This window comes from Arthrobacter sp. SW1 (genome assembly GCF_001766675.1).
Lineage (GTDB): Bacteria > Actinomycetota > Actinomycetes > Actinomycetales > Micrococcaceae > Arthrobacter.
Map to the genome: position 1 here is coordinate 342031 of NZ_MJLT01000001.1, position 114398 is coordinate 456428.

The 114398-nt window shown below is 65.8% G+C and carries 102 protein-coding genes, 1 other RNA gene and 1 riboswitch (2 of these 104 only partly in view); of the genes, 34 read left to right on the forward strand and 69 right to left on the reverse strand.

Translation table 11 applies throughout. The features are described from left to right. From BIU82_RS01650 to BIU82_RS01670, 5 genes are all read right to left on the reverse strand, one after another. Nucleotides 1–294, reverse strand: partial view of a metal ABC transporter permease gene (locus BIU82_RS01650; protein WP_070347702.1) — the beginning only. The gene continues 615 nt to the left of window position 1, outside the view; the window shows 294 of its 909 coding nt (coding positions 1–294); it begins with the start codon at nt 292–294; its stop codon lies off the left edge, out of view. Further along, nucleotides 294–1097 carry a metal ABC transporter ATP-binding protein gene (locus BIU82_RS01655; protein ID WP_070347703.1) on the reverse strand — a complete coding sequence of 268 codons (804 nt, stop codon included), beginning with the start codon at nt 1095–1097 and terminating at the stop codon, nt 294–296. Before BIU82_RS01655 ends, BIU82_RS01650 begins: the two co-directional genes overlap by 1 nt. A 61-nt stretch (nt 1098–1158) precedes the next feature. Continuing rightward, entirely contained in the window at nt 1159–2196 is a 1038-nt protein-coding gene (locus BIU82_RS01660) for a zinc ABC transporter substrate-binding protein (protein WP_070347704.1), read from the reverse strand. 106 nt (nt 2197–2302) lie between these two features. Continuing rightward, complete coding sequence (locus tag BIU82_RS01665; protein ID WP_070347705.1) at nt 2303–3373, reverse strand: hemolysin family protein; 1071 nt, start codon at nt 3371–3373, stop codon at nt 2303–2305. Beyond that, nucleotides 3370–4740, reverse strand: coding sequence for a hemolysin family protein (locus BIU82_RS01670; RefSeq protein WP_070347984.1), 1371 nt, complete (start codon nt 4738–4740; stop codon nt 3370–3372). The genes BIU82_RS01665 and BIU82_RS01670 overlap by 4 nt, the downstream gene beginning before the upstream one ends. Nucleotides 4741–5215: 475 nt before the next feature. Here BIU82_RS01670 and BIU82_RS01675 point away from each other — a divergent pair, with 475 nt between their 5' ends. The 4 genes from BIU82_RS01675 to BIU82_RS01690 all read left to right on the forward strand — a co-directional run bounded on the left by BIU82_RS01675 (nt 5216) and on the right by BIU82_RS01690 (nt 11362). Beyond that, on the forward strand, nt 5216–9040 hold the full coding sequence (locus tag BIU82_RS01675; protein WP_070347706.1) for a multifunctional oxoglutarate decarboxylase/oxoglutarate dehydrogenase thiamine pyrophosphate-binding subunit/dihydrolipoyllysine-residue succinyltransferase subunit: 3825 nt from the start codon (nt 5216–5218) through the stop codon (nt 9038–9040). 126 nt (nt 9041–9166) lie between these two features. Beyond that, the gene (locus tag BIU82_RS01680; protein ID WP_171906477.1) at nt 9167–9766 is read left to right on the forward strand and encodes a GDSL-type esterase/lipase family protein; all 600 of its coding nucleotides are present in this window, start codon (nt 9167–9169) and stop codon (nt 9764–9766) included. A 97-nt stretch (nt 9767–9863) separates the two neighbouring features. After that, nucleotides 9864–10721, forward strand: a complete 858-nt coding sequence (locus tag BIU82_RS01685) for a DUF4097 family beta strand repeat-containing protein (RefSeq protein ID WP_070347708.1) — start codon at nt 9864–9866, stop codon at nt 10719–10721. Beyond that, a complete protein-coding gene (locus BIU82_RS01690; protein WP_070347709.1) occupies nt 10721–11362 on the forward strand; it encodes a PadR family transcriptional regulator in 642 nt (213 codons plus the stop codon). Before BIU82_RS01685 ends, BIU82_RS01690 begins: the two co-directional genes overlap by 1 nt. A gap of 260 nt (nt 11363–11622) precedes the next feature. Here the strand turns inward: BIU82_RS01690 and rsrA are convergent, their stop codons facing one another. Together rsrA and BIU82_RS01700 are read right to left on the reverse strand one after the other, a co-directional pair. Further along, nucleotides 11623–11880 (reverse strand): mycothiol system anti-sigma-R factor, encoded by a 258-nt coding sequence (rsrA, locus tag BIU82_RS01695; RefSeq protein ID WP_070347710.1) that lies wholly within the window; start codon nt 11878–11880, stop codon nt 11623–11625. Then, nucleotides 11877–12608: a sigma-70 family RNA polymerase sigma factor gene (locus BIU82_RS01700; protein ID WP_171906470.1), complete on the reverse strand. Its 732-nt coding sequence runs from the start codon at nt 12606–12608 to the stop codon at nt 11877–11879. The genes rsrA and BIU82_RS01700 overlap by 4 nt, the downstream gene beginning before the upstream one ends. A gap of 269 nt (nt 12609–12877) precedes the next feature. On the opposite strand from BIU82_RS01700, the gene BIU82_RS01705 reads away from it, so the two are divergent. From BIU82_RS01705 to BIU82_RS01735, 7 genes are all read left to right on the forward strand, one after another. Further along, entirely contained in the window at nt 12878–13381 is a 504-nt protein-coding gene (locus tag BIU82_RS01705) for a DoxX family membrane protein (RefSeq protein WP_070347711.1), read from the forward strand. A gap of 7 nt (nt 13382–13388) precedes the next feature. Then, a complete protein-coding gene (gene aroA / locus BIU82_RS01710; protein WP_070347712.1) occupies nt 13389–14744 on the forward strand; it encodes a 3-phosphoshikimate 1-carboxyvinyltransferase in 1356 nt (451 codons plus the stop codon). Between the two features lie 2 nt (nt 14745–14746). After that, on the forward strand, nt 14747–15862 hold the full coding sequence (locus BIU82_RS01715; protein WP_070347713.1) for a ribosome small subunit-dependent GTPase A: 1116 nt from the start codon (nt 14747–14749) through the stop codon (nt 15860–15862). Nucleotides 15863–15907: 45 nt separating this feature from the next. Next, a complete protein-coding gene (gene hisN / locus BIU82_RS01720; protein ID WP_070347714.1) occupies nt 15908–16720 on the forward strand; it encodes a histidinol-phosphatase in 813 nt (270 codons plus the stop codon). Nucleotides 16721–16887: 167 nt separating this feature from the next. Next, nucleotides 16888–17000: riboswitch (SAM riboswitch) on the forward strand. Between the two features lie 35 nt (nt 17001–17035). Then, the gene (locus BIU82_RS01725; protein ID WP_070347715.1) at nt 17036–18439 is read left to right on the forward strand and encodes an aminotransferase class V-fold PLP-dependent enzyme; all 1404 of its coding nucleotides are present in this window, start codon (nt 17036–17038) and stop codon (nt 18437–18439) included. A gap of 49 nt (nt 18440–18488) precedes the next feature. Next, nucleotides 18489–19250, forward strand: coding sequence for a class I SAM-dependent methyltransferase (locus BIU82_RS01730; RefSeq protein WP_070347716.1), 762 nt, complete (start codon nt 18489–18491; stop codon nt 19248–19250). A gap of 29 nt (nt 19251–19279) precedes the next feature. Next, complete coding sequence (locus BIU82_RS01735; RefSeq protein WP_070347717.1) at nt 19280–19993, forward strand: metal-dependent transcriptional regulator; 714 nt, start codon at nt 19280–19282, stop codon at nt 19991–19993. 2 nt (nt 19994–19995) lie between these two features. Here BIU82_RS01735 and BIU82_RS01740 read toward each other — a convergent pair whose 3' ends face one another. Continuing rightward, complete coding sequence (locus tag BIU82_RS01740) at nt 19996–21402, reverse strand: MFS transporter (protein WP_070347986.1); 1407 nt, start codon at nt 21400–21402, stop codon at nt 19996–19998. Nucleotides 21403–21475: 73 nt separating this feature from the next. Between BIU82_RS01740 and BIU82_RS01745 the strand changes: the two genes are divergently transcribed. Both BIU82_RS01745 and BIU82_RS20245 read left to right on the forward strand, forming a co-directional pair. After that, nucleotides 21476–21841 carry a hypothetical protein gene (locus tag BIU82_RS01745; protein WP_070347718.1) on the forward strand — a complete coding sequence of 122 codons (366 nt, stop codon included), beginning with the start codon at nt 21476–21478 and terminating at the stop codon, nt 21839–21841. A gap of 151 nt (nt 21842–21992) precedes the next feature. Beyond that, nucleotides 21993–22127: a hypothetical protein gene (locus BIU82_RS20245; protein WP_290439142.1), complete on the forward strand. Its 135-nt coding sequence runs from the start codon at nt 21993–21995 to the stop codon at nt 22125–22127. Nucleotides 22128–22186: 59 nt separating this feature from the next. Here the strand turns inward: BIU82_RS20245 and BIU82_RS01750 are convergent, their stop codons facing one another. From BIU82_RS01750 to BIU82_RS01815, 14 genes are all read right to left on the reverse strand, one after another. Beyond that, nucleotides 22187–23140 (reverse strand): trypsin-like peptidase domain-containing protein, encoded by a 954-nt coding sequence (locus BIU82_RS01750; RefSeq protein WP_070347719.1) that lies wholly within the window; start codon nt 23138–23140, stop codon nt 22187–22189. A 58-nt stretch (nt 23141–23198) separates the two neighbouring features. Then, nucleotides 23199–23567, reverse strand: a transfer-messenger RNA (tmRNA) gene (gene ssrA, locus BIU82_RS01755). Nucleotides 23568–23689: 122 nt separating this feature from the next. Continuing rightward, nucleotides 23690–24160, reverse strand: a complete 471-nt coding sequence (smpB, locus tag BIU82_RS01760; RefSeq protein ID WP_070347720.1) for an SsrA-binding protein SmpB — start codon at nt 24158–24160, stop codon at nt 23690–23692. A gap of 68 nt (nt 24161–24228) precedes the next feature. After that, on the reverse strand, nt 24229–25650 hold the full coding sequence (locus BIU82_RS01765; protein ID WP_070347721.1) for a M23 family metallopeptidase: 1422 nt from the start codon (nt 25648–25650) through the stop codon (nt 24229–24231). Nucleotides 25651–25652: 2 nt separating this feature from the next. Next, nucleotides 25653–26564, reverse strand: a complete 912-nt coding sequence (gene ftsX / locus BIU82_RS01770) for a permease-like cell division protein FtsX (protein WP_070347722.1) — start codon at nt 26562–26564, stop codon at nt 25653–25655. Continuing rightward, nucleotides 26561–27325 (reverse strand): cell division ATP-binding protein FtsE, encoded by a 765-nt coding sequence (gene ftsE / locus BIU82_RS01775; protein ID WP_070347723.1) that lies wholly within the window; start codon nt 27323–27325, stop codon nt 26561–26563. Before ftsE ends, ftsX begins: the two co-directional genes overlap by 4 nt. Nucleotides 27326–27515: 190 nt before the next feature. Beyond that, the gene (prfB, locus tag BIU82_RS01780) at nt 27516–28631 is read right to left on the reverse strand and encodes a peptide chain release factor 2 (protein ID WP_070347724.1); all 1116 of its coding nucleotides are present in this window, start codon (nt 28629–28631) and stop codon (nt 27516–27518) included. Between the two features lie 86 nt (nt 28632–28717). Beyond that, complete coding sequence (locus BIU82_RS01785) at nt 28718–29164, reverse strand: pilus assembly protein TadG-related protein (protein ID WP_253182637.1); 447 nt, start codon at nt 29162–29164, stop codon at nt 28718–28720. Nucleotides 29165–29193: 29 nt separating this feature from the next. Further along, the gene (locus BIU82_RS01790) at nt 29194–29706 is read right to left on the reverse strand and encodes a hypothetical protein (protein ID WP_074466392.1); all 513 of its coding nucleotides are present in this window, start codon (nt 29704–29706) and stop codon (nt 29194–29196) included. After that, nucleotides 29687–30103: a TadE family protein gene (locus tag BIU82_RS01795; protein ID WP_070347725.1), complete on the reverse strand. Its 417-nt coding sequence runs from the start codon at nt 30101–30103 to the stop codon at nt 29687–29689. Before BIU82_RS01795 ends, BIU82_RS01790 begins: the two co-directional genes overlap by 20 nt. A gap of 1 nt (nt 30104) precedes the next feature. Further along, nucleotides 30105–30350, reverse strand: a complete 246-nt coding sequence (locus BIU82_RS01800; protein ID WP_253182638.1) for a hypothetical protein — start codon at nt 30348–30350, stop codon at nt 30105–30107. A 59-nt stretch (nt 30351–30409) separates the two neighbouring features. Then, the gene (locus BIU82_RS01805; protein ID WP_070347726.1) at nt 30410–31351 is read right to left on the reverse strand and encodes a type II secretion system F family protein; all 942 of its coding nucleotides are present in this window, start codon (nt 31349–31351) and stop codon (nt 30410–30412) included. Then, nucleotides 31348–32205 (reverse strand): type II secretion system F family protein, encoded by an 858-nt coding sequence (locus BIU82_RS01810; protein WP_070347727.1) that lies wholly within the window; start codon nt 32203–32205, stop codon nt 31348–31350. Before BIU82_RS01810 ends, BIU82_RS01805 begins: the two co-directional genes overlap by 4 nt. Continuing rightward, complete coding sequence (locus BIU82_RS01815; RefSeq protein ID WP_070347728.1) at nt 32202–33425, reverse strand: ATPase, T2SS/T4P/T4SS family; 1224 nt, start codon at nt 33423–33425, stop codon at nt 32202–32204. Before BIU82_RS01815 ends, BIU82_RS01810 begins: the two co-directional genes overlap by 4 nt. A 332-nt stretch (nt 33426–33757) precedes the next feature. Here BIU82_RS01815 and BIU82_RS01820 point away from each other — a divergent pair, with 332 nt between their 5' ends. After that, a complete protein-coding gene (locus tag BIU82_RS01820) occupies nt 33758–36169 on the forward strand; it encodes a GH25 family lysozyme (RefSeq protein WP_253182639.1) in 2412 nt (803 codons plus the stop codon). Here the strand turns inward: BIU82_RS01820 and BIU82_RS01825 are convergent. From BIU82_RS01825 to BIU82_RS01860, 8 genes are all read right to left on the reverse strand, one after another. Further along, complete coding sequence (locus BIU82_RS01825; protein WP_139146459.1) at nt 36160–37395, reverse strand: hypothetical protein; 1236 nt, start codon at nt 37393–37395, stop codon at nt 36160–36162. The two genes, BIU82_RS01820 and BIU82_RS01825, sit on opposite strands and share 10 nt — an antisense overlap. A 163-nt stretch (nt 37396–37558) precedes the next feature. Continuing rightward, nucleotides 37559–38986 carry a hypothetical protein gene (locus BIU82_RS01830; protein WP_139146460.1) on the reverse strand — a complete coding sequence of 476 codons (1428 nt, stop codon included), beginning with the start codon at nt 38984–38986 and terminating at the stop codon, nt 37559–37561. Continuing rightward, nucleotides 38979–40130, reverse strand: a complete 1152-nt coding sequence (locus BIU82_RS01835; protein ID WP_070347732.1) for an aminotransferase class I/II-fold pyridoxal phosphate-dependent enzyme — start codon at nt 40128–40130, stop codon at nt 38979–38981. The genes BIU82_RS01830 and BIU82_RS01835 overlap by 8 nt, the downstream gene beginning before the upstream one ends. Nucleotides 40131–40149: 19 nt before the next feature. Further along, nucleotides 40150–41157, reverse strand: coding sequence for an SDR family NAD(P)-dependent oxidoreductase (locus BIU82_RS01840; protein ID WP_070347733.1), 1008 nt, complete (start codon nt 41155–41157; stop codon nt 40150–40152). A gap of 5 nt (nt 41158–41162) precedes the next feature. Beyond that, the gene (locus BIU82_RS01845; protein WP_070347734.1) at nt 41163–42221 is read right to left on the reverse strand and encodes a sugar phosphate nucleotidyltransferase; all 1059 of its coding nucleotides are present in this window, start codon (nt 42219–42221) and stop codon (nt 41163–41165) included. Further along, nucleotides 42218–43387, reverse strand: a complete 1170-nt coding sequence (gene neuC / locus BIU82_RS01850; RefSeq protein WP_070347735.1) for a UDP-N-acetylglucosamine 2-epimerase — start codon at nt 43385–43387, stop codon at nt 42218–42220. Before neuC ends, BIU82_RS01845 begins: the two co-directional genes overlap by 4 nt. A 1-nt stretch (nt 43388) precedes the next feature. Next, nucleotides 43389–44441 (reverse strand): N-acetylneuraminate synthase family protein, encoded by a 1053-nt coding sequence (locus BIU82_RS01855; RefSeq protein ID WP_253182641.1) that lies wholly within the window; start codon nt 44439–44441, stop codon nt 43389–43391. Further along, the gene (locus BIU82_RS01860) at nt 44438–45127 is read right to left on the reverse strand and encodes a hypothetical protein (RefSeq protein WP_070347991.1); all 690 of its coding nucleotides are present in this window, start codon (nt 45125–45127) and stop codon (nt 44438–44440) included. The genes BIU82_RS01855 and BIU82_RS01860 overlap by 4 nt, the downstream gene beginning before the upstream one ends. Before the next feature lie 149 nt (nt 45128–45276). On the opposite strand from BIU82_RS01860, the gene BIU82_RS01865 reads away from it, so the two are divergent. After that, nucleotides 45277–46065 carry an acylneuraminate cytidylyltransferase family protein gene (locus BIU82_RS01865; protein WP_070347736.1) on the forward strand — a complete coding sequence of 263 codons (789 nt, stop codon included), beginning with the start codon at nt 45277–45279 and terminating at the stop codon, nt 46063–46065. A 69-nt stretch (nt 46066–46134) separates the two neighbouring features. Here the strand turns inward: BIU82_RS01865 and BIU82_RS01870 are convergent, their stop codons facing one another. The 4 genes from BIU82_RS01870 to BIU82_RS01885 form a co-directional block, all read right to left on the reverse strand. After that, a complete protein-coding gene (locus BIU82_RS01870) occupies nt 46135–47181 on the reverse strand; it encodes a hypothetical protein (protein ID WP_070347737.1) in 1047 nt (348 codons plus the stop codon). Between the two features lie 89 nt (nt 47182–47270). Beyond that, the gene (locus BIU82_RS01875; protein WP_070347738.1) at nt 47271–48167 is read right to left on the reverse strand and encodes a glycosyltransferase family 2 protein; all 897 of its coding nucleotides are present in this window, start codon (nt 48165–48167) and stop codon (nt 47271–47273) included. Then, on the reverse strand, nt 48164–48583 hold the full coding sequence (locus BIU82_RS01880) for a DUF2304 domain-containing protein (protein WP_070347739.1): 420 nt from the start codon (nt 48581–48583) through the stop codon (nt 48164–48166). The genes BIU82_RS01875 and BIU82_RS01880 overlap by 4 nt, the downstream gene beginning before the upstream one ends. A gap of 3 nt (nt 48584–48586) precedes the next feature. Continuing rightward, nucleotides 48587–49324: a glycosyltransferase family 2 protein gene (locus BIU82_RS01885; RefSeq protein WP_070347740.1), complete on the reverse strand. Its 738-nt coding sequence runs from the start codon at nt 49322–49324 to the stop codon at nt 48587–48589. A gap of 155 nt (nt 49325–49479) precedes the next feature. On the opposite strand from BIU82_RS01885, the gene BIU82_RS01890 reads away from it, so the two are divergent. Next, nucleotides 49480–51525: a DUF6541 family protein gene (locus BIU82_RS01890; protein ID WP_070347741.1), complete on the forward strand. Its 2046-nt coding sequence runs from the start codon at nt 49480–49482 to the stop codon at nt 51523–51525. Between the two features lie 76 nt (nt 51526–51601). On the opposite strand, the gene BIU82_RS01895 is transcribed toward BIU82_RS01890, so the two are convergent. The 7 genes from BIU82_RS01895 to BIU82_RS01925 all read right to left on the reverse strand — a co-directional run bounded on the left by BIU82_RS01895 (nt 51602) and on the right by BIU82_RS01925 (nt 60293). After that, the gene (locus BIU82_RS01895; RefSeq protein WP_070347742.1) at nt 51602–52663 is read right to left on the reverse strand and encodes an ABC transporter substrate-binding protein; all 1062 of its coding nucleotides are present in this window, start codon (nt 52661–52663) and stop codon (nt 51602–51604) included. A gap of 50 nt (nt 52664–52713) precedes the next feature. Then, on the reverse strand, nt 52714–54879 hold the full coding sequence (locus tag BIU82_RS01900) for an acyltransferase family protein (RefSeq protein ID WP_070347743.1): 2166 nt from the start codon (nt 54877–54879) through the stop codon (nt 52714–52716). Nucleotides 54880–54934: 55 nt separating this feature from the next. Next, entirely contained in the window at nt 54935–55681 is a 747-nt protein-coding gene (locus BIU82_RS01905) for an ABC transporter ATP-binding protein (protein ID WP_070347744.1), read from the reverse strand. Then, nucleotides 55681–56550: an ABC transporter permease gene (locus BIU82_RS01910; RefSeq protein ID WP_070347745.1), complete on the reverse strand. Its 870-nt coding sequence runs from the start codon at nt 56548–56550 to the stop codon at nt 55681–55683. The genes BIU82_RS01905 and BIU82_RS01910 overlap by 1 nt, the downstream gene beginning before the upstream one ends. Continuing rightward, nucleotides 56547–58496 carry a glycosyltransferase gene (locus tag BIU82_RS01915; RefSeq protein ID WP_083292159.1) on the reverse strand — a complete coding sequence of 650 codons (1950 nt, stop codon included), beginning with the start codon at nt 58494–58496 and terminating at the stop codon, nt 56547–56549. Before BIU82_RS01915 ends, BIU82_RS01910 begins: the two co-directional genes overlap by 4 nt. 86 nt (nt 58497–58582) lie before the next feature. After that, nucleotides 58583–59770, reverse strand: coding sequence for a UDP-galactopyranose mutase (gene glf / locus BIU82_RS01920; RefSeq protein WP_070347747.1), 1188 nt, complete (start codon nt 59768–59770; stop codon nt 58583–58585). 136 nt (nt 59771–59906) lie between these two features. Then, nucleotides 59907–60293 (reverse strand): hypothetical protein, encoded by a 387-nt coding sequence (locus BIU82_RS01925; protein WP_253182661.1) that lies wholly within the window; start codon nt 60291–60293, stop codon nt 59907–59909. A 343-nt stretch (nt 60294–60636) separates the two neighbouring features. Between BIU82_RS01925 and BIU82_RS01930 the strand changes: the two genes are divergently transcribed. After that, nucleotides 60637–60885, forward strand: a complete 249-nt coding sequence (locus BIU82_RS01930) for a WhiB family transcriptional regulator (RefSeq protein WP_003804966.1) — start codon at nt 60637–60639, stop codon at nt 60883–60885. A 78-nt stretch (nt 60886–60963) separates the two neighbouring features. Here BIU82_RS01930 and BIU82_RS01935 read toward each other — a convergent pair whose 3' ends face one another. Genes BIU82_RS01935 through BIU82_RS01950 form a run of 4 tightly spaced genes read right to left on the reverse strand, consistent with a single transcriptional unit; the run spans nt 60964 to nt 69325 of the window. After that, nucleotides 60964–62433: a PAS domain-containing sensor histidine kinase gene (locus BIU82_RS01935; RefSeq protein ID WP_070347749.1), complete on the reverse strand. Its 1470-nt coding sequence runs from the start codon at nt 62431–62433 to the stop codon at nt 60964–60966. Nucleotides 62434–62459: 26 nt separating this feature from the next. Then, nucleotides 62460–67310 (reverse strand): NAD-glutamate dehydrogenase, encoded by a 4851-nt coding sequence (locus BIU82_RS01940; protein ID WP_070347750.1) that lies wholly within the window; start codon nt 67308–67310, stop codon nt 62460–62462. Between the two features lie 57 nt (nt 67311–67367). Beyond that, the gene (locus tag BIU82_RS01945; protein WP_070347751.1) at nt 67368–68684 is read right to left on the reverse strand and encodes a chromosome partitioning protein; all 1317 of its coding nucleotides are present in this window, start codon (nt 68682–68684) and stop codon (nt 67368–67370) included. Then, on the reverse strand, nt 68681–69325 hold the full coding sequence (locus tag BIU82_RS01950; RefSeq protein ID WP_070347752.1) for an SAF domain-containing protein: 645 nt from the start codon (nt 69323–69325) through the stop codon (nt 68681–68683). Before BIU82_RS01950 ends, BIU82_RS01945 begins: the two co-directional genes overlap by 4 nt. Before the next feature lie 154 nt (nt 69326–69479). Here BIU82_RS01950 and BIU82_RS01955 point away from each other — a divergent pair, with 154 nt between their 5' ends. Beyond that, nucleotides 69480–69701, forward strand: a complete 222-nt coding sequence (locus BIU82_RS01955) for a helix-turn-helix domain-containing protein (RefSeq protein ID WP_070347753.1) — start codon at nt 69480–69482, stop codon at nt 69699–69701. A gap of 9 nt (nt 69702–69710) precedes the next feature. Here BIU82_RS01955 and BIU82_RS01960 read toward each other — a convergent pair whose 3' ends face one another. After that, a complete protein-coding gene (locus BIU82_RS01960; protein WP_070347754.1) occupies nt 69711–70271 on the reverse strand; it encodes a hypothetical protein in 561 nt (186 codons plus the stop codon). Nucleotides 70272–70412: 141 nt separating this feature from the next. On the opposite strand from BIU82_RS01960, the gene BIU82_RS01965 reads away from it, so the two are divergent. Further along, nucleotides 70413–71234, forward strand: a complete 822-nt coding sequence (locus BIU82_RS01965) for a hypothetical protein (RefSeq protein WP_139146461.1) — start codon at nt 70413–70415, stop codon at nt 71232–71234. Nucleotides 71235–71269: 35 nt separating this feature from the next. Beyond that, a complete protein-coding gene (locus BIU82_RS01970) occupies nt 71270–71698 on the forward strand; it encodes an Rv3235 family protein (protein ID WP_070347756.1) in 429 nt (142 codons plus the stop codon). Between the two features lie 154 nt (nt 71699–71852). On the opposite strand, the gene secA is transcribed toward BIU82_RS01970, so the two are convergent. The 7 genes from secA to mtrA form a co-directional block, all read right to left on the reverse strand. After that, entirely contained in the window at nt 71853–74600 is a 2748-nt protein-coding gene (gene secA / locus BIU82_RS01975; protein ID WP_070347757.1) for a preprotein translocase subunit SecA, read from the reverse strand. Between the two features lie 114 nt (nt 74601–74714). Next, the gene (locus BIU82_RS01980) at nt 74715–75953 is read right to left on the reverse strand and encodes a crosslink repair DNA glycosylase YcaQ family protein (RefSeq protein ID WP_070347758.1); all 1239 of its coding nucleotides are present in this window, start codon (nt 75951–75953) and stop codon (nt 74715–74717) included. A 32-nt stretch (nt 75954–75985) separates the two neighbouring features. Continuing rightward, nucleotides 75986–76705, reverse strand: a complete 720-nt coding sequence (gene raiA, locus BIU82_RS01985) for a ribosome-associated translation inhibitor RaiA (protein ID WP_070347759.1) — start codon at nt 76703–76705, stop codon at nt 75986–75988. Between the two features lie 146 nt (nt 76706–76851). Beyond that, nucleotides 76852–77820 (reverse strand): phosphoribosyltransferase family protein, encoded by a 969-nt coding sequence (locus BIU82_RS01990; RefSeq protein WP_070347760.1) that lies wholly within the window; start codon nt 77818–77820, stop codon nt 76852–76854. A gap of 114 nt (nt 77821–77934) precedes the next feature. Next, a complete protein-coding gene (locus BIU82_RS01995; protein ID WP_171906471.1) occupies nt 77935–79641 on the reverse strand; it encodes an LpqB family beta-propeller domain-containing protein in 1707 nt (568 codons plus the stop codon). Then, nucleotides 79634–81466, reverse strand: a complete 1833-nt coding sequence (gene mtrB, locus BIU82_RS02000; RefSeq protein WP_070347992.1) for an MtrAB system histidine kinase MtrB — start codon at nt 81464–81466, stop codon at nt 79634–79636. Before mtrB ends, BIU82_RS01995 begins: the two co-directional genes overlap by 8 nt. 139 nt (nt 81467–81605) lie before the next feature. After that, on the reverse strand, nt 81606–82280 hold the full coding sequence (gene mtrA / locus BIU82_RS02005; protein WP_070347762.1) for an MtrAB system response regulator MtrA: 675 nt from the start codon (nt 82278–82280) through the stop codon (nt 81606–81608). A 318-nt stretch (nt 82281–82598) separates the two neighbouring features. On the opposite strand from mtrA, the gene BIU82_RS02010 reads away from it, so the two are divergent. From BIU82_RS02010 to BIU82_RS02035, 6 genes are read left to right on the forward strand one after another with little or no spacing between them, the layout of a single operon-like run. Then, entirely contained in the window at nt 82599–83702 is a 1104-nt protein-coding gene (locus BIU82_RS02010) for a hypothetical protein (protein WP_253182642.1), read from the forward strand. Then, nucleotides 83699–84385 carry a DUF4129 domain-containing protein gene (locus BIU82_RS02015; RefSeq protein WP_070347763.1) on the forward strand — a complete coding sequence of 229 codons (687 nt, stop codon included), beginning with the start codon at nt 83699–83701 and terminating at the stop codon, nt 84383–84385. The genes BIU82_RS02010 and BIU82_RS02015 overlap by 4 nt, the downstream gene beginning before the upstream one ends. Then, entirely contained in the window at nt 84382–85569 is a 1188-nt protein-coding gene (locus BIU82_RS02020) for a DUF4350 domain-containing protein (RefSeq protein WP_070347764.1), read from the forward strand. The genes BIU82_RS02015 and BIU82_RS02020 overlap by 4 nt, the downstream gene beginning before the upstream one ends. Before the next feature lie 44 nt (nt 85570–85613). Continuing rightward, nucleotides 85614–86705, forward strand: coding sequence for a MoxR family ATPase (locus tag BIU82_RS02025; protein ID WP_070347994.1), 1092 nt, complete (start codon nt 85614–85616; stop codon nt 86703–86705). Further along, a complete protein-coding gene (locus tag BIU82_RS02030; protein WP_070347765.1) occupies nt 86705–87997 on the forward strand; it encodes a DUF58 domain-containing protein in 1293 nt (430 codons plus the stop codon). The genes BIU82_RS02025 and BIU82_RS02030 overlap by 1 nt, the downstream gene beginning before the upstream one ends. Then, the gene (locus BIU82_RS02035) at nt 87994–88713 is read left to right on the forward strand and encodes a DUF4166 domain-containing protein (RefSeq protein ID WP_070347766.1); all 720 of its coding nucleotides are present in this window, start codon (nt 87994–87996) and stop codon (nt 88711–88713) included. Before BIU82_RS02030 ends, BIU82_RS02035 begins: the two co-directional genes overlap by 4 nt. Nucleotides 88714–88729: 16 nt before the next feature. Here BIU82_RS02035 and BIU82_RS02040 read toward each other — a convergent pair whose 3' ends face one another. Together BIU82_RS02040 and BIU82_RS02045 are read right to left on the reverse strand one after the other, a co-directional pair. After that, the gene (locus BIU82_RS02040) at nt 88730–89758 is read right to left on the reverse strand and encodes a hypothetical protein (protein ID WP_070347767.1); all 1029 of its coding nucleotides are present in this window, start codon (nt 89756–89758) and stop codon (nt 88730–88732) included. 18 nt (nt 89759–89776) lie between these two features. Next, nucleotides 89777–90187: a chorismate mutase gene (locus BIU82_RS02045; protein WP_070347768.1), complete on the reverse strand. Its 411-nt coding sequence runs from the start codon at nt 90185–90187 to the stop codon at nt 89777–89779. Between the two features lie 95 nt (nt 90188–90282). Between BIU82_RS02045 and BIU82_RS02050 the strand changes: the two genes are divergently transcribed. Beyond that, nucleotides 90283–90945 carry an NAD(P)-binding domain-containing protein gene (locus BIU82_RS02050; protein ID WP_070347769.1) on the forward strand — a complete coding sequence of 221 codons (663 nt, stop codon included), beginning with the start codon at nt 90283–90285 and terminating at the stop codon, nt 90943–90945. 214 nt (nt 90946–91159) lie between these two features. Here the strand turns inward: BIU82_RS02050 and BIU82_RS20250 are convergent, their stop codons facing one another. From BIU82_RS20250 to BIU82_RS02070, 4 genes are all read right to left on the reverse strand, one after another. Further along, a complete protein-coding gene (locus tag BIU82_RS20250; protein ID WP_070347770.1) occupies nt 91160–92866 on the reverse strand; it encodes an ABC transporter ATP-binding protein in 1707 nt (568 codons plus the stop codon). Further along, nucleotides 92863–93855: an ABC transporter permease gene (locus tag BIU82_RS02060; protein WP_070347771.1), complete on the reverse strand. Its 993-nt coding sequence runs from the start codon at nt 93853–93855 to the stop codon at nt 92863–92865. The genes BIU82_RS20250 and BIU82_RS02060 overlap by 4 nt, the downstream gene beginning before the upstream one ends. Then, nucleotides 93855–94940 (reverse strand): ABC transporter permease, encoded by a 1086-nt coding sequence (locus tag BIU82_RS02065; protein WP_070347772.1) that lies wholly within the window; start codon nt 94938–94940, stop codon nt 93855–93857. Before BIU82_RS02065 ends, BIU82_RS02060 begins: the two co-directional genes overlap by 1 nt. Before the next feature lie 90 nt (nt 94941–95030). Beyond that, on the reverse strand, nt 95031–96662 hold the full coding sequence (locus BIU82_RS02070; RefSeq protein ID WP_070347773.1) for an ABC transporter substrate-binding protein: 1632 nt from the start codon (nt 96660–96662) through the stop codon (nt 95031–95033). Nucleotides 96663–97044: 382 nt separating this feature from the next. Between BIU82_RS02070 and BIU82_RS02075 the strand changes: the two genes are divergently transcribed. Continuing rightward, a complete protein-coding gene (locus BIU82_RS02075; RefSeq protein WP_070347774.1) occupies nt 97045–97890 on the forward strand; it encodes a caspase family protein in 846 nt (281 codons plus the stop codon). A gap of 12 nt (nt 97891–97902) precedes the next feature. Here BIU82_RS02075 and BIU82_RS02080 read toward each other — a convergent pair whose 3' ends face one another. Continuing rightward, nucleotides 97903–99534: a hypothetical protein gene (locus BIU82_RS02080; protein WP_070347775.1), complete on the reverse strand. Its 1632-nt coding sequence runs from the start codon at nt 99532–99534 to the stop codon at nt 97903–97905. A gap of 132 nt (nt 99535–99666) precedes the next feature. Next, nucleotides 99667–100806 (reverse strand): tRNA 2-thiouridine(34) synthase MnmA, encoded by a 1140-nt coding sequence (gene mnmA / locus BIU82_RS02085; RefSeq protein ID WP_074466393.1) that lies wholly within the window; start codon nt 100804–100806, stop codon nt 99667–99669. A 192-nt stretch (nt 100807–100998) separates the two neighbouring features. On the opposite strand from mnmA, the gene BIU82_RS02090 reads away from it, so the two are divergent. After that, entirely contained in the window at nt 100999–102237 is a 1239-nt protein-coding gene (locus BIU82_RS02090) for an FAD-dependent oxidoreductase (protein ID WP_070347777.1), read from the forward strand. Nucleotide 102238: 1 nt separating this feature from the next. Here the strand turns inward: BIU82_RS02090 and BIU82_RS02095 are convergent, their stop codons facing one another. Together BIU82_RS02095 and BIU82_RS02100 are read right to left on the reverse strand one after the other, a co-directional pair. Continuing rightward, complete coding sequence (locus BIU82_RS02095) at nt 102239–103465, reverse strand: cysteine desulfurase family protein (protein WP_070347778.1); 1227 nt, start codon at nt 103463–103465, stop codon at nt 102239–102241. A gap of 9 nt (nt 103466–103474) precedes the next feature. Then, nucleotides 103475–104152, reverse strand: a complete 678-nt coding sequence (locus BIU82_RS02100) for a helix-turn-helix domain-containing protein (RefSeq protein WP_070347779.1) — start codon at nt 104150–104152, stop codon at nt 103475–103477. Between the two features lie 116 nt (nt 104153–104268). Here BIU82_RS02100 and BIU82_RS02105 point away from each other — a divergent pair, with 116 nt between their 5' ends. Next, a complete protein-coding gene (locus BIU82_RS02105; protein ID WP_070347780.1) occupies nt 104269–104700 on the forward strand; it encodes a hypothetical protein in 432 nt (143 codons plus the stop codon). 11 nt (nt 104701–104711) lie between these two features. Here the strand turns inward: BIU82_RS02105 and BIU82_RS02110 are convergent, their stop codons facing one another. Further along, a complete protein-coding gene (locus BIU82_RS02110) occupies nt 104712–105395 on the reverse strand; it encodes a hypothetical protein (protein WP_253182643.1) in 684 nt (227 codons plus the stop codon). Nucleotides 105396–105552: 157 nt separating this feature from the next. Between BIU82_RS02110 and BIU82_RS02115 the strand changes: the two genes are divergently transcribed. From BIU82_RS02115 to BIU82_RS02125, 3 genes are read left to right on the forward strand one after another with little or no spacing between them, the layout of a single operon-like run. Next, on the forward strand, nt 105553–106476 hold the full coding sequence (locus BIU82_RS02115) for a DnaJ domain-containing protein (protein ID WP_070347782.1): 924 nt from the start codon (nt 105553–105555) through the stop codon (nt 106474–106476). Between the two features lie 22 nt (nt 106477–106498). Further along, a complete protein-coding gene (locus BIU82_RS02120; protein WP_070347783.1) occupies nt 106499–106966 on the forward strand; it encodes a tRNA (cytidine(34)-2'-O)-methyltransferase in 468 nt (155 codons plus the stop codon). 52 nt (nt 106967–107018) lie between these two features. After that, nucleotides 107019–107777, forward strand: coding sequence for a MerR family transcriptional regulator (locus BIU82_RS02125; protein ID WP_070347784.1), 759 nt, complete (start codon nt 107019–107021; stop codon nt 107775–107777). On the opposite strand, the gene BIU82_RS02130 is transcribed toward BIU82_RS02125, so the two are convergent. The 5 genes from BIU82_RS02130 to BIU82_RS02150 all read right to left on the reverse strand — a co-directional run bounded on the left by BIU82_RS02130 (nt 107770) and on the right by BIU82_RS02150 (nt 112798). Next, nucleotides 107770–108297 (reverse strand): gluconokinase, encoded by a 528-nt coding sequence (locus BIU82_RS02130; protein ID WP_070347785.1) that lies wholly within the window; start codon nt 108295–108297, stop codon nt 107770–107772. The two genes, BIU82_RS02125 and BIU82_RS02130, sit on opposite strands and share 8 nt — an antisense overlap. 71 nt (nt 108298–108368) lie before the next feature. Next, complete coding sequence (locus BIU82_RS02135) at nt 108369–109148, reverse strand: PIG-L deacetylase family protein (protein ID WP_070347786.1); 780 nt, start codon at nt 109146–109148, stop codon at nt 108369–108371. Between the two features lie 3 nt (nt 109149–109151). Further along, the gene (locus tag BIU82_RS02140; RefSeq protein ID WP_070347787.1) at nt 109152–110105 is read right to left on the reverse strand and encodes an electron transfer flavoprotein subunit alpha/FixB family protein; all 954 of its coding nucleotides are present in this window, start codon (nt 110103–110105) and stop codon (nt 109152–109154) included. A 15-nt stretch (nt 110106–110120) separates the two neighbouring features. Beyond that, nucleotides 110121–110912 carry an electron transfer flavoprotein subunit beta/FixA family protein gene (locus tag BIU82_RS02145; protein ID WP_070347788.1) on the reverse strand — a complete coding sequence of 264 codons (792 nt, stop codon included), beginning with the start codon at nt 110910–110912 and terminating at the stop codon, nt 110121–110123. 224 nt (nt 110913–111136) lie between these two features. Next, a complete protein-coding gene (locus BIU82_RS02150) occupies nt 111137–112798 on the reverse strand; it encodes a trypsin-like peptidase domain-containing protein (RefSeq protein ID WP_070347789.1) in 1662 nt (553 codons plus the stop codon). A gap of 346 nt (nt 112799–113144) precedes the next feature. On the opposite strand from BIU82_RS02150, the gene BIU82_RS02155 reads away from it, so the two are divergent. Beyond that, nucleotides 113145–114398 carry the 5' portion of a TPM domain-containing protein gene (locus BIU82_RS02155; RefSeq protein ID WP_171906472.1) on the forward strand. Its footprint extends 813 nt past the window's final position, so the window shows 1254 of its 2067 coding nt (coding positions 1–1254); its start codon is at nt 113145–113147; its stop codon lies off the right edge, out of view.

The following is a 114398-nucleotide window of genomic DNA, read 5'->3' on the forward strand; positions in this document are numbered from 1 at the left end:
GTCCCGGGCCCGGACGCCCATCACGCCCAGCAGCAGCGCGGCGGCGACGGAACCGATCAGGGAACCGAACACGATGTCCGCGCCGATCAGCAGCGCGAAAGCGGCCCCGGCGAAGGACAGCTCCGAGATGCCGTGGACGGCGAAAGCCAGGTCCCGCTTCATGACGAAGGTTCCCACCATGCCGCCCAGCAGCCCCAGGACGGCGCCGGCCCAGATGGAGTTCTGCACCAGCTGGAGCAGCTCCCCGTAGTTCTCGAAGTTGAAGACGGTCTGCAGGAACGTCTCGAAATCCATCAGTGGCCCTCCGCCAGTCCCGCATGCGCGTCGTCATGGAAGTGCGTGGTGGCGTCCGGCAGGCCGACGACGACGATCCTTCCGTTGGCGCGGATGACTTCCACGTGGCTGTCGTACAGTTCCGAAAGCACCTCGGTGGTCATGACCTCGTCCGGTGTGCCCACCCGGAACTGCCCGCCGGCCAGGTAGAGCACCCGGTCCACGTAATCGATGACCGGGTTGATCTCGTGGGTCACGAAAACCACGGCGCTGTTGCGTTCATGGCACTGCCGGTTGATGAGCGCGCTGACGGCCAGCTGGTGGTGCAGGTCCAAAGACAGCAGCGGTTCGTCGCACAGCAGGACCTGAGGATCGGAGGCGAGCGCCTGCGCCACGCGCAGGCGCTGCTGCTCGCCGCCCGAGAGCCTGCCCACTGGAACCTTCGCGTAGTCCGTGGCGCCCACAAGCTCCAGGAGCTCGTCGATCCGGCGGTTGACGTTCCGCCCGGACAACCTCAGGCCCCAACGGTGCCCGTCGATGCCGAGCCCTACCAGGTCGCGGGCCCGGAGCGGGGTGTCAGCGGCGAAGGACTTCTGCTGCGGGATGTAACCGATCCGCTTGCTGCCGCGCTCCACGGGGTGCCCGCCGAGGTCCACGTGGCCGGAGTGCAGCTGCTGCAGACCCAGCAGCACCTTGAGGAAGCTGGTCTTGCCGCTGCCGTTGGGCCCGAGCACGGCGAAGAATTCACCCGGATTGATCTCCAGGTCCAAGCCTTCCCAGAGCACCCTCTTGCCGAATTTCAGGCTGGCTCCGCGAAGGCTCACTAGCGGTGTCAAAAACTAACCTCTGTCCATGCGTCCGATGCGTTGACCAACGAACGCAAGTCTACTTGCCCAGCGCGCCGGCGAGCGCGTCTGCGTTCCCTTCCATCCAGGCGAGGTAGCCCTTGCCGTCCGGGATGGTCTCGGTGAAGTCGACCACCGGCACGCCGGCCGCGGTGGCGGCTGCCTTGACCACTTCGGTCTGAGGGCCTTCGGTCTGCTGGTTGTAGGCGAGGAGCTTGATGCTGCCCGAGGCCAGGAGGTCCTTGACTTCCTTCAGCACGGCGGGCGAGGCGTCCGCTTCTTCCTCGATCGCTTCGCTGTATTCCTCAGGCGTCTTGTTCACCAGGCCTGCCGCTTCCAGCAGGTACACCGGCACCGGTTCGGTGATGGCCACCGGGGTGTTGGCGTGCTTCGCCTTCACGGCGTCGAGCTTCCCGGTGATGGTGGACAGCCCGGACTTGAAGGTGGCGGCGTTGGCCGTGAACTGTGCAGCAGATGCCGGGTCAAGGGCACCGAGCCGCGCAGCCACGGCGTCAGCCACCTTCGCCATCGCCGCAGGGTTGTACCAGACGTGCTCGTTGAACGCGCCGTGGTCGTGGTGCGCTTCTTCCCCAGCATGGGAGGCTTCCTCACTGTGGGAAGCCTCTTCGCTGTGAGTTTCCTCGCCGTGGGTTTCCTCGCCGTGGCCACCTTCAGCCGTTTCGTCCTCGTGCGGCGCCAGTCCGGTGACCTCGACGGCGGTGATGACGTTTGCGTGGTCGAACTTCACGTCGTCGGCAAGTTTGTGCAGGAAGCCGTCGTAACCGCCTCCGTTCTCCACCAGCAGCTTGGCTTTGGACACCGCCAGCTTGTCCTGGGCGGTCGCTTCGTAGGAGTGCGGGTCCTGGCTCGTCTTGTTGATGAGCGAATCCACGGAGACCTTGTCCCCGCCGATGCTCTTGACGATGTCGCCGTAGACGTTGGTGGACGTCACCACCGGGATGGCGCCGTTCGCGGAGGACGACGACGGCGATGTCGCGGCGGGTGCCGAGCAGGCGGAGAGCAGGATGGCCAGGCTTGCGGAAACGGCAAGGGACAAACGGGCGGCTGGGCGGCGCACGGAAACCTCAGTTCTGAACGGAAGCGGACGGAGATGGTTGTTGCTTTAACGAGTCTAAGCCTAAATAGGAATGATTCCTATTTAGGCTTAGATGACCCGTAATGGCTCAGGCTCCGTCCGCGCTGCCCAGGCGCCGGATCCCCGTGGCCTGGGTAGCGTCCCGGATCTCACCGACCAGCTGTTCGATGACGTCCTCGAGGAACAGCACACCGATGGTGGTCCCGGCGGGATCCACCACACGGCCGAGGTGCGAGCCCGTCCGCTGCATGACTGCCAGGGCGTCCTCGATCTCGTCGTCGGGCGACAAGTTCACCAGCGAGCGGATCCGGCCTTCCGAAATCGGATGGCGCTGCCCCTCCTCCGGGATGGAAAGCACATCCTTGATGTGCACGTAGCCGGCCAGCCCGCCGTCGTCGTCCAGCAACGGGAAGCGCGAAAATCCGGTGCGGCTGACCGCCTTCTCCAGCTCCCGCGGAGTGGTGCCGGGCTTGAGCGTGACCAGCTTGTCCACGGGCACCATGATGTGCGATGCCGTGTGGGCCGAAAACTCCAAGGCACCGCTGATCAGCCCGGACTCATCGTCCACGAGGCCGTGCCGCGTGGATTCCTGCACGATCGACTGGACCTCTTCGAGGGTGAAGGAAGACGCGACCTCGTCCTTCGGCTCCACCCGCATCAGGCGCAGGATGTGGTTCGCGCTCCAGTTGAGCGTCCAGATCACCGGCTTCACGAAGCGGGCGATATGGACCAACGGCGGCGCCAGGAGCAGTGCCGCCTTGTCGGCCACGGACACCGAGATGTTCTTCGGGACCATCTCTCCGAAGGTCACGTGCAGGAACGTCACGATCAGCAGCGCGGCGGTGAACGCCGCAGCATCCGCCAGTTCATGCGGAGCCCCGAGCGCTTCGAGCGGCGACGCCAGGAGGTGGTGGATCGCAGGCTCGGCCACCTGGAGGATCAGGAGCGAACACACAGTGATGCCCAGCTGCGCACAGGCCAGCATGAGTGAGACGTTCTCCATCGCATGCAGCGTGGTCCGGGCGCGCTTGGAGCCCGCATCGGCGAGCGGTTCGATCTGGCTGCGGCGGGCGGACATGACAGCGAACTCAGCGGCGACAAAGAAGGCGTTGCCGATCAGCAGGAAGACGAGCCAGAGGATTCCGGTCCAGTCGCTCATGCGGTCACCCCCTTGGCATCGCCTCGGCCGGCGCCGGTTCCAGCACTCCCGCCGCTGCCGTCAGCTTCATCCGGCGGCGCGGGCCTGAAGCGGATCCGGTCAATGCGGCGGCCGTCCATCCTGGTGACGGACAACGTTCCACCCCCGGCCTCGACCACGTCTCCGGTCACGGCGATGCGACCCAATTGGCTCATCACGTAACCTCCCACGGTTTCATAGGCGGGATCGTCGGGGACAAGCAGCCCGGGAATCTGTTCGGACACTTCGTCCGGGCGCAGCAGTCCCGGGAAGTACCAGTCGCCGGAGGCGCTTTGCAGCAGCCCCGGACGCACCTTGTCGTGCTCATCCGCCACTTCGCCCACGATTTCCTCCACGAGGTCCTCGAGCGTGGCGATACCGGCAGTGCCGCCATATTCGTCAAGGACCACGGCGAGCTGGAGGTTGCCTTCCCGCAGTTCGGAGAGCAAGGCGTCAAGGTGGATGGTTTCCGGCACCCGCAGCACCTCGGCCATGATGGCGCCGGCTTCCAGTCCGTCGCGCCGCTCCCGCGGAACGGCCACGGCCTTCTTCACGTGCACCACCCCACGGATGTCGTCCGCGGAGTCGCCGATGACGGGGAACCTGGAGTATCCGGTCCGCCGCGCGGCGTCGATGATGTCGCTGACCGGCTGCTCCGCGGCGATGGTCTCCATCCGGATGCGCGGCGTCATGACGTCGGCCGCCGTCCGTTCCGCGAAGCTCAAGGTGCGCGCCACGAAGTTGGCCGTTCCGGCGTCGAGCGTTCCCAGCTCCGCCGATCGCCGCACCAGGGAGGCGAGTTCGGCCGGCGAGCGCGCACCGGAGATTTCTTCCTTGGCTTCAAGGCCGAAGAGGTGCAGGACCCGATTGGAGAAGCCGTTGAGCAGGAGAATGGCGGGCTTGAAGACCGCGGTGAAAATCAGCTGCGGGCGGGCCAGTGCCCGGCCCAGCGGGAAGGCCTGCGCGATCGCCAGGTTCTTCGGCACCAGTTCGCCGATCAACATCGACAGCAGGGTGGCCACCGCCATCGCGATGACCAACGAGATCGAAGCCGCGGCGGCCTCGGGGACGCCGATGGCCTGCAGCGGGCCGTGCAGCAGTTCGCCGAGCGACGGTTCCATGACGAAACCGGTCAGGAGGGTGGTCAGGGTGATGCCCAGCTGGCAGCTGGAAAGCTGCGTGGACAGGGACTTGAGGCACGCGAGCAGCGGACGGGCCGCGTGGTCGCCGTCGTCCACCGCCCTCTGGACCGAGGCCTGGTCAAGGGCAACGAGGGAAAACTCGACGGCGACAAAGAAGCCGGTGCCAAGGATAAGCAGGAATCCGGCAAGGAGGAGCAGCCATTCCATCTCAGGCCACACCGCCTGGGTGCCGGACGGACCGGTTCGGATCGGAGGCCGGCGGAGGCTGGTCGGCCGGGGTTTGGGACGCGGCTCCGCGGGAAGCGGCGGAAGGCGCGTGATGGGCATGTGTACGGGTATTGCCGGCGCTGTGGAACGCCCGGGGAAGGATGAGCTTTCCGCTTCCCCCGCAGCGTCCAGGCCGGCACCTGGAGTTACTGTCCATAAGGCCTTCAGTCTACAGTGCGGCACCTGTCCCGCCGCGTGTGGTTTCCCCGGCGTATCTTGCGCCCAACGGGACTTCAAGGGCGCGCTCCGTAGCACAGACATGATTTAGGTCACCACTATTGGCAGAGGGGCGCCGTCCCTCACTAGACTGGCAAGGGTCTGAGCCCGAGGGACCCGGACCCTGGCCCGCGTCGTTTTTCAGGCAATTCCACCGGGCCAGCTGGACATCAACACTCATGGAAGAGGCGTATTTCAAGTGCCAGAGCAGCCAAGCCACCGTCTACCAGAGGAATTTGGCGGGAACGAGTGGCTCGTTGACGAACTGTACGAGCGGTACCAGCAGGACAAGAATTCGGTCGACGCCAAGTGGTGGCCTCTTTTCGAATCCTTCACCACCGCTGACGGCACTTCTTCCAACGGAACCTCCGCCGCCCCCGCTAACCCCGCAACCCGAGAACTTCCTGTCGTAGCACAGGCCCCGGCGCCCACGGCAACGGCGCCCGCCCCGGCGCCTGCTGCACCTGCGGCTCCCCCCGCCGCGCAGGCTCCGGCCGCAGCCCCCGCTGCTGCACCGGCGGCCCCCGCAGCACCGGCCAAGAAGGCTCCGGCCACTGTCGCCAAGGACGGCGCACAGAAGCCGGCCCCCGGCCAGGCCCAGCCCATCCCCGCGCAGCTGCCCAAGAGCACCAAGGCGCCCACCCCGCCCGAGGAAGACGTCGTCTCCGTCCTCCGCGGCCCGGCAAAGGCCATCGCCGCCAACATGGTGACCAGCCTTGAGGTTCCGACCGCCACCAGCGTCCGCGCCGTGCCGGCCAAGCTGCTGATCGACAACCGCGTCGTCATCAACTCCAACCTGGCCCGCGCCCGCGGCGGCAAGGTCTCCTTCACGCACCTCATCGGCTACGCCGTGGTCCGGGCACTCTCCCAGTTCCCGTCCATGAACGTGTACTACGACGAGGTCGACGGCAAGCCCGTCGCCGTCCAGCCCGCGCACGTCAACTTCGGCATCGCCATCGACATGCCCAAGCCCGACGGCACCCGCCTCCTGATGGTCCCGAACATCAAGAAGGCCGAGACCATGAACTTCGCGGAGTTCTGGCACACCTACGAAGACCTCATCAAGCGGGCCCGCAACGGCAAACTCACCGCCGATGACCACGCAGGTACCACCGTCTCGCTGACCAACCCGGGCGGCATCGGCACCGTGCACTCCGTACCGCGCCTCTCCAAGGGCCAGGCCGCGATCATCGGCGTGGGCGCCCTCGACTACCCCGCCGAATGGCAGGGCGCCAGCGAGAAGATCATTGCCCAGAACGCCATCAGCAAGATCCTCACCCTGACCTCCACCTACGACCACCGCGTCATCCAGGGTGCCGGCAGCGGCGAGTTCCTGAAGCTGGTCCACCAGCTGCTGCTCGGCGCGCAGAACTTCTACGACGAAATCTTCGAAGCCCTGCGCATTCCCTACGAGCCCGTCCGCTGGAGCCCCGACCTGCAGGTCGATCCCGCCGACGAGATCAACAAGGTTGCCCGCATCCAGCAGCTGATCCACTCCTACCGGGTCCGCGGCCACCTCATGGCCGACACCAACCCGCTTGAGTACGTCCAGCGCAAGCACCCGGACCTCGATGTCCTGACCTACGGCCTGACCCTCTGGGACCTGGACCGCGAATGGCCCACGGGCGGTTTCGGCGGCAAGCCGATGCTGAAGTTCCGCGACATCCTGGGCGTACTGCGCGATGCCTACTGCCGCACCACGGGCATCGAGTACATGCACATCCAGGACCCCAAGGAACGCCAGTGGTTCCAGGACCAGCTGGAGCACCCGTACTCCAAGCCCAGCCGCGAAGAACAGCTGCGCATCGTCTCCAAGCTCAACGCTGCCGAGGCCTTCGAGACGTTCCTGCAGACCAAGTTCGTCGGCCAGAAGCGCTTCTCCCTTGAGGGCGGCGAGTCCCTGATCCCGCTGCTGGACACCATCATCTCGGACGCCGCCGACGACGGCCTCGATGAGGTCGCCATCGGTATGGCCCACCGCGGCCGCCTCAACGTGCTCACCAACATCGCGGGCAAGACCTACGCCCAGGTGTTCCGCGAGTTCGAAGGCACCCAGGACCCGCGCTCCGTGCAGGGCTCCGGCGACGTCAAGTACCACCTCGGCACCGAAGGCACCTTCACCTCGGACAACGGCAAGCAGACCAAGGTCTACCTGGCTGCCAACCCCTCGCACCTGGAGGCCGTGGACTCGGTCCTCGAGGGCATTGTCCGCGCCAAGCAGGACCGCCTGGACCAGGGTGAATCCTTCCCCGTGCTGCCGATCATGGTCCACGGCGACGCTGCCTTCGCCGGCCAGGGCGTGGTTGCCGAAACCCTGAACCTGTCCCAGCTGCGCGGCTACCGCACCGGCGGCACCATCCACATCATCGTGAACAACCAGGTGGGCTTCACCACCGCGCCGTCCTCCTCCCGCTCGTCCACGTACTCCACGGACGTTGCGAAGATGATCCAGGCACCGGTCTTCCACGTGAACGGTGACGATCCCGAGGCCGTGGTCCGCGTGGCCCAGCTGGCCTACGAGTTCCGCCAGCGCTTCCACAAGGACGTCATCATCGACATGGTGTGCTACCGCCGCCGCGGGCACAACGAGGGCGACGACCCCTCGATGACCCAGCCGCTGATGTACAACCTGATCGAGGCGAAGCGCTCCGTCCGCAAGCTGTACACCGAATCCCTGATCGGCCGTGGCGACATCACCGAGGAAGAAGCCGAGCAGCTGCTCCGCGACTACCAGGAACGCCTGGAGCGGGTCTTCGCCGAGACCCACGCTGCGCAGACTTCGCCCATCCCGATCATCACCGCGGACTCCGCCGCAGTGTCGGGCATCGAGCGCCCCATCGCCCAGCAGGCAGACTCCGGAACCAACTCGCCGGCGTCGACCGCCATCTCCGCCGAGGTGCTCCAGCACATCGGCAAGGCACACCTTGAGATCCCTGAGGACTTCACCGTCCACTCCAAGCTCAAGCAGCTCCTCGAGAAGCGCGAGCAGATGTCCCGCGAAGGCGGCATCGACTGGGGCTTCGGCGAGATCGCGGCGTTCGGTTCGCTCATCATGGAAGGCGTCCCGGTCCGCCTGGCAGGCCAGGACTCGCGCCGCGGCACCTTCGTGCAGCGCCACGCGGTCTTCCACGACCGCATCAACGGCAACGAGTGGATGCCGCTGGGCAAGCTCAGCGACGACCAGGCCAAGCTGTGGATCTACGACTCGCTGCTGTCCGAATACGCCGCCATGGGCTTCGAATACGGCTACTCGGTGGAGCGCCCCGATGCCCTGGTGCTGTGGGAAGCGCAGTTCGGCGACTTCGTCAACGGCGCGCAGACCATCATCGATGAGTTCATCTCCTCGGCCGAGCAGAAGTGGGGCCAGCGCTCCTCGCTGGTGCTGATGCTGCCGCACGGTTACGAAGGCCAGGGACCGGACCACTCCTCCGCCCGCATCGAACGCTTCCTGCAGCTGTGCGCCGAGGACAACATGGTGGTCGCCAACCCGACCACTGCCGCCTCGCACTTCCACCTGCTGCGCCGCCAGGCATACAGCCGGCCCCGGAAGCCGCTCATCATCTTCACGCCGAAGCAACTGCTTCGCCTGAAAGCAGCGGCCTCCGCCGTCGAGGACTTCACCTCGGGCGGCTTCAAGCCGGTCATCGGCGAGCACGAGGCCCTGCAGAACGTTGACCGCGTGCTGCTGGTGTCCGGCCGCCTGTACTACGACCTGCTGTCCAGCCGCCAGAAGTCCGGCGACACCTCGACGGCGATCATCCGCGTGGAGCAGCTGTACCCGCTGCCGCAGGCGGAGATCGAGGCCGAACTGGCCAAGTACCCGAACGCCGAGGTCGTCTGGGCGCAGGACGAGCCCGCCAACCAGGGCCCGTGGCCGTTCATCGGCCTGCACCTGCCGCAGGCGCTGGACCGCAAGATCAGCCTGGTGTCGCGCCCGGCATCGGCCTCCACGGCGGCCGGTTCCATGAAGCGCCACGCCGCCGAGCAGGCAACGCTGCTCAAGCAGGCCTTCGAACGCAAGTAGGCAAACGGGGATGCCCGGCCGGAGCTTTACGCCTCCGGCCGGGCATTTCTGTTTAAATGGGTAGATGTGCCAGCCGTCCCGGCCCCGGCACGCAGCACGGACCGCAACGTTGGTGAAGAGGTAACAGTGGAAGACAGGAAGCTGCGCATCGCGGCTGTTGGAGATGAACTGCTCGCAGGACTCGGCGATCCGAGGGCCTTGGGCTGGCTGGGCCGCGTCCTTGCCCGCACGCCCCAGGACTCCGTCGCGGTGGAGAGCTATTCGCTTCCCTGTCCCATGGAAGGCACCGAGGGCCTGGCGGGCCGCTGGCTGGACGAGGCGGGACGGCGTTTCAGCGATGCCCACGAGAATCGCCTCGTGATCGGCCTGTCGGCTCGTGACATCGAGTTCGGGCTGTCGACGGCGCGCAGCCGGCTCAACCTCGCCAACATCCTGGACGGCGCCAGCCAGAACAGCGTGGAGGTGTTCGTCGTCGGGCCGCCTCCCGGCCTCGATCCCGCACGGAACCGCCGCCTTGCCGAACTCAACGCTGCGTTCTCGGACGTCACCACCCGCCGCAACCACCATTATGTGGACACCTTCTCGCCGCTGCTGAACCACGAGCAGTGGCGTACGGACCTCGCCTCCAACGGCGGCACCCCCGGCCAGGCCGGCTACGGACTGATGGCATGGCTGGTGCTGCACCGTGGCTGGTTCCAGTGGCTGAGGATTGCCCAGCCGGAATAGGCCGGCTCCTGGTTTCCAGCGGATACCATTGCCATGATCCAAGTTGCGATATATCGTGACTTCATCAACGCGATATATCGCAATTCTTGGAGGGGTCATGTCTGAACAGAACTGGACCGTCACCGGCCCGCAAACCATTGACGTCGACGGCGTCCGCTCGCTCCGCCTGGGCATCGTCAAGGGACGCTTCGACATCGTCACGCACGACGGACCCGGCACCCGGGTCGAGGTGTCGGACGTCGCCGGAGACCCGTTGAGCGTCGCCATCGTCGACGGCCGGCTGGAAGTCCGGCACCAGTTGCAGGGTGCACAGGGCTGGTTCCGGAACCTGATGGATTCCGTGAGCAACAGCAGCAACAACACGGCAGTCATCAGCATCGCGGTACCGGCCGGCATCATCGTGGAAGCCGGCACGGTCAGCGGTGACGGCATGGTCACCGGCACGTCCAGGATTACGCGGCTCAACACCGTTTCCGGCTCGGTCCTGTCCGACGGCACCAGCGGTGAGCTGCACGTGAACACCGTCAGCGGCGAGGTCATCGCGCGCGGCCACCAAGGAGTATTGACGGCCAAGAGCGTTTCGGGCGAAGTCACCGCCTCCGGCGACTTCAGCAACGTCCGCGCCACCACCGTCAGCGGCGACCTGAGCTTCGACCTGCTGGGGCATGCCAAGGACATCGCCGCGCATTCGGTGTCCGGGGACGTCACCATCAGGCTCCCGCAGGACATCGGCGCCGACGTCGCGGCGAAATCGGCCAGCGGAGCCGTGGTGCTCGACGGCCAATTCCACAACCACCCTGGCAACAAGGTCCAGGCGACGCTTGGGCCCACGGAACGGGTCACGGTGATCCGCACCAACTCGGTCTCCGGCAAGACCTATGTGATCCACGGCAACGCGACGGCGAACGCCGCCGGCACCGCGAGCGGGCAGGCGCCGGGCGAAGGCGGTAACTGATGCCGCCGGTCTTCGCCCACGGCGCGCTGCGGCTGTACCTGCTGGCACTGCTGGAGTCCGGGCCCAAGCACGGCTACGAGATCATCAAGGCGCTGGCCGAACGCTTCGGCGGAACCTACTCCCCCAGCGCGGGCACCGTCTATCCCCGGTTGGGCAAGCTCGAGGAAGAAGGCCTGGTGGCCACGGAGAACGACGGCCGCCGCACCAACTACTCGATCACCCGGGCCGGCCTGGCGGAGCTCGACAGCCGCCGCGCGGAACTGGCAGAGGTGGAAGCCGGAATTTCGGCCTCGGTCCGACGCCTGGCGGATGAACTCCGCGAAGACATCCGCAGCAACATGCGCGGCCTCCGGGCGGACCTCGCCGCGGGCGCCGAGTCAGCACGCGCAGCGGCCAGGGCTGGAAACACTGCCCAGGCCGGCGGCACCGCCAGCGCAGGGCCGCGGCCGGGACGGCACTCCTCCGAAAGCCTCCTGCTGCTGAAGGATGCGGAGCTCATGGTCCAGGCCTTCCGGGACGACATGCGGGTTGAACTTCGCAAGCACGCCGCCTCCGCCCAACTGACGCCGCTTACCCTCGAAACAGTGAAGACGGTGCTGGACCAGGCACGCATCGCCATCCGGAATTCCCTGAGTCCCTGAACTCCCCCACAGCACGCCCTGCCGGTTCGCGGCCCGGCCCCCGCATGTGGGAGACTGGAGGGCAGCTTTATTGAGTTCAAGAAACGAAGGAGGCCAGCTATGAGCAAGCGTGCACGCAAGCGTCGTGACCGTAAGCGCGGCGGCGCAAACCACGGCAAGCGTCCCAACACCTGAGTTGTTGGCGTAAACGACGGAAGGGCCCCGGAACCATCAGGTTCCGGGGCCCTTCCGTTAAGCGGAACCCGTCCGCTCGGCAGCGCCTAGACTTCAGCCGAATTCATCGAATGGATGCGGTCCAAGATGGAGTTCTTGAGGTTCTCCGGCGCCGATTCCGTGCACGAGCGCTTGACCACGGTGCGGATGACGCATTCGAGGTCATACTGCTCGGTGCACTCGGGGCACTCCTGCAGGTGCTGCTTGATCTCGGCGATGTCCTCGCGGGTCAGCGCACCGTCAAGGTATTCATAGATGCGCTGCATCCGCGCATCGTCGCAGTCGCCCAGTCCTTGGCAGCTCATTTCCGTTTCTCCTGTTTATTGCTTGCGGCGTCTCCGGCGGGGGTGTCCGTGCCGCTCCTGATTCCACGATCGGCCGCGTAGTCGGCCAGCAGTTCCCGCAGCATCTTCCTGCCGCGGTGCAGCCGGGACATCACCGTTCCGATCGGGGTGTTCATGATGTCCGAAATTTCCTTGTAGGCGAAGCCTTCGACGTCCGCGAAGTACACCGCGAGCCGGAACTCTTCCGGAATGGCCTGGAGCGCACGCTTCACATCGGAATCCGGAAGGTGGTCGAGGGCTTCGGCTTCGGCCGAGCGCAGACCGGTGGAGGTGTGCGATTCGGCCCTGGCCAGCTGCCAGTCCTCGATGGTGTCCGAGTTCGACTGCAACGGTTCGCGCTGCCGCTTCCGGTACAGGTTGATGTACGTGTTCGTCAGGATCCGGTACAGCCACGCCTTGAGGTTGGTGCCGGGATTGTATTGGTGGAACGCCGAGAACGCCTTGGTGTAGGCCTCCTGCACCAGGTCTTCGGCGTCCGAAGGATTCCGCGCCATGCGCATTGCCGCCGAATACAGCTGGTCGACGTACTGCATGGCATCCCGCTCGAAGCGGGCCCGCCGCTGTTCGGGCGTTTCGCTTGCGACATCGACGACGTCGGGGCCGGACTCTTCGACGGCGCTCTCCGCACCGCCGGGGTGCTGCTGCGCTGCTTCGTACATGGCCGCTGCGGCCGGGTCCAAGGTGCTCATTGCGTCCAAGTCTACTGTCACGCGACGCGCGCCCTTACCCGGCTCCCGGACCGGTGCCGGCAGTTCCTGGCGCTCTTTGACCAAGCTCAAGAAGGCGGCTCCTTCCACTCAATTCCGACTTCGCAGGCATCCGGCGCGCGGGCTTCCCCACGCGTTGCCGCGCCTTCTTCTCACAACCGGCGCTCCCGGGCAAATATTCCGCAAAGATGCAAGACTAGAACCGACTGCACCCCTTGACCGTTGCGCCAAGCCATCCAGGAGGCAAGACCATGTCCCTCATCCGTTTTCTCGCCCGGCCGCTGCTGGCCTCAAGCTTCGTGGTTTCCGGACTCGACAAGCTCAAGAACACGGACGACACCGCCAAGCAGCTTTCCCCGCTGCTGCGCCGGGCCTCCGATTCCCTGCCCTTCCCCGCTGACGAGAAGCTCATCGCCCGCGTCATCGGCGGCACCCAGCTCGGCGCCGGCGCCCTGCTGGCCCTCGGCAAGCTGCCGCGTTTCTCCGCCGGCCTGCTCGCGGTGATTTCCGGGCTGAACACCTTCGTCGAGTGGCGCTCGGCGGACATCAGCACCAAGGAAGGCCGCCTCGAACGCCGTTCGCAGCTCCTGAAGAACCTTTCCCTGACCGGCGGCGTGCTGCTTGCCGCCGTCGACACCGCCGGCAAGCCGAGCCTCGCCTGGCGCGCCGAACACCTCGCCATGGACGCCCGCAAGGCCGGCAGCAAGCAGCTGAAGAAAGCCCGTAAGGCCGTAGACAACGCAGTTGGAGCATAACGAACGCATGACCGGCATCACCGAAGCCACCACCGCCGCACCGCTCTGGGACGCTCCTTTTGCGCACCGCCCCGTTGACGCAACCGTCACGGTTCCCGGTTCGAAGTCGCTGACCAACCGCTACCTCGTCCTAGCCGCCCTGGCGGATGGCCCGTCCCGCCTGCGGGCTCCCCTGCATTCGAGGGACTCGGCCCTCATGATCGAGGCCCTTCGCCGCTTGGGCGCCACCGTTACGGAGGTTCCGGGGGACGGCAGCTACGGTCCCGACCTCCTGATCGAGCCGATCGACACCTCGGCGCCGGCTTCCGACTGCGACATCGACTGCGGCCTGGCCGGCACGGTGATGCGTTTTGTTCCGCCGCTCGCCGCGCTGCGCAACGGCCGCTCGGCCTTCGACGGCGACCCCCACGCACGCAAGCGCCCCATGACCACGATCATCGAAGCCCTGGCGGCGCTCGGCGTCGGGATTTCCGCTCCCGACGGCGGCCCGGCGTCGTCCCTGCCGTTCACCGTGCAGGGCACCGGCGCCGTCCGCGGCGGGCATCTGGTCATCGACGCCAGTGCGTCCTCCCAATTCGTCTCGGCACTGCTGCTGGTGGGCGCCCGCTTCGAGGAGGGCCTGCACCTTGAGCACGTGGGCAAGCCCGTGCCGAGCCTGGACCACATCACCATGACTGTCGCCGTGCTGCGCGGAGTAGGCGTGGAGGTGGACGACTCCGTCCCCAACCACTGGCGCGTGGCTCCTGGCACCATCCGGGCCTTCGACGAACGGATTGAACAGGATCTCTCCAACGCCGGGCCATTCCTGGCTGCGGCCCTGGCCAGCAAGGGCACCGTGCGGATTCCGAACTGGCCGTCCAACACCACCCAGGTGGGCGACATGTGGCGGGAGATCCTGCAGACGATGGGCGCCACCGTGACGCTGGAGGACGGGACCCTCACCGTGACCGGCGGCCCGGAAATCAAGGGCGCCGACTTCGACGAAACCAGTGAACTCGCCCCCACCGTGGCTGCGCTCTGCGCCCTTGCGGGAGGACCGTCCAGGCTCACCGGCATTGCGCACCTGCGCGGGCACGAAACCGACCGGCTGGCAGCCCTGGTCGCCGAGATCAACCGCCTGGGCGGCGACGCCGAGGAAACCAGCGACGGCCTGATCATCCGGCCCGCCCGCCTGCACGGCGGCGTCGTGCACAGCTACGCCGACCACCGCATGGCGACGGCCGGCGCGATCCTGGGCCTCGCCGTCGAGGGCGTCCAGGTGGAAGACATCGCCACGACGTCCAAGACCATGCCGGAATTCCCGCAGATCTGGGCCGCCATGCTGGAAAGCGGCTCCGCCGCGACCACGGAGGCCGGTCGCTGACGATGGCACGCTCTGCACGGTCCTGGGACGAATCCGACGTCCGGATCCGGCCGAACAAGAAGGGCTCCCGTCCGCGCACCAAGGACCGGCCCAGCCATGACGATGCCGTGCTCGGCCGCATCATCACGGTGGACCGCGGCCGCTACACCGCGGTGGTCGCCGAAGACACGCCGGAGGAACGCACCGTCATCGCCGCCCGCGCGCGCGAGCTCCGGCGGACCCCGGTGGTACCTGGCGATTTCGTCGCACTGGTGGGAGACGTCTCGGGCGGCCCGGATGCGCTGGCCCGCCTGGTCCGCGTGGAGGAGCGGAAAACCGTGCTGCGCCGCAGCGCCGATGACACCGATCCCGTGGAACGCGTGGTGGTCGCCAACGCCGACCAGCTGGTGATCGTGGTGGCGGCGGCCAACCCGGAGCCGCGCACCGGTTTCATCGACCGCGCCCTGGTGGCAGCGTACGACGCCGGCATTGAGCCGCTGCTGCTCGTCACCAAGGCTGATGTCAAGGATCCCGCGGAACTGCTCGCCAACTACCTCGCCCTCGACTTCCCGGTGATCATCAGCCGCACAGCCGATGCCGAGGCCTCGGGTATCGACGCCCGGAGCGACGACGGCCTCTCGGCACGCCTCGACGGCAACGCCGTCAGCCGCTTGCGGGAGCACCTCGACGGCAAGGTCACGGTCATGCTTGGCCATTCCGGCGTCGGGAAGTCCACCATGGTCAACGCACTCACGGGCGCCGAGCGCGCCACCGGCGGCGTCAATGCCGTCACCGGACGGGGCCGCCACACCTCGTCCTCTGCCCTCGCGCTGAAGCTTGACGACGCACCGGCCGGCAGCTGGATCATCGACACGCCCGGCATCCGTTCCTTCGGTCTGGCCCTGGTGGATCCTGACCGCATCATGCATGCCTTCCCCGACCTCGAACCGGGCACCGAATCCTGCGAGCGCGGCTGCAAGCACGACGCCAACGCCGTGCGCTGCGGGCTCGACGAGTGGGTTGCCTCCGGCTCTGCGGGCGACGCCGGCCCGGCGCGTCTCGCCTCGCTCCGCCGACTCCTCGGCGCAGATCCGCGCCAGGAAGCCAAGGAAACCAAGGAACTGGGCACCGTCATCTGACGGCACCTCCCCCGGCCCGGCCCGTCTTGCCGGTAGTTTGGAACCATGACCCAAGCCGATCCGAACTACAACGACGATCTCCGCCTTGCCCACGTGCTGGCGGATTCCGTCGATGCCCTGACCATGGAGCGCTTCAAGGCCTTGGACCTGAAGGTCGAGTCCAAGCCCGATCTCACTCCCGTCACCGACGCCGACCGCGCGGCCGAGGAATCCATCCGTGGCCAGCTCTCCCGCTCGCGGCCCCGGGATGCCGTGCTCGGCGAGGAGTTCGGCAGTTCGGGCCATGGCTCCCGGCGCTGGATCATCGACCCGATCGACGGGACAAAGAACTTCGTCCGCGGAGTCCCTGTCTGGGCTACCTTGATCGCACTCGTCGACGGCGACGAAGTGGTGGTCGGCGTCGTCAGCGCGCCCGCGTTGGGCCGGCGCTGGTGGGCGGTGAAGGGCGGCGGCGCGTACACGGGGCGCTCTTTGGCCTCTGCTACCCGCCTCAAGGTCAGCAACGTTTCGCGGCTCTCCGATGCCTCGCTGTCCTACTCCGAGATTTCGGAGTGGAAGAAGCAGGGATCCCTGGATTCGTTCCTGGAGCTGGAAGACTCCGTCTGGCGCAGCCGTGCCTACGGTGACTTCTGGTCCTACTGCCTTGTTGCCGAGGGCGCCGTGGACATCGCCGCCGAGCCTGAACTGGAGCTCTACGACATGGCAGCCCTCGTCCCGATTGTCACCGAGGCGGGCGGACGCTTTACCTCACTCGACGGCAAGGACGGCCCCTTCGGCGGCAACGCCGTGGCCACCAACTCGATCCTGCACTCCGAAGTCCTGAAGACGCTCAACCCCGGCATCGACGACCTGCTCTGAGCCCTGTCCTGAAGGCAAACGAAGATTCATCGGCGGCCGCCCCAAGCAAGGGGCAGCCGCCGATTTTTATTCGGCTAAACGGCAGGAAACGGCATTTTCGTAATAATCGGCTTAACAAAACAACCCGGCTTTGGCGCCTCCCGTATGGTGTCTTAGTCTCAAAGACAGGTCACGAGTGCCAGCGCAAAACCCCGGTTTGCTGGCCGGCAACCCTCCATCGCGGCGGGGTGCCCCGGGTGACGACCAGGCCGGTCCGGAACGGATGCGGCAAGCGCGGATTCCCTGCCTGCAGGGTTCCCTTGAATGAGGACTGCCATGAGCACTGCCACGATTTCTCCCACTGAACTGCGCCACAACGACGCCCTCCTTTCCCCGGCCGTCCGTCCGCTCGCCGCGGTCACCGGCGCCGAACTGCAGGCCCCGCTAATCCAAGGCGGCCACGTGCGTTACGCGAACCTCGACTACGGTGCCTCCGCCCCGGCGTTGACCGTCGTCTCCGCATACCTCAACGAAATCCTCCCCTTCTACGCCAGCGTGCACCGCGGCGCCGGCTACGCCTCGCAGATCAGCACCTCGGTCTACGAAAACTCCCGGAACATCGTCCGCGAATTCGTCGGCGGCCGCGCCGACGACAGCGTGATCTTCACCCGGAACACCACGGATTCGCTGAACCTGCTGGCCGGCTGCCTGCCCGCCGTCGACGGCAAGCCCGCCGGTGAAGTGCTCTACCTCGACATCGAGCACCACGCCAACCTGCTCCCCTGGCAGAACGTCCCGCACCGCAGCATCGTGGCGGCCCCGACCCTTGCCGGGACCATTGCCAACATCCGTGAGGCGCTGGCCCAGGGCGGCATCAGCCTGCTCGCCGTCACCGGGGCATCCAACGTGACGGGCGAAATCCTGCCCGTCAAGGAACTCGCTGCCCTCGCCCACGAATTCGGCGCCCGCATCGTCGTCGACGCAGCACAGCTTGCCCCCCACCGCCGGGTGGACATCGCAGCAGCCGACATCGACTACCTGGTGTTCTCCGGACACAAGCTGTACGCACCGTTCGGCGCCGGCGTCGTCGTCGGACGCAGCGACTGGCTCGACGCCGGCATCCCGCACCTGGCCGGCGGCGGCGCCGTCCGTGAAGCACGCCTCGATTCCGTCAGCTGGGCCACCGGCCCGGCCCGCCACGAAGGCGGCTCCCCCAACGTGCTCGGTGCCGCGACCCTCGCCCGGGCCACGCAGGTCATCGCGGAACTGGACCAGGACGAGTGGCACGCCCACGAAGCCGCCATCCGCACGCACCTCGTTGAGGGCCTCAAGGAGGTCGACGGCCTCACGGTGCACCAGATCTTCAGCGACACCGACCCGGCAGACACCATCGGCGTGGTCAACTTCTCCCTCGAGGGCTATGACGCCGGACTGGTGGCCGCCTACCTTGCTGCCGAACACGGCATCGGCCTGCGCGACGGCCGCTTCTGCGCCCATCCGCTGCTCAAGCGCCTGGGCCTGCCGTCCGGTTCCCTCCGCGCCAGTTTCGGCCTGGGTTCCCGGCTGGAGGACGCAACGCGCCTGATCGCCGGAATCAAGGCGCTCAAGTCCGACGGCCTCGGCTGGGATTACGTCGTGGACGCCGGCCGCTGGGTTCCCGCCAACGACCACCGCAGCTACCCGCACTGGGCTCCGAACACTCCCGGCACTGCCGGCGCAGCGCCCTGCAGCACCGACTGAATGCGGTAGATTCGTAGGGTATTTTTCAGGACCTGCGAAGGAAGGCTGCGTGGCAGCAAAGCACGGGCCGAAGCTGGACAGCGAGCGGCGGCGGCAACTGGGCTCAAGTTTCCAGGACGGCGGTGAGCACTACCACCGCGTCCGTCCCGGCTACCCCGCAGACTCCGCGGACTGGCTGATCCCCGACGGCGCCCGGACCGCTGCGGACATCGGTGCGGGGACGGGCAAGTTCACCGCGCTGCTGCTGGAGCGCGGGCTGGCGACGACCGCCGTCGACCCCTCCGAGGACATGCTCGCGCAATTGCGGAAGGATTTTCCGGAGGCCACGGCCCTGCTCGGCACGGCCGAGGCAACAGGACTGGCGGACTCAGCATTCGACGTCGCCACCGTTGCCCAGGCCTGGCACTGGTGCGATCCACTGCCGGCAAGCACCGAGCTGGCACGCATCCTCCGCCCGGGCGGGGTACTCGGCCTGGTCTGGAACCAGCTCGACACCACGGTTCCGTGGGTCCACCGGCTCTCCCGGATCATGCACGCCGGGGACGTGCACAAAGCGGGTTTCCGGCCGGTGGTGGGGCCGGAATTCGAAGGCCTCGAAAGCCACCTCAGCCCCTGGAAGGATCCGCTCCTACCGGAGGACATCATGGAGCTGACCAAGTCGCGCAGCTACTACCTGCGCGCCAACGAGGCCACCCGGGCCAAGGTCATGGGCAACCTGGAGTGGTACCTCTACGAACACCTCGGCCACGCGCCGGGCGAGGTCATCCGGCTGCCCTATGTGACCCGGAGCTGGCGGGCCCGCAAAGTATGAGGCCTGCCGTTCACGGTAGGCTTGGAACCGTGAAGACCGGTACGCCCTCATCCTCGATCGAGGACTACGTCAAGGTCATCTACTCGTTCACCGAGTGGCAGGACAAGCCCATCACGTCCTCGCAGCTGGCCCAGCGGCTGGGGGTGGCGAACTCCTCCGTCTCCGAAATGGTCCGCAAGCTCAAGGACCAGGGCCTGGTGGACCACCAGCCGTACAGTGCCATCACGCTCACCGCGGAAGGCATGCGCCTGGCCTTGGCCATGGTGCGCCGCCACCGGCTGATCGAAACGTACCTCGTGATGGAGCTCGGCTACAGCTGGGACGAGGTGCATGACGAGGCCGAACTGCTGGAGCACGCCGTGTCCGATACCTTCATCGAACGCATGGCCGTGAAACTCGGCAACCCCTCCCGCGACCCGCACGGCGATCCCATTCCCGCCGCTGACGGCACCGTGCAGTTGCCGCACGCCCACCGGATGGTCGAGCTGGACGAGGGCCATTCCGGCCGGATCACCCGCATCAGCGACGAGAACCCGGACCTCCTCAGATACCTGGCGGCCGAGGAAATCGACCTCGACGCCAACGTACAGGTCATGGGCCGGAAGCCGTTCGGCGGCGCCCTGGTGGTCAAGATCGGCAGCGGTGCATCGAGCCGCGAATACGATCTCGCCGATGAAGTCGCTTCCGCCCTCTGGGTAGCGTCCGACTCGCGCCATGAAGGCTGCACGCTCGGCGCCGACTGACCCTAACCCGGTTCGCCGCCCTGCGGTACCGCTTCCAGTTCCGGGTTCCGGATCCCGACGGCGGACGCCGCCGCCCCGATCATCAGCAGCACCGCGGTGACCACCGCGCCCTGATGCAGGCCCGCCGTCGTGAGCACCGGTCCGGTGATAATCCCGGCGAAGGCGATGCAGACCAGGCCCGCGATGCGGGCGACGGCATTGTTGATCGCTGAGCCGATCCCTGCTTGTTCCGCGGGGACTGCGCCGAGGATCGCCGCCGTGAGTGGGGCCACCGTGACGGCAAGCCCCACGCCGAACACAATCTGCCCGGGCAGCACCTGCGTCCAGTAGTTGAGCGGGGACTGCACCGTGAGGAGCAACAAGAAACCGACACCGCAGAGCACGGGACCGAACGTCATGAACCAGCGCGGCCCGTACTTGCCCGCCAGGCCGCCGAAGTAACTGGAGGCGAGCATCAGGATCACGGTGGACGGCAGCAACGCGATGCCGGCCGCCGTCGCACTCATTCCGCCCACTTGCTGCAGGTAGATGCCGAGGATGAAGAAGCCCAGCGAGAACGCAGCGTAGATGGCCAGCGTTGCCAGGTTGCCCCATCCGAAGTTCCGGATCCCGAAGAGCTTGAGCGGGAGCATGGGCGCCGGGGTCCGGGCCTCGTGGACCAGGAACAACACGAGCCCCGCCACGCCGACCGTCAGGGGAATCCAGACAAAGGGGCTGCCCCAGCCAAGGCGGCCCTGCTCGATGAACGCGTAGACCGGGCCACCCAGCCCGACGATCGCCAGGAACGCGCCAAGGTAGTCGATCCGACCCGACGCGGGATCCTTGCTGTCGTCCGCGCGAAGCTTCAGGACCAGCGGCCAGACGATAGCCAAGGGAATGATGTTCGCGAAAAAGAAGAAGCGCCAGGACAGGTAATCCACGGACAGTCCGCCGACCAGCGGGGCGACGATCGCGGCTGCGCTGGTCCAGCCGGACCACTGGCCGATGGCCCGGGATTGGGCCGGGCCGCTGAAGAAGTTCACGATCAGCGCCAGCGAACTCGGAACCACCAAGGCGCCCGCCACGCCCTGCAGGGCCCGGGCCACCACCAGCACCTCCCCCGACCAGGCGAGCCCGCACAACACGGACGTCAGCGCAAAGCCACCCAGTCCCCATTCGAGCACCCGGACCCGGCCGAAGTGATCCGACAGGGAGCCGGCGACAAGGATCAGCCCGCCAAGGGTGAGCAGGTAGGCATCCACCACCCACTGCTGGATGACCAGTCCGCCGCCCAGTTCGCGGCCGATCGCAGGCAGGGCGAGGTTGACCACGAAGGTATCGAGGAAGGCGATGAACGATGCCACAATGGCCACCGCCAGCACGCGTTTCTGCAGCGGAGTGGCCGGAGGGAGGACGGCCGCGTCATTCATGTGCACAGCCTACGCCTGTCCCTCCCCACACGCCCGCGTTCCGTGCAGCCCGGAGTCCCGTATCGTTGAAACGGTGATCAGCAGACGTGACGCGGCCGTGGCCCTTGATATCCCCCTCGAAATGGCGCAGCGCCACGGAATCCCCGCCAGGCTTTCGCCCGCTGAACTTGCCGGACTGCAGGAAAACCCGCCGCAGTGGCTCGTGCAATCGCGGGCCAACAGGACAGGCAAGCGCCCTGTCTGGGTGCACCTGCAGTGTGTGGTGTGCGGCTACAGCGAGGCCGCCCGCCCGAAGAAATGGTGGCCGGAATTCACCTACGTCTTTTGCGGCCATCACCGGAGCAACGAGGTCCCCGGAGTACTGCCCGGGGAGGTCCGGAGCGAGTACGAAGGAATCGGCACGCGGTTCGTGGGGGTCACGGACGTGGCGGCGGGCTGAGCCGGGAACCCAGGAACGCCCAGGCCGCTTGCTTTCGTCCGCCCGTTGCTTTCGTCCGCCCGTTGCTTTCGTTCGAAAGGGGCGTAATTTACAAAGTGGAGGCCGACGGCCTCCGGGAGTGGTTCCCAGGGATACGGCACAGGAGCAAGCCATGCCTGACAAATCACCACACCAGCACGAGATGAAGAAGAGCGGCAAGTCGATCAAGCAGAAGCGGGCCATCAAGCGCGCCAAGCATGATCCCGGTACCGATACCGACCCCGTGGCTCATCTCAAGCGGAAGTAACGGTGTCCGGGGCGCTGCGCCCCGGACACTTAAAAGCCGGACACTGACAAGCCGGGCACCTACCCATCCAGCTCCACCGGCTGCGCCACGATCCTGAACACCTTCCCCGCACGCAGCACCGACATCCTGAAAGGCTCCCCGATTGCCTGCGCAAAGAGGAGCTTCTGCAGGCTCTCCGCACTGTTCAGCGGCCGTTCCTGCGCACTCAGGACAAGATCACCGGCCTGCATTCCTGCGCGCTCGGCCGGCGACCCGGCGATGACCTCCGCCACCATGAGGCCCTCCGTGAATCCGGTCCGCACCACGGCCGCTACGTCCAGCGGAACCGGTGTGGTGACCAGGCCAAGGTAGGCACGGGCCACCCTGCCGTCCCGCAGCAGTGCGGAGATGATCCGGCGGGTGGTTCCGTTGATCGGCACGGCGAGCCCGAGTCCTGCACCGGCCACCGCCGTGTTGATCCCCACCACGCGGCCCTTGGCGTCAGCCAATGCGCCTCCGGAGTTTCCCGGGTTGAGTGAGGCGTCCGTCTGGATCACATCCTCGATGAGCCGCGTGTGCCGGCCCGAACGGACGGGGATGGACCTGCCCAGGCCGCTCACGACACCAGCCGTCACCGAGCCCGCAAGGCCCAGCGGATTCCCCACCGCCACTACCAGTTGGCCCACCCTCAGCTTCTCGGCGTCGCCGAGCACGGCCGGCGGCGGTGCCTGACGGGCATGCAGCACCGCCAGGTCGGAGAGCGGATCCGCACCCACAAGTTCCACCTGGCTCCGCCTGCCGTCGGCGAACAGCGCGCGCCCCTGTTCCAGGCCGGCCACCACATGCGCGTTCGTCAGCAGGTAGCCGTCGTCGGTGAAGACCACCGCCGATCCGCTTCCCCGGCGGGTGTAACCGCCGCGCACGCCGCTCATTTCCAGCGCTGCAACGTGGGCGGTAACGCTCCCGGCCACGCCGGTGACGATCCGCGAGTACGCGTCCAGGGCGTCGCCGTCGTCCGATTCTTCGTTATCCATCGCAAGCTCCCTGGAGGAAGTGGAAACGAAAAAGGCCCCTGTTTCCAGGGGCCTTGATTCGTGGAGATGGGGGGAATTGAACCCCCGTCCGATGTCGTGTTGTCAGGGCTTCTCCGGGCGCAGTTTGCGTCGGATTTTCTCGGCCCCAGCCATGCTGCAAACAGCTGGCTGATCCGGGCCCAGTCATCTGAAAGTCCCGTTCACCCCGATGACGAAGGTAAACAGCAGTGGCTATCTAAATGACGCCAGGAACCGGGGCGATAGCAACCCCGGGCTGACGGACTGTCTTACTGCTTAGGCAGCGAGAGCGAAGTCAGTGCGCTTAGATTCGGCACTTATTGGTTTGCAGACAGCGTTTACGAGATAAATCTGCATCCTCGGCCCGCTTCACCTGTCGCGACTAACATCGTCGAAACCGATCATCCCCGTATTTTGTTACCAAAGTCCGTCCGGCTCAGCAGCAATGCCACCATTCCGTCCGGACTATCCATGATAACGCATGGCCGCACGGATTCATTCCATGGCCGCGCTGCGTTTCAGAAGGCGCTGTTAACGGCGGTTGCGTTCGCGCATTTCGCGCAGCGCTTCGCGGTTGTCCTGCTGCTCGCGGAGGGTCTGGCGCTTGTCGTAGTCCTTCTTACCGCGGGCCAAGGCAATTTCGACCTTCGCCCGGCCGTCCAGGAAGTACAGCTGCAAGGGCACTACAGTGAAGCCGGATTCCTTGATCTTGACGGCGATCTTGTCCAGTTCCTCGCGGTGCAGGAGCAGCTTGCGACGGCGGCGGGCGGCGTGGTTGGTCCAGCTCCCCTGGTTGTACTCGGGGATGTGGATACCCTCCATCCACAACTCATCGTTGTAGAAGGTGCAGAAGCCGTCGACCATCGAGGCATGGCCTTCGCGAAGGGACTTCACTTCGGTTCCCATGAGGGCGATGCCGGCCTCATAGCTGTCCAGGATGTGGTAGTTGTGCCGGGCCTTGCGATTGGTGGCCACTACCTTACGGCCACTTTCCTTGGGCACGGTAGAACTCCTTGCTCTGTTGAGATTCCCACCAGTCTACGCCAGCGGGTGCGCTGCTTTCCGCCCTGCTAGAGCAGGGTCATGGGGTCGACGGCGGCCGAGTCCAGCCACGTCTCGAAGTGCACGTGGCAGCCGGTCGAGTTGCCGGTGGTTCCGGAGTAGGCAATCACCTGGCCGCGGCTGACCTGCTGTCCTTCAGAGACCACCACGCTGGTGTTGTGGTAGTAGACAGTGGTCAGCGAATGGCCGCCCACCACGCCGTGCGAGATCTTCACCCGGTTGCCGCCGCCGTCGTTGCCCCAGCCTGCGGAGAACACGGTACCGGCAGCAGCGGCGTAGACAGGGGTGCCGCAGGCTGCACCGAAGTCGAGGCCGGTATGCATGTAGCCGCCCTGGCCGTAGAAATCGATGGTTCCGGGCGGCGTGGCACGCCAGCCGAACCCTGAACTGATCGGGGCTGAGACGGGGTGGATCAGGCCGAATGCCGAACTTGGCGGAACCACCGGCGGGTTGTAGGGCGGCGGCACTTCATTCCGGGCCCTGGCAGCCGCTGCGGCGGCTTCGGCGATCCGGCGCTGCTCGGCTTCCCATGCTTCGCGGAGCTTGCGGTCCCGCTCGGCAATTTCGGCGGCGACCGTCTGCTGCTGCTTCTTGACCAGCTGGAGCTTGGCTTGGATACCGGGCTTGGCGGCCTGCAACTGGCTGTTCAGGCGCGTGGTGTCCGCAATCAGCTTGTCCACTTCGGCCTTCTTGGCCGCGGCTTCGTCCCGGGCTGCCTTCTCCCGGGCCAGCGCGGCATCGGCCTTGGCCTTCAGGTCCCGGATTTCTTCCTCGACGGCAGCGAGGCGGGCCTGGGAGTTCACGTTGGTGGCGTTCTGCTGCGTCAGCTTGGTCATTGCCGCGTTCTGGCTGCGCATCGCCTGGTCGGCGAGGTCCATCGTTTCGGTGAGGCTGCCGCCGTCGTTCGATCCGAACAGCAGCGCCACATTGGTGGGGACGCCACCGGACTTGTAGGCCTGGGACGCGATCTGGCCGATCAGCTTCTTCGTCTCGCTGATCTTCTGCTTGTCGTTTTCCAGCTGCTCGGTGATCTTGGCCTTGTTCTGCTGGGCCAGGTCCACGCGGGCAGCGAGGGCCTCAACCTCGCGGACAGCGGAGGCCACACGGCCCTGCGCCTCGAGCAGGGCCTGCTGGGCACCCGGCAGGCGGCCCTGGTAGATCACCAGGTCGCCCGCAGCCTTGGCGATCTTGGAATCGACGAACTCCAAGGACTGTTCAACCCGTGCTGCTTCGGCCTCCAAGGCCGCCTGGCGGTCCTCAAGCTCGTCGGCCTGCGCGAGCGGCGCAGCAGCACCCAAGCCGGCAGCGAGCGTCACCGCGAGGGCGGCAGCCACGATTTTCGTCCGGCAAGCCGCAAGCTTCAGCTGCACCGGCAGCAAAATCTTGCCCGACGCCGGCAATGCCGTCTTCTGTTTTTCGCTGCGGTTCATCGTTACACCTTGAGGTATCGGCGGAGGGTCAGCAGGGACGCGATGCCCGCCAGGCCGCCACCCAGGGCGATCAGGACCGGGGCAACCACGAGCACCTGGGCTGAGGAGATAAAGGGAGTATTCAGGAATTGCCGTGACAGGTCTCCGTTGAGCCACAGCGTCACCAGCCACAGCGTACCGGAGGCCAGGAGCGCACCGATGACGGCAGCGATGACCCCCTCCAGGATGAACGGCAACTGGATGACCGTCTTGGACGCACCCACCAGGCGCATGATTCCAGTTTCCCGTCGCCGGCTGAAGGCGGACAACCTGATGGTGGTGGTGATCAGCAGCACCGCGCAGACAATCATGACGCCGGCGATGCCCATGGCCACTACGGAGGCTCCGTTCATCCAGACGAAGATCCGTTCAAGGACCTGGCGCTGGTCGCTGACGGTCTCCACACCAGGCTGGGAGGAGAAAGTTTCGCTGATGATCTGGTACTTCTCCGGATCCTTCATGTTGATCCGGAAGGACGCCGGGAGCTGGTCCTGGGTCACCGAATCGACAATCGGCGAGTTGGAGAACTGTTCCTTAAAGTGCTGGAACGCCTCGGCCTGGGATTCGAACTGGAAGTCGCTGATGTACTGCTTGACGGCGGGAGATTCGAGCATTTTGCCGAGGTTCTCACGCTGCTCATCGGTGACGGCGCCGGACGCGCAGCCGGCCGCCGTCGAGGACTCATTGCAGAGGAAGATGGCCACCTGGACTTTGTCGTACCAGTACCCCTTCATCTGGTTGATCTGCATCTGCAGCATGCCTGCCGCACCAACAAAGGTCAGGGACACAAAAGTGACCAGGATGACGGAGACCACCATCGAAAGGTTGCGGCGCAGGCCGCTGCCGATTTCGCCGAGGATGAATGCGAGCCTCACTGCTGCACCCCCGCTGCCCGGTCGAGTTCTTCGCCGCTGGCGTCCTTCAGCCTGCGAGACTCCCCTACCACCGGAATCATGGACGTGTAGAGGGCCTTGGCTTCGTCGCGGACCACCTTGCCGTTGCGCAGCTCGACGACGCGCTTGCGCATTTCATTCACGATGTCGTCATCGTGGGTGGCCATGACCACTGTGGTTCCGTTCTGGTTGATCTTGTCCAGGACGCCCATGATGCCCATCGAGGTAATGGGGTCCAGGTTGCCGGTCGGTTCGTCCGCCAGCAGGATGCCGGGCCGGTTCACCACGGCCCGCGCAATGGCGACGCGCTGCTGTTCGCCGCCGGAGAGCTCGTGCGGCATGCGCTTTTCCTTGCCTTCAAGGCCGACTGTCTTGAGGACCTCGGGCACGGTTTCCTTGATGATGCTGCGGCTCTTGCCAATGACCTGCATCGCGAAGGCGACGTTGGCGAAGACGTTCTTCTGCGGCAGGAGGCGGAAGTCCTGGAAGACGACGCCGATGCCGCGGCGCAGCCTGGGAACGCGCCAGCTGGAAATGTTCGCAACGTTCTGCCCGGCAACGTACACGGAACCGGAGGTGGCGCGGTCCTCTTTCAGGATCAGCCGCAGGAAGGTTGACTTCCCGGAACCCGAAGCGCCCACAAGGAAGGTGAATTCCCCGCGCTCGATCTCAAGGCTGACGTCATCAAGCGCCGGCCTCGCATTCGGGTCGTAAACCTTGGTGACGTTCTCAAATCGGATCATGACTCTTCGACAACCCCGCAGGACCGGCCGCATCTTGCGAGGATCCAACCGCCAGCGCTGGGGCTTATCGTTGGGGGAAGATGGGCGCCGGCCCTTCGACTATACGCACGCCCCGCCGGGATGGGCGGGGCTTAGCGGGGCGTGTCGCCGATTCGGGGCAGCAGCGGAACGCCCGACGGCGGACGGCCGCTTATTCGGCGGCGTTGCGGTTTCCGGTGCGCCAGCGGATGCCGGCGTCGATGAAGTCGTCGATGTCGCCGTCGAGCACGGCCGAGGTGTTGCCCACTTCATGCTCGGTGCGGAGGTCCTTGACCATCTGGTACGGGTTCAGCACGTAGGAGCGCATCTGGTCGCCCCACGAAGCCTTCACGTCGCCGGCCAGGGCCTTCTTCTCGGCGTCTTCCTGTTCCTTCTTCAGCAGGAGCAGTCGGGACTGCAGGACGCGCATGGCTGCGGCGCGGTTCTGCAGCTGCGACTTTTCGTTCTGCATGGACACCACGATGCCCGTGGGGATGTGGGTCAGCCGGACCGCGGAGTCGGTGGTGTTCACGGACTGCCCGCCCGGGCCGGAGGAACGGAAGACGTCCACCCGGATTTCGTTGTCCGGGATCTCGATCGAGTCGGTCTGCTCGATGAGCGGGATGACCTCGACCGCGGCGAAGGACGTCTGGCGGCGGCCCTGGTTGTCGAAGGGGCTGATGCGCACCAGGCGGTGCGTGCCGGCTTCGACGCTCAAGGTTCCAAAAGCATAAGGCGCCTTGACTTCAAAGGTGGCGGACTTGAGCCCGGCTTCTTCGGCATAGGAGGTGTCCATGACGGTGGTGGGATAGCCGTGGCGCTCAGCCCAGCGGAGGTACATGCGCAGCAGCATCTCGGCGAAGTCCGCGGCATCCACGCCGCCGGCGCCGGCGCGGATGGTGACGACGGCCTCGCGCTCGTCGTATTCGCCCGAAAGCAGCGTAACCACTTCGAGGTCGGCCAGCGCCTTGCGGATCGATTCCAGTTCCGTGGCAGCCTCTGCCAGGGAATCCGCATCGCCTTCGGCCTGGCCCAGCTCGACCAGCACCTCGAGGTCGTCAATGCGTCCGGAGAGCTTGTTCAAGCGCTCCAGCTCGGACTGCCGGTGCGAGAGCCGGGAGGTGACCTGCTGGGCCGACGCCGGATCATCCCAGAGGTCCGGCGCGCCCGCCTGCTCGCTCAGTTCAGCGATCTCAGCCTTGAGCTTCTCGACATCGGACACCTGTTCAATGGAGGAATAGGTGGAGCGAAGGGCGCGGATTTCCGCGGAAAAATCAATCTCAGCCATGGTTGTTCAAGCCTACGCCATCCGCGGGGCCGCACGGTGTGCCGTGCTGCCGCATGACGCGGGGCTCACCTCAATGCAGGCGGGCGTCAGCGGGTGAGGCGGGACCGCGCCGTGGACCGCGCCTCGATGGGTATGCCGTCCGGAAGCAGGAAGCTGACGATCGGCGGATGCGCCACGGCGGTGAGGATGACATCGGCGGAGGAGGAATCCCGGCTGCCCGTGGCACCGGCGACAGCCAGCCGGTCGAAGCGCCCGTACGCGTTGTTCCGGGAGAGGTAGGACTCCGTCACGCTGCGGACCCGTTCGCTGGTGAGTACAGCGGCAGGCCTGCTGGATCCTTCGCTCGTCCCGCCCAGGGTGTAGCTGTCGGCGGCGGCCACGGAGGCGCCGTCGGCCATCGAGAGAAGCTTCTTGTGTTCGATGTACACGGCCGACACTGCCGCAACAACGCTTGCCAGGAGCAGCGCAACGAGCGTGAACCCGATGATCAGCACCATGGTCTGGCCGCGCTCCGGATCATCCTGTTCTGCCAAGGGCTCTCCGTTCACCGGAGCCTCAAGGTTCACCGGAACCTCCCGACGACCTGGGATGCCGAGGCGTTCAGGTGTCCGGCGTCGAGGCGCAGCGCATCGCCGAACGGCACCATGGGCAGCGGGACCGTGAGGTCGACTGCCACGGTGACAGTGGCACCCGCGGACATGCAGTCGGCCCGGTCGCAGCTGATCCTGACCGTCGCGCGCTCAGCGGGATGGCCGTAGTCGGCCAAGGTCAAGGAAGCGGCCCGTTCCGCGGCCAGGCGTGCGCGGCCGGCGTCTTCCTGGGCAACGAAGACCTTCGCCGCTTGGTCTGCGGCTCCGACCACGGCGAAGGCGCCGCCCTGCAGCTGTCCGACCGTCACGATGAAGTACACCAAGGGAACCATCAGCAGCAGCGCGAGGAAAGTGAATTCGACGACGGCGCTCCCCTGCTCGGGGTCCTGCTCCGATGTGCGGACCTCACCGGGTGCGGGACGGCAAAGTGCCACCCGGAACCGTGAAGCGAAGCGGCGGCGCAGCTCAGCCGGCAAGCGCGGCATGGCCCTTCACCTCCAGCACGGAAACGGGCACACCGAACATTCCCACGACGGGGAGCGGAGCTTTGATGGTGACCTCCAAGGTGCGGATGCCTTGGAACTCGACCTCCGACGTCGAGATGTCCCGCGCGTAGTCGGCGTTCAACGCCGTTCCGATGAGTTCAGCGGCACGTTGCCGCGCATGCGCAGGGGTGCGGTCCGCGAGGGTGCCGTACCGCGCGCCGGAAGACGCGGCGTCGATCAGGGTGTTGCGGACATGCAACACGAGCGTGAGCTGGATGATCGCGAGGAAAAGCAAAGTGAGCAGGCTGCCGACCAGGACGAAATCGACGACGGCGGCGCCCCGCTCGCTGTCGCGGGTGTCAGGATGCGCTGCATCCGCCCTGGTGTCCGGCAGCACGCTACTTCACTTTGGAGATGGCGCTGTTGAACAGGCCTTCCAGCGCGGGGGCGGCAAGCGCCAGCAGCCCGGCAACCAGGGCAGCCGACATGAGGGTGATCATCACCCAGCCCGGAACGTCTCCGCGTTCGGACGTGCCGCCGTCGGAAGCCAAGCGGCGGGCGCAGCGCGAGGTGACGCCTTCCAGCGTCGACGAAAGGTAGCAAAAGGCAACCATCGGGAGGCGCCGGAGCTGGTGAGTTGTCATGGTCAATCCCGTTTCTTCCTGCGGATCATTAGGTACAAATGGTTGTTTTGCGGGGTGCATCAGAACCCCAGGTTGAGCGCGGCGACGCCCGGAAAGACGGCAAATACGACCGTGAGCGGCAGGACGCCGAAAACGAGGGGAACCATCATGCCGATCTCCTTGCGGCCCGCCGATTCCATAAGTTCCCGTTTGGCGGTGTCGCGAACGTCCGAGGCCTGGGCGCGGAGCACGTCCGCCAACGGTGTTCCGCGTTCCACGGCCACCACCATGCCATCGACAAAGCGGACCAGGGCGCCGAGCTCAGTGCGGGCGGAGAAATCCTGGAGGGCCTCCACCAGGGGTTTCCCGGCCCGGGTGGCAGCAAGAACCAGGGAGAATTCCTTCGCCAGTTCGCCCCGTGCGGTCCGGCAGACCCGGTCCAGCGCGCCGACTGCGCTTTCACCGGCGCCCACGGCCAGGGCCATGAGTTCGGCGAGGCTCGGGAATTCGGCGAGCATGCGGGCTTCGCGCCGCTTGATCTGGACGCCAAGCAGGTAGTCCCTGAACAGGAAGCCGCCCAGCGTTGCTCCCAGTACAGACACCAGGGCAAGTACCAGGTTGAAGCGCCCAGCCGTGGCACTGAAGACGGCCAGGACAATGGCAAGGACGAATCCTCCAGCCGCCCACAGCAACTGTTCTGCGCGGAAATCGAGGGCGGTCTTTCCGGAGCCGGCCTGGGCAAGCCTCTTGTTCAGGGCCGTGGTCCCGAAGTTGAACTTCGCCAGGTAGTGCAGGCCGTCCTGCACGATCGGGCGGAGGATCCGTTCCAACGGTCCGAAGGGAGTGAGGTTGTGTTCGGAGTGCCGCAGCAAGGTGGATTCAAGGTTGTGCGACCTCAGCTGCGGCTCGATGCGGTCCGCGAACGGTGTGGCACGCATGAATGGCATGCGCACAAGGACCAGCCAGAGACCGGCGCCGAGGAGGAGCCCGCACAGAACGGACAGTGCTGCCAGGCTGTTCATCGAAGCACCCTCTCGTCTTCCGGAAGGGCACCGATCCGCAGCATGACCGAGTAGCAGAAGGCAGAAATCACCAGGCCGCCCAGAAGTACCGCGACGCCAACGGGGGTGTTGTAGGCGGCGATTGCCTCGGGCCGGCTTGCCAGCAGCATGAGCACGATCCATGGTGCAGCTACGGCAAGGCGGGCCGCGTTGATGGTCCAGGACTGGCGGGCTTCCAGCTCGCTGCGGGTGCGGGCGCTCTCGCGCAGGAACTCGCCCAGGGTGCCCAGGAGCCGTCCGAGATCGGAACCGCCCACATCGCGGGTCATCCGCAAAGCCTCGACAATCCGGTCCGCTACGGGATCGGCCAGGCGGTCCTTCAAACGGTTCAGTGCGGCGTCGAACTGTCCGCCGGCCCGGTAGTCCGCCCCGAAGTCCAGGAACAGGCCGCGCAGCTCTTCCGGGCCTTTGTGCCCAAGCTGGATCAGCGCTTCCGGGAGCGGCAGGCCGGCGCGGATCGCCGAACGGAGGTGGTCAACGACGTCGGGCCACAGCTCGCGGAGCACGGCAGTGCGGCGTCGGGCCCTCCAACGCACCACGGCAAACGGCAGCCAGGCGCCGAAAAGGCCAAAGCAGGTGGCGATCGGCAGCGAGCCCGTCACCACGAAAATCACCAGGACCACGAACAGGCCCAGCCCGACGCAAGAGGCGATGAGGCCGGCTGAACTGACCTTTTCGATTCCCGCCGTCAGCAGCAGCGTCTCCAGCTTTCCCGGCTTCTTTTCGCGCACGACGGCGGGCGGCTGTTCCCACGCGGACCACCAGATGAGGAAGACACCCAGTCCGCACAGGATGCCGAGGAGGGGCGCCGTCACCGGGCCCCCAGCAGCGCGGCGACATCGAAGCCGGCCCGGGAGAACTTCTCCGGCGAGGGCATGGCATTCGCCCGGGGAAGCAGTTGGCCGTCCTGCATCGAGAAGACCGGGGACGACTCGATGATCCCGTTCTCCACCCGCTTGCCCAGCGAGAGGATTTCCATCACCTGCCGGCGGCCGTTGGCGTTGCGGTTGCAGTGGACCACCAGGTCGATGCAGGACGCCACCGTGGGCACCACGAAGGCGCTGGAAATGTTCTCCCCCGCGAGCAGCGGCAGGGTGCAGATCTTGGTGACGGCATCGTGCGCGGAGTTCGCGTGGACCGTGCACATGCCGGGAAGGCCGGAGTTGAGGGCGATGAGCATGTCCAGGCTCTCGGCTTCACGGACTTCACCGACAACGAGCCGGTCCGGACGCATGCGGAGCGCTTCCTTGACGAGGCGCCGCAACGGGATTTCCCCCTGGCCTTCGAGGTTCGGCTGCCGGCACTGCAAGGAAACGACGTCCCGCAGCGGGAACTGCAGTTCGAAGATTTCCTCCACCGTGATGACACGCTCCCGCGAGCCGATGTTGGCGGCCAGGCAGTTCAGCATGGTGGTTTTTCCGGCCTGGGTTGCTCCCGAGACCAGGATGTTCAGGCCGCTCGCAACAGCGGCACCCAGGAAACGGGCGGACTGCGGCGTCAGGGTGCCGAGTTCCACGAGGTGTTCAAGGCGGCTCGCCTTGACGACGAACTTACGGATGTTCACGGCCCAGTGGCGGCGGGTGATGTCCGGGATCACCACGTGCAGGCGGGATCCGTCCGGCAGGGCAGCGTCCACGAAGGGCGAAGAGAGGTCAAGACGCCGCCCCGAGCTCTTGAGCATCCGTTCCACCAGGTCCCGGACCTGCTGCTCGCTGAGGCTCGTGGATGTGAGTTCCGATTCGCCGTTGCGGGCCACGTAGACCTCGTTGGGCGAGTTGATCCAGATTTCTTCGATCGTGGGATCATCCAAGTAAGGCTGCAGCGGGCCGAAACCTGCCACGGCGTCGAAGACCTGCTTCCGTGCGGTTTCAAGATGGCCGATCGGGGGCAACGGAGCGATCAGGGACCGGGCGTCATAGTCGGTGACCGCGGCTTCGACCAAGCGGTGCACTTCCACGGCCTGTTTCAGGGGGTCGAGGCCACGCCGCCGGATCAGCTCCCGGACTTCGTCTTCGACGATGCGTACGGCATCCATCTTTTCTCCCCAATACAGCGCTCCCTCTGGCAAGGGAGATAACGTTCAACGGGTTCAAGGCTAGGGACTGTACCGCAGCCCGCCAAGTCAAAGTCGCCGGCTTGTGGATAACTACGGCGCGCCGGGTCACGTTGGACACTCCAGTACCACTGGCCACTCCAGACACGCAAATGTTATGGTGTCCCGGTTAGGAGCCGGCCTTATTGATGCGCTGCACGGAACCTGGCACTGTGCGCGCAGTCGACGCTACGAAGAGAGGCTCCCGGTGGAGCGGCGTCGAGCCGGAACAAGGAATGAAGAAGACCTCCCCTGCTGCTTCCAAGAGTTCCCTCGTGAAAACCGGAACCGTACTGGCCCTTCTGCTTGGGCTGGCGTTGCCGTCGACGGTTCCGGCAAACGCCCAGTCTTTGCCCGCTGACTTTCCCCCGGCCGCCGACGCGGCTGCAGCCGCAGGAGGGACCGCCGTCGGGCATGCGCAGGGAGAGAGCTCCACCGTTCCCGCGGACATGGCTGCAGGCCCCGCGGACGTTCCGGCAGTCCCGATGCCCGCGATGCCGGCCACGGGAGGCGGCCCGGACGCCCAGGCGATGAAGGACGCCATGCGCGCGGCCATCCCCAAAGGTGGCGCCGAGATGGGACAGCGTTCCCCCCGCGTCATCCAGGAAAAGCTCACCGCGGCAAGGAAGCCTGCCGGTTCCGCTCCCCTCGGATCACGCGCGGTCCCTGGAGTCCTTCCCATGGCAACAGACCCGGGACACTGGCGCCCGGACTACGGCGTACACGGCCAGGATGTCAGCGGGCACCAGGGAAACGTCGACTGGGCTTCCCAGTGGAGGCAAGGCTCGCGCTTCGCTTACGTCAAAGCCAGTGAGGGCAATTACTACGTCAACGAAAACTTTGCCCAGCAGTACAACGGTTCCCGCAACGTAGGGATGATCCGGGGCGCCTACCATTTCGCTATCCCCAATTGGTCATCCGCCGCCGACCAGGCGCGGTACTTCGTAGCCAACGGCGGTGGCTGGAGCGGCGACGGTTATACGCTGCCGCCGGTCCTCGACATCGAATACAACCCCTACGAAGGCCGGACCATCAACGGCTTCTACTTCGGAAACGTCTGCTACGACTTGAGCGCCGCGCAGATGGTGAAGTGGATTTCCGACTTCGGGAACACGGTCTGGTCCCTCACCGGCCGCTACCCCGTCATCTACTCGACCACCGACTGGTGGCAGCGCTGCACCGGCAACTCTGCAGCCTTCTCGAACTACCCGCTGTGGATCGCGGCGTACCCGTCGTCCAAGAGCAACTCCCCCGGCACGCTGCCGGCCAGCTGGCAGACATTCAGCCTTTGGCAGTACAGCAGCACGGGCCCCTTCCAGGGAGATTCCAACATCTGGAACGGTTCGGCATCCCAGCTTCAGCTCTTCGCAAAGAGCCGCGACGATTCGCGCGGCGCGATTTACAACAAATGGATCGCGAGCGGAGGAGCCGGCGGTCCTCTCGGTGCCGCCAAGTCGACCGCGGACATCTGCGGCCTGGTCAACGGCGGGTGTTACCGCGCTTACGCGAACGGAAACATCTACTGGAACCCGGCGACCGGCGCGCATCCGGTGACCGGCACATTCTGGACCGCGTGGGGCGAGGCCGGTTGGCAGCCCGGAATCGGCTACCCGACCGGCGACGTGAGCTGCCCGTATGGAAGCCCGAGCAGCACCACCTGCTACCAGGCTTTCCAAGGCGGAAACATCTACAGGACGCCTAACGTCGGAACCTTCGCCGTCACGGCCCGTTACATGTCCGGCTGGAAGGAAGCGAACTGGCAGCAGGGGCTTGGCTACCCCAAGGGCAACGTCAGCTGCGGGCTGCCCGGCGGCGGTTGCTACCAGCCCTTTACCAAGGGCAACATCTACTGGACCTCTGCCACCGGCGCCCACGCCGTCACCGGGGCCTACTGGAACGCGTGGGGTGCGGCCGGGTTCCAAACCGGAATCGGTTACCCCACCGGGCCGGTGAGCTGCGGCCTGTATGGTGGAGGCTGCTATCAGCCGTTCGCCAACGGCAACGTGTACTGGACCTCTGCCACCGGCGCCCACGCCGTCACCGGCGTCTTCTGGGACGCCTGGGGCGAGGCCGGCTGGCAGGCAGCCATTGGCTACCCGACAGGCAAGGTGACCTGCCCCTACGGCAGCGCGGCCAGCACCACCTGCCACCAGACTTTCCAGGGCGGAAACATCTACCGCACGCCCAATGTCGGAACATTTGCGGTCAACAAGGCATACATGGCCGGCTGGAAGGAAGCCAACTGGCAGCAGGGCCTGGGTTATCCGAAGGGAAACATCACCTGCGGCCTGTACGGCGGCGGCTGCTACCAGCCCTTCACCAAGGGCAACATCTACCGCACCGCCACCACCGGAGCACATGCAGTCACCGGGGCCTACTGGAACGCATGGAAGGCCGCGGGCTTCCAGGCAAGCATCGGATACCCGACCGGGCCTGTAAGGTGCGGTCTCTACGGAGGCGGATGCTACCAGTCCTTCGCCAAGGGCAACGTCTATTGGACCTCCGCCACGGGCGCACACGCCGTCACTGAGCCTTACCGTGAGGCGTGGCGCCAGGCCGGCTGGCAGATGGGCCGCCTCGGCTACCCGAAGGCAGCCGCGGTTGCCGCGCTCGGCTACCGCACGGTCGCGTTCCAGGGCGGGACCATGACGTGGAGTTCCAGCGGGGTCAAAGTCACCTATTCCTGAGGCCGTGGCCCGGTTTCCGCGCGGGCGGCGTTCCGCGCGGAACGCTGCCGCAGCGCGAAGGCGAGCATGCCGAGCCCGACGGCGGCGCCCACCCACACGCTGGATCCGAGCCTGTCCGACTGGCTGTAGACCGGATGCGCCACGACGCTAAGGATGCCGTACAGTGACAGGCCCGTAGCCACCCAGCCGGACGGCCGTAGCAAGCCGCGTCGCTTGGCCAGCACCATGCCGGCACATGCCGCGGCGAAGGCGAGCAGGTAGACCGCATTTGCCGGGATTGCAGCGAGGAAAGCCACCAGGAACTCACCCTCCAACGCGATCAAGCGCTGTATGGGGTCGCTGACAGGCGGGAACCGGAAGTGGTCGGTGAACGTGTCCTGGAGGCTGTGGTGGAAGCCCGGAAGGCCCAGGACTGAGTTGATCAGGATGCTCGCCAGCACACAGGCCAGGCTAATTGCCGTTGCTGCACGCAACGGAGCCAGCCGCCTGTATTCCTTGAACAGGAACAAGCCAAGGCACGTCAGCAGGAAACTCAGGCACAGCAGCATGGTGGACGAGTACTTGAAGAAGAAGACCAGTCCCAGGCCTGTCGCGGCCAGAACGGCGCCCCGGCGCCGTGCTCCGTTCAGGACATGTGCCAGGCCGACTGCCATGACGAGTGAAGATAGCAAGGTCGGCGCTTCTGCCAGCAGGGCCACTCCGTGCGGCAGGCTCACCGGAAGAAGGTAGAACGCGGCCTGCGTAACAGCAGCAGGCACCAACGGAAGGTAGGCAAGCGCGGCCAGGCGTGCGACCAGAAGCCCGGAAATCGCCGTCGAGAAGACAGCGACAAGCCACAGCCCGGCCCGGTCCCCGAACAGCTCCATGAAAGGCAGGGATACCAGGGGATAGCCGATGCGGGGGCTGAAGATCTCCTGGTACTGCGGATTCCTGTCAATGTAGCCGATCACGGGCCCGTGGCCCGCCATGGTCGTACTGAGGCAGTTTTCCACCGACCCTCTGTACGGGATGGACGGGTTCAGGCAGAACTCAAGGTAGGCGGCCCTCCATGCCTCGTCCGCAGGCTCGCCCCGCAACTCATGGGCGATCCTGATGTACTGGACGGAGTCACCCCACACGACTCCCGGCCCCATCGCCAAGGCAGCTCCCGCGAACAGGAGCGCCAGAATGGAGTGGATCCAGCCAGCAGGCCTCCCCCACGCAGGGCCACGCACGGAATTGAACACGGAAGTTTCCTCGCTTTGTTGTCCCCATTTGCCTGCAAGCCACGAGGGTCCGGGGAGGCGGAACGGGGCAGGCGCTCGGTGAAACCTCCGGGGACCGGCCGCCCGGGACGGCACTACACCTGGAATTCCACCAACGGAGATCCTATCGCAGGAGCGATGAAGGCTAGGCTCCGGCAGTCATCGCGGTCCGGGCTTTCCTGAACCGCCATGCAGCCAAGCCCGCCAGGCCGAGCACGCCGACACCCGCAACCGTAATAAGGCCAGAGACAAGATCCGTGGGCACCAACAGCAGAATGCCGACGTACACCGCTGCTCCCGCACAACATGCCAGGTAGGTGCCCGGCGCCCAACCACCAGCGGCCCGCTTCCTGGCAACGGCGAAATAGGCCAGGCCCAGGATGAGGAAGGACACTGCGGAGCTTCCCGCAACGCCAAGCAGGTTCCCCGAAGACGCGGGCCAAAAGGCCAAGGCAGCGGAAAACACCAGCACCGCCGGCGTCACCACCGACAACCACCAGGTGGCATTGTCCGCGAACAACAGAGTGGAGGCGTTCAAGTAGAGCACGTACCCCATGGCAGCCAGGGGCATGATCTGTGCCACCGGAATGAGGCTTTCCTTGCCGCCGGCCATGAGGTGCACCACCAGGTTCGCACCGGCAGCGGCAACAACCACGATGGCGAGACCGGCGAAGCTTGCCGTGGTCATCGTCGAACGCATCCGGAGCACACGGTCCTGGCCGCGGACTGACATCAGGGCCGGGACCCAGGCATTGTTCAGCGCGCCCAGCAAAGTCACGGTACCGAGGATGAAAACCTGCACCTTGCCGTAGTCGCCCGAGACGCCCTCGGCGGCAAGCACCGCCAGGAGGAACGGGGCACCCTGGGTCAACAACATCAGGGCACCTGTATGCGGCAGCGCCGGCAGGCCAATGGCCACGGCCTCGCGCAAGGCTCCCTTGTGCGCGGCCGGCGAGGACGGCCTGGCCAGCAGCAAGGACAGGATGGAGCTGAGCAGAACAAGGACGCCGTAGCCCGACATGAAGACGACGGCTTCGGCCCCGAAGAGGAGCATCGCCAGGAGGCCGCCCACGTAGGCTGCCATGGAGGAGCACAGGCTAAGAGCGACGAACATGACGGGGCGCCCTTGGGCCCGGAGGATGGCCTGGGCCGCCAGGACAGAGGCTTGGAGGCCCATCGCCACCAGCGCGATCATGAAGCTGAAAGGCCCACGCCAGACAGTCACGGCGCCGTACGCAAGTGCCGCCAGCACTCCCAGGAGGAGTCCGCCAAGACTGAGGAAGCCGCTGATGGCGCGCGCCTTGGCCTGCCCCCCGGGTTCGAACCAGGCCTTGGTGATCGCCAACGGCAGGCCGGCTGATGCCAGGACGACGCCTACCTGGATCACCGAAACGGAGAGGAAGAGCTCCTGCCACTTGCTGTCGCTGTTCAGCAACCGCAGGGCGAAGGGCTGCACGATGAAGATGCCGAGGCCCTGCATCAGGGCCCCGGCAAGGTACAGAAGCGAGTTCCGCCCCGTGTTGTGCGTCGCGCCCGCCGCGGTGTGGCCGTCGTCGGGCGCTGTATTACTCACCGGTGAGGGCAAGCCACTCGAGGACACGGTCGATGACCCGCTGCTGGTCTTCGGGCGTGAGGTCCGTGGAACACGGCAGGGACAGGCCCCGCGCGAAGAGGTCCTCGCCCACGCTTCCGCCAACCCGGGCCTCGTCCTTCAGCGGCGGCTGCATGTGCAGCGGGCGCCACAGCGAACGGGACTCGATGTTGGCTTCGGCGAGGAAGTCCTGGAGCTCGTCTCTGGCGCTGGCCCCGCGGGATGCAGGCACCTGGACCGAGTAGAGCCAGTAGGTGGATTCCTGGCCCGGCAGGTTCGGAGGTGTCTGGATTTCCGTACCGGCGAAAGCATCGTTGTAACGCTTGGCGATGGCGCGCTTGGCGGCAACGAAGCCATCCAGGCGTTCGAGCTGGGCCACACCCAGGGCAGCCGCGATGTTCGTCAACCGGTAGTTGAAGCCGATCTCGTCATGCAGGTAGCCGCGGTCAGGCTGGCGGGCCTGTGTGGAGAGGTGCTTGGCACGGCGGGCCAGTTCCTCGTCGTTGGTGGTGAACATGCCGCCGCCGCCGGTGGTCATGATCTTGTTTCCGTTGAAGGAGAACGCACCCATGTCGCCGACGGTACCGACGTGGCGGCCGGCCAGCGGGCCGGACGTCCAGGTGGCACCCAGTGCTTCCGCGGCATCCTCAATCACGACCATGCCGTAGTCGCGGGCAAGCTCGACGGCGGCAGCCGCGTCCGCGGGCTGGCCGAGGATGTGGACAATCTCGATCGCCTTGGGCAGCTTCTCGCCGGAAGCCTTCCGCCGTTCAAGCTCGGCACGCAGCTTCGGGACATCCATGCACCAGGACTCGGCATCCGAGTCCACCAGCAGCAGCTCGGCAAACTGGTAGGACGCCGCATTGGAGCTGGCCATGAAGGTGAAGTCGGAAACTGCCACCATGTCGCCAGGCTGGATGTCCGCCAACCGCATCGCGATGTGCAGCGCCGCCGTACCGGAAGCGCACGCCACGGCGTACTTCGCACCGACATACTCGGCAAAACGCTTCTCGAAGTCACTGACGAAGTGTCCGACCGAGGAGACGAAGCCGCTGCTGATGGCTTCGTTCATCAGGGCAGCTTCGCGCTCACCGATATTCGGAATGGCAAGGGGTACTCGCGACACAGGGTGCCTTTCTGGCGTCTTAGCGGGCGTACTTGGCGGCAGCGGCGGCGTCTACGCCACGGGCTTCGATCCATTCGGCGGTCCGGCGCAGGCCTTCTTCAAGGTCGACCTGCGGAGCCCAGCCGAGTTCGGCGAGTGCCTGGGAAGGATCGGACAGCAGGTGCATCACTTCGCTGGCTTCGGGGCGGACGCGGATGTCTTCCGTGATGATCTCCGCGTTGGAACCGGTGACCTTGGCGGCCATCTCGACCAGCTCGCCGATGCTCACGTCGTAGCCCGTACCGAGCTGGATGACCTGGCCTTCCAGCGGGATCTGCGCGGTCGCGGCCTTGAAGAAGCCGTCTGCGGTGTCCGTGACGAAGGTGAAGTCGCGGCGCGGGGTGAGGGATCCGAGGTGGATCTTCTCGGCGCCGGCGATCATCTGCTGGAGCACCGTGGGGATGACGGCACGGGCGGACTGGCGGGGACCGTAGGTGTTGAACGGGCGCAGTACGACCACCGGGGTCTGGAAGGAGCTGGCCCAGGCTTCGCAGAGCTTGTCCGCGGCGATCTTGGTGGCGCTGTACGGGGACTGTCCGCGCAGCTCATTGTCGATCGTGATCGGAACGGTCTTCGGGGTGCCGTACACCTCGGAGGTGGAGGTGTTGACGAGCCGCGGAACATCGTGGCGGCGCACGCCTTCGAGGACGTTCAAGGTGCCCACGACATTGGTCTCCACGTAGGAACGGGGAGCCTGGTAGGAGTACGGGATCGCAATAAGAGCCGCGAGGTGGAGGACGACGTCGGAGCCCTTGACGAGGTCGGACACGAATTCGGCATCGCGGATGTCGCCGAGCTGCAGGTCGACGGCGTCGCGCTCTTCGGGGCTGAGGTCGTCAAGCCAGCCGTAGGAGCCGTTCGAGTTGTAGACGCACAGGGCGCGGACGTTGGCGCCTTCTGCGATCAAGCGCTGGGTGACGTGGCTGCCGATGAAGCCATCGGCACCCGTGACAACCACTGTCTTGCCTTTAATGTCTTCGTAATTCATGGTTATCACTGGCCTTTCGCTGTTGCTAGGTCTTTGGGAGTGCCGACGTCGATCCAGTCCGAGTCAATGGGCCAGGCGGCCACGGTTTTGGACTCGTCAATGCAGGCTTTGACAAGTTCGGGCATGGAGTACGGCTCCATGTAGGGAACCATCGCCAAGGCTTCGGGAGACACCGCGTAGATTCCGGTGCTGATTTCGAATTCAACGGTGGGTTTCTCCACCACGGAACTGATGGAGCGGTCATCCCCGATCTCAAGGACGCCGAAGGGAACCTGGTGCGTGTACGGCCGGGCCGCGACCGTCACCGCGGCACCCTTCGCCTCGTGGAAGGCGAGCAGCTCGGCGGCCGAGTACCGGACCATGAGGTCGGCGTTGGTGACAATGACGGGTTCGCTGATTTCCTTGGCCTCGTGGTGCAGCAGACCGAGGGCGCCGGCGGTGTTCAGCGGCTTCTCGGGGTCCTCGTGAAGGTACTTGATGCTGCAGCCGAGGCGGGATCCGTCGCCCAGGTGGTCCATGATCTTTCCGGCGAGGTAGGCCACCGAAACATAGATGTTGGTGATGCCGGATTCCACCAGCCCAAGGATGATCCACTCGATGATCGTGCGGTCCGCGACGGTCATCAGGGGCTTGGGCGTGTCCTTCGTCAGGGCACCGAGGCGGGTGCCCTTTCCGCCGGCCATGATCACGGCGATGTTCTTGAGCGGCTTCCGTCCGACAATGTCGGTGAGGGTGTGCAGTCCGACCAGGGTTCCGCCGTCATCCACGACCGGAACTTCGCTGATGCGCAGGCTGCGCATGAGGTCGAGCACCGAGGCGCGGGTGGCATCCCGGCCGACCACATGCGGATTGCTGTTGGCGTACTGCAGCACCTTGGAATCGAGCTGGGCACCGCGGAGAAGGCCACGGCGGATGTCGCCGTCGGTCAGGACACCGTGGAGGACGCCGTCGTTGTTTGTCACCAGAGCTATGGCGGACGCCCCGCGGTCGATCGCTTCCAGAGCTTCCCGTACTGTGGCTTCGGGGCCGATGCAGACCTTGCTCAGGGGGCCCTCAATAGTCATAGATTCAGCTCTCCAGCGGTTATATCAACAAATGTCTTGCTCAGCCCGGTCGCAGGACTTTCCACGACGACTTTCCCGATGAGCCCGGCAGCATGTGAATTCCCGTATGGGTTGGTCACGTGGCGGCTCATCTCGCGGAATTCCTCGCCCAAAGCCTTTCCAATACTAACGCGAATATCCTGCCGCTCGTCGCGGCAGTGAATGACGTTGGCGCCGTGTTCCCTCCCCCGCTGCCTGTCGCCGACATTGACGACCGGCACTCCGAAGCTCGCTGCTTCGAGGATTCCCGAGGACGAATTGCCGATCAGGGCCTGGACCGTTGCCATCACACGGGGGTAGAGCGGACCGAGGCTTTCGCGGATCACAACGCCCGGCACGGACTGCGCTTCGATCTCCTTCAGCACGGCAATGATGTCCTCCCGGCCGGTATCAAATCCCGGGTACGTGAGAATTGCCGTTCCTGCCTGGCTGATGCTTTCCTCGAAGACCTGGCGGGCCAGCTCGCCCGCGTTGCCCTGCATCTCAGCGGTGGGCGGGTGGTAGGTCACCAGGACCAGGGGCTGCTGGAGGGGAACGCCGAACTCGGCCTCGAATTCGGCAGCGTCCATCGGCACCGGGTCCGCAAAACGGTCCAGGCCGGGAGCGCCGGTCTGGTGGATCCGGTCCGCGGACTCCCCGAGTTGCGCCACCCGCCGTGCGGCGCCGGCCGTGGCCACGCAGTGCTGGTCGGCAAGCTTGGTCACGGCGTGCCGGACGCGTTCGTCAAGGGCACCCTCGGTGACCTCGCCGCCGTGCAGGTGGATCAGACGCACCCCGTTGAGGATGAACGGCGGGAGCACGTACAGCAGTTCCCAGCGGTCGCCGAGGACGACGACCGCGTCAGGCGCAACGCTTCCCACCAGGTCAGCCATGCGGGCTGACAGCTCCGCACCCGTGCGCGCCTGGCTTTCCGCGGTCGGTTCGCCCAGGTACAGGCCCACCTCATGGTGCGTGAAACTGCCGTCCGCCAGGCCCGTCTCCAGCAGCCGTTCCCGGGCGGTACCGTCCGGGAACCCGATCGCCGTGGCGATGTGGAGTTCGACGGCGTCATCCGCAGCGAGCGCCTGGAGCACAGGACCCAGGGGAAACAGGTCAGCCCGTGTGCCGACAAAAGCCAGTACCCGCATATCAGGCGAGGTCTTCCCCGAGCAGTGCCGAGCCGGAAGCCACAGGCCGGGCCGCAGTCTTGCCGATCACCAGGGCCGACGGCGCGAGCCCGCCTTCGGGCCGGAGGATCGCAACGTCGTCGGCCGTGATCACCGCGCCGGCGGGAATGTCGCGCGCAGCGTGGTACGAACGGCGCACCAGGGAGGCGTTGGCTTCTTCGCTCGGCATCCGGCGCTTCCGTCCGTCGCCGAGGGCGGCGTGCGCTTCGCGCACGGAGCGGACATAGTCGGCGAACTCCGCCTTCTCCAGGGACGCCGAGTGGTCGGGGCCGTTGCGGGTCTTGTCCGTGGTGATGTGCTTTTCCAGCAGCGTGGAGCCGAGTGCGGTGGCGGCAATGGCCGTTACCGCACCGGGGGTGTGGTCTGACCAGCCGACCTCGACGCCGAACTCCTCCCGGAGGGCGGGAATGGCACGCAGGTTGGCTTCCTCGAGCGGGGCCGGGTAGGCGGAAACGCAGTGCAGCAACACGGTTGCCGGGGCCTTGGCGGTAGCCTCAAGCGCCGCTGCGATTTCTTCGCGCGTACCCATTCCGGTGGAAACGATCATGGGGATCCCGAATTCCGCGATCGCGGAAAGGTACGGCGTATTGGTCAGCTCGCCGGAACCGATCTTCAGGCCCGGGACGCCCAGCTCAGCCAGCATGAGGGCGCTGTCATAGTCGAAAGGGGTGGAGAGGAAAGTGATCCCGCGTTCCTCGCAGTGGTCGCGCAGCTCCTTCCACGCAGCTTCTGGAAGCGTCAGGCGCGCCAGCATCTCCGACTGCGACTCCGCAAAGCCGGCCTTCTTCTGGTACGGGGTGGTTCCGGCGGAGCTGGTGACCAGTGCCTCCGGCTTGAAGGTCTGGAACTTGACGGCGTTCGCGCCGGTGTCGGCAGCCAGGTCGATGAGTTCATGCGCGACGGCGACATCGCCGTCGTGGTTCACGCCGGCTTCCGCGATAACGAAGATTTCCTCCGCCGGGCCGATGCTGTGGCTGCCGAAACGTACAGAAGCGGGACGCTGGTCATCCGTCAATGTGCTGGGCCTTTCGTAGGGGTAAGTCGCCGGGCGGGCACTCCAACATATGTTGCCACACCCTCCAAATCGCCGGTCGCCACGGCCCCGGCGCCAAGGACCGCGTGATCGCCGACGCGGACCCCTGGAAGCACCCTGGCTCCCGAGCCGACGAACACCTGGCTGCCTATGGCCGCAGCGCCCAGGAGCACCGCGCCCGGGGCAACATGTGCAGCCGCCCCGGTATGGCAGTCGTGTTCGACGATTGCACCGGTGTTGATGATGGAAGCTTCGCCCACCTGCGCGAGCGGCCCGATGTGGGCATGTTCACAGATCTGGCTCAGCGGTCCGAGCACCGCTGTGGAATCCACGGTCGAGCTCGCCGAAACGAGCGCTCCGGTAAGCCCCTCGAATCGCGGGTCGGCCGACACGGCGGCAGCGATCCGGGCCCGCACCGCATTGGCTCCGATTCCGATGGTGACCGAAAGCGATTCCCGCGCCGCGAAGTCCAAAGCCGCGGCGTCGTCGTCGAACATCTCCGGCAAGCTGCCATCGGCATTCCGGAAGACCTCCATCCCGGGGAAGGAACCCGTGGCCGGCACCAGCGAACGGTCACTGACGGCCGCGATCCGGTCGCCCCTTCCCCTGATCACCGAGGCAAGGCTCTTGGCGTGCCCTGACGCTCCGAGAATGAGCCAAGAATTCATGAAACCCCCGGGAGTGTGGATCGGCCAGACGACTTTCACATCATACGCAGGCGCGTCCTCGGCCTCGGCAGGCTCCCGCGGGCCGGGCCACCGGGACGGGTACTGTGGTAGCTACGCATAACCCATCGATCAACGAGGTTGAAACGACTTTGAACGAGAACGCGTCCCGCCCGAAAGTACTCGCGGTCATCCCTGCGCGCGGAGGTTCCAAAGGGCTCCCCGGGAAGAACATCCGGCCGCTCTTCGGCAAACCCTTGATCGCCCACACTGTGACGCTGGCCGGGCAGCTCGGCGACAACGTCCGCTGCATCGTCTCCACCGACGACCAGGACATTGCCGCGGCGGCCGCCGCGGCGGGGGCTGACGTCCCGTTCATCCGTCCCGCGGAACTCGCCAATGACACCGCTCCCATGGGCGCGGTGCTCCGGCACGCGCTCGAGACGATGGAAGACATGGACGGCACGTCCTACGACATGGTGCTCCTGTTGGATCCGACGAGCCCCACCCGGACCCTCGAGAACGTGCTCGAAGCGATTTCATTGCTGGCGGGCAAGCCAGGGCTCGATGGCGTCATTGCCGTCTCCGAGCCGTCGTTCAACCCGTTGTGGGTCGGAGTGAAGCCCGGTGCCGAGGACAGCGAAGTCCTGGAGCGCTACTTCACCGAAGGAACCGGCGTGGTCCGCCGCCAGGACGTTCCCCGCTTCCTGCGCATCAACGGCAGCTTCTATGTGTGGCGGGCGGAATTCATCCGCCGGCTGGAGAACAGCTGGTTCGACGAAGGCCGCCACGGCTACATCGAAATCCCCGAATCCCAGGCCTTCAGCATCGACGATGAGTTCGAGTTCGAGCTGATCCGCGCCGCGGTCCAGGCCGGTGTGGCGCCCCTGCCCGGACACGAAGCCGTTGAACCCGCCGTGTCGGGCGAAAGCCCTGCCTGAGTCCCCCTGCCACGGGATGTCCAAACAGAAAGTGCCCGCTGCCTTGTGAAGGCAGCGGGCACTTCCGGTTCAGGCCATGGCCGGCTGAGGTGCAACAGGTTCGACGGCGGCCATGGGGGGAAGCTTCGGCAGCGGCGAAGGCAGGTGCTTCAACGGGTGCCGCAGCCAGTGCCACGGCGACAGTCCCGCTTCCGTCGCATGGGCGCCCTCGGGGACCTTCTTCAGGCCGAGCACCGTCTGCGCCTTCGTGAGCGGCCCGCTGGCCCAGTACTCAAGGAATGGCACGAGGGTGGTGGAGTCCCATCCAAGAAGGCGCCTCAGTTCCTCCGGCGACCGCATGTCTCCCCGGCCCAGTTCGGCCTCGGCGATCTCACGGAAGACCGACTGGGGCGTGGAGGGCTCGTAGAACTCGGGCCAGAAGTCCCGCATGACCCGCCCCGGGTCTGCGGCGGCGTTGTGTCCAAGCTTGAAGTCCGGCCCATAGACCTCCACTTCGGCACCGCTGGCAGCGGCATACATGATGGCGGTTGAAAGACGGTTGGACACCACGCGCGGTGCCGCCGACATCATCCACAGGATGCGGCCGATGAACCGGGGATCCCGGCGGTCGCCCGCGCTGACGATTTCATGGCCGGCCCCGCTCCACGCCGACATGATCTCGTCATTGTGCAGGTCGTCGATGTGCAGGCACACTGTCGCAGCACCTTCACGTTCCCTGACCAGGCGCGCATAGGCCGCGTGGTCGCCGTCGACCTTCAACAGGGCGGTGCCGTGCAGGGGCAGGACCAGGGTCTTCTCTCCCCGCTGCGGGACGGCGCCGGTCCGGCGGGCGGCGTCGAGCAGGTACAGGTAGGGGGCGCCCACCGCATCCAGCATCGGGGTTCCGTCCGGGAAGAAGTTGCCGGGGTCCTCCGGGCTCCAGCCGCGTGAAGTACTGGTCCAGGACAGCCGGCGGCGTTTCGGACCCCAGTCCGCGAAGTCGCCAAACTGGGCCGTCACCGGACTGCTGACGGTCCAACCATGCTGGATCAGGCCGGAGACATGGCGCAGCCGCTTGGCGCCGCAGTACAGGGCGAACACCGCCGAATGGCCGTAGTAGTGGTTCTGGATATCCATGGAATCAAAGCACCTTCGAAAGCAAGCACGGACGCGGGAAAGGAAATGCGCCGTCGGAGTGTCCTCCGGCGGCGCATTTCCGTTCGCCGCTACGGACGGACGGCGTGGGCGGCCAGCTTGCGCAGGCCCGGCCACATGCCCTTCGAAATCACCTTCGGGGTCAGGGATGCAGCATTGAGGCGGGAGGTGAGGTGCCACTTCGCCGCGCGGGCTGCGTTCTTCCAGCCCTTCGCCGTGAAGTCGCGGACGCACTCATCGAAGAATGCCCGCTCTTCGGCAAAGCGCCGGCCGTCGAGTGCCCGGACCGAGGAGTCGGATTCGCGGTGGCGGCGGTACTGGAAGCACACGGTGTCGAGGACTGCCATGCGGCCGCCGTGGAGGATGATGTCGATGGCGAGGGCGAGGTCCTGGACCACGTTGTACTGCGGGCGGAAGTCGTGGGTCTTCACCGCGTCGGCACGCCAGGCTACGGACGGGAAGTAGAGCCAGTCACCCACCAGCAGGCTTTCGGCGATGGCTTCGTCGGCGACGATGGCCTCGGAAGCCTTGCCGACGAGCTTATGGCGCAGGAAGCTCTTGACCTTGTCGCCCAGCGGTTCGTAGACGGCGCCGTTTTCGTCGATGACCTCGACGCCCGGCTGGACGATGCTCACGGTCGGATCCTGGAATGCCTTCCGCACCGTGGCGATGTAGTTCGGCAGCATGATGTCGTCCGCACCCATGATGACGACGATGTCGTGCTCGACAAGGCCGATGCACTTCTTGTAGTTGCCGTTGGCGCCGAGGTTCTGCTCGTTCCGGTAGTACCGGACGCGCTCGTCATTGGCGACAAGGCTGTTGAAGTATTCGGGCAGGGTGTCGTCCGGGTAGCCGTCATCCACGATCGTGAACCGGAAGTCCCGGTCTTCCTGGGCCAGCACCGAGTCCACGGCAGCCTTCATCATGGCTACGTCGCCGTAGTACGGCAGCATTACATCAATCGTCACTTGTCTTCTTCTCTCGCTTGAAGGCTTGTCTGTGCAGCGGCATGGGGGTCGGGTGCCGTTGCCTGGGTGCTTTGTGTTCCGCGTTGGAGTTGTTCCACCGAAGAACGGAGAATGGCGACCTCTTCGGCCAGGATGCGGGTTTCGTCTTCCAAGATGGTCAGTTCCCGCGAAACATGCAAACTCACCCCGACCAACAACAGGATCGAGAGGGCGAACAGGAGGTTGGAGGGGACAACCACTCCAACGACTGACGCCGCCCAGTTAAGGAGCCGCGGAAACAGCCCGAGGATGATGGTCAGTCCGCCGATGACCAGCCACAGGATGGCGTACTTCTCACGAAGCCGTCCATTCCTGAGCATGACCAGCACGACGATGACCATGACGATGGAAAAAACCAGTGAAGCGGCGACAGTCATGCCTTAGACACTTCCCTCTCCGGCGATTTCGCCTGACAGTGGCGCATGCAGTTCCGCGGCCCGGGGAGTCCGCCGCCGGGCAAGGGCGAAGCAAAGAACGAGGCCTGAACGGGCCAGGTAGATGGTCGACTTAAGTGGGCCCTGGCTCGGTGTTCCGGCCTGGCGCTCCTTCATTTCGACGGGAACCTGGGTGACCTTGCAGCCGGACTTGACGGCGACCACCAGGGAATCGATGGTGTCGCCCAGGTACTCCGTGGGGAAATGGGAAATGTACTGGCGGATGGCCCGTTCATTGGCGGCCCGGAATCCGGAGGTCACGTCGGTCAACGGAGTGCGTGCGACGCCGGAGATCACCTTCGCGAGGAAGAACATCGCCCAACGGCGCGGGCCCTTCGCCCCGTAGCTCCCCCGGCCGGCGAACCGTGCGCCGATGGAGATGTCCGAGTGCTCCAGGCCGGCCAGGACGCGGTCGATGTCGTGCGGATCGTGCTGGCCATCGGCATCCACCTGGATCACGGCGCGGTATTTGTGCCGCAGCGCGTACTTGAACCCTGCCCGCATGGCCCCGCCAACCCCCAGGTTGAAGGGCAGCCGCAGCACCGTCGCGCCGGCTTCCTCGGCAATCCGCGGAGTGTCGTCTTTGGAACCGTCGTCAACGACCAGGACGTCGTGCTGCGGAACCACGGCAAGCACATTGCGGATGGTATTTCCGATCGCCTCTGCTTCGTTCCATGCTGGCATGACAATGAGAACGCCAGAACGCGGTGAGTTAGCCATGATTGTGGATTGTATCAAGGAGGGGGCACCCCAACGGCAGTCACACGGCGCGGCGCCGCTCCACGGAACATCTTTCAGCTCGGCCTAGTAGTCTTGCGTTGACGTTTAGGAGTTGATCTATGTCCTGGTGGGAAACCCTCCCCACGCTCGGAATCGCCGTCCTTGTCTTTTTTGTCCCGGGCACAGCCCTGCTGTGGACCGCGGGCGTGCGGGGCCCGAGCCTGGCGGTACTTGCCGTACCCGTCACGACGACGGTCGTCGCCTCGGCCGGCATCGTTTTCGGATTCGCCCGCATTCCGTTTAATCCGCTGTCCGTCGCCGCGCTGACGCTTGTGCTGGTAGGAGTCGTGGCCGCCCTGCGGTTCACGCTCCGGCGGAAGGGCATCCCCAGCCGGCTCCAGGCAAAGGACCCCGATCATGGCCTCTATCCGCGGACGGTGGCGAACAAGGTCGTCCTCTGCCTCGCAGTGCTCCTGCCGGCGGTCATCATCGGCGCGCGGTACATGGCCGGTTTCGGTACCCCTGAATCGTTCTCCGAAACCTTCGACAACGTCTACCACCTCAACGCGGTGCGGTACATCGCCGACACCCAGTCTGCGAATACGCTGACCCTCGGCAACCTGACCGAGACGTCCAAGGGCTTGTACCCGGCCGGCATGCACGCACTTCTTGCTTTGGTGCTGATGTCGGGCGGCCAGGCGATCACCGTTGCCGTGAACTGGGGCTCCATCCTTTACGCAGCCTTGGTGTGGCCCATGGCCTCGCTTTTCCTGGTCAGCAGGATCGTCGGATCCCGCCCCCTGACCCTTCTGGGCGCCGGTGCCCTGAGCGCGGGCTTCAGCAGCTTCCCCTACCTCATGGTGGCATTCGGCATCCTGTACCCCAATCACGCCGCCCTGACGATGCTTCCGGTGGCCCTGGCACTGATGATCGATGCCACGGGAATCCGTTCCGGAAAACTCCGCCTCGACGGCAACGCCATCATCCTGTTGGTGGCCACCGTGCCGGGGCTTGCGCTCACCCACCCCAGTGCCCTGGTCGCGCTCCTGATGTTCGCGTCACCGGCAGTGCTCGGCGTGTATGTGCGGGCGGTACTGCGCAGGCGCCGGGGAGAACTTGAGCGCCGGCCGTTCGTCCTCTGGAGCGCGGGCGCTTTCGCGTACTTCGCGGGTACCTTGGGAATCTGGATCATCGCGCGTCCCCCGCAGAGCGCCGCGAACTGGGCGCCCTTCCAGACCAATGCGCAGGCCCTGGGGGAAATCCTCGGCAGCGCTCCGATGGGCACCACTGTTGCCTGGATCATTTTCCTGCTGACGGTCACCGGTCTCTACGTCATTGCACGCCGGATGAAGACCTATTGGTGGAGCCTGTCCATGTTCGGCATTGCCGCCGTGTTGTACCTGGTGGTTTCGGCGTGGCCGCTGGGGACCTTCCGCTATTTCATGACAGGTGTCTGGTACTCGGACAGCAACCGCCTGGCAGCAATGCTGCCGCTCGTGACGCTGCCGGTGGCAGCGTTGGGCGTGGATTGGCTCATCGCACGCCTCGGACCCATCCTCGCCCGCTGGGCGGACCGCACGGATGACTCCGTGGCGGCACCGCGTCCCTTGGAGCCGTTGCGTGGCCTTGTTGCGCGGTTGCAGAGCCCGACGGCGGCGACCGCGGCAGCCGCCGTCGTCCTCCTTTGCGCCGGAGTCGCCACCCAAGGCGGCACCTTGGCGATGGTTCAGGAGCGGCTTGCAACGACGTTCGAGACCCGAAGCGATTCCCGCTTGGTGACGACGGACGAGCTCGAACTGATGAAGCAGCTCACGGACATTGTCCCGGCGGGCGACATGATTGTCGGCAATCCCCGCACCGGCGCCTCGATGGCCTACGCCTTCTCGGGCAGGAACGTCGTGGCTCCCCACATCCTTGGTGCGCGCAGCGAAAGCGAACGCCTCTTGATGGACCACTGGGCCGAAGCGGCCTACAACCCCACCGTGTGCCCCGTGATCAGCGAGAAGCGCGCGTACTGGGCCCTCGACTTCGCTGACGAGGAAGCCTCACCGCGGGGCGAGCCGTTGGAGGGCACGCGCGATCTGGCCGATGACTCCGCTCCCGGTGTTGAACTGGTCAAAGCGGTCGGCAAGGCCAGGCTCTTCCGGGTCACGGCCTGCGACTAAGTAGCCCAAACAACAAAGCGGGGGCGTCCACCCAGGTGGACGCCCCCGCTTTGTCGTTTCAGGAAGTGCAGGCTTGTCAGGATTTCCCGGTGCCGGGGTTCTTTGACGTGAAGGCAGACTTTGCCAACTCGGGGATGACGTTGCGGGCCGCCCACCGCGCGCCGAGGATCGACTGGCGCTGCAGGCTGACAGCTTCGTCCCCCGCGACGACGTAGACCGTGCCGGCGCCGAAGGAAGGGAATTCCGGGCTCAGCTTCTTGTTGGCCCTGTAGACCTGGTAGTCGCTCATTGGAACGCCGACGACCAAGGCGTCGGCGCTGAGCTCCCCGGCCCTGGTCCTGGGCAGGTAAGCCGTGCCGGCCGGGAACCGCGACGGTGTGGGCTTCAATCCGTTGACCAGCCCCGTGATCCCGGCGGGGACCGTGAGCCCGGTGAACTCAAAGAAGGACACCGGGGCCGATCCGGGGCCGGACAGGACGAGGTCGGATCCTGATGCCGAGGACGCCGAGACGAAGAGCGCCGATGCATCCTTCAGGACCGGGTAGTCTGCCACCGACGCCGAGATCTCGTCGCGGGCTTCAGCGATCAGGGGTTCCGCGGCTTCGCCCAGTCCCACAACGTCCGCAATGAACGTCGTCACCGGCGCCCAGTCCGCGGCGGGAACACTGTCCGGGGCCAGGATCACCGGAGCAAGCTCCGACAATGACTGGTACTCGGCGCGGCTCAACCTGTCTCCAACTGCGATGAACGCATCAGGCTTGAGTTCCTTGAACACGGCGGCCGTGAGCTCCCGGCTGTCGTCGTAGGTCCGCGCGTCTTCAGCCCGTGGCAACGCCCTCAGGGAAGCCCGGTACCAGGCAGTCGAGTCTGCTGCCGGGCGGGACAGGGGAACGACTCCCAGCGCGGCCAAGGTCTCGGCCTCCACCGTTCCCAGTGCGACAATCCGCACCGGAGGGGCCTTCACTTCAGTGCTGCCGAAACGATGGGAGATGGTTTTCGGGAACCCGGCGTCCGACGGAGTGACCTCGGCTTTGCCCTTCTTTTCGGACGAGCATGCGGCCAAGGCCAGCGGAGCCAGGGCGGCGAAGGAGAGGAAGGCACGGCGGCTCGGCCGCATGCGTTCGGATCCGGGTGTCATTTTTCAGTTCCCATCGTGAAGATCGTATCCCTGTCGGTCAGCCAGGCGGCCTAGGCGCCCTGCATGAGCTGAAGAAGCCGTTGGCCAAAGACCGGTTCAAGGCTTTCAACGTAGCTCTTGGTCAAATGGTTGTTGTCGTAAAACACGTAGAGGCCGCCTGTGACCGCATAGCAGCGCTTGTCATCGCAGAACTGGTCCGACATGTCGAGGACCTTCAACTTCGGGTGCGCGAGCCCGGCGACCGCCTCCGCCGTCGGGTCCGGCACCAAGGCTTTCTTCCGCTCGGTCGTACAGGCGAGGGCATTGCCCTTGTTGTTGGCGACGCAGCCCGGCGTGGTCCTGCCGAGGGTCAGCGGTGAATCACGGACCACAATCACGGTGGTTCCGTTCCCGCCCCATTTTGCGATCCGGCGCTCCACGGACGAACGGTACTGGCTGAGCTGGTCACGGCCCGTGCCGTCGTCAATCGTTTCCTTGACGGAGAAAGTGGATGTCACCACGGTCTCAGGCCGCTGTTCCATGATCTTGTCCGAAATCTGCCGGCTCCAGTCCAGGCAGCGTTGCTGGCTCTTCTCGTCGAGCCGCGGAGCATCCATGAACGCCACACGCTTGACATCTGCAAGTGAGCAGCCGCCGGCCAGGCTCATCCGGACCTTCCATTGCTGCTTCCGTGCCAGCTCGAAGAAGGCCACCTTCCAGTGCTCCGCGTGGGAATCGCCGACGAACCACACAGTCTTGGCGTCCTTCTTGCCGCCGGAATAATCGCAGTCCTGGAGGTAGGAGGAGCCTTGGACCACGATGGGGTCGCTGGCCGCACGGCACCCCGGAACCGCAAAATACGGCGACTCGGCCTTGCCGATGTTTTCCGCGGCCGGCGGGCCATACTTGTCGGGGCAGGAGGCACCTTCGGCGAGGCTGGCGGCACCGTAACAGGGACCGTGGGAGAGCGATTCCAGCTTCTGCTGCTGGAGCTGCTCGGCATGCGCCGCGGAAAGGACCATCGCAACGGAGACGACGCCGGCCGCCGCCATCGTGGCGAAACCTGCAAGGATACTCACCCGGGGCTTCCGGTTCTTGAACAGGATTGTGCGGCCCGGATCTTCGACGAAGCGCTTGGTCAAGTACGCGAGCAGGATGGAGGCCACCGCGATCGCGGTCTTTCCCAGGTTGCCGGGTTCGTGGCCGAGTACCGGTACCGCGAGCACGATCAGCGGCCAGTGCCACAGGTACAGGGAATAGGAAACGTCACCGAGGAACTGCACGGGGCGGAATCCAAGCCCTGGCAGGGCGCTCTCCCCCAGGACGGAACCCGAAAGCACAATGGCCGCTGTCCCAAGTACCGGAACAAGCGCCATGGCACCCGGGAACAGAGTCTGTTCATTGAACGTCGCGAGCGAAACGCCAAGCGCCACGAGGCCGGCCAGCGCCAGCAGGCCCATCAGCATCCGCGTTGCGGGCGCATGCTGCGCATCCATGGCGCGGGAACCCCGCCCGGCCAGGGCAAACGTTGCCAGGGCAATGAGTCCGCCCGCAGCAAATTCCCAAGCCCTGGTCGTGGTCACAAAGTAGGCCTCGTTCTTGCTCGTCAGGGTGAAGTACACGCTGAACGCAAGGGACAGCACAAACACGGTGCCCATGGCCGCGGAGACGAATCCCAGCGGCGCTTTCCGCACACGCAAGGCCAGGAGGAACGCTCCGGCAAGGAGAAGCGGCCAGACGAGATAGAACTGTTCCTCCACCGAGAGGGACCAATAGTGCTGTACCGGCGTGGCCATCTCATGGCTGGCCGAGTAGTCGACGGACTTGGCCGCGAGGAGCCAGTTCTCGCCGTAGAACACTGAAGCGAGCGTCTCCCAGGCCACGTCCACCCAGCGCGAGTACGGCTGGAGGATCCAGGACGCAACGAGGCTTATCAGGCCAACGAGGAGCGCCGCGGGCAGCAGCCGGCGCATGCGCCGGCCGTAGAACGTGGCGAAACGCACCCGGCCGCTCGCGCGAAGTTCGTCGACAAGGTGCCGGGTGATGAGGAATCCCGAGATCACGAAGAAGATGTCCACACCGACGTAGCCGCCCGGAAGGAATTGCGGCCACAGGTGATTGACGACGACGGCGCCGACGGCCAGCGCCCGGAGCGCCTGGATATCGGTGCGGAACTTCTCTTTGGGCCTGGGCCGCGCCGGTCTGGCGCTTTCGAGCGTGGAGGTCTGCTGGCTCAATACGTTGTTTCCCCGGATAGCGTAGTTGGGACTTCAGTCTCGGATATGGGGCCCGTCATTTGGTGCGGGCGCGCAGGAACTCGACGACCTCGTGGCTTGGACCGTCCTTGACCACCCGGCCGTGCTCAAGCAGGATGCCCCGGGAGCAGACCCGCTGCACAAGGTCGAGGTCGTGGCTCACCACCACCAGTGTTTGTCCGGCGTCAACCAGCTCCTGGATTTTGTCCAGGCACTTCTTCTGGAAAGGTTCATCGCCGACTGCAAGGATCTCGTCGACGAGGAAGACTTCGGGGTCCGAATGCACCGCGACGGAGAACGCCAGGCGGAGGTACATGCCCGAAGAGTAGAAACGGACCTCGGTGTCGATGAATTCGCCGATCTCGGCAAACTCCACGATCGAATCGAAGCGTTCTTTGATCTGGGCTTCGCTCATGCCCAGGATGGCGGCGTTGAGGTACACGTTGTCGCGCCCGGAGAGGTCAGGGTGGAAGCCCGCACCGACCTCGATCAGGCCCGCCACGCGTCCGCGGGTACGCACGGTTCCCTCGTCCGGCGTCATGACTCCGGAAATGTGCTTGAGGAGCGTGGACTTGCCGGAGCCGTTGAAACCCAGGAGCGCCACGGTTTCGCCCTGGCGGATCTCCATGCTGACGTCCCGCAGCGCGTGGAATTTCGCGGACAGGTCTCCCTTGCGGCCTTTGAGGAACCAGATCAGGGCTTCCTTGATGGAGCGGGTGTGGCGAAGCACGAACTGCTTGCTGATGCCCTTGATCTCAACGGTGATCGGGGATTGCTCGGACACTACAGCTCCTGTGCGAACTTGATTTCGAGCTTGCGGAAGGTGAACTGGCCGAGGGCAAGCACCGCAGCCGAAACAACAAGGGCAACCGGAAGCCACAGTTCGAACAGCTGCGGCGGAGCGGCAAGCGCCGCGTCCCCGCCCGCCGTCGTCGACCAGAACGCGTAATGGAAAAGCTCGACGGCGACCGTCACCGGATTCGCCTGGTAGACGCCGAACCAGAAATCACCCAGCCGCTCGTGGACCATGTGCCACTGGTACATGACCGGTGAAACCCAGGTGGCCACCATGAGCATCATCTCGACGAAGTTCTCGGAATCCCTGAAGTAGACGTTCACCGAGCTGAAGAAGAGGCCCAGGCCGACCGACAGCATGGCCAGGACAAGGAAACCGGCAAAGCCGGCTGCCAGTCCAAGCGGCGTGGGCCGCCAGCCCGTCAGGAAACAGCCCACGAGCAGCACGACCAGCTGAGGGAAGAAATGGGCCGCCGAAACGAAGACCGACGCCACCGGGAAGAGCTCGCGGGGAAGGAAGATCTTCTTGATCAGCCCGCTGTTGTACACGATCGACTTCGCGGCGTTGTTCAGGGCTTCGGTGAAGAAGTTGATCAGCACAATGCCGGAAAACAGGTAGACCGCGTAGTTGCCGACGTCCCGGTTCAGGCCCAGGAAAACGCCCATCGCGATGTAGAAGACCACGAACTGGATGGCCGGCTTGACGTAGGACCAGAGGACACCGAGGACCGAGCCCCGGTAGCGGAGCTTGATTTCCTTCCGGACCAGCAGCTTCAGGAGATAGCGGCGCCGGAAGACGTCCTTGAGCCCCTGCCCTATCCCGGGACGGACCAAGGGCGTATCGGCAAGCGAGGTCATCCGCGCTCCTCCAGCGCCTCTGCCTTCGCGTCGCGGCTGTCGGCAATGGTGTGCTCGGCGAACGTCTTCGACCAGCTCTCCATGGAGCTCAGGGCGGGCATCTTGGCCTTGTACTCAGCAGAGAGCCCGTCCCAGCGACGCACCAACTGGCCCATGGAGGCCACGGCAGAGGTGAGCAGGGACTTCGCCAGTTCCGGGTTGCGGACGTACCAGGAAGCGCCGGTGCCTTCTGCGTTGGTGACAATCGCCGAATCGAACTGGGACACCGTCCACCACTTGTTGTCCTGGTGGGATATCCGGGCCTGCGGCCTGGCGGTGTCCTCGGGCGACACCCCGGTGAACAGCTGCCTGCGCAAGGTCTTCACGCCCCAGGGAAGGAGCGTCTTCAAGGACGGACGGCCGGCAACCGCCGCGCTGCCGCCCAGGCTCCGTTCCTTCTGCGCGGCCGGGAAGGCCTCCGGATCGCTGAGGTATACGGTATCGCTGTGCTCGGCGAGCATGGCCCGGATCCGCGGCAGGGTGGTGTTGAGCATTCCGTGCAGTGCGTCGGGGCCCTTAAGCAGGTCCTCCATCGCCCACACGCGTCCCTTCGCCGTGGCGTACTGCATGGAAAGGGTGTGCTTGATGTCAGCGAACAGTGCCCCGAGCAGTGCACGCCCGCCCTTGGCGAAGGGGCTGTACATCAGGGCCACCATGAGCCGGTTGCGGTTGTGGAAATATGCCTGCCAGCCGACCAGGTCGTCCTTGTCGCCCCAGGAGATATGCCAGACGGCGGCGCCCGGCAGGCTCACGGTCTGGTAGCCGCGGGCCTTGGCGCGCAAGCCGTACTCCACGTCGTCCCACTTGATGAAAACGGGCATGGAGAGCCCGATGTCGCGGACCACCCGGGTGGGGATAAGGCACATCCACCACCCGTTGTAGTCGACGTCCACCCGGCGGTGCATCCAGGGAGTCTGGCGCAGGTTGGACATCAGGAAATCATGGCCAAGTTCCATCTCCGCGTACGGCTGGTCCGGCTGGACCCTGTGCGGGTTCACGATCTCGCCCAGCGTGTGGAGGGCAGTCCTGTGGTGCAGGTCGAACATGTGTCCGCCGACGATGGTGGGCTTGCGGCAGTAACCCGCAAACGTGAGGAGCCGGGTGATGCTCTCGGGTTCGATGACGATGTCGTCGTCCATGAGGAGGACATAGTCGCTGCCGTTGTTGCAGGCTTCGTACATGCCCCGGGAAAAGCCGCCCGAACCACCGAGGTTGGATTGCTCGATGATCCGCAGCTTGGCACCCAGTTCCTTGGCGACCTCGTCGAAGCCCTCGGCCTCGGCGACCTTGTCCGTGCCTTGGTCGACGATCAGGACTTCGCTGACCTGCTCAAGGCATTCTGGGTGTGCCGCGAGAAGACGCAGGTTGTTCAGGCAGTAGGACGTCTTGTTGAGCGTTGTGATTTCCAGCGTCACCGAAGCGGGCTCGGGCGCCGGACCCGGGGCCTGCCACTCGGCGGACTCCAGGAAGAGTTCACCACGGCCGGCCACGAGGTCGAACCAATACCAGCCGCCGTCGCCGAACGGCAGCAGGTCCAGTTCCACGGCTGACGTGGCTTCACCTGACACCGGGATGCTCTTCTGCTGCAGCAGGGCGCCCTTGGCGTTGGAGCGGAAGACGACGATCGTGCCTTCACCCCGGGTGCTGACGCTGAGCCGGATACGGCTGAGGGTGGTCCACTTCCGCCAGTAGCCGGCGGCGAAGGCGTTGAAGTAGCTTCCGAAGGACACCCGCTCACCGGGACGGACACGGGTGGAGCAGCGGCCGATGAAGTCCTCGGCGTGGGCTTCCCGCGCCTGGGAGCTCAGACGGACGGGACGGCGGCCCTGTTTCCTGGCTTCCTGTTCGGTCGGAGCGGGCGTACCGGCCGCGGTCCCCATGTCCACGTAGAGCGGCGCAGTGTCCATCTCGGAGTGTTCCGGGAAGATGACCCTCTGGAGGGTCACCCATTCGGGGCCGTCGACGCCGGACTGCTCCCGATGGGTTCCGGCGCTCACGCGTCCACTCCTCCGCTTTCGATGTCCGTGCCGTTTTCGAAGTGGGGACGGATCTTGTTGTCGAACATGGACAGTGCCGAGCCGATGGCCATGTGCATGTCCAGGTACTTGTAGGTACCGAGTCGTCCGCCGAACAGGACATCCTTTTCCGCCGCAGCGAGGTCGCGGTACTTGAGCAGCTTCTCGCGGTCCTCAGGGGTGTTGATCGGGTAGTACGGTTCGTCGCCCTTCTCCGCAAAACGGGAGAATTCGCGCATGATGACGGTCTTCTCCGTCTGGTAGTTGCGCTCCGGGTGGAAGTGGCGCGGTTCGATGATCCGGGTGTAGGGAACGTCGGCGTCGTTGTAGTTGACCACCGAGGTGCCCTGGAAGTCACCCTCGTCAAGCACTTCCTCTTCGAAGTCGATGGTGCGCCAGGAGAGGTCGCCTTCAACGTAGTCGAAGTACCGGTCCACCGGACCGGTGTAAACGACCGGGATGTTCCCGACGACCTTGGACTTGGAGTACTCGTGGGAATCATCGAAGAAGTCGGTGTTGAGGCGCACCTCGATGTTCGGGTGCTCCGCCATCTTCTCGATCCAGGCGGTGTAGCCGTTTGTCGGCAGGCCCTCGTACTTGTCGTTGAAGTAGCGGTTGTCGTAGTTGTAACGCACCGGGAGGCGGGAAATGATTCCTGCGGGCAGGTCCTTGGGATCGGTCTGCCACTGCTTGCCGGTGTAGTGCTTGATGAACGCCTCGTAGAGGGGGCGGCCGATCAGCTGGATGCCTTTGTCGTTGAGGTTCTGCGGATCCGTACCCGCAAGCTCGCCGGCCTGCTCCTGGATGAGCGCCTGGGCTTGGCCGGGGGTCATGTTCGCCCGGAAGAACTGGTTGATGGTGGCCAGGTTGATGGGCAGGGAGTAGACCTCGCCCTTGTGCACACCGTAGACCTTGTGGACGTAGTTGGTGAAGGTCGTGAAGCGGTTGACGTACTCCCAGACACGCTCATTGGAGGTGTGGAAGAGGTGGGCGCCGTAGCGGTGCACCTCGATTCCCGTCTGTTCTTCAGTTTCGCTGTAGGCATTGCCGCCGATGTGGTGCCGGCGGTCAAGGACCACGACCTTCAAGCCCAGCTCAGTGGCGGCCTGTTCTGCGATTGTCAGGCCAAAGAAGCCCGACCCGACGATGACGAGATCAGCAGTCACAAATTCTCCTGGTTAGAATGCGGGCAGCCCAATAGGGTGCATTGGGCTGCAAACCAAGACTACCTGAGATGATCCGCGCGTTTTCCGGAGCCCACGCGCACGGATCTGGAATCCGGCCCTGCCCCTGGCGCCCGGATCAGAAGGCGCCGGAACTCCCGCCGCTCCTGGAAGCAAACGCCAGGACCTTCTTTTCGAAGAGGAAGATGATCGCGGCCAGGGCCGGAACGACCATGGCCAGTCCGGCAAGCGGCAGTCCGCCGGTAATCGTCGGCACGCCAATGGTCAGGACAAAGAGCTGGGCCACAAGGGCCGCCGCCCGGGTCCAGCGGTATCCGCGGAAGAGGAAGTGGCCCACGGCAAACAGCCAGAGGGAGAACGCAAGCAAAAGTCCGAGGGTGAAAACCGCGCCCCAGAATGAAGCCACCGGTGCACCAGTGAGCAACTGGAACGCGTAGAGGCCGGCCGCAACCAGGAGGGCCAGCGCTTCAAGAAGGACGACGGCGGAAATCACGATGATCCCCAGCGGCCGCGGCCCTGTGCCCGGGGCGCTATGCGGGCCATCCGTCGACGGCGTCGCCGCGTTGTTGCGGAAGGGCTCGTTTGCGGGGTTCTCTGGGGGTATTGACACACTGGCACCCTACCGGACATAGTCAAATACCGGTGGCGCGACCGGTAGCCGATGTGATGCATCGCTCACGTTTCAGGGGCATTTCAAAGGCTTGAACCCCTTGTTTACACGGCGTTAACATGACACGCTTGATTCAGACGACCAAGGGGGCCCATTGGGTCCCCTTTTCCTATGAAGCCTCTCGTGAATATTTTCACAAAGGCTCGACAAGTTCTGACGAATGGAGTGACTGATCAGCATGGATTGGCGTAACCGCGCAGCCTGCCTCGACAAGGACCCGGAGCTTTTCTTCCCTGTGGGCAACACCGGGCCGGCCCTTCTCCAGATCGAAGAAGCAAAGAGCGTGTGCCGCCGCTGTCCCGTGGTGGACACCTGCCTCCAGTGGGCCCTTGAATCCGGCCAGGACGCCGGCGTCTGGGGCGGCATGAGCGAAGATGAACGCCGTGCCCTGAAGCGCCGCGCCGCACGGGCCCGCCGCGCTTCCTAGGCGACATCCCAAAAGCAAAAACAAAAATGTGGGGCGGGGCGGACCAGATGGTCCGCCCCGCCCCACATTTAACGTCCCTTAGTTGGGTCGCAGGCTCAGCACGATTTCAACAGAGGTGCCGCCGCCGTCGCGCGCGAACCAGCGGATGCTGCCTCCCAGTTCGCTGGTGACCAGCGTCCGGACGATCTGCAGCCCCAGGCCTTCGGAGTAGGAGCCTTCGGGCAGGCCGACGCCGTCATCGGAAATAGTGACCGTCAGCATCTCGTCGCCCTGGGTGCCCGTGGACCTGTCGGCGATCAGCCAGACGGTTCCCGCGCGGCCTTCAAGCCCGTGCTCGACGGCGTTCGTCACCAATTCGTTGATGACAAGCGCCAGCGGGGTGGCCAGGTCGCTCGGCAGCTCGCCGAACATGCCGGAGCGTTCTGTCCGGACATACTGCGACGGCGAAGCCACCTCCGCGGAAAGCCGGAACTGGCGGCCGATGAGCTCGTCGAAATCGACGCTCTGCGTCAAACCTTGGGAGAGCGTCTCGTGGACGAGCGCGATTGTCGCGACGCGCCGCATCGCCTGCTCAAGCCCTTGCTTCGCCTCATCGCTGACCATGCGCCGGGACTGCATCCGCAACAGTGCGGCCACGGTCTGCAGGTTGTTCTTCACGCGGTGGTGGATTTCCCGGATGGTGGCGTCCTTTGTCACCAGCTCAAGCTCGCGGCGACGGAGTTCGGACACATCGCGGCAGAGCACCAGGGCCCCGAAGCGCTGGTTCTCGTCGCGCAGCGGAATCGCCCTGAGGGAAAGGCTCACTCCCCTGGACTCGATCTCGCTCCGCCAGGGCATGCGTCCGGTAACCACCAGCGGCAGCGTCTCGTCAACCATCCGCCGGTCCTTGAGCAGGCCGGCGGTCACCTCGGCGAGGGACCGCCCTTCCAGCGTTTCCACCTCGCCGAGCCGGCGGAAAGCTGAAACACCATTAGGGCTGGCGTACTGGACGATTCCTTCAGCGTCGAGCCGGATCAGGCCGTCGCCGACGCGGGGCGCGCCCCGGCGGGAACCCGTGGGCGAAGCGAAATCCGGCCACAGGCCCAGGGTTCCCATCCGCAGCAGGTCGTAGGCACACTGCCGGTAGGTCAACTCCAAGCGGGACGGCATCCTGGAACTTGAAAGGTCCATGTGCGAGGTGACGACGGCGAGGGTCCTGCCGTTGCGCACCATCGGCACCGCTTCCACCCGCAGCGCCATTTCGCTGCTCCAGCTGGTTTCACTGGAGCGCTCGATGGCCCGGCTGTTCCAGGCCTTGTCGACAAGGGGGCGGAGATCGGAGCGGATCCCCTCCCCCACGAAGTCGGCATGGAACACCGTGTGGCTGGTGGACGGACGCACGTGGGCCAGCGCGATGTACCCGAACTCAGGGTGCGGGAACCACAACGCCAGGTCCGCGAACGCCAGGTCGGCGACCATCTGCCAGTCGCCGACCAGGAGGTGCAGCCATTCGGCATCTCCAGGCCCGAAATCAGCGTGCTCCCTGATGGGGTCCGTAAAGATTGCCACTGCACCTCCAGATAGCCGCAGGAATCCTAGCGGCGGACGATTGACCTCAAGAGCCTCAATGCTACCGACAGGGAGGCCATGTCGTCGGCTTCCAGGGCGTTGACCTCATCGAACATGCTCTTCGCGCGGCCCAGCTGCTCCGCGTTCAGGACCTCCCAGGCCTTCAGGCGGTCTTCCGCATCGCTTCCGCTGTCGCTGGACTCAAGCACCGACGTCGTGATGTCCGCGACGGTCGAGTAGAGATCGTCGCGAAGGGCAGCACGGGCCAGCGCCTGCCAGCGGTCGTCCCGCGGCAGGGCGCTGATGCGCTCCAGCAGCGAGTCCACATGGAAGCGGTTGAAGACCGTGTAGTAGACGTGGCTGACTTCCTCCACGCGGATGGAGCGGCTCTGAGCAATCCGTGCGATATCCAGCAGCACGAAGCTTTCGAACAGCTCGGACCAGCGGTGTGCCAGGGCTTCCGGCAGCTCCCATTCCCGGCCGCGCTCAAGCCAACCGAGGACGCGTGCCTTGTCTTCACCCCGCAGGTAGTCCAGCAGCCGCGACCGCATGGGATCGAGCATGGGCTTGAAGGCTGCGACAATCTCGGCAATCGGCTTTCCTGCCATGCCCTGGGCCAGGAGCCAGCGCACGGCGCGGTCAAGCAGGCGGCGGATGTCCAGGTGGACGGTGCTCCAGTGCTCGGTGGGGAAGGATGCCGGGAGTGCGTTGAGTTCCGCGACCATCGAGTCCAGTTCGTAGACTTCGCGCAGCGCAACGAAGGCCTTGGCTACTGCGACCTCGCTGGCCGAGGTTTCTTCCATGGTGCGGAACGCGAACGTGATGCCGCCAAGGTTGATCATGTCGTTCGCCACGACGGTGGCGATGATCTCCCGGCGCAGCGGGTGCGAGTCCAGCTCGGCATCGAAACGGTCGCGCAGCTGCTGCGGGAAGTACTCGCGGATCGTCCTGCGGAACCACGGATCGTCGGCAAGGTCGGACCGTCCCAGCGCGGAGGCCAGTTCGATCTTGGCGTAGGCCGCCAGCACCGAAAGTTCCGGGGAGGTCAGGCCCTGGCCTTGAGCCAAGCGTTCGCGCAGGGTGGCGGTGGTGGGCAGCGCTTCAAGGTCGCGCTTGAGGTCGGCGTGCTGTTCCAGCCAGTCCATCAGGCGCTCGTAGCTCGGGCTCCAGTCCGCCACCCGGGTACGGTCGTTGAGCAGCAGGATGTTCTGGTCGATGTTGTCTTCCAGCACCAGCCGGCCGACTTCGTCCGTCATGTCGGAAAGGAAATCCGCGCGCTCGGCGGCGTCGAGCTTGCCTGCCTTGACCATGCGGTCAACGAAGATCTTGATGTTCACTTCATGGTCCGAGCAGTCGACACCGGCGGAGTTGTCGATCGCGTCCGTGTTCAGGATGATCCCCTGCAGCGCGGCTTCAATGCGGCCACGCTGGGTGAGGCCGAGGTTACCGCCTTCGCCGACCACCTTCACGCGGAGTTCACGGCCGTCAACACGGATGGCGTCGTTGGCTTTGTCGCCGACCTGCGCATTGGACTCCGTGCTCGCCTTCACGTAGGTGCCGATGCCGCCGTTGTACAGGAGGTCCGCCGGGGCCAGCAGGATCGCGCGGAGCAGTTCCGGCGGGCTCAGCTGCACGGTGCCTTCAGGCAGTCCCAGTGCAACGCGGGCCTGTTCCGAAACCGGAATGACCTTCGCCTGGCGCGGGAACACCCCGCCGCCTTCGCTGATAAGGCTGCGGTCGTAATCGTCCCAGGAAGAGCGGGGAAGCTCGAAGAGGCGCTGGCGCTCGGCGAAGGAGCTGGCAGCATCCGGGTTCGGATCCAGGAAGATGTGGCGGTGGTCGAAAGCCGCAATGAGGCGGATATGGCGGGACAGCAGCATGCCGTTGCCGAAGACGTCGCCGGACATGTCGCCGACGCCGACCACCGTGAACTCTTCGCTCTGGGTGTCCAGGTCCAGCTCGCTGAAGTGGCGCTTTACGGATTCCCACGCGCCGCGGGCCGTGATGCCCATGGCCTTGTGGTCGTAGCCGACGGATCCGCCGGAAGCGAAGGCATCTCCGAGCCAGAAGCCGTACTCCATGGCGAGGCCGTTGGCGATGTCGGAGAAGGTGGCGGTTCCCTTGTCGGCAGCGACAACCAGGTAGGAATCGTCGCCGTCCTGCCGGACAACGTTCGACGGCGGCATGATCGTTTCGCCGTCGGCGTCGCTGACGAGGTTGTCAGTGATGTCGAGCAGCCCGCGGATGAAGATCTTGTAGCATTCGACGCCTTCGGCCATCCAGGCCGCACGGTCGACAGCGGGGTCCGGAAGCTGCTTGGCGTAGAAGCCGCCCTTGGCACCCGTGGGAACGATGACCGCATTCTTGACTGTCTGTGCCTTCACCAGGCCAAGGATCTCAGTGCGGAAATCCTCACGGCGGTCGGACCAGCGCAGGCCGCCGCGGGCTACCTTGCCGAAGCGCAGGTGCACGCCCTCGACGCGTGGAGAGTACACCCAGATCTCGAACATCGGCCGCGGGAACGGCAGTCCGTCGATCTGCGTCGGATCGAGCTTGAAGCTAAGGTAGCCCTTGCCCTGGAAGAAGTTCGTCCGGAGGGTGGACTCGATCAGGTTGACGAAAGTACGCAGCACGCGGTCGGCGTCGAGTGTCGCCACCTGGTCGATGGATTCGGCAAGCCGGGCGCGCGCGGCCTCCTGCCGTTCTTCGCGGGTGCCGTCCTCGACGGCAGGATCGAAACGGGCGGCGAAAAGTTCCAGAAGGCCATGGGCAACCTCGGCGTTCGAAAGCAAGGTGTCCGCAATGAACTCGAAGGAGTTGGTGTTGCCCATCTGGCGCATGTACTTCGCGTAGGCACGCAGCATGACGACCTGGCGCCAGTGCATGCCTTCGCGCAGGACAAGCCGGTCAAAGCTGTCTGATTCGACGGACGAGGTCACCGCGGCCGCGAACGACTCCGCTAGCAGCTTGCCGGTGGCAATCGGATCGACTCCGGCCGGGTACTTGAGGCCAAGATCGTAGAGGAAGAAGTCGCGGTGATCGGCGGTTTCGATTTCGAAGGGCCGTTCGTCGAGGACTTCCAGGCCCAGGTTGTGGAAGTAGGGCAGGATCTGGCTGAGGCTCTTGGGTTCGAGGAGGTACAGCTTGACCCGGGCGTCTTCTTCGAGCACTTCGCCGGCTCCCTTGGGGAGGTAGACGTGCACTCCGGGAACCGCTTGGGCAGTTTGGCCCTGGATGGCCGTAGCCGCTCCGTATTCCTCGAAGCGGGCAATGTCTTCGAGGGCGTCCTCGACTTCGAAGTCCACCCGGTAGCTCGCGGGGAACGCTTCGGCCCACACTGCCGAGCGGCGTTCGGCTTCCTCACCGCTCCAGCGTTCACGGACTACTTCGGCGATACCTTCGCCCCAGGACCGGGAGGCGCGGACAAGCCGCTTCTCGAGTGCTGCGGCGTCGACGTCGCCGAGTTCTGCTTCGCGGGGCAGCCTGATCCGGAAGAACACCCGGGCGAGGGCCGACTCGGTGATGCGCGCTTCGTAGTCGATGCTCTCGGCGGCGAAGGTCTCGCGGAGTTCCTGCTCGATGCGGAGCCGGACGTTGGTGGTGTAGCGGTCGCGGGGAAGGTAGACCACGGCGGACATGAAGCGCCCGTAGATGTCGGGACGCAGGAACAGCTTGGTCCGGCGGCGTTCCTGGAGCCGCTGGATGCCGAGGGCTGTTTCCGCGAGGTCTTCGGTCTCGATCTGGAAGAGCTCATCCCTGGGGTAGGTCTCCAGGATGCCCAGCAGGTCCTTGCCGGAGTGGGAGTCGCGGGGGAAGCCCGCGGAGCCGAGGACGGCGTCCACCTTCTCCCGGACAATCGGGATATTGCGCACGGAACCGGTGTAGGCGCTGGTGGCGAACAGGCCGATGAAGCGGCGTTCGCCGTTCACGTTGCCTGCGGCATCGAAACTCTTGACCCCGATGTAGTCCAGGTACGCCGGGCGGTGCACTGTTGAACGGGAGTTTGCCTTGGTGATCACGAGGGCACGCTTTTCGCGGGCCTTGCGGCGTCCGGCGTCGGTGAGGTGCTGGATCTGGTGCGGGTGGTCACCTGCGCGCAGCAGGCCGAGTCCGCTTTCTTCGCGCAATTCGAGGACGTCTTCGCCGTTCTCGGTGATGAGGTCGTATTCCCGGTAGCCGAGGAAAGTGAAGTTGCCATTGTCCAGCCAACGGAGCAGGTCCTGGGTCTGGCGAAGTTCGGCGATGTCTTCCGGGTGGGTCACCTTGTCCAGGGACGACGCAAGTTCGAGGGCCTTGCTGCGCATCTTGGGCCAGTCCTCGACGGCGACACGGACATCGCGCAGGACCCGGCGGATCCCGTCGAGCAGTTCCCCTTGGGCGGATTCCGGGACGCGGTCGATTTCGACGGCGATCCAGGACTCCATGTGCGAGGCGTTGCGGCCTTCGGCGAAAAGCCGGGAGACGTCCGGCAACGCGGCCGTGTCACCGCTGGAAATACCGACGGTGGCGGGCACCCTGGCTACACCGGCGAGTTCGCCGTCTGCATCACGGGAGACAACGAAGAGCGGGTGCATCACCAAGCGGATTGCGCAGCCTTGGCGAACGAGTTCTGCATTGACCGAGTCGACGAGGAAGGGCATGTCGTCGGTGACGATGTAGACGATGCTGCGGTCCGCCTCGTCGGTTACGCGGATGTTCGCACTGCCGGGGGTGCGCTTGCCGGCAACCTCCCGGTGGGCGAGGGCACGGGCGTTAAGCTGTTCCGCGGAGTAGCCGCGTGCGTCCTCCTCTGCCAGATGCTCGTAGTAGTCTCCGAGGAAACCTTCACGGCCCACACCAGTTGCGGAACGGTCTTCCACGCTGGATCCTGACGACATCGACACACGCCTCCATCACATCTTTATTGCTGCGTCTTTGCAGCCCACATGGCGAGCCTAACGCTTAAGCAATCGCCTTGCTCTGGATGGGCGTACAGAGGATCTGCTATTTCCCTGGACAGGCGCACAAACCAGTCCGGCGATGGCTTGCCGCAGCGGTGATTCCGGGGCGACCTCAAAGAGGACCGACCCGGAGAGGAGGGCCGCATCGCAACTCGCGGGGTCGGCCGGCAGGAAGGCCTCAATGTCGCCGCCGGGAGCGTACCGCTGCCAGGCTTCGCGCAGCTGGCGTTCGGGAGAGCGGCCGGCTGCTGACGCCCGGACCTTGTTGAGGACAATCCTGGGCGTCACGTGCGGCACGGCATTTTCCAGTTCCGCCAATCCGCGGACAAGCCGGGGCACTCCGATCGCGTCCGCCGAGCCGACGGCGAACACTGCATCCGCCACCTCCAGGCTCCTCAGGGTCGCTGCGTTACGCCGCGGGGCCATGGTGTCAAAGCTCAGTTCTTCGTCCGCCTCAAGGCAGAATCCTGCGTCGACGACTATGACGTCGGCGATCTTCCTCGACTGTTCGAAGACGGTGGAGAGCGCGGCGGCACGAAGTTCCGTCCAGCGGTCCGCCCTCGTGATCCCCGTCAGGACCCGGAATTCTCCCGACTTGGTGAAGACCGAGGCCGAGACTTTCTTCAGGGAATCTTCATCCAAGAGACCCTGCTCCGCGAGGCGGCATGCCTGGGCCAGGCCCGCAGACTCGTCGAGCAGTCCCAGTGTTGCAGCCAGGCTTGCACCGTAACTATCGGCATCGACCAGCAGGACCGCCTTGCCTTCAGCGGCAAGTTCGGCCGCGATGTTCGCTGCCAGGAGTGTGCGGCCAGGAGCGCCGGCCGGGCCCCAGACCGCAATGATCTCGCCGGTACCGCTTGGTTCAGGCACATCTTCCGCAGGCACCGGCGCGGAGGCCCGCAGGCCGGCGGACGGGTCGGCGAGGCCTGCATCCCATCCATCCGCATGACGGGGGCCGCGTCCGGTCAGCTGGTGTACGGCGTCGGAAATTTTCGCAGCCAGTCCCGGCGCATCGACGTCGGGAAGGGCCGTCACTACACCGATCGCGCGTAAGCGCGCGGATTCATCAGGGTCCGCAACAAGTCCGACGACGGCAACGCCCACGGCGGACAGCCGGTCCACAAGTGATGCGGTCAGCTCCTCGCTGCCTTCGGCTACGACGGCGGCCCGCGCCAGTCCGCTTTGGCAGGCAGCAAGGAGTTCGGCGAGCTCATCGCAACGGCGGACCACGGTCACCGGGCCATGGAGTCTTTCAAGCCCGCCGACGAAATCCTCATGGGACCGTCCGACGGTAACAACCGGGATGCTCATTTCGAGGTTCCTGCGGGGTTCCACACCACGGCGACCTTCGCTTTGTTCGCCTGGGCGCCCAGCAACTTAGGCATCTGTTCGTCAGTCACGAGAACCAGCACGACGGTTTCCTTCGACGCGCCGAGCGCGGACGAGCCTTCGTTGACCTGGGCGATCTCAGCACCCGGCAGCAGAAGGCGGGGTTCGGCGAAGCCATTCTGCGCATCCGGCAAGGAGACCCAGACGTCAACGCGCGAACCGGGGACGGCCTGCGGAGGCAAGGAGTCCTCAACCGTAACGGCGACCGGCTTGCGGTCCAGGGCATCGGCCTCCCCCAGGCTTTCCTTGGGCAGCAACTGGTTCTTGGCGATCCGCTGGACAGCAACCTTGCCCTCGGGAAGTCCGCCCTCCACCGTGACGTAACCGGATTCGACATCGTCAAGCCGGACCTTGACCACGGAGACATCGTCCTTGTCCAGCTTCTGGCCGACTGCGATACCTTCACGGGCCACGTAGACCTGCACGGTGCGGTCCGCAGCCCCGACCAAGGCGATGACCCCTGCCACGGAGGCCAGCACGAGGAGGATTCCGACGAGCAACCTGGGATCCTTCCACGACGGCTTCCTAAGCCGCGCGGCCGCGGCGGTGGTGTTCGCACTCATGATCGGATCTCCCCTGGTTCTCACGGACGGCGCGCGGGCCGGAAGTCGCATTCATTCTGACGGCTCCCGCGCGGGTTCCAAAGTCAAGGCCCTCAAATCCCATCAAATTGTGGATAACCGGATCAAAGGTTTCGAAAAGTGGCAAAATGGAGTCATGCCCCGTTTCCTTACCCTCGCAGACGTCGCCGAGCAGCTGCAGATCAATTCGCCGCAGGCCTATGCCCTTGTGCGGAGCGGCGAACTCAAGGCCATCCAGGTGGGCGGCCGGGGCCAGTGGCGCGTTGAAGAAACCATGCTGGAGCAATACATCCAGGAACGCTACGCGGAGGCCAGCCGCATGATCGAAGAAGCGAAGGCCAAGTCTTCCCACTCCTAGCGGAACGGCCTAGATTTCCGGGCCCCGCAACGAGCGCAACGCCGTCATCGCCGCAAACGGCACCGTCACGACGGAGCTGACATTCGCACGACGCCGGGGATCCCCCGTTGTCGCCGCCAGGTCAAAATGATCTTTTCCAACGCGGTCAATAACGCCCGCCAACGCGGTCTCCTGCTGCGACAACAGATGTACCGAAACATCGGAGCGGTCCCTGGCCAGCCCTCGCAGGGCACTGGCCAATCCCAGCCGCGATCGCACGCCCGAATCCTGCACGACCCTGCGGCCCACGCCCTGGTAACTCACCACAGCCGAATACGGCACGAGCCACTGATGCGGGGCTTCGTTCAGCACGAGCCATTCACTGCCCACGTGCGCCAGGACCCCTGAAATCCGCCTGCCGGAGGACAACAGGACGCCAACGTCCCCGCCCAATGACGCCCGCAGCCGGTCCGATAAGGCAATCCCGGCCATTTCCACACGGGCGCGTTCCGAGATCTCGGATTCCAGCGCAAGCCTTTGCTCTTCGGCGAGTTGCGCCTCCATGTCCCGAAAGAGGGCATCCCATCGCATGACGCCAGCGTAAGCGCGCCCATCAAGAGGGTCAATTCCTCGCCGAACACCACCACGACTAGACAAAACAGCAGATACGTGTTCAAACTTATTCAAGATTCATCAAATGACATCAAACAGCATCAAACCGAGGAGAATCCCATGAATGCAATGGAAAGGCCCCTTCGGCATGACGCCGCGATGGCGGCAGCCATTCTGTCCCTGGGCATCCTGCTCCTGGGACTCGGGGTTGTGCTGGTGGAACGTTGGAGGGCCTCGGCCGCCCGCAACCAGGACCTCATGTTCACTGACGTCATCGGTTTCGCAGCCGCCGGAGCCGGCATCTTGATCGTCGCGTGGTGGTTCCTGTCGCTGGTGTTGGCCTTCATATCAGCGATATGCCAGAAGGCCGGCCACGCCGCGGGCGCGAAAGCCAGCGGCCGCCTGGCCCCGTTGTTCATGCGGCGCTTGGCTTTGGCTATCCTGGGCCTGAATCTGCTCGGCGCCCCTTTGGCCCACGCCTCCACGCCTGAAATTGATGCGGCGTGGTCGGCCCCGGCATCATCCACCGCGATCAGTGCCGGATGGAACCCGCTCCAGGAACCGGACAAGCCGGCCCGGATGGCAGCCCAGGCAACAACAGTGCTGGCAGCGCTCGAGGGCCGGGAAGTTGCGCACCAGGCCGGCGCCGCGGCTTTGGACCCACGCTGGCAACCGCGGAGGCCCCCGGCCGATCCCGGCCTCCTCGGCACCAAGGTCACCCGGGCCGCCCAACAGGCGGATCCTTCAGGGGCACGCGAAGTAGTCGTCGTGCGCGGTGATTCATTGTGGAGCATTGCCGCCAAGGACCTCGGCGCGGGCGCGAGCGAAACAGACATCGCCGGCCACTGGCCCAAGTGGTACGCAGCCAACAAAGACGTCATCGGCAGCGATCCCGGACTGATTGTCCCAGGGCAAATTCTCCAGGCACCACCGAAGAACTGACAGCAACCCACCCAAGACAGGCAAGGATCCACGTCATGAGCGCAGCAACCGCAGTCCTCCCCCTTCCCTCCGCCCGCAGGAGCCACGCCGAAGCTGGAACACCGCGGCCGGCTTCCGGAAAGCACGATGTGCGCATGCACGCCCTTCGCATTGCCCAAGCCGCCCTCGAAGTGCTGGCAGGAACCCGCCCGGCCCAGCAGTTGTCGCGCTCCATGGATCCGGCCTGCTTTGCGTCACTCCAGCACCGGGCTGCACTGACCCGTGTCCACACCGCCCGCACCGGCAGTGGCCGGCCCCGGTTGCATCGCAATCCCCAAGTCCGATCCGTCCACGCCTGTGCCGTCAGCGAGACCGTCTACGAAACGGCACTGGTCGTCAGCGAAGACCTTCGGTCCCGCGCCGTGGCCATGCGCCTCGAGTTGAGCAACGGCGCCTGGAAGGTGACAGCCCTCCAGATCGGTTGAACCCGCGCACCGCATGAAAACGGCGGGCAACGGAATCCACGCGGACAAGGGAAGGCATTGAATGCAAACCCCAATAGATGAATGAGGACCGGAACAGGTGTTCCGGTCCTCATTTCCTTCACCGCATGATCAGTCCGCCGACGGCGGCACGGAATCAGCGCCGCTTCTTGCGGGGGGCCTTGCGGGCTTTGTCGTCAGCAGCGGCCTTTGCAGGGTTGCCTGAGCGTCCGCCTCCGGACCGGCCCTCTACACGCGTCTGGCTCGCACCGTCCTCGCCGGGAGCGGTGTACTGCAGCTGTGCGGGACGCTCGGGTGCCTGCAGACCGGCCGCGCGGATCTGCGGATCGTGGTGCTCGGTGTGGGCTCCTTCCGCGCTGTCATCGGCGACCAGGACGTCTTCTGCCGGGGTGACCTCGACCTCAAGGTTGAACAGGAACCCGACACTTTCTTCACGGATGGCTTCCATCATTCCCTGGAACAGGGTGAAGCCTTCGCGCTGGTACTCGACCAGCGGATCGCGCTGCGCCATGGCGCGCAGGCCGATGCCTTCCTTGAGGTAGTCCATCTCGTAGAGGTGTTCCTGCCACTTGCGGCCAAGCACGGACAGGACCACCCGTCGTTCGAGCTCACGCATGTTCTCGGAACCGATGGCTTCCTCGCGTGCCTTGTAGACGAGCTGGGCGTCGGACAGGATTTCGTTCTTCAGGAATTCCACGGTCACGCGGGACTTGCCGCCGGCCTCGTCGATGATGTCCTGTGCGGATACTGTCACCGGGTAAAGCGTCTTGAGGTTGGTCCACAACTGGTTGTAGTCCCAGTCGTCGCCGCTGCCCTCGGCCGTTGCCGCATCGATGAAAGCATTGATGGTGTCTTCGAGGAAGAACTGGACCTTCTCGTGGAGGTCGTCGCCTTCGAGGATCCGGCGGCGGTCACCATAGATCGCTTCGCGCTGGCGGTTCAGCACGTCGTCGTACTTGAGCACGTTCTTGCGCTGCTCGGCGTTGCGGCCTTCCACCTGGCCCTGGGCGGAAGCGATCGCACGGGACACCAGCTTGGACTCAAGCGCGACGTCGTCCGGCACGGAGCTGTTCATCAGCCGCTCTGCCGCGCCCGAATTGAACAGGCGCATCAGGTCGTCGGTCAGGGACAGGTAGAAGCGGGACTCCCCCGGGTCGCCCTGACGGCCGGAACGGCCACGGAGCTGGTTGTCAATGCGGCGGGATTCGTGGCGTTCTGTGCCGAGGACATACAGTCCGCCGAGCTCGAGCACCTCCTGGTGCTCGTCCTTGACCGCCTGCTTGGCTGCCTCAAGCGCTTCAGGCCATGCTGCTTCGTATTCCTCGGAGTTTTCCTCCGGGTCGAGGCCACGCTTGGCGAGTTCAGCGATCGCAGTGAATTCCGCGTTGCCGCCGAGCATGATGTCCGTACCACGGCCTGCCATGTTGGTCGCAACGGTTACTGCACCCTTACGGCCTGCCTGGGCGACGATGGCGGCTTCACGTGCGTGGTTCTTGGCGTTCAGCACCTCGTGGCGGATACCTTCCTTGGCCAGGAGCCGGGAGAGGTATTCGCTCTTTTCGACGCTGGTGGTACCGACAAGCACAGGCTGGCCCGATTCGTGGCGTTCGGCGATGTCCTTGACCACGGCATCGAACTTCACGATTTCGTTCTTATAGACAAGGTCCGGCTGGTCGATGCGCTGCATGGGCCGGTTGGTGGGGATCGGAACCACGCCGAGCTTGTAGGTGCTCATGAATTCAGCAGCCTCGGTCTCGGCCGTGCCGGTCATGCCGGAGAGCTTCTCGTACATGCGGAAGTAGTTCTGCAGGGTCACCGTGGCGAGCGTCTGGTTTTCGGCCTTGATCTCGACATTTTCCTTGGCCTCGATGGCCTGGTGCATGCCTTCGTTGTAGCGGCGTCCGGCCAGGATGCGTCCGGTGTGCTCGTCGACGATCAGCACCTCGCCGTCGAGGATCACGTAGTCTTTGTCGCGCTTGAACAGTTCCTTGGCCTTGATGGCGTTGTTGAGGAAGCCGATGAGTGGAGTGTTGGCGGATTCGTAGAGGTTCTGGATGCCGAGGTAGTCCTCGACCTTTTCGATGCCGGATTCGAGCACGCCCACAGTGCGCTTTTTTTCGTCGACTTCGTAGTCGGTTTCCGGCTGGAGCCGCTGGACAACCTTGGCGAATTCGCTGTACCAGCGGTTGGTGTCGCCCTGCGCAGGGCCGGAAATGATGAGCGGGGTACGGGCCTCATCGATGAGGATGGAGTCCACTTCGTCGACGATGGCGAAGTGGTGGCCGCGCTGGACCAGCTCGGACTTGTCCCACGCCATGTTGTCGCGCAGGTAGTCGAAGCCGAATTCGTTGTTGGTGCCGTAGGTGATGTCGGCGGCATACTGCTCGCGGCGGGCAGAAGGGTCCTGCTTGGAGAGGATGCAGCCGCTGCTCAGGCCCAGGAAACGGTAGACGCGGCCCATGAGCTCGGACTGGTACTCGGCGAGGTAGTCGTTGACCGTAACGACGTGGACGCCTTTTCCGGTGAGGGCGTTGAGGTAGGCGGGGGCAGTAGCTACGAGGGTCTTGCCTTCACCGGTCTTCATTTCGGCGATATTGCCAAGGTGCAGGGCCGCACCGCCCATCAGCTGGACGTCGAAGTGCCGCATGCCGAGGGTACGGGAGGACGCTTCGCGCACTGCCGCAAAGGCTTCGGGAAGCAGGGCGTCGAGGTGCTCGCCGTCCTTGTAGCGCGCCCGGAGGACGTCGGTCTCTTCGCGGAGCTCGGCGTCGGTGAAAGTCTTGAAGGAATCTTCAAGGGCATTGATGGAATCGGCATAGCTCCGCAGCTGCTTCAGGGTCTTTTTGTCACCCGTGCGGAGAAGTTTTTCGATAAGTGATGCCACGTGAAGTTGCTCCCAGTCTCAAGCTGCCGAATTCTGGCGGTTTCAGTCTACGGGAGCGTACAACACCAAACAGCGTTGTTCCCCTGAGAGCGGAGCGCCACGCGCCGGGCAGGCTTACGAAGCGCGCATTTCGACGGCGAGCTGTGCTGCGAGTCCGCCTTCCGGCGAGACGACGACGTCGTCAAGGTCCAGCCAGCGGGCCATCAGCCGAAGTTCCGCAGCGAGTTCGCTTGCGGTGTCGTTGGGCGCATCTGCCTCCGCATGGGCAGACTTCACCAGCAGGAGCCTTCCGGCCCGATCCGCTTTGAGGTCCACCCGGGCGGCGATGCTGTCCCGCAGCAGGAAAGGAAGGACGTAGTAGCCGTATTTCCGCTTGGGTGCCGGGGTGTAGATTTCGATCCGGTAATGGAAGCCGAAGAGTTCATGCAGCCTTCGGCGTTCGAAAACCAGGGAATCGAAGGGACTCAGGAGCGCGCGGCCGGAGGCTTTCCGGGGCATGCGCGCTTCCACATGGCGGTACAGTTCACGATCCCAGCCACGCACTGTCACCTTCTCCAGGCGGCCCTGCCTGACGAGCTCGCCGACGGCGAGGGCAGCAGCCTTCACCGGGGTCCGGAAGTAGTCTGCAAAGCAGCGTGCCGTCCCGATCCCGTGGGCCTGCGCCGCGGCATCGATCAGGCGGACGACGGCGGCGGCCCGCGCGTCGCCGTCGCCGTTAGCAGAGCGGTGGTCGGCATCCGGCGCCTGTACCGCAGCTGGAAGGACCCGTGATGTCAGGGTGTAGCGGCGCTCGAACTGCTCCGTCCGCGAAGCCGAGCTGACCAGGCCTTCTTCGAAAAGATGCTCAAGCACCTGCTTGACGAGGTTCCAGTTCCAGCCCCATTGCTCGGTGCGGCGTTCTTCCCGGTGCCTCAGGCGGGCCGTGAGCTGTGCCGCCGTCATCGGCCGTCCCGCCGCGAGGGTGTCCAGGATCCGCACGGCCATGTCTTCCCGCACAGTCCTGTCCAGGTGGCCCGCCCCGACCCAGCCGCGCCGTTGCCATAGAAGGAGGTCCGCGAAATGCTCGGGCCTGATGAAGCTGGCCTCGTGGGCCCAGTACTCCATCATCCGGCGGGGACTGCGCCCGGAAAGCGAGTCGAGCAGTGAACGGTCGTAGCCGCCCAGCCGCGAGAAGAACGGCAGGTAATGGCTGCGCGATAACACGTTTACCGAGTCGATCTGCACCAGCTGCAGGCGGGCAAAGGTCCGGCCCACCGCCCGTGATGTTACGGGACCGGTGGGCCGGACCTTGTCCAGACCCTGGGCTGCCAATGCGATCCGCCGTGCCTGCTTGAGGCTCAGCGAAGCGGCCATGCCAGTCCTTTCGTCAGGGGAAGCTGACCACGCTAGGCGGTGGCTGCCTGGTCATCGGAGCGGTAGGCGTGGATTTTCTCCTCCACCGCTTCGTTGCCGGGTTCGCAGTTCGAGTCCAGGGTGATCACACCGTAGGTCCAACCGCGACGGCGGTAGACCACGGACGGGGTATTGGTTTCCTTATCCACGAAGAGGTAGAAGTTGTGCCCGACAAGCTCCATGTTGTCCACGGCGTCGTCGATGGTCAGCGACGCCGCCGGGAAGACTTTCCGGCGGATCAGCACGGGAGAATCGCCGGCCGGGATGTCGTTGTCGATTTCGTATGGTGAGGCTTCCGCAGCCGCCGGTTCCTGGTGGTTGCTTGCGGATGCATAGATGGGTTCGCTGGTGCTGACAGGTTCGAGGCTTGCCGTTGCTTCACGCACCGCCTTTGGTGTGTGGCGCCCGTGGTGAACCTTCTTCCTGTCCTTCGCCCTGCGCAGCCGCTCCAGGAGCTTGCCGTACGCGAGGTCGAAGGCTGCGAACTTGTCAGCGGCACTGGCTTCGGCCCGGATGACCGGACCCCGCCCCATGACTGTCACTTCCACGGTGAGCTGCCCGGGATTCTGGCGCGGGTTGCTTTCCTTGGAAACCTTGGCGTCCACCCTTTGGATCTTGTCCCCGAGCGATTCGATCTTGGAAATCTTTTCGCCCGCGTACTCGCGGAAGCGATCCGAGACGGTCAGGTTGCGGCCGCTGATCATGAACTCCATGGTGCCCTCCAAATAACTCAGGTGACACGACAACGGCACTGATGGGGGCTTTCTGACGGACAGTCGAGCCCCTTTCCGAGCCGCTATCGACAGGTACATCTGTTCTTGGTACCCATCTCCGACGTTAGTTCATCGTTACCGCTAATTCACCCCTTCGGAGCTTTAAATTTGATTTGAGTCGCGGGAACGCGAAGTGTTTCATTCACACCGGCTTCAGGCCCTCCGGGAGGGCGCGTCGCAGCGAGGACAACGGCGCCGCGGACCAAGCCACCGGCTGCTTCAACGGCCCTGGCGGCCTCGGCGATGGTGGCCCCCGTGGTCAGGACGTCGTCGACAATGATGCAGGCCTTGCCGCGGATCACCTGGCCGCGGCCGGCCCGCACGTGCATCGAGCCCCGGACCCTGCGGGCACGTGCACCCCGGTCCAGGCCCTTCTGGCCCGCGGCCCTGGAGGAACCCTGGCGAAAGGCCTCCCATTCCACCGGACTCCACCGGAAAACGGACGCGGGAACAGCTGCCCGTTTGCGCAGCACGTCGCACAGAATGTGCGGGCCGGTACTCCGCGTCCGTCCCGCCTCCCGTTTCAGGGCGCGGCGCAGCAGCATGAGGACCGGCGTGAATCCGCGACGGCGGTACGCGGCGGCCGTCCCCGGGACAGGAACCAGGCAAACAACGCGTTGGTCCCCCGCAGCGGCGGAAATGCCCCGGGCCAGCATGGCGCCAAGCTGCATGGCGAGGCGGCGCTGCCCCAGCTTCTTGAAGGAGAGCAGCGATTGCGCAAGTTCTTCGCGGTAATGCCCGACGGCAACGACCGGCACCAGGACTGCTCCGTCCACCGTGAGAAGGGCCGGCGCCCTGGCTTCGGCCCGAAACGGCCTGGCACACAGGACGCGGATCCGGCGCGCACAGGCTCCGCACAGCTCCGTGTCCTCCCGTCCGCAGCAGACGCATTCCACGGGTGACAGCAGGGCGAGCAGCTCATTCCAGGCCATGGCCGCTGAGTCGAGGAACCGCGACAGCGGGCGGCGGTAGCCGCCGCGGTGACGGCCGCCTGGCCCAGGCACCACGCCAAGGTCCGGGTCCCGCGCACGCCGGCTGCCGGCGTCGTGCTTCACGGGAAGCTCCGCAGCGGCGGGGCACAAGGAAATAGGTCCATGGCCCAGCCTCCGATGGCGGGCCGCCGCCGCGCCAGCGGGAAACCGGCCTATGTGGATAACACGGGCGGATCCCTAGCCGGGGAAGGCAGGATCCACAGGTCCCTTGAGCTGCAGTTCCCAGCCATTGCCCACGCGTTGGAAGACACCGGCGGCGGACTGGCCGTAAATATCGTCCTGGCCATTACCCGCGCTCAAGCCGGTCAGGCCCGGCCATGCCGGAAGCTGCTGCGGCTGGCCGGTGGACAAGGACACAAGCTCAGGCACGACGTTCCCCGTGGCGGAAGCTTTCATCACCACCACGGTGGTGGAATTCACCCATACCCCATGGTCCACACCGTTGGCTGCCTCAAGGGCAATGGGCGCCGTGAGGTCCTTGGGTGTCCCGTTTGCGTCGCGGACGATGCCGGTCACGTGGACCGAGGTCCGGCCGCGCAGTTCCGAAATGACCAGTGCGCGGGTGCCCTCACGGGAGATCCTGAATTCCTTGACCGCACGGCCGGCCAGCCAACGCGGAGCGAAGGCAACCGAGGTGGGAGGCTTGGTCGCCGATGGTTTGAAGGCCACAACCTGGGTGGCTCCGTTGGCATCGGGTCCCGCGGTCCATACCCAGTCCTGCGGACTGAAGGAGGGGCGGGTCAACGTGCTCCGGGTGGTCAATGGACGCGGATCCTCGCCCGGAAGCATCGAGTACAGGGTGGTTCCCGAGCCGTTGAGGAAAGCCACCGCCTTGGAGACCGGTGATTCCGCAGGGGCCTTCGGCCCGAGCCCCGCCACCGCTTCCATGTCCGGCAAGGGCGACACGCGGTTGTTTTCGTAGCGTGCCAGTTCCCCGTTGCTGACAGCGATCTGGCGCGAAGGAATGCTCTTCTCAAGGACCGGTGGAAGGACAGCTCCCGTGTCCTCCACGCGCACGAGGTCCTGGTCCGCGCGCAATTGCACACTGATCACATCCGGCTGGGTCCTGAAGGTCAGCAGGAGCTGGTTCTGCATGCGCTGCCGGTCTTCGGCGGACGCCTCCACCAGTTCCTTCGCGGACAGGTCCACCTGGGCGGCGCCGGACACCACAGGCACGGATTCGCGCACCAACCGGATCCCGGAGGGGAAAGCGCTGACGACGGCGCCGCGCAGGTATGGTGCCGGACCGGCAAGCAAGGCGCTGGTCATCGCCTTGACTGTCTTCTTCTTGATGAACCAGCGGAAATCCGGAACAGCATAGTTGAAGCTTGGATCGTAGAAATAGATGGGATAGGCGCCGTAAATCACCCGGAAGGTCTGTTCCGGAATGGCCGTGCCGTCCGGCACACCGGAAATGCGCCATTCGCCCTCCACCTTTTCAACGGTGACGGGAATGCTCTCCCGCGTGCCCTCCGGGTAGTGGGTGGCGATGCCATCGGCATCCACAGCGTAGGCGAGGTCGAGTTCGTACTTGAATTCGTTCTCGACGGCGGTGCGGACCACTTCCGCTTTGCGGAACACGAGGGTCCGCTTGTCCGACTTCCAGCGGACGGACAAGGACTGTGTGAGGTACTGCCGGGCCACCGCGTAGTCATCGGCGTATCCGCTGCCGGCGCCATAGAAGTCCTCGATCACCGTTTCCGGGCCGGCTCCTGGCTGCGGCGGTGGCGGGAAGAAGTCCGGAACGTTGAGGTTGCCGGCGCTTTCCTCTTCGCTCTTGCCCACTGGGCCGGAACGCGGAATCTGGGCGCATGAGCTCAGCACGAGCGCCACGCAGGACAGGAGCGCGAGCAGCAGCAAGGGAACGCGACGGAGCTTACGCACGACCGGCCTCCCCCGCCTCGCGGGCGTCCGGGCCTTCGCTTGCGTCCGACTCCGGCGAGCCGGCCGCGGTGGAGGCGCCGCCGTCGTCCGCTGGGCTTTCCTGTGGATCGACAAGCAGCACGTGACGGTCCGCAGCGGTACCCGGCAGGCGCAGGTCATGGGGCTCAAGGTGCAGCGGCGACTTCACGATGGTTCCGCCCTTCTTCAGCGGCAGGGTCAGCCGGAAATTGGACCCCGCGCCCTTCTGGCCCCAAGCTTGGAGCCAGCCGTTGTGCAGCTTGGTGTCCTCGGCGGCGATGGACAGACCGAGGCCGCTGCCGCCGGTGGTGCGGGCACGGGCGGGGTCGGCACGCCAGAAGCGGTCGAAGACGCGGGCCGCTTCCGCAGGGGTCATGCCGATTCCATGGTCGCGGACCGTTACGGCCACCGCCTCGTGGTTCGCCGCCACGCTGATGTGCACCGGCTTGCCCTCACCGTGTTCCACGGCATTCAAGACCAGGTTCCGCAGGATGCGGTCGATCCTGCGGGAGTCCATCTCCACGATGATGCTTTTGTTCCGGGAGGTCAGCCGCAGCTCGGAGCCGTACTCTTCCGCGACCGGAGCGGCGCCTTCGATGACCTGGCCGATCACCTGGAAGATGTCCTGCGGTTCGGCCTCGAGCACGGCCGCTCCGGCGTCGAAGCGCGAGATTTCCAGCAGGTCCGATAGCAGGGACTGGAAGCGTTCCACCTGGTTGTAGAGAAGCTCGGCAGAGCGCCGGTTGATGGGATCGAAGTTCTCCCTCGCATCGAACAGGACCTCCGCGGCCATCCGCACGGTGGTCAGGGGCGTCCGGAGTTCATGCGAGACGTCGGAAACAAAGCGCTGTTGCATCTGCGACAGGGTGGCCAGCTGAGTGATCTGTTCCTGGAGGCTTGCCGCCATGTGGTTGAAGGAGGCACCGAGGCGCGCCACCTCGTCCTCGCCCTTGACCACCATGCGTTCCTGCAGCTGCCCTGCGGCGAGCTTTTCGGAGACGACGGCGGCGTGGCTCACGGGGCTCACGACGTTCCGGGTGACATACCAGGCGATGCCGCCGATCATGATGATCAGCGCCGCACCGCCGGCCCACAGGACGTTTTGGATCTGGTCCAGGGTCTGCTGGGCGTTTTCGAGGTCGTAGAGAAGGTAAAGCTCGTAGACCGTTCCGTTGAAGGTGACTTTGTTCCCGACGGCGATGCCCGGGTGGTCCTGGTTGCCCACCGGGAATTCGGTGGAAGCCCAGTACTGTTCCTTGCCGGATTCCTGCACGGCCTTGCGCAGTTCCGACGGGATGACCCGGACGGTGAGCTGGTCCGAAGCCCGGGACTCCACCCAGCGGTTGCGGGGCTTGTTTTGCTCCGGAAGGGCTTCGAAGACGTAGCGGCGCTGGATGACGGAGCCATTGCCTTCGACGGCGTTGAGGGTGTCATAGACCAGGGTGATCACGCTGGATTGATCGTTGACCTGGGCGCCGTCGAAGGTGTCCTGCACCTGCTTGACGTAGTACCGGCTTTCGGATTCAGCCTGGGTCAGCCGTTCCTGGAAGAGGTTGTTCGCGATCTGGTTGGACAGGTAGGCCCCGACGACGGCGAAGGACACCACGGACAGCACGATGGTCATCATGACCGTGCGGAATTCCAGGGAACGCCGCCATCGGCGCAGCAATGACTTCCAGAGGTAACGCAGTCCCGGCCGGAGATGCCGCAGCGCCGTGACAACCAGTCGCCAGACCCGCAGGCCGAGGATCAGGGCGCGCCTGGTCCAGATGCGGCCCAGCAACATGAGCCGCCGGGCATCCGTCATGCGGGTACCGCCCTGCTTGTGGCTGCCGGGACTTTGCATGTGGCTGCCGGGAGCGTGCCCAGGTTCCGAAGGGTCGCTTCGCTCTTCCGGCGGCGCATCCGACGATGTGGCTCCGGAACCGGCCTTGCCGGAAGGTGACTCAGGATCCCGCTTTGTAACCGACACCACGGACCGTCAGGACAACTTCAGGCGCTTCGGGGTCGCGCTCGATCTTGGAGCGCAGACGCTGGACGTGGACATTGACGAGCCTGGTGTCCGCCGCATGCCGGTACCCCCAGACCTGTTCGAGGAGCAGTTCGCGGGTAAACACCTGCCACGGCTTGCGGGCCAAGGCAACGAGGAGGTCGAACTCGAGGGGCGTGAGCGAGATCCGCTCGCCGCCGCGGGTGACCATGTGCCCGGCGACGTCGATCGTCACGTCGGCGATCCGGAGGGTCTCGGGCGCCTTCTGCTCGCCCGGACGCAGCCGGGCACGGACGCGCGCCACGAGCTCGGCAGGCTTGAAGGGCTTGGGCACGTAATCGTCGGCACCGGATTCGAGGCCGCGGACGACGTCGGAGGTGTCCGACTTGGCTGTCAGCATAACGATGGGGACGTCCGATTCGCCGCGGATCTGCCGGCAGACCTCGATGCCGTCCGAACCGGGGAGCATGAGGTCCAGCAGGACAAGGTCCGGCCGGGAGGAACGGAAAACGTCAAGCGCCTGACCCCCGTCTGCGCAAAATACCGGATCGAAGCCGTCGTTGCGGAGCACGATGCCGATCATTTCGGCCAGTGCTTCGTCGTCGTCAACTACCAGGATGCGTGCCTTCATAGTTATATATTCCCCCATCGAATGGCCATTGTCCCGTTGACGACGGATCACGGCATGGCGCCGCTGCGTTCATGCCCGGCGCACCCGCCGTGGCGCGGGCTATGAGCTGCGACGGCGGAACTATAGGCTGGGCGGACACGGTACTTTGGGGAGGCAAACGTGTCAGAAACAGGACCCGGAGCAGGCGAACCGCCGCAGTGGGGTCAACCGCCCGCCGGCGGTCCGCCGTCGGGCCAACCGTACGGGAGCCAACCGCACTGGGGCCAGCAGCCACAGTGGGGGCAGCCTTACGGAGGCCAGCCGCAGTGGGGCCAGCAAATGCCCGGCTGGCACGCCGCGCCGGGAAACCCTTACGGCCAGCCTCAATACATCGCCCCTCCCAAACCGGGAATCGTCCCCTTGCGCCCCTTGCTGTTCGGCGAAATCCTGGACGGCGCCTTCCAGACCATCCGCAGGAACCCTGCGTCCATGCTCGGCTCCGCCCTGCTCGGCCAATGCATGGTGCTGCTTCTTTCCGCAACACTGGTGGCCGGCAGCATCGGCCTCTTCGTTGCCATGGACGACCTTGACAGCCGCCGCATGGACGACGAAGCGTTTTCCTCCCTCGCGGGGCCGATTCTCAGCCTGTTCGCAGGTGCGCTGGGCGTCACGCTGCTGGCCAGCTTCCTGCTTGCCATCCTGGGCGGCGTCATGGCCGTGCCCGTCTCGCGCTCGGCGCTCAACCGGAAAACCGGTTTCAAACAGATGTGGGCGTTAGTACGCCACCGCCTGCTGGCACTCACCGGGCTGGCCGCTCTGCTGCTCCTGATCCAGGTGCTGCCCTTCGGACTCCTGGCTCTCCTGGCCGTGGCCATTATCACCGCAATGGGGCCCGCGGGGATCCTCATCGTGTTGCCCCTTGGACTGGGCGCCGCTGCCCTGACGCTGTGGCTCTACATCAAGCTGCTCGTCGCGCCTCCAGCCCTGGCCATCGAGGAACTGGGTGTGCTGGAATCCATGCGCCGCTCCTGGTCGCTGACCACTGCCAGTTGGTGGCGGACCTTCGGCATCGTGCTGGTGGCCTGGCTGATCGTCGGGGTGATCGGCCAGGTAGTCCAGTTCCCCCTCGGTATCGCCTCCGGTGGAATCAGCGCGGTGGTATCTCCCCATGCGTCACCTGAACAGGACATCACTACGTTCCTCGTGCTGACCATCGTTTCCATGGTGGTCGCTGCGTTGATCGCAGCCGTGGGCTTCGCGTTCCAGACAGCGATCTCCGCCTTGCTCTATGTGGACATGCGGATGCGCCGGGACGGCCTGGACGTGGAACTCCTGCGGATGCTCGAGACAGGCAGCGATCCCGACGGCGTGCCCGGCCGCGGCCACTCCGCCCGGCCCGGTAACTGGCCGGGAAACTCCGCCAACGGATATCCGACGGCATGACGGCGCTCTCCGCCATGGCCGCAGTCCTGGCCGCCGACGTCCCGGTCGACCCGGACCGGAACGAGGCCCGGCGCTGGGCGATCGAGGAACTGGCCAAACCGCAATATGCCGCAGCACAGCCAAACTGGCTCGAACAACTGCTCGACGACTTCCTGGAGTGGCTCGGCTCGCTCAACGGCGACATCCCCGGCCCTGCTCCGGACTGGACCTGGCCGCTGCTCGTTTCGCTCGCCGTCGTCCTGCTGATTGTGGCGGTCATCGTGGTCCGGCCGCGGCTGAACGCCGCCCGTAAGCAGGCCTCCGCGGCGGTTTTCGATGCGGAATCCAACGTCGACGCCGGTACCTTCCGCAAGCGGGCGGCCGCCGCGGCCGCGCGGGGTGACTGGAGCACCGCCGTCGTCGAACAATTCCGTGCCATAGTGCGCTCGGCGGAGGACCGCACGGTGCTCGACCCGCAGGCCGGCCGCACCGCGGACGAAGCGGCCGCCCAACTTGCCCGTGCATTCAGCGGAAGCCAAGACCGCCTGGAAACGGCTGCGGCCTTGTTTGACGCCGTCAAGTACGGCCGCGCCGCCTCGGGCCCGGAGCAGTACGAAAGCCTCAAGAGCCTGGACGCGGAGCTGTCAACGCTCAAACCCGACTACCTCGGCGACCCCGGGCACAGGCTGGCGGTGCCGAAATGACGGCGCTCGAACAGCAGGCCGCGCACACGGATGCAGGCGACGCAGCACCCCGGCAAAGCTTCCTGCGACGCCACCTCGTATGGATCGTCATCGGCTCGATCGTGGCCCTGACACTCGCCTATGTGATCATCTCGCGGCTTGCCTCGGACCCCGATGAACGCGTGCTGTCGCCGGGGAACCCGGCTCCCGCAGGCGCGATGGCTGTGGCCGAAATCCTCCGGACACAGGGCGTAGACGTCTCCGAGCCCGGCTCCTTCGAAGAAGCCCTGGCCATGCTGGATGCCAAGGACGGCACAGCGACGCTGCTCCTGTACGACCGCAACGGCTACCTCGGCGACGAACAGCTCCGCCGATTGCGCGGTGCCGCAGGCCGCACCGTGGTGGTCAGCCCGGCGAGACGCACCCTCCGGGCCCTCGACAGCGGCGGACTCCGCAACGCCGGCGTGGTCCCCGAAGGCAAAGGGGTACTGGAGCCCGGCTGCGAGGTGGACGATCCCCGCATCGCCGGCAACGTGTCAGTCAAGAAGGGCCAGCTCTACACCGGCGACGGAAATATCTGCTACCGGGTGGAAACCGGAGGCGGACTGTACGCGGCTGCCGGCAACGGCCGGGTGGTGGTCCTCGGAAGCCCCGATTTGCTCAGCAATGACCTCCTGGATGACCGGGGCAATGCGGCGCTGGCGCTCCGCACACTGGGAACCTCCCCCGATCTGGTCTGGTACCTGCCCGGGCTCGGCGACGTGCCACCGGACAGGAACCCCGCCACCTTGGATGAGCTTGCTCCGCCGTGGGTTGCCTTCCTGGGCCCCTGGCTCCTGCTCATCGCCGTCCTGGCGGTGCTGTGGCGCGGGCGCCGGCTTGGCCCGCTCGTATTCGAGCCCCTGCCCGTGGTGGTGAAGGCCGCCGAAACCGCGGAAGGGCGCGCCCGCCTCTACCAGGATTCCCGCGCCTTGGACCGCGCAGCTGCCAACCTGCATGCCGGAACCGCCGTCCGCCTCGCGAGGGTCTTCCGGTTAGGGCCGGAAGCCGGCATCGGTGCGCTGGTGGACGCAGTCTCGCGAAAGACGGGCCGCCCGCCCGTGGAAGTACGGAACATCTTCGACCACCGCCCGGATTCGCAGTCCGGCCTGGTGCAGTGGGCACAGACTTTGGAACAACTCGAGCAGGAGGCATCAGCCCGGTGAACAACAACATGGAGCCGAACATGCGGTGGGAAGGTTACACCGGAATGAATCCCTCTTACGACGGCGGAGCGCCGCCGTCGCCCGCCGGTCCGGTCGCGGGATACCCGGGTGGGGTCCCCTCAGCCGGTGCAGCAGTCCCGCCGCAGGCGCCCGCTGCGGCAGCACCTGCCGCAAGTCCGGCTTCCGGCGACCCGGCCCGCCAGGCACTCCTGGACGTGCGGCAGGAAGTCGGCAAGGCCGTCGTCGGGCAGGATTCCACGGTGACTGGCATGCTGATCGCGTTGCTCTGCGGCGGGCACGTACTGCTGGAAGGCGTTCCCGGCGTCGCGAAAACCCTGCTGGTCCGCGCACTGTCCAAGGCCCTGAGCCTTGACACCAAACGCGTGCAGTTCACCCCGGACCTCATGCCCGGCGATGTCACCGGCTCCCTGGTCTACGATTCCCACACCTCGGAGTTCACCTTCCGCGAGGGGCCGGTGTTTACGAACATCCTGCTGGCGGACGAAATCAACCGCACGCCGCCCAAGACTCAGGCCTCGTTGCTGGAAGCCATGGAGGAGCGGCAGGTCTCGGCCGACGGCGTATCCCGTCCGCTTCCTGCGCCGTTCATCGTGGCCGCCACGCAGAACCCGGTGGAGTACGAAGGCACCTATCCCCTGCCCGAAGCCCAGCTGGACCGCTTCCTGCTCAAGCTCACCATGCCGCTGCCCGCGCGCGACGAGGAAATCGAAGTCATCAGACGGCATGCCGAAGGCTTTGATCCTCGGAACCTGGTGGCCGCCGGCGTCAACGCGGTGGCCGGCGGCAGCGAACTGGACAGCGCCCGGGACAAGGTCGCAGCGGTGCGGGTGGCCCCGGAAATCCTGGCTTACATCGTGGACGTGGTCCGCGCGACCCGGGCGGCGCCGTCGTTCCAGCTCGGCGTTTCTCCTCGTGGTGCCACGGCGCTGCTCAACACCTCGAAGGCCTGGGCCTGGCTCTCCGGACGGGACTTCGTCACCCCCGACGACGTCAAGGCCCTCGCCTTGCCCTGCCTGCGGCACCGGGTGGGCCTGCGGCCGGAAGCCCAGATGGACGGCGTGCAGGTCGATGACGTCCTCGGCAGCATCCTCGCGTCCGTCCCCGTGCCCCGCTGATGACCATCACCGGAAGACTGGTGCTGCTGGCGGCAGCCGCGCTGGTGCCGATGCTGCTGTTTCCCTCGTGGGCGACGGCGGGACTGCTGTGCGCGGGCTTGATCGCGCTGGCGGTACTTGACGCCGTGCTGGCCGCCTCGCCACGCAAGGTCGCCATCGAGCGGCAGCAGGCCGCCAATGTCACGCTGCACTCCGGCGCCGAGAGCCGCCTCCTGCTGACGAACAACAACGGCCGGGCCCTCCGTGCACTGGTTCGGGACGCATGGCAGCCTTCCGCCGGGGCGGTGGATCCGGTCCAGAGGATGACCGTGCCCGCCGGCGAGCGGCGCCGCATGACGGTGCGGCTCGTCCCGACACGCAGGGGGGATCTCACCGCACCGCATGTCACCGTGCGTTCTTTCGGCCCCCTCGGCCTGGCCGCGCGCCAGCGTACCCTCCCGGTTCCGGGCAGCCTCCGGGTCCTGCCGCCCTTCCATTCGAAGCGGCACCTGCCCTCGAAGCTCCGCAAGCTGCGCGAGCTGGACGGCAAGGCGGCCGTGCAGATCCGCGGCGCGGGAACCGAATTCGATTCCCTGCGCGACTACGTCCGCGGCGACGATGTCCGCTCCATCGACTGGCGCGCCACCGCCCGGCGCACCGCCGTCGTCGTCCGTACCTGGCGGCCCGAACGCGACCGGCGCGTCGTCATCGTCCTGGACACCTCCCGCACCGCCGCCGCAAGGATCGGGGATGAGCCCCGGCTCGACACCGGAATAGAGGCGGCCCTGCTGCTCGCAGTGCTCGCCGAACGCGGAGGCGACCGGGTGGACTTCCTCGCCTTCGACCGGCGGGTCCGCGGCCGGGTCGATTCCGCGTCGAAGGGAACCCTGCTCGGCAGGCTGGTCCAGGCCATGGCGCCCCTGGAAGCGGAACTGATCGAGATGGACTGGAGCCAGGTGCCGGCCCAGGTACGGGCGGTTTCCGCGCACCGATCGCTGGTGGTGCTGCTGACGTCCCTGGACAGCGGCGTCCCCGAAGACACCCTCATTCCCACCGTGGAGCAACTGTCCCTGCAGCATGTGGTGGTGGTCGGGGCGGTGCGGGACCCGCTGCTGGGCGCCATGGCCGCGGAGCGGACGACGGCGAGCCAGGTCTTCCGCGCGGCAGCGGCCGAACGTGCCCTGCTGGACCGGGCCGCAGTAGCTGCACAGTTGAAACAGTCGGGAGCCGAGGTGGTGGATGCGGAACCGCTGGACCTGCCGCCCAAGCTCGCAGACGCATACATCCGGTTGAAGGCAGCAGGCAGGCTATGAACACCCCCATTTACGAACAAGCGCTCGGCGCCGATTTCCGCCGGCTCCAGCCCGAGCTCCAGGACTATTTCTCCTTGGCCCCGGGTTCCGGTTCCTACGGCATCGGTGAGGGCGTGTTCGAGCTGGTGGGCTGCCGCCAACGCTGGCTGCGGCCGTTCCTTTCGTTAATGGGCAGCGAGGAAGCGCTGTTTCCCGAGTACGGCGAAATGGTCCCGTTCCGGATCGAAAACCACGCGCACCTGGATCCCTTCGGCCGTTCCAGCCTGACCGCGCGGCGCGAAATCCGCTTCCCCGGACGCACCCGGCTCTTCCACGACACCACCTCCGCCGTGCCGGACAACGGCCGCGTCCGTCTGGTCGATTATCTCGGGAAGCACCGGCGCCTGGCCACGGACCTCCGGCTTGAGGTCACCGCGGAAGGCCGGCTGCGCGGAATTTCCGCGGCGAGCCGGGCATTCTTGGGACCGCTGCGGCTTGCCGTTCCGGCCCTGTTGGACGCCAACGCCTACGCAGAGCAATGGTGGGACGCGGGAGCGGGCAAGCACCGGATCCAGGTGAAGGTCCTGCAGAAGCAGGCCGGCCTCGTCCTCGTCTACGCGGGGTACTTCGACTACCGCCTGGCTCCCCTGCTTTCGCTGCCCGGGGCACCCGCGGAAGGGGCCGCCGTCGGGCTCCCCCGCTACGCGGAACCGGAGCGCTGGGAACCGCGCGTTTAGGCGGGTTCCCGAAAAGCTAGCCGAGCGCCAGCTGGTTGAGCCCGTCCGCGAGCTTCGTCAGCCGCGTGAGCACGTCCTTCGCCGCGGCGGGGCTGTGCCCGGCAAGGCCGGCGGACGGTGTCACCCGCAACGTTTCGAGGGACGACGCCGGCAGGCCCAGTTGGTGCCACGGCCGCCAGACCGTCTCCACCAGTTCCGAGGTGCGCGGCACGGGGCCTCCGTTTGCCGGCAGGGCACCGGCCCAGAGACGTTTGCCGGACTCAACCGCTCCGGCCAATTGCTCCCATTGCCTGGTGGTCAGGGCCTTCAGGGGCACGGCCACGCCGTCCGCACCGGCGGCCAGCACCTGTGCGATGGGAGCCTCGATCTCGGGCACGGAAATCACCGTTTCCGCGACGCCGGCTGCCCGCAGCGCATCCACCACCCGGCGCCAGGCCGCGGTGGCTTCATCCTGCGGTACGGCGCGCAGGGTACGGTAACCGCTCGCCGTCGGGATGGTCCCGGCAAGGACCGCCGCGATGTCCGGCTCATCGAGTTGGACCACGACGGCGGCGCCGGGCACCGCGGCCCGGATCCGTTCGATATGGTCCGCGACGCCGGCTGCCAGGGAATCGGCGACGTCCCGCCGGGCGCCGTAATCCAGCAGGGACCGCTCACCGTTGTGCAGGTACAGGTTCGCGGCGAGGCTGAGCGGGCCGACGAGCTGGATTTTGACGGCGTCGGCGGAGCTGTCTTCCGCGCCGGCGACATCCGCCAGGACGTTGATGTCCGTAGCGAGGGCGGAACGGGCGCGTTGCTGGTCTTTCCCCGGGCGGTCCACCAGTCGCCAACCGTGCGGCTGCACGTCCACGGCGAGTTCGGCCAGGAGGCCTGCCGTGCGGCCCACGGCATCGGCGCCGACGCCCCGGTCCGGAAGCTCGGCGAGGAAGGGAAGGTGCGGGCTGCCCAGTTCACCGCGGATGGTGCGGGCGGCTTCCAGCGGATCGGTGCCGGGCCAGGGCCCCAGGGCGGTTGCGGTCACCTGGGTCGACGGAACTCCGGCCATCGGGTGTCCTGCCACGGTTTAGTCCTGCTTGGCCTGGTGGTCTTCGGCAATGGCTTCGTGGTGGCGGATCACTTCGCTGATGATGAAGTTCAGGAACTTTTCGGCGAAGGCCGGATCGAGGTGCGCTTCCTCGGCGAGGCGGCGCAGGCGCGCGATCTGGGCTGCCTCCCGCCCGGGGTCCCCCGCCGGAAGCTTATGCGTGGCCTTGAGGACGCCCACCTTCTGCGTGGCCTTGAAGCGTTCGGCCAGGAGGAACACGAGCGTGGCGTCGATGTTGTCGATGCTGGAGCGGATGGACAGCAGCTCATCCATGACCGAAGGATCCACCTGGCCGGCAAGGGAGCTTGCGGAAGGATCGAAGGATTCGGTGGTCTCGGAGACGTCCTCGGAAAGGGTGTCTTCGGAAATGGCATGCGTCGGCTCGGTCATTCCCCCAGTCTATGTTCTGTGCAGAACGGTTCGCCGGTGTTACCCCGTGCCGGAATGCTGTCCAAGGGCGGCCGCGCCGGAGCAGAATGGGGCGCATGAGAATCGGAGTCCTCGGAACAGGAATGGTGGGCCACGCGCTCGCCGGGAAGCTCGTGGAGCTGGGCCACGAAGTGATGATGGGTTCCCGCGAGGCGGGAAATCCCAAGGGCACGGAGTGGGCTGCCGCGGCGGGACCCGGAGCGTCCTCGGGATCCTTCGCGCAGGCCGCAGACATGGCGGATCTGGTCATCAACGCCACGCCGGGCACAGTGTCCCTGGCCGCACTCAACGAAGCCGGCGAAGGCAGGCTTGAGGGCAAAGTGCTCCTGGACGTCTCCAATCCTTTGGACCACTCGGCCGGGTTTCCGCCGTCGTTGTCCGTCTGCAACACGGACAGCATCGCCGAAACCATCCAGCGCACCTTCCCCCGGGCCCGTGTGGTCAAGTCCCTGAACACGATGAGCGCGCCCGTGATGGTGGACCCCCAACGACTGGCCGGCGGTGAACACGAGGTCTTCCTGGCCGGCAACGACACCGAGGCCAAGGCAGTGGTGCACGGGCTGTTGGAGTCCTTCGGCTGGAGCCCCGGACGGATCCGCGACCTCGGCGGCCTGGATGCCGCCCGCGGGATGGAAATGTGGCTTCCCTTGTGGCTGCGGCTCTACATGCAGCAGCCACAAGGGAAGATGTTCAACCTGGCGATCGTCTCGGAGGACTGACGCGTTCGACGGCGGTCAGCTCGACGACGGGTTCTGGCGCCCGGCATACCGCGATCCGACGGCGGCCAGGTCGGCATGCCGTGATCCGGCAGCGTGCGTAAAAGGGGCCCCGCGCCCTCGGCAGGGCAATTAGCTGCCGAAAGGCGCGGGGAATAGCACGCAGAGGATCGCGGTATGCCGCGCCCGAAGCACCCCCGCGCGACGCCCGCCGCCGTCAGCTTCCGAGCAGCGCCCGGTGCGCTTCCCGCCGGACGGCCTGTTCCACCGGGTCCGGCACGGGCAGCGAGGCAATGAGTCGCTTCGTGTAGTCCTGGGACGGCGCGCCCATGATCCGGCTGCCGATCCCCTGTTCCACGAGCTTGCCCTTGAAGAGGACGCCCACCCAGTGGGAGAGCATGTCCACCACGGCCAGGTCGTGGCTGATGAAGAGCGCCGCGAAGCCGTATTCCTCCTGGATGTCCTTGAACAGTTCAAGGACCTTGGCCTGCACGGAGACGTCCAGGGCCGAGGTGGGCTCATCGGCGATCAGCAGCCGCGGGTTCAAGGCGAGGGAGCGGGCCAGGGAGGCACGCTGCCGTTGGCCGCCGGAGAGTTCGTGCGGGTAACGCGCCGCGTAGGAGGCCGGAAGCTGCACGGACTCCAGCAGCTGCCCGACCCGCAGCCGGGCCTGCGCGGGGCTCGGATGCGTGTGGATCAGGAGCGGCTCGGCAATGCATTCGCCCACGGTCAGGTGCGGGTTGAAAGAGGCCGCGGGGTCCTGGAACACGAAGCCTATGTCCTTGCGGAGCGGCTTGAAGCTGCGTTCCTTGAAGCCCAGCATTTCGTAGCCGAACACTTTCAAGCTGCCGCCGGTGGCCCGGTTCAGGCCGGCGATGGCCCGGCCGATGGTCGACTTGCCGGAGCCGGATTCCCCCACGAGTCCGAAGACTTCGTTCTCGGAGATCGTGAAGCTGACTCCGTTGACTGCCTTGAAGCCGGGGGTGCCGAGGCGGCCCGGGAAGGCGATGGTGAGGTCCTTGGCTTCGACCAGGATCTTCCCGCCCTGGTGCATCCGTTCAGCGGCCCCCTCCGACGCCGAATCCCGGCCGAGGTGCGGAACCGCGGCCAGGAGTCGCTTGGTGTAGTCCTGCTTCGGTTCGGCGAACAGCGTGCGGGCGCTTGCCTCCTCGACCACATCGCCCTGGTACATGACCACCACCCGGTCGGCCAGGTCTGCCACCACACCCATGTTGTGGGTGATCAGCACGATCGAGGTGCCGTACTTGTCCCGGAGGTCCCGGAGGAGCTGCAGAATTTCCGCCTGCACCGTCACGTCCAAGGCGGTGGTGGGTTCGTCCGCCACGATCAGTCCGGGGTTCAAGGCGAGCGCCGCGGCGATCACCACGCGTTGCTTCTGGCCGCCGGACAGCTGGTGGGGGTAGTAGTTGACGCGGATTTCCGGGTCCGGGATACCCACCTTGCGGAGCGCTTCGATGGCGCGTTCCTTGGCTTCTTTCGCGGACACCCGGTGCCCGTCCGTGGCGTGGGCCCGGATGCCTTCGGCGATCTGCCAGCCCACGGTGAATACCGGGTTCAGCGCGGTGGACGGTTCCTGGAACACCATGGCGACGTCGCGTCCGCGGATTTTCCGCAGCGTGGACGGGCTGACGCTGATGACGTTGTTGCCTTTGATCAGCACGGCGCCCGAGCTCGTCGCCGTTTCCGGGAGCAGGCCCAGGATGGTCTTGGCCGTGACGGTCTTTCCGGAGCCGGACTCGCCAACGATCGCCAGGACTTCGCCGGCCTTCACCTCCAGGCTGACGTCCTTGACGGCGTGCACGTCGCCGCTGTCCGTGGCGAAAGTGACCTTGAGGTGGTCGATGTCCAGGACGGGGGTGCCCTCGGGCTGCCCGTCCGTGATGTTTCCGAGGTTGGTGGTCATGCCTTGCCTGCCTTGCTGGTGTTGCGCTTGTTTCCGGCAGCCCGGCGTCCGCGCAGCCGCGGGTCGTTGAGGTCGTTCATGCTTTCGCCCACCAGGGTCAGGCCCAGGACGGTCAGGACGATCGCGACGCCGGGGAACACGCCCGTCCACCAGATGCCGGAGGATGCGTCTGCGAGCGCCTTGTTGAGGTCGAAGCCCCATTCCGAAGCCGAGGTCGGTTCGATGCCGAAGCCCAGGAAGCCGAGGCCGGCCAGGGTCAGGATCGCTTCGGAGGCGTTGAGCGTGAAGATCAGCGGCAGGGTGCGGGTGGCGTTCTTGAAGATGTGCCGGCCCATGATACGCCAGCTGGAGGCACCGACCACCATGGCCGATTCCACGAACGGTTCGGCCTTGAGCCGGATCGTTTCGGCCCGGATGACCCGGAAGTACTGCGGCACGAACACCACGGTGATGGAGAACGCGCAGGCCAGGATACCGCCCCAGAAGCTGGACTGGCCGCGGCTGATGACGATCGACATCACAATGGCCAGCAGCAGGGACGGGAAGGCGTAGATGGCGTCCGCGATGACCACGAGGATCCTGTCCAGCCAGCCGCCGAAGTACCCGCTGAGCAGGCCGAGCGCCACACCCACGAAGAGGGACATGGCCACGGACACCACAATCACGATCGCCGCGGTCTGGGAACCCCACAGCACGCGGGACAGCACGTCGTAGCCGCCCACGGTGGTCCCCCACAGGTGCTTCCCGCCCGGGGCCGCCTGGGCAGGGAAGGTACCGTCGGCGTCGGAAATCTGCGCGAAGCCGAACGGGGCGATCAACGGGGCGAACAGCGCCGCAAGCAGGAAGAGGCCGGTCAGGGCGGTACCGATAAGCAGCATGGTCCGCTGCAGTCCGACGCTCTGCCGGATATGCGAAGCCACAGGTAAGCGGTCCAGCAGCGGAGCCTTGCGGGGCGCGGGCGGCAGGGCCGCCGTCGTCGTGTCACTCATCAGTACCTCACCCTCGGGTCGATGACCGCGGCGAGGATGTCCACCACGAAGTTGGTGAAGGCTACGATCACGGCCAGCAGCATCACAATGCCCTGCACGGCCACGAAGTCGCGGGCTGTCAGGTACTGGGCGAGCTGGTAGCCCAGGCCCTTCCATTCGAAGGTGGTCTCGGTCAGCACGGCGCCGCCGAGCATGAGCGCGATCTGCAGGCCCATGACCGTGATGATCGGGATGAGGGCCGGCTTGTAGGCGTGCTTGGTGACCAGGCGGAATTCGCTGACGCCGCGCGAGCGGCCGGCTTCCACGTAGTCCTTGCCGAGCGTGCCGATCAGGTTGGTGCGCACCAGCCGCAGGAAGACCCCCGCGGTCAGCAGTCCGAGCGCGACGGCGGGAAGCACCGCGTGTGCCGCAATGTCGCCGAGTGCCTGGTAGTTTCCGCTGCGGAGCGCGTCCAGCCAGTAGATGCCGCTGGGAGCCGCGAGCTGGGACATGGCCAGTTCGGTGTTGGTGGAGGCCCGGCCGGACACCGGGAACCAGCCGAGCGCCACAGAGAACGTCAGCTTCAGGAGCAGGCCGGCGAAGAACACCGGGGTGGCGTAGCAGAGGATCGCGAAGAAGCGCAGCACAGCATCCGGGGTGCGGTCACGGCGGTGGGCCGCGATCATGCCGAGCGGAATGCCGATGAGCAATGCCACCACCAGGGAGTTGATGGCGAGTTCGAGGGTTGCCGTGCCGAAGGTGGCGAGCATCTCGACCACGGGGCGACGGTCGGACAGCGTGGTGCCGAAGTTGCCCGTGGCGATCTGGCCGAGGTATTCGAAGTACTGGACCAGGATCGGCCGGTCGTAGCCGGCTTCGTGGATCCTGGCATCGAGCTGGTCCTGCGGGAGGCGTCCGCCGAGGGCGGCGGTGATGGGGTCGCCGGTGATCCGCATCAGGAAGAAGACCAGCGTGACGAGGATGAAGATGGTGGGGAAGATCAGGAGGAAGCGGACGAGGATGTAGCGTCCCACTCCCCCGGCGCCGCGTTTGGGCGCGGCAGGGCCAAGCACATCAGGTGTCTCGGCCTCAATGAGTGTAGCCATGAGGAAATCCTTAGTAGACAGATCGTTTCGCGGGCATCGGCCCTGCTCACAGCAGGAGGCGGGGCGAACCCCGCCTCCTGAGTGGATGGATTACTTCGAAACGCTGCCCAGGCGGAACTTGAAGGACGCGTCAAGGGTGGTGTCCACGCCCTTGACGTTGGCGCCGGCCACGGCGACCTGGGCACCCTGCAGCAGGGGCAGGGTGGAGATGTCTTCCGCGAGGAGCTTCTGGACATCCTGGATGTCCTTCTCACGGGTGGCCTTGTCCGTTTCGGTCAGCTGCTTGGCGATCAGCTCTTCGACCTTGGGGTTGGAGTAGTGGTTGTTGATGAAGCCGCCCTTGGGGAAGAACGGGGTGAGGTAGTTGTCCGGGTCCGAGAAGTCCGGGAACCAGCCGAGCTGGTGGACCGGGTAGGTGTCGGCCTTGGATGCCTTGTTGTACGTGACCCATTCAGTGGACTGAAGGTCTACCTTGAACAGGCCGGACTTCTCCAGCTGGTCCTTCACCATGGCGTATTCGTCGCCCGAGGACTTGCCGTAGTGGTCCGGGTTGTACTGCAGCTTGATGGTCACCGGGGTGCTGACGCCGGCCTCGCTGAGGACCTGCTTGGCCTTGTCCGCGCTCGGCTTGCCGTCCTCGCCGTAGAGCTCCTTGAAGGATTCGTTGGCGCCGAGGAAGCCTGACGGGACGTTGGACCACAGCGGCAGGTAGGTGCCCTTGTAGACCTGGTCGGCAATCGCCTGGCGGTCCACCAGGTGGGCCACCGCCTGCCGGACGGCGTGCGCCTTGGCAGGATCGGCGTCGGCGGTCTTGGCACCGAACGGCATCACGTTGTAGTTGAACACGATGTAGCGCATTTCGCCGCCCGGGCCCACATGGACCTTGACTTTGGAATCCTTCTTGAGGTCCTCGATGTCCGTGGCGCTCAGGCTGCGGTTGGCGACATCCAGGTTGCCCTGCTGGATGTCCAGCTTCATGTTGCTCTGGTCGGTGTAGTACTTGATGGTGGCGCCGCCGTTGGCCGCCTTGTCCAGCACGCCCTTGTAGTCCGCGTAGGGCTTCAGGCTGATGAGGGTGTTCTTGTTGTAGCTCTCGATCGTGTACTGGCCGTGGAAGGCCTTGGCCTTGATGATGTCTTCGTCCGCGAGGAGCTTGTCGGCCGGGAAGACTTCATCGTCGACGATCGGACCGGCGGGGCTGGAGAGGATCTGGGCGAAGGTCTGGTCATTGGCCTGCTTGAGGGTGAAGACCACGGTCTGCGCGTCCGGGGTGCTGATCGAGGCGATGTTGGTCAGCAGGGTGGAGGGGCCGCTGGGATCGGCGATCTTGACCTGGCGGTCGAAGCTGAACTTCACGTCCTTGGAGTCCAGCGTGTGGCCGTTGGCCCATTTGAGGTCGCTCTTGAGCTTGACCGTGTACTCGGTGGGCTTGGTGAACGACGCCGATTCCGCGATGTCCGGAACGGGTTCCGCGCCGCCCGGCTTGGAGTTGAGGAGGAACGGGAAGATCTGGTTCATCACCATGAAGGAGCCGTTGTCGTAGGAGCCCGCAGGATCCAGCGCAGTCACCTTGTCCGTGGTGCCGTAGGCGATGGTGCTGCTTGCTCCGCCGGTTCCGTTGCCGCTTGAGCCGCCGGTGGGGCCGGTGCAGGCCGTCAGGGCGAAGGCGGAGGCGCCCGCAAGCGCGATGGCGCAGTGCAGGGCTTTGTTGTTGATTGCCATCAGTGAACTTTCTGTTCTGTGGATTTCAGGTTCCGTGGATTCGAGCCCGGGAGATTCGAATGTTCGATGGTTGGCGCGCCCGCGTTTTTTGTGATCCGAGGCACACTCATCTGACCCCATGATTCAACCAGAACAAACGGTCGAAAAAGCCTGGTTCGCGTGATTTGAAACACAAACTTTACTTTTCGGCGCCTCCCGGCGTCCCGCCCGCGCCAAGTGCCCGTCGCGCGGGCGGACTCCATTGCCGCACCCGGGCCGCCGGAATACAGTTGAGATGCGCTCCGTGGCCCGCCTTGGCACACAGCCACAGGCGGGCCGTCCTGGCGGCGGAGATTGGGGCCGCCTAGTCTGAATACGCGACTTCCCGTCAAAGGATGCGCTCATGAACAAGTCCTCGAACAAGGCAGCCCTCTGCGTGGGCATCAACGAATTCAAGTTCCTTCCGCAATCCAGCTGGCTCCAAGGCTGTGTCAACGACGCCAACGACCTCTCCGGGCTGCTGGAAGGGAAGTACGGATTCCCTGCGTCCGGCATCACTGTGCTCCACGATGCTGGCGCGGACAAGGACGCCGTGATGGCGGAACTGTCCAAGCTCATGGACCTTGCCGTGACAGGCACCGCGGACCATCTGGTCTTCACCTTCTCCAGCCACGGCACCCAGATCCCGGACGCCAGCGCTGACGAAGCGGACCGCCTGGACGAAGCCTTCGCCTGCTACGGCATCAACAACACCGGCGACGCGTGGGACCCGGCAACGGTGATCGCGGACGACGAGCTCTACGGGCTGTTCAGCAAATTGCCCGACGGCGTGCTGTTCGAGGTGGTGCTGGACACCTGCCACAGCGGGACCGGGCTGAAATCCCTGGACCTGCTGCCCGGCCGGCGCCCCCGTTTCGTGCCGGCTCCGACCCCGCGGGCGGTGGCGGCCTCCGAGTACAGCGATACCCGGGTGCTTCGGGACCTTGTCAAGGCCGGTGGCGACAGCAAGCCGGTCCTCATGGCAGCGTGCCGTGCGGACCAGACCGCGGCCGACGCCTATCTCGAAAAGCGCTACAACGGAGCGTTCACCTACAACCTGGTAAAGGCCTTGGAGGCGGACGGAACGCTTCCGCGCGCGGACATCCTCAAGGCGGTCAGCAAGGGGTTGAAGGCCGGCGGCTTTGACCAGGTGGCACAGCTTGAGGCGTCGACGGCGGCCCGCAAGGCCGCGTGGGGAACGCCCGGATAGCCCTTTCCGGGCTCAGTTGCCGGTGCGGTGGAACCTGCCCTGCACGCCGCTGGACACTTCCTGTTCGGCGGCGTGCTGTTCGTCGGAGACAAACATGGCCGCCTGCCGCTCCCGGGACATCACCGGTTTCAGTGCCGCATAGACCAGGCGCCCGCCGGCGTCGAACCTTAATAGCCCGCCACCTCGGATGTCCACGTACTCGCGGCGGGTCTTCAGCCCGAGCCGCACCGCGGCCTCGCGGCGGCTCATCCGCACGGTCTGGATGAAGGATGCCCCGATTTCGGACACTACAAAGCCGTCCGGTGACACGCGTTCGGAGGTGCGCACCCGTGTGGAGCTCAGCGGCGTGCGCCGTTCCAGGCGGGCGGCGTCGAGCAGGCGCGGGTTCTCCCAGACGAAGCGCTGGACTTCCTGCGGGTCCGAGCCCAACGCGGCCAGGCGTACGGGATAGCGCAGGCCCACGTAGTTTTCCACGCCGGTGATGTTGACCGTCGGAACACGCCTGATCCCGATCCGCGAAAACTCCTGCTGCAAGGCTTCCCGGTAGCCGTACTGGTCTTCGGGAACCATGTCCATGTCCGCCGCGATGATGCCGCGCAGCAGGTCCCGCCACAGGACGTCGACGGGCGGCATGTAGGACAGGCCCCGGATCACCATGCGCAGCACCCGCGTGCCCACAATGGAGCCGGATTCGGCTTTCTGCTGCAGGCTCTGCCCTTCGCCGAAGCGCCGGTTCCGTTCCACCCAGAGCCGGTGGACCGCCCTCAGCACCGCCCCGACCACCACAGCGCCGCGGGCATGGGGATCGGCAAACTCCTGCCAGTCATCCGGCACCGCACCCACGAACGGTTCGCGCAACGGACCCCGGGCGTAGAGGTCGCGGGCGAAGTCAAAGAGGGTGCGCATCATCGCCGCGTCGTCCAGCGGGCAATCCACCCCTGCCTGTCCGGCCGCCGACAGCAGTTGCCGGTACACCACATCCCGGGAGGAGAACACGGAAAGGATCGCCACCAGGTCCGCCAAGGCCTCGTGCATGGCCAGCTGCTCGATTCCGGCGAGCTGGTCAGCCCATGCCGGCCGGAAACCGTCCAGGATGGCGTGCGTGACTTCGTGTGCCACGATGTCCCGGTACAGGGCGGTGGGCACCTTGTAGCCCATGCGGTCGATGGAGCCGAAGCGGATGATGTTGGTCCCGCGTTCATAGCCGGTGTCCGTGGCGGTCACGAGGTCGCGGGCCTTGAGGATCAGCCGGCCTTCGGGGTTCCAGGGCATGCGGCGGCCCAGGGTTGTTTCGAAGAAGTGCAGGGTGGCAGATGCCACGCCGTAGACGTGCTGGGCCAGGAAGCGGGAATCGTCCAGGAGCTCGCGCAGCTCGCGGGGCGGATCTTCCGAGACGAAATGCCACGGGTCACCGGGCACGGTGAGCGAGACGGGAACCACGCTGGTGCCGCGCCATTTCCGGATGTGGACACTCAGCCTGTGCCCGGTAGGGCCCCTGCGCAAACGCTCGACGGGCACCTTGAGCTGCGTGGTGATGGGCGCCATGCCGTGGACCCCGATGGGGCCTTCCGCAAGCACGGTCAGCGGAACCATCTGCCCGGCCTTGATGTCGCCCGGCGCCTTCCCCTGAAATGCCACAGCCATCGCCGTCCCCTGTGCGGAACCCCATGCCCCTCCGCAGCGGAATGCTGCCTAGCCCAGTATCTTCCCGCGGGCGCGCGCAGGCAATGGAGCAAGCACGGGAGGACGACGGCGGACGGCCGTCCGGCGGCGTCCTTAGAGGGCGGCGCGCTGCAGTGAGCGGGCGGCGTCGATGGTGGCCTGGCCCAGCACGCGGGTGCCCTGGTAGAGCACCACGGTCTGGCCGGGGGCCACGCCGCGCAGCGGCTCGTTGAGGGTAACCACCAGGCCTTCGCGCTCGACGCCGGATTCGTCGGTGACGGCTTCCACGCGGGCGCGGGCAGGTACGGGGTCCCCGTGGGCACGGACCTGGGCATGGCAGTCGAACTCGGCGCCGGTTGCCACTTCGGCGATCGGCAGCCCGGCCCAGGAGACCTTGATGCCCCGGATCTCATCGATGGCGAGCAGGGCTTCCGGGCCTACGACCACCTTGTTTTCCTTGGGGCGGATCTCCAGGACGAAGCGCGGCTTGCCGTCGGCGGCGGGGGTGCCGAGCTTCAGGCCGCGGCGCTGCCCTACCGTGAACGCGTTCGCTCCCGGGTGCTCGCCGACCTTGGCGCCGGTCTCGTCGACGATGTCGCCGGTGGTCATCTCGATCTTTTCGGCGAGCCAGCCACGGGTATCCCCGTCGGAGATGAAGCAGATGTCGTGGCTGTCCGGCTTGTTGGCCACGGACAGGCCGCGGCGTTCGGCCTCGGCGCGCACTTCGGCCTTGGACGGGGTGTCTGCCAGCGGGAACATGGAGTGCTTGAGCTGCTCATGGGTGAGCACGCCCAGCACGTAGCTCTGGTCCTTCGCCCAGTCTGCGGCGCGGTGCAGTTCCGGGTTGCCGTCGGCGTCGTGGATGACCTTGGCGTAGTGTCCGGTGCACACGGCGTCGAAGCCGAGGGCCAGGGCCTTTTCAAGCAGTGCGGCGAACTTGATGCGCTCGTTGCAGCGCATGCAGGGGTTCGGGGTGCGGCCGGCGGCGTATTCGTCGATGAAGTCCTGGACGACGTCTTCCTTGAAGCGTTCCGAGAAATCCCAGACGTAGTAGGGAATGCCCAGCACGTCGCAGGCACGCCAGGCGTCCCGCGAGTCCTCGATGGTGCAGCAGCCGCGGCTGCCGGTGCGCAGGGTTCCGGGCATGCGGGACAGCGCCAGGTGGACCCCGACGACGTCGTGCCCGGCCTCGACGGCGCGGGCGGCGGCAACGGCGGAATCGACTCCGCCGCTCATGGCTGCAAGTACTCGCATGCTGGCTTTCTGCTGGATTGTGGGGATGTTGTTGCGCCGGAAGACACCGCGCGCCCGTCCATTCTACCGCCAGCCGCGCACCGGGCAGAAACAGCGCGCACCAGCGCACCCTTGACCCTCCGCCGCCGCGATTCTAAAGTCAAAGTTGACGGTTTTAGATGCAGCAAACGGCCTTCAAGGAATCGAGGCATCATGGCCAACGGACCCATCGTCATCGCCGGCGGCGGCCTGGCCGGCGCCACCGCCGCCCGGACCCTCCGCTCCGAAGGATTCACCGGAGCCATCACCATCGCCTGCGCGGAAGCGCAGATCCCCTACCTCCGCCCGCCACTCTCCAAGGAATTCCTCCTCGGCAAGGACGGCGAAGACAAAGTCCCGGTGGTGCCGCAGGACTGGTACCGGGAAAACGACGTCGAACTCCTGTTGGGCGATCCCGCCGTCGAGCTGGCGCCCGGGGCGCACCGCCTCACGCTCGCTTCCGGCCGGGAGCTGGAGTACTCCAGGCTCCTGATCGCCACCGGCGCCCAACCGCGGCAGCTTCCGCTGCCCGGCAACGAGCTGGTGGGAGTCAGCACCTTCCGCACCCTGGACGATTCCCGTCGCCTGAAGGAGGAACTGTCCGACGGCGGCAAGCGCCTGGTGATGGTCGGTTCCGGCTGGATCGGCATGGAAGTCGCGGCGGCAGCCCGCAGCTATGGCAACGAAGTCACCCTCCTGGGTCTGGAAGACATTCCGCTTTCAGGCGCCATCGGGCCGGAGCTGGGCGCATATTTCCGCCGGCTGCACGAGTCGCATGGCGTGCAGTTCCGCCTGCCCGCGAGCGCCAAGGAGATCAAAGGCAGCGAAGGCCGCGTGCAGGCCGTGGTGACGGATTCCGGAGAGGAAATTCCAGCCGACCTCGTGGTGATCGCCGCCGGGGTCATTCCGGACACTGCCCTTGCCGAAAAGGCGGGACTGGAGCTGGAGAACGGCATCCTGGTTGACGCGTCCCTGCGCACCAGCAGCCCGGACGTGTTCGCCGCAGGAGACGTGGCGAACGCGCTGCACCCCTTCACCGGAGAGCATCACCGCAGCGAGCACTGGTTCAACGCGCTCAGCGGCGGAAAGGTCGCGGCCAAGGCCATGCTGGGCCAGGACGCGACGCTGGACATGGTGCCGTACTTCTACACGGACCAGTTCGAGGCGTCCATGGAGTACTCCGGTTTCCCGTCCCTCGCAGCGGGAAGCAGCCCGCTGCTGCGCGGTTCCATGGAGGACGGCAGCTTCCTGGCCTTCTGGCTGGACGGCAATACAGTGGTGGCCGGCATGAGCATCAACCTGCCCAAGGTGCACAAGCACATCAAGGCCCTGATCTCCGGCCGGGTTCCGGTGGATCCGGCACGACTGGCCGATCCGGACATCCCGCTGGAGGAGCTGCTCCCGGAGGGATGAGCTAGCCCTGCCCGGACGCCTTTGCGACGGTGGCGGCCGTTTGGATGCTGGACTCATGCCCGGCCATGCCCGCCTGCTTGGCCCGCGCATAGGCGTCGGGCAGCGCCTGAAGAAGGGCGTCGACGTCGGCTTCGCTTGAGGTGTGGCCCAGGCTGAAGCGCTGCGCCCCGCGGGCGGTGTCTTCGTCGAGGCCCATCGCCAGCAGCACATGGGAGGGCCGCGGCACACCGGCCGTGCAGGCGGAGCCGGTGGAGGATTCGACGCCGGCCAGGTCCAGCAGGAAGAGCAACGAGTCCCCTTCGCAGCCGGGGAAGGTGAAGTGGGCGTTGTTTGGCAGGCGGCCGTCGCCCGGCGCGCCGCGGAGCACGGCCTCGGGCACGGCGGTGCGCACGCCGTCGATCAGCTTGTCCCGGAGCCCGGCAATCCTGCTGCTTTCCGATGCAAGGTCGACGGTCAACGCGCCGGCCGCGGCAGCGAAGGCGGCGATCGATGCGGTATCCAGGGTGCCGGAGCGTACGTCGCGCTCCTGCCCGCCGCCGTGCTGCACCGGCGTCAGCTTCACGGAGCGTCCCAGGAACAGGGCACCGACACCTACGGGGCCGCCGATCTTGTGCCCTGATACGGACATCGCCGCCAGCCCTGAGTCGCGGAAGTTGAGGGGTACGGCACCGAAAGCCTGCACGGCGTCCGAATGCACCGGAATGCCGTGGGCCGCGGCAAGTGCCACGATCTCCGGGACCGGCTGGATGCTGCCTACCTCGTTGTTGGCCCACATGACCGTCACCAACGCCACCGATGCCGGGTCGCGCTCGATTTCGGCCTTGACCGCGTCCAGCCGGACAACGCCGTCAGCGTCCACCGGCAGCCACGAGACCTCCGCGCCTTCGTGGCGCTCCAGCCATTCGACGGTATCCAGCACGGCATGGTGCTCGACGGCGGAGCAGAGAATGCGGGTCCGCTGCGGGTCGGCGTCGCGGCGGTTCCAGTAGAGGCCCTTGACGGCGAGGTTGTCCGCCTCGGTTCCGCCGGAGGTGAAGATGACTTCGGACGGGTGGGCGCCCGCCGCCGCTGCCAGGGTTTCCCGCGCGTCCTCGACAGAACGCCGTGCGCGGCGGCCGGAGGCATGAAGCGACGAAGGGTTGCCCGTGCGCGCGAGCTCGCGGGTCATCGCCTCGAGCGCGGCCGGCGCGATAGGCGTGGTGGCGGCATGGTCCAGATATACAGGCACCTTAAGAGTTTATCGATCGCCCTCGGCCGGGAGGATGCGTGCGCAGCAGTGGCCCGGACGGTCGTCGCCGGAGATCCGCGTTCCCTCGACGCCGCATGATTCCGCGACTCCCGCCAGGAAGGCGCCGTTCATCGCGCAGACCACCTCCGGGTGGCTGCGCGAGAGCTTGTGGAACGGGCAGTTGACCAACATGTGGCCGCCCGCGTCATCGGGCTCCGGCTGGTATCCCTGCGCGGCGAGCACCTCGAGGAAGTCCCGTCCGCCCGCAGCCGCCTCGGCGCCTTTGGCACGCGCGCTCGCGAGCAGCGCCTCCCGGGCCGCGCCGCCGTCGTCGTCCATGGCGGAACTTACCGCCGCGGCGAGCACACTGCCGGCGAGGTCGTAATTGCGCTCCGGAACGGAGGCGCCGATTTCGGCGAAGAGCGGGACGTAGAACTTGGCGGGCCGTCCCGAGCCGGGGCCGCCCTTGCCTACCGGCTTCCGGAATTCGACGCCGAGCAAACCATCGCGGACCAGGCGGTCAAGGTGGAAGGACGCGGTGCTGCGCGGCATGCCCAAGGCGGCAGCGGCTTCGTCCCTGCCGGTGGGTGTCTCCATGGAGGAAACGTACTCATACAGCCTGCGGCGGCTCTCATCACCAAGGGACGACAGCGCGGAGAGCCGTTCACGCCAGGAAAGTCCGGTCATGGAACAAGGGTAACTCTAAAAAGGCATCCGTTGATTAAATTCCGGCATGATTCTAAAATCAAGATACCCAGTTTTAGAGAACCATAGGAACCCACCCACCAACACAAGGAAGAGCCATGAAAACGCAAACCACTGCGGCGCACACCAGGATTTCGGCGCTCAGCATGGAACCATCCAGACAGGCCTACCTCCTGCTGCGGACCGTCTTCACCGTGGCGCCCATCCTCTTCGGCCTGGACAAGTTCACCAAGCTGCTGGCCGACTGGACCGTCTATCTCGCCCCCGCGGCCACCGCCGTCATTCCGGTGACGCCCCAGGCTTTCATGTACGGGGTGGGCGTCATAGAGATCATCGCGGGCATTGCCGTTGCCGTGCGCCCACGCTTCGGATCGTTGCTGGTGGCCGCCTGGCTCCTGGGCATCATCGTGAACCTGCTGGTGCTCGGCAACTACTTCGACGTCGCCCTGCGGGACTTCGGCCTCATGGTTGCAGCCCTCGCCCTGAACCGGCTCGCCGGCAGCCAGGCGGCAGGAAACGGCCGGAGGTAGTCACAGAGGAGTTAGTTGCCCGGCGGGATCAGCGGAAGGTACTTCGCCACATCGGCCTTGGCGCCCGCCAGGGCCGACGGCGAAGGGCAGACCACCGCGAAGTACGCCGAAGAACCGGCGGTGGCAAAGAGCCGAGCCATCACGCTGAAAGCCTTGCCGCCCGCCGGCCTCGGATTGAAGGCGAGCACTTCGACCGCGCGCCTGGGCTTGTCATCGTCCCCGCCCCAGCGCAGCGTCTCGGCTTTCAGGGAGTCCGCCGCGATGCTTGGATCAAGGTAGGCGAACAGCTTCTCCGTGGATGCTTTGTCATCCCCCGCCACCGCGAGCGCGCCCTGGTTGAGGCTCAGCCGCGTGGTGACTTCGCAGCCGTCCTTCCGGGCGAAACGGCTCTGGCCCTGGACCTTGTCCTGGATGACACGCCAGCCCGGGACTTCGCGGAGTCCGTCCGAGATCTCCACCGGCACGCCGGCGGCAAGCGTCTTGCCCGCTTTCAAGGGGAGGTCCTTGGCCGCAACGGCGTCCGCGTCATGGCCGGGGGTAATGGTCGGCGTTGCCAGGACCGACGGCGGAGGGGTCGGCGTCGTGACCTCCGGATCCGGGACGTTGACACTGCAGGAGGCCAGAACACCCGCCCCGGCAATGAGCGCTGCGAAACGCAGCGGCCGCGCCACTGCGCGCCGTACGAATGTCTCCAAACCGCAGCCCCAATCGTTCCCTGTTCCGTCTTTGCCGCCTCCGAGTCTAACCTGCGCCGTCCAAGCTTCGCCGGGAACCGGAAGGCGCCTGCGGTTCGTTGTCCTTGCAGGCTGGCTAGACTGGCCCCAACCTCAGACTCCAGAGAAAGGGCCGTGCTTGGCCGAGGGCACCAGCTCCCACTACCAGGTCCTCCGCGTCTCCGTTAATGCAACGGAACAAGAGATCAAGCGGGCCTACCGCAAGGCCGCCCGGGCCGCGCATCCGGACCATGGCGGAGACCCCGCGGTCTTCCGCCAGGTGACGCTCGCCTACGAGACACTGGTGGATCCCCGCCGTCGGGCGGAGTACGATCGCCGCTACGCCAGCACCCGGCAGCCTTCCGCCCCGGGAACCGGCGAGGCCACTGCCGCACCTTCCAGCCGTACAACCGTGCACCGACCGAACGTGCCACGCAACACCGCCGGAGATGCGCCCGTTTACGTCCCGGCGTTCGACGATCCCTTGGAGGTCCCGCTGCTTTCACCCGCTGAGGCGGCGCGGCAGGTCCACGGCATGCCGCGGAAGCGCGGCATTTTCGGCGCCGAAGCCCGGATCCAGCGGGAAATGCGCACGGTCCAGCTGATCAGTCGGCAGATCCTGCCGGCCATCCCTTCGGCCCGGCTCATCAACGGCCTGCGATCCCCCTCGGACAACAGCCACATCGACCACGCCGTACTGGCCGGCTACCGCCTCGCGCTCGTAGGCTCGATGCTCCTGCCCAAGGGTGCCTATGCCTGGGACGGCGTGGCGCTGCGCCATGGCGGGCGCGCCGTCCCGCCGCCGCAGCTGGGGTTGATCGCCCGCCATATGCAGGACATCTTCCCGGAACTGAACGTCACAGCCTGGGTGGTGGTACACGGGCCCGACACCAATCCGCATGAGCCCGTGATCGACCGCTACCGCCATGACGACGACGGCGGCATCCAGGTGGTCAATGCCGCCGGGTTGGCGAAAGGACTCAAGCAGTTCCTTTCCTCGGGCCCGGTGCCGAACACTGTCGTGGTGCCCGTGCTCGCCCGCTTGCTGCGCGGCATGCACTGACGCGGCTGGCTAGGATTGATCCGTGTTCCGCATCCTCTTCCACACTCCTGAAATCCCGGGCAATACGGGCAACGCCATCCGCCTGGCCGCCATCACCGGCGCCGAGCTGCACCTCGTTGAACCCCTGGGCTTCGATTTCTCCGACGCCAAGCTGCGCCGCGCCGGGCTCGACTACCACGACCTCGCCGTGGTGACGGTGCACAAGGACATCGAAGCGGCCTGGAAAGCGCTGGAGCCGGAACGCGTCTTTGCCTTCACCTCCGACGGCGACACCTCCTACACGGAGATCTCCTACCAAGCGGGGGACGTACTGCTGTTCGGGCCCGAATCTGTGGGACTGCCGGACTGGCTGAAAGAGGATCCGCACATCACGGCACGGCTGCGACTGCCGATGCGGCCGTCCCTGCGTTCCCTCAACCTCGCCAACGCCGCGTCGATCGCGGTGTACGAGGCCTGGCGGCAGAACGGCTTCACCGGGGCCCAGCTCTAACTCCGCACCCAGGGCTTGACCTTGACGTAACGTCAACTTCTACGCTGGTTCCATGAAGCAGGACGAAAGCACCTGGAGCATCTCAGAGGTGGCCAAGGCAAGCAAGGTGTCCTCACGGACGCTGCGCCACTACGACCAGCTCGGCCTCCTCGAACCGGCGTTCACCGCCCACAACGGCTACCGCTACTACGGCGAGCCGGAACTGCTGCGCCTGCAGCGGATCCTCCTGCTTCGTGAACTTGGCCTTGGGCTCGAGACCATCGGCGAAGTTCTGGATGGCCAGACCGATCCCGTGGAGGCACTCGCCGTCCACCGGAAATGGCTACTGGCCGAGCGCGACCGCCTGGACCGCATGTCCAGGACGGTCGACGCCACCATCACAGCACTACGTCAAGGAGCACCCATGTCAGCGGAAAACATCTTCAAGGATTTCGACAACAACCCCTACGAGGCCGAGGCGCGCCAGCGCTGGGGCAACGAGGTCGTCGACGAGTCGAAGGCCCGCCACGCGGCGATGACCACCGAGCAGAAGCAGGAATTCATGGACCAGGCCGACGCCGCGAACCGCGCCGTCCTGGACTGCCTCAACGCCGGGCTGCCGGCCGACGACGCCAGGACCCAGGCCGCCGTCGAACTCCACTACCAGTGGATCCTGCGCAGCTGGACCCCGAACCGGGAGTCCTACGCCGGGCTCGGCCGGATGTACGTGGAAGACCAGCGTTTCAAGGCCTTCTACGACAAGTACGACGAGCGCCTGGCCGGGTACCTGAGCGAAGCCATGACGGCGTACGCGGACGCGCGCCTCAGCTAGTTGTTACCCGGAGGAGTCCAAGCCGGTCGATGACTTCCTGCGCCTCTTCGGCAGGCGATGCCGAAACGGACAGGGAGATGTGGTTCTCGTCCGTGCTTGGCTCCTCCAGCGCGTCGAACTGGGATTCCAGGAGCGACGGCGGCATGAAGTGTCCGTGGCGTGAGGCGAGGCGGTCGGAGATTTTCTCCTTGCTGCCCTGCAGGAACACGAAGACCACGTTCTCCCCCCGCAGCACATCGCGGTACTTCTTCTTCAGTGCCGAGCAGGTGATGATGCCCGGCTCCCCGGCCTCGGTGTGGCCGCGGATCCAATCCGCGATCAACCCGAGCCAGGGCCAGCGGTCTTCATCCGTGAGCGGCTGTCCGGAATGCATCTTGTCCACATTCGCCTGCGGATGGAGGTCGTCTCCTTCGGCAAGGTCCCAGCCGAGGCGGCCGGCGAGCACGCCCGCCACGGTGGACTTGCCCGAGCCGGACACTCCCATGATCACCAGTACGGGCTGCTGTGCAGTCTTCGCCATTGAAAGCCTGTCTCTCATAAATATGATTTAACCGGCTTCAAGCATATGACAGGCGTTACACAGCGGCAAGATCAAAATCCCGCGATGGTCTGGTTCCCGTTGACGTTGACCACATGGAAGGCCTCCGCACTGGAGCCTTCCGGCAGCCCGGCACGGCGCCCGTTGTCCAGGAGCATGCCGCGGACGGTCCGCTCCATGGCGGGCAGGTCCGGGTGCTGGCTGGCATGGACCCGGATCGCCTCGAGCTTCTGTTCGACATGCCCGGACACGTCCACGAAGTGGTTCTCCCGCTCCCCCGGGCCCGCGAAGAGCCAGAGCCATGGCAACTTGTAGGCGTCGAGGCCGGCCTCAGCCAGTTCCGGGTATGCGAAAGGATTCTCCACGGCCGGGTAGACGGCGCGGGTGACGATCTCCCCTACAGCCAGGTGGTCCGGGTGGCTCTTCTGCAGCCGCTCCCAGTTCCGCTCCGGGTGCATGGCCAGCACGATCTGCGGACGGATTTCACGGATCAGCCCCACCACCTGCTTGATGACGTCGTGCGTCACCTCGAGGTAGCCGTCACGCTCATGCAGGTAGTGGATGTCCTCCACCCCGACGATCGCCGCGGCACGCCGTTGCTCCTCCGCTCGGGTGTCAGTGATCGCATGGTGGCTGTCGGCCTCGAAGCCGCCGGCATCGCCGTCGGTCATGATGCAGTAGCTGACCTGCACCCCCGCGGCCGTCCAGGCCGCGATGGTGCCGGCAGCGCCGAAGTCGATGTCGTCCGGGTGGGCGGTAAAACAAAGCACCCGCTCAACGCGCTCCGTGGAGGCGCTGAACGGGCTCTTTGCTGACGTGGCGTCAGTGGTCAAGGATCAGCCTTTCCGCTTCTTGATCTCTTCGGTTGCCTGCGGAAGGACCTTGAAGAGGTCGCCGATGATGCCGAAGTCGGCGATCTCGAACACCGGGGACTCGGCATCCTTGTTGATGGCGACGATCACCTTGGAGGTCTGCATGCCGGCCTTCTGCTGAATGGCGCCGGAAATGCCCGCCGAGATGTACAGCTGGGGCGAAACGGTCTTGCCCGTCTGGCCCACCTGGTAATCGTGTCCGATCCAGCCGGCGTCCGTTGCCGCGCGGGAGGCACCGACGGCGCCGCCCAGGGCATCGGCGAGGGCCTCGACCGGGCCGAAGTCGCCGTCGACACCGCGGCCGCCGGCCACGACGACGCGCGCTTCGGTCAGTTCCGGACGGCCGGTGGCGGGGCGTTCGCTGCGGGCAGTGATGCGCGCGGCGGTCGCGGCGGCATCCGCGGGTACCTCGACCGTGACGGTTTCCGGAGCGCCCGCGGCGGGAGCCTCGGCGACGTCGACGCTGTTGGGCTTGACGGTCAGGACGGCGACGGCGGTACGCGCCTTCGCGGTGGTGGTGTACGCGCCGGCCAGGACGGACTTGTGGGCGGTTCCGTCGGCGTCAACGCCCACGACGTCGGTGATCACGCCGGCGTTCAGCTTCACGCCGAGCCGCGCGGCGATTTCCTTGCCGTCGGCGGAGTTTTCCAGCAGCACGGTGTCCGCGCCGGAGGCGGCGACGGCGGCGGCGAGGTAAGCGGCCTTCGGCGCCACGAGGTACCCGTCCAGGTCGGTGGCCGAGGGGCGGTAGATCGCTGCGGCGCCGTGCGCGGCGATGGAGGCCGCGACGTCGTCGTTCAGCTCGCCGTTGAAAGCCACCGCGCTCTCGCCCAGCGAACGGGCGATGGTGAGCAGCTCAAGGCTGCTCTTCTTCAGCGCGCCGCCCGGGTTGTCAATGAAAACAAGTGCTTTTGCCATGTGTCTTGGGTCCTCTTAGAGCAGCTTCTGTGCGGCCAGGAAGTCAACCAGCTTGATGCCGGCGTCGCCTTCGTCCGTGATGATGGTGCCGGCGGTACGCGGCGGGCGGGCAGCAGCGGTTTCGACGACGGTCAGGGAACCGGCAGCTCCGACCTGGCTGGCGTCGATGCCGATGTCGGACAGCGCCAGGGTGGTGATCTTCTTCTTCTTGGCGGCCAGGATGCCCTTGAAGTTCGGGTAGCGGGGCTCGTTGATCTGGTCCGTCACCGAGACGACGGCAGGCAACGTGGCTTCGACGGTGTCGGAGTGGCCGTCGCCGTCGCGGCGCGCGGTCAGCGTGCTGCCGTTCAGTTCCAGCGCCGAGGCGAAGGTGATCTGCGGAAGGCCGAGGCGCTCGGCCAGCTGGGCCGGGACCAGGGAGGTTTCGCCGTCGGTGGAAGCCATGCCGGTCAGTACCAGGTCCACCGGGCCGAGGTAGCGGATGGCCGCGGCCAGGGCGAGAGATGTGGCGGCAGCATCGGAGCCGGCCAGCGCGTCATCGCTGAGGTGCACGCCCGAGCTGGCACCGATCTGCAGGGACTTCTTGACGGAGTTCACGGCTCCGGCCGGGCCCATGCTCAAGGCAATGACTTCGTTGCCTGCCTTGGCACCGCCGCGGGCTTCGCTCAGCTGCAACGCGGCCTCGAGGGCGTATTCGTCCAGTTCCGAGAGGATGCTTTCGTCACGGTCAACGGTGTTTCCCTGGCCCGTGAGGTGTCGGTCGAACTGCGCGTCAGGGACGTGCTTGACCAGAACGACAATCTTCAATGTCTCTTCCACTGTGTTCGAGGCAGCCTTCCTTGCTTGAGGATGGCCAGCGGCGGGGCGCATGGCCATGGGTGCCCGGCTCGCGGGCTTCGTCCTAGCTAAGCATATTGCGGCGCAATCCGGAGCGCCTGCGTTAACGCCTGTTGCGGAGCCAGCCGCAGGACGCCCCGGCAGCACACGGAAGCGGGCGGCACCGGATGGTGCCGCCCGCTTCCCGCCTTGCCTTACTCCTGGGGTGCGGCGTCGAGAGTGACCTCGATTTCGCGCTCCTGTCCGTCACGGAGGATGGTTGCCTTGACCGTGGCGCCGGCAGCTTCCTCGCGGACCGCGGCGGTCAGCTGGTTGGGGTCGCTGATGGTGCGGCCGGCGAACTTGACCACTACGTCGCCAACCTTGACCCCGGCCTTGTCAGCGGCCGAACCACGGGTCACGCTGGCCACCTCGGCGCCCACCGAGAATCCGGAGTTGCTGCCGGTGGCTGACTTGGACTGCACGCTGACGCCGAACTGGCCGTGGGTGGCCTTGCCGTCCTTGATGATTTCCTGGGCAACCCGCTTGGCGTGGTTGATCGGGATGCTGAAGCCGACGCCGATGTTGCCGCTCGAGGCGTCCGAGGTGCCGCTGCCGGCCGAGGCGATGGCCACGTTGACGCCGATCACTTCGCCCTTGCTGTTGACCAGGGCGCCGCCGGAGTTGCCCGGGTTGATGGCTGCGTCGGTCTGGATCACGTTGATGGAGATGGAGCCTTGGTCGGCGCTGCGCTGGCTGCGGCCCTGGCCGGGGGGCGCGAACTCGAAGCCGCCTTCGTCATCGCCGCCGTCCGAGCCGTCGGGCGCTTCCTTCGGCGCAGCAGAGGACGCCACGCTGATGGTGCGGTTGAGGGTGGAAACGATGCCGTCCGTCACCGTTCCGGTGAGGCCCAGCGGCGAACCGATCGCGACGGCGGTGTCCCCCACGTTGATCTTGCTGGAATCACCCAGAGTTGCGGGGACAAGCCCGGCAGGGTCCTCCACCTTGATCACCGCGAGGTCCGACAGGGGGTCGGTGCCGACGATGCTGGCCTTCAGGACCCGGCCGTCATGGGTCCGGACCTCGATGGAAGCGTTGGCGGTTGCGCCGTCGAGCGTCACGACGTGCGTGTTGGTGAGGATGTGCCCCTGGTCATCGATGATGATGCCGGAGCCGGTTCCGCCTTCGCCGCCGCTGGTGGATGCCTTGATGGTGACCACGCTCGGCGAAGCCTTGGCGGCCGCCGCCGTGATGACGTTGACATCGTCCTTGTTATTGACGATGACAGTGCCGCCTTGGCTGCTGCTGCTCGAGGCAGGGGCCTTGGTGTCGAAAAGCTGGTTGCCCGCTGCCACCACTCCGCCGCCCACCAGGCCGGCCGCGAGGATGCTCGCCACCAGGGTCCCGACGCCGAACACCGGCTTGCGCTTGGCGTTCGCCGTGCCTGCCGCGGCGCCATGCTGGCCGTGCTGGATGCCGTGCTGGCTTGCCCCCGGCTGCGCGAATTGCTGGGTGGGCTGCTGGCTGGCGTGCTGTTGGCCGTACGGCTGCGGAGCGCTGTATCCGGAGGACGCCGGGCGCCCCTCGGCCGCACCGCCATAGAAGGGTTGGTGCTGCGGGTAGGAAGGCCCGGGAGTGGATGCGCCGCCATGCCGGGCCTGTTCCGGGGACACGGGCTGCCCGGGCTGGTAGGCCGGCAAGCGGGTGGTGGCCTGGTCCCCCTGCTGGGGGCCGGACTCCCGAACTGCATCCGCAGACTGCCCCGCCGCGCCGTGGTGAACCTCCGGAGCGTTGTTGTCCGGGATGTTGCTGTCCGGGCCGGCCGTACGTGCGTTGTCGCGTTCGTTGCCCGGTCCCTGCACTGGGTTCTCCGTCATGGGACTTCCTTTCGTCTTCGTCTGCACTTAACTATGGCGGCTCTTGCTGGAGCAAAATCGGATGTTTGCTGTGAGCTTGCTGGACGCTGGTTCCTGGTTGCCGGGTTCGGCCGGGCGGCTTCACCGAAGCCACGGGAAAACCGCTTCAACGCCGGGCATTCGGGCTTTTCTCCGGGTTTCGCTGGCGGCATATTCGGCGCTGTGGACGGTCTTCGGGGTGCACCATAGAATCAAATGGAATTGCCACAGCGACCTGCGGCTATACAAACCATGCGTGGGGGCGCTGCTGCATTCTGTGACGATTGGTCCGGCTTGGGCCAGTCGCAGACGTGCTGAAGGGTTGCGCATGCGGTCACTGTTGAAACGAGTCCTTGCCGTCGCTGGCCTGACCGGGATGCTGGCCTTTCCGGCCGCTGCCGCGTGGGCCGAGAGCCCGGTGACGCTGGATCCGGCGAGCAAGATCGTCGATTCCGCCGGCGTACTCGGCGGCAAGAAGTCCGAGGTCCAGGACGCCATCAAAAAGCTCGGAAGTGAGCACTCCTTGGTGCTGCACGTTGTCACTGTCAAGAAGTTCGAAAATCCGAGCAACCGTGAGGCCTGGACGGACGAGGTGGCGGAAAAAGCGGGCCTTGGGCCCAACGCCTTGATCTTCGCCGTTGCCACTGACGCCCGGCAGTACATCCTAAACAAGGGCGGTACCAAGCTCACGGAGTCCCAGATCGAGACGATCAAGAGCAAGGCCATCGGCCCGCAGCTCTCCAAGGGAGACTACGCGCAGGCCGCCATTGACGCCGCGTCCGCCATCGGCGATGCCGCCGGCGGGGGCAAGGGAGAGGTCCCCGGCAGCGGCGGTTCCGGTGCTGCCGTATTGGTTGGCGCGGGAGTTGTTGCCGCAGGCGGTGTGGGCACCTACCTCTACCTGCGCAACCGGCGCAAGAAGCAGGGCCAGGGAGCCATCGCTTCAGGCGGTGAAACGTACACGCCGGAGCAAGGCCAGCCCGATCCCCTGGCATCGATGAGCATCGAGGAACTCCGCCGCAAGAGCGGCTCCCTCTTGATCGAAGCGGATGACGCCATCAAGTCCAGCGAGCAGGAGCTCGGCTTCGCCCAGGCGCAATACGGTGATTCCGCCGTCGGGAACTTCACCAAGGCGCTTCAGGAAGCCAAGGGCCACATGACGGAGTCCTTCAAGCTGCAGCAGCAGCTTGACGACCATATCCCGGACACCGAGGAACAGCAGCGCAGCTGGCTGGGTGAAATCATCCGCCGCTCGGAAGCGGCCCTCGCCTCGCTTCGCGAGCAGAAAGCCGATTTCGACTCCCTCCGCGAACTCGAGAAGAACGCGCCGCAGGCCTTGGCAACGATCGGCAGCGGCGCCCGCGAAGCGGAGGCCAAGATCGCCAGTGCAGAACAGTCCCTGGAGAACCTCCGTGCTAAATACGCCGAGAGCGCCCTGACCCAGGTGGCGGACAACATCACGCAGGCGAAGGAACGCCTCGCGTTCGTCCACAACGCCGAGAAGACGGCGAGCGAAAAGCTCGCCTCCGGTGAAGGCAGCCTCGCCGCCGTAGCCGTTCGCGCCGCAGAAGAGGGGCTGCAC

Excerpts from the sequence above, each read along its gene's own strand:
- BIU82_RS01665 (WP_070347705.1), bottom strand. The coding sequence starts at position 3,373 with ATGAGCGACTGGACCGGAATCCTCTGGCTCGTCTTCCTGCTGATCGGC.
- BIU82_RS01670 (WP_070347984.1), bottom strand. The coding sequence starts at position 4,740 with ATGGAATGGCTGCTCCTCCTTGCCGGATTCCTGCTTATCCTTGGCACC.
- BIU82_RS01685 (WP_070347708.1), top strand. The coding sequence starts at position 9,864 with ATGTCTGAACAGAACTGGACCGTCACCGGCCCGCAAACCATTGACGTC.
- BIU82_RS01690 (WP_070347709.1), top strand. The coding sequence starts at position 10,721 with ATGCCGCCGGTCTTCGCCCACGGCGCGCTGCGGCTGTACCTGCTGGCA.
- rsrA (WP_070347710.1), bottom strand. The coding sequence starts at position 11,880 with ATGAGCTGCCAAGGACTGGGCGACTGCGACGATGCGCGGATGCAGCGC.
- BIU82_RS01700 (WP_171906470.1), bottom strand. The coding sequence starts at position 12,608 with ATGAGCACCTTGGACCCGGCCGCAGCGGCCATGTACGAAGCAGCGCAG.
- BIU82_RS01705 (WP_070347711.1), top strand. The coding sequence starts at position 12,878 with ATGTCCCTCATCCGTTTTCTCGCCCGGCCGCTGCTGGCCTCAAGCTTC.
- aroA (WP_070347712.1), top strand. The coding sequence starts at position 13,389 with ATGACCGGCATCACCGAAGCCACCACCGCCGCACCGCTCTGGGACGCT.
- BIU82_RS01715 (WP_070347713.1), top strand. The coding sequence starts at position 14,747 with ATGGCACGCTCTGCACGGTCCTGGGACGAATCCGACGTCCGGATCCGG.
- hisN (WP_070347714.1), top strand. The coding sequence starts at position 15,908 with ATGACCCAAGCCGATCCGAACTACAACGACGATCTCCGCCTTGCCCAC.
- BIU82_RS01725 (WP_070347715.1), top strand. The coding sequence starts at position 17,036 with ATGAGCACTGCCACGATTTCTCCCACTGAACTGCGCCACAACGACGCC.
- BIU82_RS01740 (WP_070347986.1), bottom strand. The coding sequence starts at position 21,402 with ATGAATGACGCGGCCGTCCTCCCTCCGGCCACTCCGCTGCAGAAACGC.
- BIU82_RS20245 (WP_290439142.1), top strand. The coding sequence starts at position 21,993 with ATGCCTGACAAATCACCACACCAGCACGAGATGAAGAAGAGCGGCAAG.
- BIU82_RS01750 (WP_070347719.1), bottom strand. The coding sequence starts at position 23,140 with ATGGATAACGAAGAATCGGACGACGGCGACGCCCTGGACGCGTACTCG.
- BIU82_RS01765 (WP_070347721.1), bottom strand. The coding sequence starts at position 25,650 with ATGAACCGCAGCGAAAAACAGAAGACGGCATTGCCGGCGTCGGGCAAG.
- ftsE (WP_070347723.1), bottom strand. The coding sequence starts at position 27,325 with ATGATCCGATTTGAGAACGTCACCAAGGTTTACGACCCGAATGCGAGG.
- prfB (WP_070347724.1), bottom strand. The coding sequence starts at position 28,631 with ATGGCTGAGATTGATTTTTCCGCGGAAATCCGCGCCCTTCGCTCCACC.
- BIU82_RS01790 (WP_074466392.1), bottom strand. The coding sequence starts at position 29,706 with ATGCCGCGCTTGCCGGCTGAGCTGCGCCGCCGCTTCGCTTCACGGTTC.
- BIU82_RS01800 (WP_253182638.1), bottom strand. The coding sequence starts at position 30,350 with ATGACAACTCACCAGCTCCGGCGCCTCCCGATGGTTGCCTTTTGCTAC.
- BIU82_RS01805 (WP_070347726.1), bottom strand. The coding sequence starts at position 31,351 with ATGAACAGCCTGGCAGCACTGTCCGTTCTGTGCGGGCTCCTCCTCGGC.
- BIU82_RS01815 (WP_070347728.1), bottom strand. The coding sequence starts at position 33,425 with ATGGATGCCGTACGCATCGTCGAAGACGAAGTCCGGGAGCTGATCCGG.
- BIU82_RS01840 (WP_070347733.1), bottom strand. The coding sequence starts at position 41,157 with ATGAATTACGAAGACATTAAAGGCAAGACAGTGGTTGTCACGGGTGCC.
- BIU82_RS01845 (WP_070347734.1), bottom strand. The coding sequence starts at position 42,221 with ATGACTATTGAGGGCCCCCTGAGCAAGGTCTGCATCGGCCCCGAAGCC.
- neuC (WP_070347735.1), bottom strand. The coding sequence starts at position 43,387 with ATGCGGGTACTGGCTTTTGTCGGCACACGGGCTGACCTGTTTCCCCTG.
- BIU82_RS01860 (WP_070347991.1), bottom strand. The coding sequence starts at position 45,127 with ATGAATTCTTGGCTCATTCTCGGAGCGTCAGGGCACGCCAAGAGCCTT.
- BIU82_RS01870 (WP_070347737.1), bottom strand. The coding sequence starts at position 47,181 with ATGGATATCCAGAACCACTACTACGGCCATTCGGCGGTGTTCGCCCTG.
- BIU82_RS01880 (WP_070347739.1), bottom strand. The coding sequence starts at position 48,583 with ATGACTGTCGCCGCTTCACTGGTTTTTTCCATCGTCATGGTCATCGTC.
- BIU82_RS01885 (WP_070347740.1), bottom strand. The coding sequence starts at position 49,324 with ATGCCAGCATGGAACGAAGCAGAGGCGATCGGAAATACCATCCGCAAT.
- BIU82_RS01890 (WP_070347741.1), top strand. The coding sequence starts at position 49,480 with ATGTCCTGGTGGGAAACCCTCCCCACGCTCGGAATCGCCGTCCTTGTC.
- BIU82_RS01895 (WP_070347742.1), bottom strand. The coding sequence starts at position 52,663 with ATGACACCCGGATCCGAACGCATGCGGCCGAGCCGCCGTGCCTTCCTC.
- BIU82_RS01910 (WP_070347745.1), bottom strand. The coding sequence starts at position 56,550 with ATGACCTCGCTTGCCGATACGCCCTTGGTCCGTCCCGGGATAGGGCAG.
- BIU82_RS01915 (WP_083292159.1), bottom strand. The coding sequence starts at position 58,496 with ATGGACACTGCGCCGCTCTACGTGGACATGGGGACCGCGGCCGGTACG.
- BIU82_RS01930 (WP_003804966.1), top strand. The coding sequence starts at position 60,637 with ATGGATTGGCGTAACCGCGCAGCCTGCCTCGACAAGGACCCGGAGCTT.
- BIU82_RS01940 (WP_070347750.1), bottom strand. The coding sequence starts at position 67,310 with ATGTCGTCAGGATCCAGCGTGGAAGACCGTTCCGCAACTGGTGTGGGC.
- BIU82_RS01945 (WP_070347751.1), bottom strand. The coding sequence starts at position 68,684 with ATGAGCATCCCGGTTGTTACCGTCGGACGGTCCCATGAGGATTTCGTC.
- BIU82_RS01950 (WP_070347752.1), bottom strand. The coding sequence starts at position 69,325 with ATGAGTGCGAACACCACCGCCGCGGCCGCGCGGCTTAGGAAGCCGTCG.
- BIU82_RS01955 (WP_070347753.1), top strand. The coding sequence starts at position 69,480 with ATGCCCCGTTTCCTTACCCTCGCAGACGTCGCCGAGCAGCTGCAGATC.
- BIU82_RS01960 (WP_070347754.1), bottom strand. The coding sequence starts at position 70,271 with ATGCGATGGGATGCCCTCTTTCGGGACATGGAGGCGCAACTCGCCGAA.
- BIU82_RS01965 (WP_139146461.1), top strand. The coding sequence starts at position 70,413 with ATGAATGCAATGGAAAGGCCCCTTCGGCATGACGCCGCGATGGCGGCA.
- BIU82_RS01970 (WP_070347756.1), top strand. The coding sequence starts at position 71,270 with ATGAGCGCAGCAACCGCAGTCCTCCCCCTTCCCTCCGCCCGCAGGAGC.
- BIU82_RS01980 (WP_070347758.1), bottom strand. The coding sequence starts at position 75,953 with ATGGCCGCTTCGCTGAGCCTCAAGCAGGCACGGCGGATCGCATTGGCA.
- raiA (WP_070347759.1), bottom strand. The coding sequence starts at position 76,705 with ATGGAGTTCATGATCAGCGGCCGCAACCTGACCGTCTCGGATCGCTTC.
- mtrB (WP_070347992.1), bottom strand. The coding sequence starts at position 81,466 with ATGACGGATGCCCGGCGGCTCATGTTGCTGGGCCGCATCTGGACCAGG.
- mtrA (WP_070347762.1), bottom strand. The coding sequence starts at position 82,280 with ATGAAGGCACGCATCCTGGTAGTTGACGACGACGAAGCACTGGCCGAA.
- BIU82_RS02010 (WP_253182642.1), top strand. The coding sequence starts at position 82,599 with ATGCCCGGCTGGCACGCCGCGCCGGGAAACCCTTACGGCCAGCCTCAA.
- BIU82_RS02015 (WP_070347763.1), top strand. The coding sequence starts at position 83,699 with ATGACGGCGCTCTCCGCCATGGCCGCAGTCCTGGCCGCCGACGTCCCG.
- BIU82_RS02020 (WP_070347764.1), top strand. The coding sequence starts at position 84,382 with ATGACGGCGCTCGAACAGCAGGCCGCGCACACGGATGCAGGCGACGCA.
- BIU82_RS02025 (WP_070347994.1), top strand. The coding sequence starts at position 85,614 with ATGAATCCCTCTTACGACGGCGGAGCGCCGCCGTCGCCCGCCGGTCCG.
- BIU82_RS02030 (WP_070347765.1), top strand. The coding sequence starts at position 86,705 with ATGACCATCACCGGAAGACTGGTGCTGCTGGCGGCAGCCGCGCTGGTG.
- BIU82_RS02035 (WP_070347766.1), top strand. The coding sequence starts at position 87,994 with ATGAACACCCCCATTTACGAACAAGCGCTCGGCGCCGATTTCCGCCGG.
- BIU82_RS02040 (WP_070347767.1), bottom strand. The coding sequence starts at position 89,758 with ATGGCCGGAGTTCCGTCGACCCAGGTGACCGCAACCGCCCTGGGGCCC.
- BIU82_RS02045 (WP_070347768.1), bottom strand. The coding sequence starts at position 90,187 with ATGACCGAGCCGACGCATGCCATTTCCGAAGACACCCTTTCCGAGGAC.
- BIU82_RS02050 (WP_070347769.1), top strand. The coding sequence starts at position 90,283 with ATGAGAATCGGAGTCCTCGGAACAGGAATGGTGGGCCACGCGCTCGCC.
- BIU82_RS20250 (WP_070347770.1), bottom strand. The coding sequence starts at position 92,866 with ATGACCACCAACCTCGGAAACATCACGGACGGGCAGCCCGAGGGCACC.
- BIU82_RS02060 (WP_070347771.1), bottom strand. The coding sequence starts at position 93,855 with ATGAGTGACACGACGACGGCGGCCCTGCCGCCCGCGCCCCGCAAGGCT.
- BIU82_RS02065 (WP_070347772.1), bottom strand. The coding sequence starts at position 94,940 with ATGGCTACACTCATTGAGGCCGAGACACCTGATGTGCTTGGCCCTGCC.
- BIU82_RS02070 (WP_070347773.1), bottom strand. The coding sequence starts at position 96,662 with ATGGCAATCAACAACAAAGCCCTGCACTGCGCCATCGCGCTTGCGGGC.
- BIU82_RS02075 (WP_070347774.1), top strand. The coding sequence starts at position 97,045 with ATGAACAAGTCCTCGAACAAGGCAGCCCTCTGCGTGGGCATCAACGAA.
- BIU82_RS02080 (WP_070347775.1), bottom strand. The coding sequence starts at position 99,534 with ATGGCTGTGGCATTTCAGGGGAAGGCGCCGGGCGACATCAAGGCCGGG.
- mnmA (WP_074466393.1), bottom strand. The coding sequence starts at position 100,806 with ATGCGAGTACTTGCAGCCATGAGCGGCGGAGTCGATTCCGCCGTTGCC.
- BIU82_RS02090 (WP_070347777.1), top strand. The coding sequence starts at position 100,999 with ATGGCCAACGGACCCATCGTCATCGCCGGCGGCGGCCTGGCCGGCGCC.
- BIU82_RS02100 (WP_070347779.1), bottom strand. The coding sequence starts at position 104,152 with ATGACCGGACTTTCCTGGCGTGAACGGCTCTCCGCGCTGTCGTCCCTT.
- BIU82_RS02105 (WP_070347780.1), top strand. The coding sequence starts at position 104,269 with ATGAAAACGCAAACCACTGCGGCGCACACCAGGATTTCGGCGCTCAGC.
- BIU82_RS02125 (WP_070347784.1), top strand. The coding sequence starts at position 107,019 with ATGAAGCAGGACGAAAGCACCTGGAGCATCTCAGAGGTGGCCAAGGCA.
- BIU82_RS02130 (WP_070347785.1), bottom strand. The coding sequence starts at position 108,297 with ATGGCGAAGACTGCACAGCAGCCCGTACTGGTGATCATGGGAGTGTCC.
- BIU82_RS02140 (WP_070347787.1), bottom strand. The coding sequence starts at position 110,105 with ATGGCAAAAGCACTTGTTTTCATTGACAACCCGGGCGGCGCGCTGAAG.
- BIU82_RS02150 (WP_070347789.1), bottom strand. The coding sequence starts at position 112,798 with ATGACGGAGAACCCAGTGCAGGGACCGGGCAACGAACGCGACAACGCA.